Source organism: Variovorax sp. PBL-E5 (assembly GCF_901827185.1).
Lineage (GTDB): Bacteria > Pseudomonadota > Gammaproteobacteria > Burkholderiales > Burkholderiaceae_C > Variovorax.
This window is the reverse complement of the sequence record NZ_LR594671.1, coordinates 3,463,197-3,571,156: the sequence shown is the minus strand read 5'-3', so window position 1 is coordinate 3,571,156 and position 107,960 is coordinate 3,463,197. Positions and strand designations below refer to the sequence as shown.

Here is a 107,960-nt window from a genome sequence, read left to right as displayed (position 1 = left end):
GGGCGTCGACTCATTCATGGTGCGTCGGCGGATGGGCCGCGGCGGCGGGCAGCAGGCCCAGGCGCCGTGCGTTCGCGACGACGGCGCGGGCGCTGGCGGCAAAGGGCGCGTCGATCATCCGGCCATCGACCACATAGGCGCCGACGCCGTGCGCCGAGGCTGCATCGGCGGCCGCCAGCACCTGCAGCGCATGCGCGATCTCGGCATCGGTCGGGCGGAAGGCCGCATTGGCCAGCGCAACCTGGCTCGGATGGATGCAGCTCTTGCCGAGGAAGCCCAGGCGCCGCGACAGCGCGGCCTCCTCGCGAAAGCCCTCGACATCGCGGAAGTTGGCGAAGGCGCTGTCGTAGGCATAGACGCCCGCCACGCCCGCGGCCATGCGCACCGCGAACATCGCCTGCCGCACCGCGGCGGCCTCGCGCCGGTCGATGCCGAGCGGCTCGAACAGGTCGCCCAGGCCCAGCTGCAGGCCGACCACGCGCGGGTGTGCGGCGGCCAGCGCTGCGGCATCGCGCAGGGCTTTCGGCGTCTCGATGTTGAGCAGCAGGCCGATCCGCGCGGCCACGCCGTTCGCGTGCTCGGCGCGTTCGATGGCATCGGCGGCGGCGCGCACCTGGTCGGGCGTCTCGGGCTTGGGCAGGTTGATCACGTGCAGGCCGGGCTGCGCGACGCAGGCGATGTCGGCGGCGAAGTGCGGCGTGTCCAGTGCGTTGACGCGCACGATCAGGATCTTGCTGCCGACCGCCTCGACATTCTTCAGGAACCCGCGCACCGCCTCGCGCGCCTCGGCCTTGCGCGTTTCGGCGACCGCATCCTCGAGGTCGAAGGAGATGCCGTCGGCATCGCCCGCCAATGCCTTGGCGAACAGTTCGGGACGCGAGCCCGGAACGAAGAGCTTGCTTCTCATGGCCGTCTCACAGCCGCGCCCGCGGATCGTGCCGTGCGAGGCGGCCGAGCAGGTGGTCGACTTCGGCGCGTGCCGCTTGCGTGAGCACCGCGGCCGGCTTGCGCTGCGCGGCCGAGCTCAGCAGCCCGCGCCGCTGCAGCACGTACTTGCGCACGGCCAGGCCGACGCCCGGCTGCTGCTCGTAGCGCAAGAGCGGCAGGTGGGCATCGAAGAGGTCGTGCGCTTCCTCGCGCTGTCCCGCGGCCGACAGGCGCACCACGTCGCACAGCATGTCGGGGAAGGCGTAGCCGGTGTTGGCGCCGTCGGCGCCGCGTTCCATCTCGTAGTCGAGGAAGAGCCCGTTGTTGCCGCACAGGATCGGCAGGTGCCGCATGCCTTCACGCTCGAAGCCGCGCAGCGCCGAGATCTTTTCCAGCCCCGGCCAGTCCTCGTGCTTGAGCATGGCGCACGAGGGAATCTCGGCGACGATGCGTCGGATCACGCCGGGCGTCATCTGCACCGAGAAGGTCAGCGGATAGTCCTGCAGCACGAAGGGCACGTCGGAGCCGATCGCCTCTGCGGCCTGCCGGTAGTAGCCGACGATCTGCTCGTCGGTGCGCAAGGTGTTGGGCGGCGCGATCATCACGCCGGCCGCGCCGCGCTCCATGACCTCGCGCGTCAGCGCCCGCATGGCCGCGAAGCCGGGCGCCGAGACGCCGACGATCACCGGCAACTGCGGCGCGCGGCGGATCATCTGCGCCGCGACCGCGACGCTTTCCTCGTGCTCGAGCTTGGGCGCTTCGCCGAGCTGCCCGAGCACCGTGAGGCCGGTGGCGCCGCAGGCCAGGTAGAAGTCGGTCAGCCGGTCGATCGATGCGGTGTCGATGGTGCCGTCGTCGAGAAAGGGGGTCGGCGCGATGGGATAGACGCCGCGGGCATCGGTGGGCAGTCGCATGAGGCTCTCCTTGGACAACGAAGTGTGCCGCCGCGCGCGCGTGCCGAGCACAAGAAAAACTCTTCTTTCGAATGACAAAACATCGTCGAAAGGCGCGCAGGCTGTTCTTAGGATCGTGCATGACCGATCAGGAGACAACCATGGCGTTTCATCATGTCACCGACCGCCGGCGCGTGCTGGCCGCGATCGCGGCGCTCGCGCTGCCGGCGGTGGCTTTCGCGCAGGCCGACGCCTTTCCGAACAAGCCGATCACGCTGGTGGTCGGCAGCGCCCCCGGCGGATCCAACGACACCTTCGCGCGTGCCGTCGGCAAGCGCCTGCAGGATGCGCTGGGCCAGCCGGTGGTGGTCGACAACAAGCCGGCCGGCGGCGGCGTGATCGCCAATGCCACCGTGGCGCGCGCCGCGGCCGACGGCTATACGCTGGTGGTGCTGTCGTCCACCTTCACCACGGGCGCGGCCATTCGCACCAACCTCACCTACGACGCCATCAAGGACTTCAAGCCGGTGGCGATGCTGGCCAAGGGCCCGATGCTCGTGACCGTCAACAAGGACTCGCGCTTCAAGACCATCCAGGACCTGGTCGCTGCCGCCAAGGCCAGCCCGGGCAAGCTGAACTACGGCACCTCGGGCGCCGGCAGCATCAACCATTTCGCGACCGAGCTGTTCACCGCCGCGGCCGGCATCAAGATGACCCACGTGCCCTACAAGGGCATGGGGCCGGCGACCACCGACCTGCTGGGCGGGCAGATCGACGTGCTGGTGGCCAGCGCGCCGTCGATCCTGACCCAGGTGCGCGGCGGCAATGCGCGCGCGCTGGCGCTGACCACCGCCACGCGTTCGCAGGTCGCGCCCGACATTCCCTCGCTCGAGGAGTCCGGCTACAAGGGCAGCGCGGTGGACCTGTGGTGGGGCGTGCTGGCGCCGGCGAACACGCCGCAGGCGGTGGTGGACAAGCTCAATGCCGAGATCAACAAGCAGATCCAGTCGAGCGAGATGAAGGCCTTCTTCATCAAGGAAGGCGCCGAGCCCGCGCCGATGAAGCCGCAGCAGTTCGCCGACTTCATCGCCGCCGAGATCGCGCGCTGGAAGAAGGTGGCGAAGGCCGCGGACATCCGGCCGGAGTGAAGACCGCGCAGGCGGTCACGCGGTCGATCGCGATGGCGCCGGCGAACCGCCTTTGAACTCGACGTCGTCGAGCCAGCGGAACACCACGGACGACAGCAGCGTGATGATGCCGACCGCGACGAAGGTGTAGCGGAACGCGAGCGCCGTCGAGGCCAGGTGGTCCGACAGCAGCGAGACGAGGCCGCCGCCGATCGTCGCGCCCAGGCCCAGCGCCAGCATCTGCACCATCGTGAAGAGGCTGTTGCCGCTGCCGGCGTCCTCGTTGCTCAGGCCCTTCAGGGTGATGCTGTTCATGGCCGCGAATTGCATCGAGGCGGCGCCGCCGAAGACGGCGAGCTGCACGATCTGCAGCCACAGCGGCCAGCCGGGCTTGATGAGCGCCAGGGAGATCATGGCGGCGCCGACGATCAGCGTGTTGTACAGCAGGAAGCTGTCGTAGCCGAAACGCCGCAGCAACCCGCTGATGAGCGGCTTGATGGCAATGCCGCCCAGCGCCACCGGGATCATCATCATCCCCGACTGCAGCGGGCTGTAGCCGAGCTGAAGCTGCAGCAGCAATGGCAGCAGGAAGGGCAAGGCGCTGATGCCGATGCGCGAGACCATGTTGCCGATCAGTCCGACGCTGAAGTTCGGTTCGCGAAACAGGCCCAGGCGAAACAGCGGCGCCGGCCGCCGCCGCGCATGCAGCAGGTAGAGCCCCACCGCGATCGCGCTCAGCGCGAGCAAGCCGCCGGACCAGGCCGCGCGGTGCGTGCGTGCCGGCACGTCGAGCGCGAGCGAAAAGGCAACCATGCAGGTCGACAGCAGCGCGAAGCCGACGAAGTCGAGCCGCGGCAATTGCGCGAGGCGCTGCACCGGCACATAGCGCCGCACCGCCCAGAGGCCGATCAGGCCGATCGGCACGTTGATCAGGAAGATCGCATGCCAGCTCACGGCCTGCACCAGCCAGCCGCCCAGCGTCGGGCCGAGCAGCGGACCGAGCTGGCCGGCAATGGTCACGGTGGCGATGGTCGCGACGTACTGCTCGCCGGTCGCGCTGCGCAGCATCGCGAGCCGGCCGATCGGCAGCAGCATCGAGCCGCCGATGCCCTGCAGCACGCGCGCCGCGATCAGCTGCGGCAGCGACTGGGCACTGGCGCAGGCCACCGAGCCGAGCGCGAACATCAGGATCGAGCCGAAGTAGGTCGCACGCGTGCCGAAGCGGTCGGCCAGCCAGCCCGAGGCCGGCGTGAGCATCGCCATCGTCAGCGTGTAGGCGACGATCACCGGCTGCATCGCGAGCGGGTTGACGTCGAGGCTGTGCGCCATCGAGGGCAGCGCGGTGTTGACGATGGTGGTGTCCAGCGTCTGCATGAAGAAGGCCGCAGCGACGACCCACAGCAGGCCGGTGCTGGCCTTGTTCGAGGCCTCAATGCTCATTGGTGCCCCTACGCTCGGCACTTCGTGTCCTCGCTGCCCCCCGAGGGGGTGCGAGCTTGCTCGGGGCGGCCCGGCGCGGCGCTCACGGCGCCAGCCGTTCCCGCAGCCACGCGCCGTCTTCGAGGCGGTAGCGCAGGCGGTCATGCAGCCGGCTCTTGCGGCCCTGCCAGAACTCCCAGCGATCGGGGACCAGCCGGAAGCCGCCCCAGTGCGGCGGCCGCGGCGGCGAGAGCAGGTGCCTGGCCGCCTGCACGGCCGCGTTCTTCACCAGCACGTCGCGCCCGCTGATCACTTCGCTCTGCGGACTGGCCCAGGCGCCGATGCGCGAATCGAGCGGACGGCTGGCGAAGTAGGCATCGCTCTCGGTCTCGCTCACCTTGCCGACGCGGCCCTCGATGCGCACCACGCGCTCCAGTTCGACCCAGTGGAATTGCAGCGCGGCGTAGGGATTGCCGGCCAGCTCCCGGCCCTTGCGGCTCTCGTAGTTGGTGTACCAGACGATGCCGCGCGCGTCGAAGCCCTTGATGAGCACGATGCGCGTCGACGGGCGCAGGTCGCCGCCGACGGTGGCCAGGGTCATCGCGTTCGGCTCGGGCACCTGAGCCTCGATCGCCTCGCCGAGCCAGCGCTCGAACTGCTGCAGCGGATTCTCGGCGCTGCGGGTCTCGTCAAGTTCGGCGCGCTCGTAGCTCTTGCGCAGCGCGGCCAGCGTCGTGGTGGGAGAGCTCATGGCGCCATTGTTGCGCATGCGAAGCGGAGATACTGTCGGGCATGGAGCTTGACCCTGCATCGCGCTTTCCCACCGTGATCGTGCTCGCCTCGGGCCGCGGCGAACGCTTTCGCGCGGCCGGCGGCACCGGTTCGAAACTGCAGGCCGCGCTGGGCGCGAGCACCGTGCTCGGCCACACGCTGGCCGCCGTGCGCGCGAGCGGCCTGCCGTGGCATCTGGAAGACGCGGGGCATCCCGGCATGGGGGATTCGATCGCCGCCGCGGTGCGCGCGACGGCCGATGCCGCGGGCTGGCTGATCCTGCCCGGCGATCTGCCGCTGGTGCGGCCGGCCACGCTGCTGGCTGTGGCGCATGCGCTCGCCGCGCCGATGCGTGCCGCCCAGCCGCAGCACCGCGGCGAACGCGGGCACCCGGTCGGCTTCGCGGCCGATTGCCGCGAGGCGCTGGCCGCGCTCGGCGGCAACCAGGGCGCGGCGCCGGTGCTTCGCGCGCTGCGAGAGGCCGGTGCGGTGGCGCAGGTCGAGGTCGACGACATCGGCATCGTGACCGACATCGACACGCCCGAGGCGCTCGCGCGCGCCGAGCTGTTGCTCAAGGCGCGGCTCAGCGCCGCGTGATCACCGCGCAGGCGATGCGCGGGCCGGAGTTGCCGGCCGGCTGGGTCGTGTAGTCATCGCGGTCGCGGTGCACGACCAGCGCACGGCCGACCACGTTGTTGGCCGCGCCCTCGGTGAGCGAGAGGGTGTGCACGTCGACGCTGAAGCGCGCCACGCCGCCGGCATCCGCGACCAGGCTGGGCAGCTCGCCGGCATGGCTGCCGGGCGCGCCGAACTTGCCGTGCGTGCCGCCGGACGGATTGAAATGGCCGCCCGAGGCATTGCCGTTGTCGCCGCAGTCGCCTTTCTCGTGGATGTGAAAGCCATGCTCGGTGCCCGGCTGCAGGCCGCGCACTTCGCCGGCGACGCGCACGCCGTGTTCGAGCGCGGTGAAGCTGACGCTGCCGGTGGTCGGGTTTGGCGTGATGGCCGCCGTGGGCATCAGCTCGGCGCTGGCGTCTGCGCGCGAACCCATCATGGCGCCGCAGCCGGCCAGCAGGCCCGCGGCCAGCAGCGGGGCAAGGCAAGCGAAGAGGCGAGGGGACATGGCTACTCCTTCGTCGGGGATTCGGATCCGGAAGCCCGAGGGTATACCGAAGCCGGCGCGCCGCGGGCAGCAGCCAATGCCACGAGATGCGCCTCGGCCAGGCGCACCAGCCGCGCCAGCGCCGCATCGTGGATGCCGTGGCGCCTGAGCTCCAGCAGGGTTTGCTGCGCATAGTCCAGCGAGGTGCCGTAGCGGCCGGCCGCGTTCGCGAAGATGTGGCGGTAGCGCTCTTCGCTCAGCTCGCCGGTGAAGTTCGGGCTGCGCCGCGAGAGCGTGAAGGCCAGCGCGCGGACCGTGCCATGCGGCATGTCGCAATCGAGCCAGCGCGGATCGTAGACGCCGGTCGGCATCTCGCGCAGCCACAGGCGGCCGAGCGTCTCGAGCACGTCGGCCATCGGGATGCGGAACACCATGCCGCGGCAGCTGCCGCCCGACAGCAGGCCGAACACCAGGCCCGGGTTTTCGACCGTGCCGCGGTTGACGCGGCTCCACATCTTGAGCGCCCGGTGCCAGCCATGGACCCGCGCAGGATGCCGCTCGCTGAAGTCGAAGTCGGGCCGCCAGATCAGCGAGCCGTAGCCGAACAGCCAGAGATCGTGGTGGCCGCCCCATTCGTCGATCACGCGGTCGAGCATCGGCTTGGGGTCGCGCAGGGGCTTGGGCATGGGGTCCAGTCCGGGGGGGCCGGGGTCGCCGCCCGGACCCGAAGGGGCGACGCCTACAATTTGGCGGTCATGGTTCACCGCACCATTATTTACCGACCCCTTACCTACGGAGATCGACCGATGCCATCGACCGCCGACGACAGCCAGCAAAACTTCGTCCTCGCCTTCCTGCTCGGGCTGATCGCGTTCGTGATCTTCTTCGTGGTCGGTATCGTGCTCTACCACCGCGCCCACGCGCCGCACGGGCCGGTCCCGGCGGTGGCCGCCGCCGCGGCGCCCGCCACCAGCACCGTGGCCGAGGTGACCGAGACCGTGACCGTCGTGATCCCCGACGGCGCGAGCATCCGCGTCGACGGCGGCGTCGTGAATTTCTACTTCGCCAGCGCGAGCGCCGACCTGGCGCCCGGTGCGGCCGAGGCGCTGGCCGCGGTGATCAAGGGCGTCGAGGCCGGCCGCAAGGCAGAGGTGTCGGGCTTCCATGACACCACCGGCGACGCCGCGCTCAACGAGCAGCTCGCCAGGAAGCGCGCCGACACGGTGCGCGACGTGCTCACCGGCCTGGGCGTGCCGGCCGACAAGATCGAGCTCAAGAAGCCGGCCATCACCGCGGGCTCGGGCAACGATGTCCAGGCGCGCCGGGTCGAGGTGAGGCTGGTCGACTAGTTCCGAATGCAGGGTCGGCCCGCAGCCACCGCAAAGCGAAGCACCCCATGAACATGCATCCCGTCCTCCGCGCTGTCACCGAGCGCATTCGCGTGCGCAGCCGCGCGCTGCGCACGGCCTATCTGCAACGGCTGGCCGAGACCCGCGGCCGCGACCGCGGCTCCGACCGCATGGGCTGCGCCAACGTGGCGCATGCCGTGGCCGGCATCCCGGCCAATGACAAGTTCAGGGTGGTGAGCGAACGCGCGCCCAATATCGGCATCGTCACCGCCTACAACGACATGCTGTCGGCCCATGCGCCGTACCAGGGCTATCCCGACATCGTCAAGCACGAGGCGCGCCGCCTCGGCGCCACCGCGCAGGTGGCCGGCGGCGTGCCGGCGATGTGCGACGGCGTGACCCAGGGCACGCCCGGCATGGAGCTGAGCCTGTTCAGCCGCGACGTGATCGCCATGAGCACCGCGGTCGCGCTCACGCACGACATGTTCGATGCCGCGCTGCTCCTGGGCGTGTGCGACAAGATCGTGCCGGGCCTCCTGATCGGCGCGCTGCATTTCGGCCATCTGCCGACCGTGTTCGTGCCGGCCGGGCCGATGCCTTCGGGCATGTCGAACAGCGCCAAGTCCAAGGTGCGCGAGCAGGCCGCGCAAGGCCTGGTGGGCCGGCAGGGGCTGCTCGATGCCGAGATGCAGGCCTATCACACGCAGGGCACCTGCACCTTCTACGGCACCGCCAACAGCAACCAGATGCTGCTCGAGGCGATGGGGCTGCACGTGCCGGGCACGGCCTTCATCCAGCCCGGCGATGCGATGCGCGACGAACTCACGCGCGAGGCCGTGCGCACGGTGCTGGGTCGGGCCTCCGAAGCGGCATACACCGTGCCGCCGATCGGCGAGATGGTGGACGAGCGCGTCATCGTCAACGCGATGGCCGCGCTGCTCGCGACGGGCGGCTCGACCAACCACCTGATCCACTGGGTCGCTGTCGCGCGCGCCGCGGGCATCCTGATCGACTGGAACGATTTCTCCGAGCTGTCGGACGTGGTGCCTCTGCTCACGCGGGTCTATCCCAACGGCAGCGCCGACGTCAACGAATTCCAGGCCGCCGGCGGGCCGGGCTTCGTGATCGGCGAGCTGCTCGGCGCCGGGCTGATGCATGGCGACGTGCTGACGGTGCGCGCCGGCGGCATCGGCGAGTTCGCGAACGTTCCCGTGCTGGCCGGCGATCCATCGCAGGGCGCGCCGTTGACATGGCACGCGGCCGCGCCATCGAAGAACGATGCGGTCGCGCGCCCGGCGTCGCAGCCCTTCAGCGCCACCGGCGGCCTCAAGCTGCTGAGCGGCAACCTGGGTCGCAGCGTGATCAAGGTCTCCTCCGTGCCGGACGATCGCCACGTGATCGAGGCGCCGGCGCGCGTGTTCGATTCGCAGGCCGCGCTGCAGCATGCCTTCACCGCCGGCGAGCTCGAGCGCGATGTGGTCTGCGTGGTGCGCTGGCAGGGCCCGCGGGCCAACGGCATGCCCGAGCTGCACAAGCTCACGCCGCCGCTGTCGGTGCTGCAAGGCAAGGGCTTCCGCGTGGCCCTGGTCACGGACGGCCGCATGAGCGGCGCCTCGGGCCGCGTGCCGGCGGCGATCCACGTCTCGCCCGAGGCCGCGGCCGGCGGCCCGCTCGCCAAGGTGCGCGACGGCGATCTGATCCGCCTCGATGCGGTGGCCGGTACCTTGACCGTGCTGCTGCCGCAGGACGAATGGGCCGTGCGCGAACCCGCCGCGCTGCCCGACGCGCTGCGCACCGCCAACGGGTTCGGCCTCGGCCGCGACCTGTTCGCCGGCATGCGCCGCAATGCATTGACCGCCGAAGAAGGAGCCTGCACATGGCTGTGAACGATCGATTGACCGCCCTCGACGTGATGCATGACGCGCCGGTGATTCCGGTGATCGTGCTGCACGACGTCAAGGACGCGGTGCCGCTGGCGCGCGCGCTGGTGGCCGGCGGCATCCGCATGCTCGAGGTCACGCTGCGCACGCGCGAGGCGCTCGAATGCATCGAGATCATCGCCAAGGAAGTGCCCGAGGCCGTCGCCGGTGCGGGCACCATCCGCAGCGCCGCCGATGCCCAGGCCTCGGCACTGGCGGGTGCGAAGTTCGGCGTCAGCCCGGGCTACACGCGCGCCGTCGGCCGCGCCTGCCATGACCTCGGGCTGCCGCTGCTGCCCGGCGTCGCCACCGGCAGCGAGATCATGATGGCGCAGGAGGACGGCCTCACCGAGCTCAAGTTCTTTCCCGCCGTGCAGGCCGGCGGCCTGGCGATGCTCAAGGCCTGGCAGGGGCCGTTCGGCGACGTGAAGTTCTGCCCCACGGGCGGCGTTCACGCCGGCAATGCGCTCGAATTCCTGGCGCTGTCCAACGTCGCCTGCGTGGGCGGCTCGTGGATCGTGCCGACCGATGCGATCGCCGCCGGCGACTGGGCGCGCATCGAGGCGCTCGCACGCGAGGCGAGCAAGCTGGCGCGATGAAGAGGGCGGTGCGATGAGCGCGGATTTCGACGGCAGCGAACTGAAGGTCATCGCCTTCGACGTCTTCGGCACCGTGGTCGACTGGTATGGCGGCATCCGGGCCGAGGTCGAGCGTGCCTTGCCCGGCATCGACGGCGCCGCCTTCGCGCTGGCCTGGCGCGCGGGCTATCGGCCGGCGATGCAGGGCGTGATGGAGCGCCTCGCGGCCGGCGAGGGCGGCTTCACGCTGATCGACGAACTGCACATGGGCATCCTCGGGACCGTGCTCGAGGACTTCGGCGTGACCGACCTCGACGCGGCGAAGAAGCGCGATCTCAACAAGGCCTGGCACCGGCTGCCCGCGTGGCCGGACGCGGTCGAGGGGCTTGCGCGGCTCAAGCGCAAGTACATCATCTGCACGCTGTCCAACGGCAACATCGGCCTGTTGACCGACATGGCCAAGCGCGCCGGCCTGCCGTGGGACTGCGTGCTGTCGGCCGAGGTTTTCAAGGCCTACAAGCCCGATCCGCGCACCTACCTCGGCGTGGCCGCGGTGTTCGACGTGACGCCGAGCCAGGTCATGCTGGCGGCCGCGCACCATGACGACCTCGCGGCGGCCCGCGTGTGCGGGCTGCGCACCGGCTACATCGAGCGGCCGCACGAGTTCGGGTCGAAGCTGAAGGATGTGTCGCCGCGGGCGGAGAACACGCTGCATGCGCGGGATATCGGCGGCCTCGCGGATTTGCTCGGCTGCTGAAGGCCGGAGCGCGGCCGCTGCCTGCGCCGTCATGCCATTCATCGAGGCTTTCAGTCCGACACCGTGGGCACGCATCGCCGTGGCGGCTGTCGCACTCTGGCTGGTGCCAGCATGCGGCGCTTCGGCCGCATCGGTCTGCCTCGACACCGCCGCTTGGATCGCGCCGTCCCCGCGCGCCCTCGCACTCGCCGCGGCCGCGCAACGCGAACACATCGCCTTCGGCAACCAGACGATGGACGCCGAAGGCCGGCTCACCGCATCCGGCAATTCGGAAGCCGAGGATGTGCACAGCCGTCGGCGCGGCCCGGCCCCATGGCAGCGCGTGCTCGGCTACTGGCAGGCCGTCGATCCGCAGGACGGCCGCCTGCCTTCGCTGGTGCGCTTCGGTGCGCTGCGGCCAGCCGACCGCCGGCTGCTGGCACAGGCGTTGAACCAGGCCACGGCCGCGCATCTGCAAGGCCTCGGCGTCGGCACCGACCAGGGCCTCGAATCGAGCGAGCTGCGCGCGGTGGAGACCGCGCTGGATCGTGTCGCCGTGATCGACACACCCTGGTCCGCCGCCTTCATCAGCTGGCTCGCGCGGCAGGCCGGGCTCGGCGCGGACGAGTTCGTTTTTTCGGAGGCGCATGTCGACTACGCCGGCGCCGCATGGCAGGCCGGCGCCGACGAAGCGGCCGGCCGGCCCACGCGCTATGCGATGCGCGCCTGCGACATCACGCGCACGCCGCCGCGCGTCGGCGATCTGGTGTGCCAGGCACGCGGTGCCGAGGCCGGGCTCGACAGCTTCGACAAGATCGGCGAGGTGCTGGCCACGCGCCCTACCGGCGGCAGCGCGTTGCCGATGCATTGCGACGCCGTCGTGGCCGTCGATGCCACGGGCTTCGACACCATCGGCGGCAATGTGCTGCAGTCGGTCACCCGGCGCCGGCTCGACTTCGCGCCGGGCACGAGGCTGCTGGACCCGAGCTATCTGTCCTCGGGCTGCACCGCGAGCGCGCCCGGCTGCATCGATCGCCACATGAGCCGCCAGCCCTGGTCGCTGCTGCTGCAGTGGCGTTGACGAGGAGGGCTCAGCGCAGTCCGCCGCCGGCCGCGGTCTCTGCGCGCTGGATCAATTCGATCTTGTAGCCGTCCGGATCCGTCACGAAGGCAATGACGGTGGTGCCGCCCTTGACCGGCCCGGCCTCGCGCGTGACAAGGCCACCGGCGGCCTTGATCTTCTCGCAGGCCGCATGGGCATCCGGCACGCCGAGCGCGATGTGGCCGTAGGCCGTGCCGAGTTCGTAGCTGTCGGTGCCCCAGTTGTAGGTCAGCTCGATCTCGGCCTGGGCCGGATTGCCTTCGTAGCCGACGAAGGCGAGGCTGTATTTGTATTCTGGGTTTTCCGAGCGGCGCAGCAATTGCATGCCGAGCACGCCGGTGTAGAAGTCGATCGAGCGCTGGAGATCGCCAACGCGCAGCATGGTGTGGAGGAGTCGCATCGAAGGGGCCTGTGGTTCTGCTGCGCGCATTGTCGCGCGTCAGCCGCGCGACGCCATCTCGAACACCAGGCAGGTGGTGGTGGCATGCGCATACAGCGTGCCGTCGGCGCCGACCAGCCGCGCCTCGGCGGTCGCGAGTTGCCGGCCGCAGTGGATCACCTTGCCCTCGGCGCGCACGCGCGGCACCTTGGGCGTGAGCGCCTTGACCAGGTTCACGCCGAGCTCGGCCGTGGTGTAGCCGCGGCCCGGCGGCATCATGGTGTGGACCGCGCAGCCCAGCGCCGAGTCGAGCAGGGTGGCGAACCAGCCGCCGTGGATGGTGCCGAGCGGATTCAGGTGCTGCGCGAGCGGCGTGCCCTGGAACACGGCGCGCCCCGGCGCGACCGACATCAGCGTGAAGTCCAGCGTCTTGGCGATCGCGGCGTAGGGGATGTCGCCGCGCAGCATCGCTTCCATCATTTCCAGGCCGGTCTTGCCGGCGATCTGTTCGGGCCGCGCCACGCCGGGGCCCGGGCCGGCGTCGAGCCGCGCCATGACCTCGCGCTCCTCGGCGAGCCAGTTCTCCAATGCATTGTTCTGCGTCACGGAATCTCCTTAGAGTTGCATATGCAATAGTTGCAGGTACAATCATAATCCATGAACACCGAGGCCAAGGTCCAGGGCTGCACCAGCTTCAAGGTGCGCCAGCTCATGCGGCGCATCAGCCAGATGTATGACGTCGAGGTGGCGCAGTGCGGCCTGCGGACCACGCAGTATTCGCTGCTGTCCAACGTCATGAACCTCGGTCCGATGCGGCCGGTGGAGCTGGCCGCCGCGATGAACATGACGGCTTCGACATTGAGCCGCAACCTGCAGCCGCTGGTCGCGGCCGGCTGGGTGGCGCTCGGTGCCGGTGCCGACGGCCGCAGCCGGCTGGTGCAGATCACCGAGGCCGGCGCGGCGAAGCGCCGCGAGGCCCAGCGTCACTGGAAGGTGGCGCAGCACAAGCTCAATGCGCAGCTCGGCATCGAGCGCGTGGCCGCGCTGCATGCGTTGATCGACGATGTCCTGCCGCTGCTCGGCGCCGATGCGGCGGGCGAGCACGCCGGATAGCGCGCGCTGCCGGTCTTTCATCCCGTTCCCTGATCCGCTCACTCTCACGCCCCCACACGGAAGCCCCATGTTCGCGACATCCTTCTCGGCCTGGTTGCAACGCCGCGGCATCCACTATGGCTGGATCATTGCCGCCATCACCTTCCTGACCATGCTGACGATGTCGGCCGCGCTCGGCCTGCCCGGCGCGATGCTGCAGCCGCTCGGCAAGGAATTCGGCTGGAGCACCGAGCAGATCTCGTCGGCGCTGGCGCTGCGCTTCGCGCTGTTCGGCCTGATGGGGCCGTTCGCCGCTGTGCTGATGGAACGCTACGGCCTGCGCGCGGTGATCTGCACCGGGCTGGCGCTGGTCGGCTTCGGCATGGCGCTGGTCACGGTCGCGTCGCAGCTGTGGCAGCTCTTCATCCTCTGGAGCCTGATGCTCGGTCTCGGCACCGGCATGACCGCGCTGGTGCTCGGTGCGGTGGTGGCCAACCGCTGGTTCACCGCGCGCCGCGGCCTCGTGATCGGCATGCTCACCGCCAGCTCGGCCACCGGGCAGCTGGCCTTCCTGCCGTTCGCGGCCTGGATGATCGAGCACTGGGGCTGGCGCTCGGCGATCGTGCCGATCTTCGTCGGCTGCGTGCTGATCGCCACGCTGGCGCTGTGTTTCATGCGCAACCGGCCTTCGGATATCGGCCTGCTGCCCTTTGGCGAAAAGCCCGGCCTGCAACCCGCGGCACCGGTGGCCGCGCCGGCGGCGATGACCTTCCGCACACCCTTCGTGGTGCTGCGCGAAGTGTTCTCCAACCGCACCTTCTGGATCCTCGCCGGCACCTTCTTCATCTGCGGCCTCAGCACCAATGGGCTGGTGCAGACGCATTTCATCTCGCTGTGCGGCGACAACGGCCTGGGCGCCGTGCCGGCCGCATCGGTGCTGGCGATGATGGGCGCCTTCGACTTCGTCGGCACCATCCTGTCGGGCTGGCTCTCGGACCGCTACGACAACCGCAAGCTGCTCTTCTGGTACTACGGCCTGCGCGGTTTGTCGCTGTTCTGGCTGCCGCATTCGCAATTCACCATCTACGGCCTGGGCCTGTTCGCGATGTTCTACGGGCTCGACTGGATCGCCACCGTGCCGCCGACCGTCAAGCTCGCGGGCGCGGCCTTCGGCCCGCAGAAGGTGGGGCTGGTGTTCGGCTGGATCTTCGCGGCGCACCAGCTGGGCGCCGCGGTCGCGGCCTATGGCGCCGGCTTCGCGCGCACGCTGCTGCTGACCTACACGCCCGCGCTCTATGCTGCGGGCGGTGCCTGCCTGCTGGCGTCGCTGCTGGTGATGGCGATCCGCCGTCCCGCCAAGCCGGCGTCGCAAGTGATGCCGCCGGCCGCCGCGCGGGCCTGAGGGAATCGCGAGATGCGCACTGCCATGCCCGCCACCGCATCGCCCGCCGATGGCGTCGATCCGCGCACCCGGCGCCTGCTCGAGGCGCCGATCGTCTCGACGCTGCTGCGGCTCGCCGCGCCCAACATCGTCGTCATGGTGGCGCAGGCCTCGGTCGGCCTGATCGAGACCTTCTACGTCGGCAAGCTCGGCATCGATGCGCTGGCCGGCATGGCGCTGGTGTTCCCGATCGTGATGCTGATGCAGATGACCTCGGCCGGCGCGATGGGCGGCGGCATCGCCTCGTCGATCGCGCGCGCGCTCGGCGCGCGCCGCCGCGACGATGCGGATGCGCTGGTGCTGCATGCGATCGCGATCGCGCTCGGCTTCGGGCTCCTGTTCATGCTTGCGCTGCTGGTCGGCGGACGCTGGCTCTATGCATCGATGGGCGGCACTGGCGCATCGCTCGCCGCGGCGGTGACCTACTCGAACGTGGTGTTCGCCGGCGCGGTGCTGGTCTGGCTCTTCAATTCGCTGGCGGCGGTGATCCGAGGCACCGGCAACATGTCGGTGCCGGCCAACGTGACGGTGGCCGGCGTGGTGCTGCTGATTCCGCTGTCGCCGCTGCTGATCTTCGGCTGGGGGCCGGTGCCGGGCCTGGGCATCGCGGGCGGCGCGGTGGCACTGCTGATCTACTACCTGGGCGGCACGATCGCGCTGTGGCTCTACCTGCGCTCGCGTCGCAGCCTGCTCAGGCCGGCGTGGTCCGGCGCGCGATTCCGGTGGCCGCTGTTCCGCGACATCCTCCAGGTCGGGCTGGTGGGCGCGGTGTCGACCCTGGCCACCAATGTCTCGATCGGCATCGCGACCGCGCTCGCGGGCCACTTCGGTCCCAACGCGATCGCCGGCTACGGCACCGCGGCGCGGCTCGAATACCTGATGGTGCCGCTGGTGTTCGGCCTCGGCGCGCCGCTGGTCGCGATGGTCGGCACCTGCATGGGCGCGGGGCAGCACGAGCGCGCGCTGCGCGCCACCTGGGCCGGCACGGCGCTGGCCTTCGTGCTGACCGAAACCATCGGGCTCGCGGCCGCGCTGTTCCCGCAGCCCTGGCTGCATCTGTTCGGCAGCGACGCGGCGATGCTCGATGCCGGCACGCAGTACCTGCGTACCGTCGGGCCGTTCTACGGTTTCTTCGGCATCGGGCTGGTGCTGTATTTCGCCTCGCAGGGCGCGGGCCGGCTGTTGTGGCCGGTGCTCGGCAACCTGGCCCGGCTCGCTGCCGCCGCGCTGGGCGGCTGGCTCGCGCTGCGCTGGGGTGGCGAGCTCGTGCACGTGTTCGTCGCGCAAGGTCTGGCGCTGGGGGTGTATGGCGTCGTCATCGCCTCGGCGATCGCCGGCGGCGCATGGTTCGGCCGGGTCGGCTGGCCGCGCACCACGCGCGGCCTGCTGCAGCGGCTGCAGCCTGCGTCCTGATTCCTCCTCTCATCGAAAGACCCTCATGAAAATCCAGGACTCCGTCGTCTTCATCACCGGCGCCAACCGCGGTCTCGGTCTCTCGTTCGCGCGCGCGGCGCTGGCAGCCGGCGCGAAGAAGGTCTACGCGGCGGCGCGGGATCCGAAGTCGGTCACGCTCGAAGGCGTGACGCCGATCGCGCTCGACGTCACGCAGCCCGAACAGGTGGCTGCGGCGGCGCGTGCCTGCGGCGATGTCACGCTGCTCGTCAACAACGCGGGCATCTCGCGCGGCGCGACCTTCCTCGGATCGCCGGACGCCTTCGAGGCCGCGCGCGCCGAGTTCGAAACCAACTTCTTCGGCACCTGGGCCATGAGCCGTGCGTTCGCGCCGGTGCTGGCGGTTCATGGCGGCGGCGCCATCGTCAACGTGCTGTCGGCGCTGAGCTGGCTCAGCCTGCCGACGGCCGCGACCTACAGCGCATCGAAGTCGGCCACCTGGTCGCTGAGCAACGGCCTGCGCAACGAGCTGCGCGGGCAGGGCACGCTGGTCACCAGCCTGCACGTGGCCTTCATGGACACCGACATGACGCGCGGCATCGCCGGCGACAAGGCCTCGCCCGACGCGGTGGCGAAGCTGACGCTGGCCGCGGTCGAGGCCGGGCAGGTCGAGGTGCTGGCCGATGCGACCACGCGCCACGTCAAGCAGGGACTGGTGGCCGAACCGCCGGCCTACACGCAGGCGCGCTGACGCAGGGGAGGGCCCGCGCAGCGCGAACGCGTTCAGTCGTCCCGGCTGCTCAACAGTGAAAGAAACTCGCGCCGCAGCGCCGCATCGTTCAGGAAGGCGCCGCGCATCACGCTGTTGGTCATCGAGGCCTCGGGGTCCTTCACGCCGCGCCAGCGCATGCAGAAGTGGTCCGAGCGCATCACCAGTGCGAGGCCGTCGGGCTTCACGCGGCGCTCCAGTTCGTCGGCCAGCATCATCACCGCCTCTTCCTGGATCTGCGGGCGGCTCAGGATCCAGTCGCAGATGCGGGCATGCTTCGAGAGGCCGATCAGGTTCGAGTGCTCATTGGGCAGGATGCCGATCCAGACCTTGCCCATGATCGGGCACAGATGGTGCGAGCAGGCGCTGCGCACCGAGATCGGGCCGACCACCATCAGCTGGTTCAGGCGCGAGGTGTTCGGAAATTCGGTGACCGCCGGCATCGGCACATAGCGGCCGCGGAACACCTCGGTCACGAACATGCGCGCCACACGCTCGGCCGTGCCGTTCGTGTTGTGGTCGTTCGCCGCATCGATCACGAGCGCGTCGAGCACCGCCTGCATCCGGTCGCGCACCTCGGCCTGCAGTTCGTCGAGCTCGCCCTCGCGGATCCATTCCGAGATGTTGTCGTTGGCATGGTGGCGCTGGCCGGCCTGCAGCAGGCGCGCGCGAATGCGCTCCGACACGCTCGGTGCGGCCGTCGCGGGCGCTTCGTCGCGAAAGACAGGGCCGGGGAAATCAGCCGTTCGAAGCATGGGAGCGATCAGTGTTTGGCCGACGAGGATGCCGCGCATTCCGGCGTGTCGTTGGCATGCTTGAGGTAGGCGATCAGGTCGGCGCGTTCCTGCGGGTCCGGCACGCCGTCGTAGGTCATCGCCGTGCCGGGCACCATGGCCAGCGGCTTGGCGAGGAATCTGTCGAGCGTCTTGTCGTTCCACACGATGTGCGAGTTCTTCATGGCCGGCGAATAGGCAAAGCCGGGGACGCTGCCGGCCAGCCGTCCGAACAGGCCGCAGTGATGCGGCCCGACCCGGTCGACGGCCAGCGCATGGCAGGCCTGGCAGCGCGCATACACCTGCTCGCCGCGCACCGCGTCGGCCGGCCCGAGTGCAAACGCGGGCGCAGCGACGCACAGGGCCAGCACGCTGGCCGTCAACACCCCACGCAACTTCACGACATGAAGGCCGAAGGAACCGGCGCTTCGCCGAGGGCCTGGCGCAGCACCGCCCAATGCATGGCTTCGTCGCCGAGGATGCTGGCCGCGGCCTTGGCGAGGTCGCGGTTGCCGAACAACGGCACGGCGCCCAGGTAGGCGCTCACGGCACCCTGTTCGAGCTTGGCCGCGAAGCGCAGCACGTCGGCCTGCGACTTCAGCTGGTCGGCCGGGAAGTGATAGTCGGCCTTTGCGATGACCGCCTTGCCGCCGAGCTTGGCGACCGTCTTGGCGAGCAGGTCGGCATGTTCCTTGTGGTGGCCCTGGAAGGTCACCGCGAGGTCGAGCACCGGCTTTTCGAGCAGCTTGCTTTCGGCGCCGAGCTGGTAGGCCGCGATGGCTTCGAGCTCCGCACCGAGCGCGGTGTTGAGAATCTGCACGTCATGGGCGCTGCCGCCGCCGGCCTTGGCCGCCAGCGCCTCGTTGCCGGCCAGCAGCGCGACTGCGGCGCCCGACAGCACGAGCCCGGACTTGCCGAGGAACAGGCGTCGCGCGGCGACGGGCGTGGGCATCTGAAAGAAGGACATGGTTGTTTTCCTCGTGGGTGAAATAAGGGGTATCAGGGGCGGGGGGATCCCCGCTCGGCGGAAAGCGTCGCCAGCACGCGCGCCACGATGCGATCGCAGCGCGCGCCGTCGAAAGAGAATGCGTCCCCGACCGCGAGGTCGAAGTCGCGCGACAGGCCTTCGCGCAGCAGGCTGCGGGCGCGGAAGAAGCGGGTGCGCACGGTGGCTTCGGGCAATTCCAGCGCGATGGCGGTTTCGGCGACGCTCATCTCCTGGACCGCGCGCAGCATGAACACGGTGCGGTACATGTCGGGCAGCCGGTCGATGCGGCGCTCCATCAGCTGGCGAATTTCTTCGCGCATGGCGAGTCGCTCCGGTTGGCGGTCGGGGTCGTCCGCGACCGAGGACTCGGCGGACTCGCCGCTCGAATCGATGGCGGTATCGAGCGGGATCACCTGCGCGCCGCGGCGGCGCAGGCGCCCGAGCGATTCGTTGATGACGATGCGCGCCAGCCAGGTCGAAAGCCGCGCGTCCTCGCGGAAGCTGCCGATCGCGCGCCAGGCGCTCAGGTAGGCGTCCTGCAGCGCGTCCTCGGTCTCCTCGTCGGTCTTGAGAATGCTGCGCGCGGTGCGGAACAGCAACTGGTTGTGGCGCCGCATGATGCACTCGAAGGCCGGCGTGTCGCCGCCGGCAGCGCGGCGCGCGAGTTCGAGGTCCGAGGCATTGCCCGGATCGGCGGTGGTGGGTTGGGGGGCGGCGTTGTGCATGGCTTGTTTCGCCATTAGATGGCACGCCCGTTCGCCGCGTTTCAGTTATTTCCCGATTGGCCAGGAATCCGAACAGTTTGTTCGGCCGCAGGTGATTTATCGAACGCACCCGCTTGACTAAGCTGGGCCCGGCATTTCACAGACGGTCGGGACTTTCGCCCAAGAGCCGTCGCGTTCAGAGGAGACCTCGCTTTCATGCAAACAGACATCGTGGGCCAGGCCCAGGCGCTGTGCCCCGAGGGCATGCACCCCCAGGAATGGCAGGCGCGCGTCGAGCTCGCGGCGTGCTACCGCGTCTTCGACCAGCTGGGTTGGACCGAGCTGGTGTTCAATCACATCACGGTGCGGTTGCCCGGCGACCGGCCCGCCTTCCTGATCAATCCTTTCGGCCTCAACTACGAAGAGGTCAGCGCGCGCAACCTCGTCAAGGTCGGCCACGACGGCGTGCCGCTCGAGCCGACGCCGCACCATGTCAATCGCGCGGGCTTCGTGATCCACAGCGCCGTGCATGCGGCGCGGCCCGACGCGCATTGCGTGATGCACACCCACACCACGGCTGGCATGGCGATCGCGTGCAAGCGCGAGGGCCTGGGGCATGACGACTTCTACGGCGCCGAGCTGTTCGGCGACGTGGCCTATCACGATTTCGAGGGCATCACCGTGCACGACGACGAAGGCCCGCGCCTGGTCGCGAGCCTGGGCGCCAGGCGCGTGATGATCCTGCGCAACCACGGCATGCTGGTCACCGGCGGCAATGTCTTCAATGCCTTCCGCTGGATGTGGACGCTGCAGCGCGCCTGCGAGGTGCAGGTGATGGCCGACAGCCTGCGCGGCCCCAACGTGCCGCTCACCGACGAGGTGCGCGTCGCCTGCGCGCGCGACGCCCGCGCCTTCGAGCCGAAGGAGGCGCTGGAACGCATGCTGTTCACCAGCGTCCTGCGGCGCGGCCGCATCGACGCGGCCTCGCTGGTCTGACGCGGCCGGCCCATGGACCTGTCCATCGCCGGCATCCTGCTGCTCGACGGCAGCAGCAACGGCGCGATCTATGCACTTCTCGCGCTGGCCATCGTGCTGGTGTTCGCGGTCACGCGCGTGATCCTGGTGCCGCAGGGCGAGTTCGCCACCTACGGTGCACTGACGCTCGCCATGCTGCAGCTCGGCCGCGTGCCGGGCACGGTCTGGCTGCTGCTGGCGCTGGCGCTCGGGGTGTCGGCGCTCGACGGCGTCGACGCGCTGCGCCATCGCCGCAGCGCGGCCCGCGTGGCCAGCGCTTTCCTCCAGCCGCTCGCGGTGCCGCTGCCGGTGGTGCTGATCAGCCTCTGGGCCGCGGCGCAGCAGATGCCGCTGATGCTGCAGAGCCTGCTGACGCTGGCCATCGTCACGCCGCTCGGGCCGCTGCTGTACCGCGTGGCCTACGAGAAGGTCGCCGACGCGAGCGTGCTGGTGCTGCTGATCGTCTCGGTCGGCGTGCACTTCGCGATGACCGGGCTCGGCCTCGGCTTCTTCGGCGCCGAGGGCTTTCGCGCACCGAGCTTCTGGGACACGGACTTTCGCTTCGGCGCCGTGCTGCTGTCGGGGCAGGCGGTGATCATCTTCATGGTCTCGATCGCGCTGATGGTCGGTCTCTGGCTCTTCTTCGAGCGCACCTTGCGCGGCAAGGCGCTGCGCGCGACGGCCGTCAACCGGCTGGGCGCGCGGCTGATGGGCATCTCGACGGTCGGTGCCGGCCGGCTGAGCTTCACGCTCGCCGCCTTCATCGGCGCGCTGGCCGGCCTGCTGATCGCACCGACCACCACGATGGCCTACGACACCGGCTTCCTGATCGGCCTGAAGGGCTTCGTCGCCGCGATCTTCGGCGGCCTCGCGAGCTATCCGGGCGCCGCGCTCGGTGCGCTCTTCGTCGGCCTGCTGGAATCCTTCGGCTCCTTCTGGGCCAGCTCCTTCAAGGAAGTGATCGTGTTCACGCTGATCCTGCCGGTGCTGCTGTGGCGCAGCTTCAAGCATGGGCCGGACGAGGAGGAGGAATGACCTTGCGTCGCGTCGTCCTCCTGCTGTTCGTGCTCGCGCTGGCACTCTTGCCGCAATTGCCCGTGCCCGAGTTCTGGATCACGCAGGCCAACTACATCGGCCTCTACACGCTGGTCGCGATCGGGCTCGTGCTGCTCACGGGCGTGGCCGGGCTGATCTCGTTCGGCCAGTCGGCCTTTGTCGGTCTCGGTGCCTATACGGCGGCGTATCTCGCACTCAAGTACGGCCTGTCGCCGTGGCTCACGCTGGCAGCAGGCCTCGCGGTGACCGCAGTGGGTGCGCTGATTCTCGGCTGGGTGACGCTGCGCATGTCGGGCCATTACCTGCCGCTCGCCACCATCGCCTGGTGCCTGAGTCTTTACTACCTGCTCGGCAACCTGGATGCACTGGGCAAGTTCGACGGGCTGACCGGCGTGCCCCTGGTCAGCATCTTCGGCTTCCCGCTGGAGAACCGCAGGCACTTCTTCTACCTGCTGTGGGCGCTGGTGATCGTGGCCGCGGTGATGACCACGCACCTGCTCGACTCGCGCATGGGCCGCGCGTTGCGCGCGGTGCGCAACGGCACCACCATGGCCGAGGCGATGGGGGTCGACACCTTCCGCGTGAAGGTGATGGCCTTCGTGCTGGCGGCGCTGCTGGCGAGCGTGTCGGGCTGGCTGTTCGCGTACTTCCAGCGCACGGTCAACCCGTCGCCCTTCGGCCTGAACATGGGTATCGAGTACCTCTTCATGGCGGTGGTCGGCGGCGTCGGCCATGTGTGGGGCGCGCTGGCCGGTGCGGCCGTGGTGAAGATCCTCGAAGACCAGCTGCAGCAATGGATGCCGCGCCTGCTCGGCGTGACCAACAACTACGAAACGGTGCTGTTCGGCGCGTTGCTGGTCGTGGCGCTGCGCTATGGGCGCGATGGCCTCTGGGCCGCGGTCGAGGCGCGGCTGCCGCGCCTGCAACGCCGGCGCGACTGGGCCGATGCGCCGCCGCTGCCCGCGCGCGAGCGGCCGGCACGCGGCGAGGTGGTGCTCGATGCGCGCGCCGTGCGCAAGCAGTTCGGCGGGCTGGTGGCCGTCAACGACGTCAGCCTGCAGGTGCGCGCCGGCGAGATCCTCGGGCTGATCGGCCCCAACGGCGCCGGCAAGTCCACCACCTTCAACCTGCTGACCGGCGTGCTGCGGCTGAGCTCCGGCGAGATCAGCCTGTGCGGTGCGCCGATCCGCGGCCTGCCGTCGCGCGAGATCGCGCGGCGCGGCGTGGCGCGCACCTTCCAGCACGTGAAGATGCTGCCCGGCATGACGGTGCTCGAAAACGTGGCGCTCGGCGCTCACCTGCGCGGCCATGCGGGCCCGCTCGGCGCGATGCTGCGGCTGGACCGCGCGGAGGAACGTCGCCTCTTCCGCGAGGCCGAGCTGCAACTGCGCCGCATCGGCATCGCCGACTGCATGCACGAGCAGGCCGGCAATCTCGCGATGGGCCAGCAGCGGCTGATGGAGATCGCGCGCGCGTTGTGCGCCGACCCGATCCTGCTGCTGCTCGACGAACCCGCGGCCGGCCTGCGCCACAAGGAGAAGCGGGCACTGGCCGATGTGCTGCGGCAATTGCGCAGCGAGGGGCTGAGCATCCTGCTGGTCGAACACGACATGGACCTCGTGATGGACGTGACCGACCGCATCGTGGTGATGGAGTTCGGCACCAAGCTGACCGAAGGCACGCCGGCGGAGGTGCAGGCCGACCCCGCCGTTCGCACGGCCTACCTGGGCACTTGATGAGCATGACGACAGACACCTCTCGCGAGATGCTCCGGGTCAGCGACCTGCACGCCGGCTACGGCCGCGCCGAAGTGCTGCACGGCCTCGACCTGCGCGCCGATGCGGGACGCGTGGTCACCGTCATCGGCCCCAACGGCGCGGGCAAGTCGACGCTGCTGAAGGCGCTGATGGGCGTGGTGCCGATGCGCGGCGAGGTGCGCCACGACGGTGAGCCGATCGGCGAGCTGCCGCTCGAAGAACGCGTGATGCGCGGCATCGCGCTGGTGCCCGAGACGCGCGCGCTGTTCGGCAGCATGCCGGTGGAAGACAACCTGCGCCTGGGCGCATGGCGGCAGCGGCATCAGGGCCGCGCCGGAATGGACGAGGCGCTCGACAAGGTCTACGCGCTGTTCCCGCGCCTCAAGGAGCGCCGCGTGCAGCTCGCCGGCACGCTGTCGGGCGGCGAGCGGCAGATGCTCGCGCTCGGCCGCGCGCTGATGTCGGAGCCCGCGCTGCTGATGCTCGACGAACCCAGCCTCGGCCTCGCGCCGCTGGTGGTGCAGGAGATGTTCCGCACCATCGACAGCCTGCGCGCCACCGGCGTCACGCTGCTGCTGGTCGAGCAGAACGCACGCGCCGCGCTCGCGGTCGCCGACTACGGCTATGTGCTCGAGATGGGCGAGATCGTGCTCGAAGGGCCGGCCGCCGAGCTGGCCGGCGATCCGCGCGTGGTCGAGACCTACCTCGGCACCGTGGCGGCGCGTTGAACGCCATCGTCTCAGACCCCAGTTTTTCCCCGCGTTTCAATCCAAAAGGAGACATCACCATGACATCGATCCCCAAGCTGGCAGCCCTCGCGGCCGCGATGGCCTTCGCGCTCGCCGCGCACGCCGACATCAACGTCGGCGTGATGGTCTCGACCACCGGCCCCGGCGCGACGCTCGGCATTCCGGAGGCCAACACCACCAGGCTCTGGCCCACCGAGATCGCGGGGCAGAAGCTCAACGTCACGATCCTCAACGACGAATCCGACACCACGACCGCGGCCAAGAACGCGACCAAGCTGACATCGGAGAACAAGGTCGACGTGATCGTCGGCCCCTCGCTCACGCCGACCTCGCTGTCGGCACTCGACATTGCAGCGCAGGCCAGGACGCCGATGATCTCGCTGGCCGGCGGCGGCGCCATCATCGACCCGCCGGACGGTCCGCGCCGCTGGGCCTTCCGCATGGCACCGCCCGAATCGATCGCGGTCAGCCTCGCGCTCGATCACATGGTGGCGCAGGGCGTGAAGAAGGTCGGCGTGATCGCGCTGGCCACCAGCTTCGGCGAGGGCTACACCAAGACGCTGGAGAAGATGGCACCGGCCAAGGGCATTCAGGTGGTGGCCGTCGAGCGCTACAACCAGACCGACACCTCGGTCACCTCGCAGACGCTGCGCCTGCTGTCGGCGCAGCCCGATGCGGTGTACGTGATGAGCTCGGGCACGCCGGGCGCGCTGCCGCCGATCGAATTGTCCAAGCGCGGCTTCAAGGGGCCGATCTATCAGACGCAAGGCGTGGCCAACGCGGAGTTCCTGCGTGTCGGCGGCAAGGGCGTGGAGGGCGGCTACATGACGGTCGGGCCGGTGCTGGTGGCCGAGCAGCTGCCGGATTCGTCGGTGCTGAAGAAGCCCGCGCTCGACTACGTCAAGCGCTACGAGGCAGCGAACGGCGCCGGCTCGCGTTCGCTCTTCGGTGCTTCGGCATGGACGGCCGTGATGTGGCTCGAAGCCGCGGTGCCGCAGGCGCTGAAGAAGGCCAAGCCCGGGACGGTGGAGTTTCGGACGGCGCTGCGCGATGCGCTGGAATCGATGAAGGAGGTGGTCACGCCCGAGGCTGTGTTCAGCATGAGCGAGACCAATCACAACGGATCGGATCAGCGGTCGCAGGTGCTGGTGCGGATCGTGGACGGCGCCTGGAAGTTGCAGAAGTAGAAGGGCTTTCTTTTTTCTTTCCGGGAGAGGGCGCAAAGCCTCAGATCTCGATCCCGGCCTGCTCGCCCAGCGCATCCAGGAACATCCGCACCTTCGCCGGCATCAGCCGCTTTCCCGGCAGCAACGCATAGACCCGCAGCGGCGCACAGGTGTAGTTGGTCAGCAGCCGCCGCAGCTTGCCCGCCCGCACCGCCTGTTCGCAGAAGGTCGCGGTGATGCGCGCCACCCCGAGCCCCGCGATGGCCGCCTGCAGCCGCACGTCGGCGTTGCCGCTGTTGAGGCGCGAGGTCGGCGTCGGCACGGCCTCGCTGGTGCCGTCGGCGGCGGTGAAGGTCCACTTGGTGTCGGCCGAGCCGCACAGGAGCGGCAGCGAACTCAGATCCTGCGGCAGCACGGGCTCGCCCAGGCGCTGCAGCAATTCGGGCGAAGCGAACACGCCGCGTTCGAGCGTGAACATGCGCCGCTGCACCACGCTCGATGCCGGCAGCCCGGCGTCGAGCATCGCGAACGCAATGTCGTAGCGGTGCTCCAGCGGATTGACCGCGTGGTGCTCGACATCGATGCGGACCTTGAGCTGCGGATAGCGCGCCATCAGGCTGCAGGCGACCGGGCCGATGTGATGGGCGCCGAACTCGTAGGGCGTCGCGATGCGCAGCGTGCCGGCCACCACCTCGCCCTGGGCCAGCGCGTCGGTGCGGGCCTCGCGCAGGCCGGTGAAGAGCACGCCGATGCTCTGGTAGAGCGTCTCGCCGGGCTCGGTGAGGCGCACCTGGCGCGTGGTGCGCTCGAGCAGGCGCGTGCCCAGTTCGGTCTCCAGCCGGCCGATCGATGCGCTCACGGTCGACTTGGGGCGGTCCATCGCGCGTGCCGCGGCCGAGAAGCCGCCGTGTTCGATGACGTGGCAGAACACGTCGTAGTCATCCCAGTTCATGGCGTCATTGTCCAGCGATCCGAACAGTTTGTTCGGCCCCGGGTGATTTATCGCGCGCACCCGCATCGCTAAGCTGAAAGCCCATTGAGGAGACCTTCCATGACGACAGACACCGATGACATCTTCCTGAAGAACTGCTGGTACGTGGCCGCGTGGGACCACGAGCTGATCGACGGCACCAGGCTCGCACGCACCCTCCTCGAGAAGCCGGTCGTGATCTACAAGGGCGAGAGCGGCAAGGTCGTGGCGCTGGACGACCGTTGCTGCCATCGCGGCGCGCCGTTGTCGATGGGCCGCATCGAAGGCGACTGCATCCGCTGCATGTACCACGGCATGAAGTTCGAGCCCTCGGGCAAGTGCATCCAGATCCCGGGACAGGACATGATCCCGCCGAAGCTCGGCGTGAGGAGCTATCCGGTGGTCGAGCGCGACCATCTGGTGTGGATCTGGATGGGCGATGCGGACAAGGCCGACCCTGCGCTCATCATCGACTACCCGCCGCTGCACGAGCCGGGCTGGAAGGGCCTGCCCGCGTACATGCATTACGACGCCAACTGGCTCCTGATCGTCGACAACCTGAGCGACTTCGCGCACCTGGCTTTCGTCCACACCAAGACGCTCGGCGGCTCGGAGGAATACGCCTACCAGACCAAGCCGCTGAACATCGAGCGCCTGCCCAACGGCTTTCGCGTCGAGCGCTGGCACATGAACAGCGACTCGCCGCCCTTCCACCAGAAGGTGATCCCCGACAAGACGGCCAAGGTCGACCGCCGCAACATCGGCCACATGCACGTGCCCGGCATCTTCTTCCTCGAATCGATGTTCGCGCCCGCGGGCACCGGCGCCGAGAAGGGCCACATCGACGGCGCGCGGCAGTACCGCAACTGCCAGTTCATGACGCCCGAGACGCGCCGCAGCACGCACTTCTTCTGGAACTACCTGCACAACTTCGACCTCGACGATCCCAACATCGCGCTGTCGCTGTGCAACAGCCTGCGCGAGGGCTTCATGGAGGACAAGGCCATCATCGAGGCGCAGCAGAAGCTGTTCGACCGCGACCCGGATCTCAAGCTGCTGGCGATCGCCGCCGATGCGCCGCTGTCGCACTTCCGCTGGACGCTGAGCCAGCGGCTGCAGGAAGAGCGCAGCCCGTCGGCGCCCGTCGCGGCCTGATGGCATCGGCGATGCCCGCGCTGTCCAACGGCCGGCAGCTGCTGCAGGTCACCGATGTCCAGGCCGAGGCGCGCGACGTGGTGCTGGTCGAGCTCAAGGCGCCGGACGGCGCGGCGCTGCCGCCCTTCGAGCCCGGCGCGCACCTCGAGATCGATCTGCCGAACGGCCTGGTGCGCCACTACTCGCTGACCAACGACTGGCGCGAGCGCGACCGCTACGTGGTCGGCGTCGGCCGCGCGGCCAACGGGCGCGGCGGCTCGGCCTTCGTGCACCAGTCGGTGCGCCGCGGCATGCCGCTGGCGGTGAGCGCGCCGCGCAACAACTTCGCGCTCGATCCGAAGGCCGACAGCTACCTGTTCATCGCCGGCGGCATCGGCGTGACGCCGATGATGGCGATGATCCGCTGGTGCGAGGCGCAGGCCAGGCCGTGGCGGCTGGTCTATGCGGCGCGCAACGGTCAGCGCACCGCCTTCTACGAAACGCTGCGTGCATACGGTGAGCGCGTGCACTTCCACTTCGACGACCTCGCGGGCACGGTGCTCGACGTGCGCGAATGGCTGGCGGGCGAGGGCGCCGGCGAGCACGTCTACTGCTGCGGGCCGCAGCCGTTGATGCAGGCGGTGCAGGACCATGCCGCGCACCGGCCGGCATCGCGGGTGCATTTCGAATACTTCACCGCGCCCGCCACACCGGCCGCTGATGCGGTGCCGGCCGGTGCCTTCCGCGTCGAGCTGCGGCGCAGTGGCAAATCGCTGACCGTGCCCGCGGACCGCAGCATTCTCGAAGTGCTGGAAGCCGATGGCATGAACCTGCCTTTCTCATGCCGTGAAGGTCTGTGCGGCACCTGCGAGACGGCGGTCTGCGAAGGCCAGGTCGAGCACCGCGACTATGTGCTGTCGCAGGAACAGCGGGATGCGGGCAAGTCGATGATGATCTGCGTCTCGCGGGCGTTGTCGCCGGTGCTGGTGCTCGATCTGTAGCGGGTACGTCAGCGCGGGGTGAATGCCGCTACGTCCGCGCCTTGCCCGTCAACACCAATGCAATCCCGCCGAGAATCATCACGCACGCCACCGCCAGCCGAGGCGTGATCGCTTCCGACAGAAAGAGCACGCCGCCGAACGCCGCGATCAACGGCACCGACAACTGCAGCGTCGCGGCCCGCATCGCGGACAGCCGCGGCAGCGCCGCATACCAGATCACGTAGCCGATGCCGGAGCTGAGGGCGCCGGATGCGATGGCCAGCGCGATGCCGGCGCGATCGGCATGCGCGCCGGCGGCGAAGACGATGCTCAGCACGAGCGCGAAGGGCGCGGCGCGCACGAAGTTCCGTGCGGTCGCCGCCAGCGGATCGGCCACGCCGCGCCCGAGCAGCGAGTAGACGCCCCAGGCCACGCCGGCGATCGCCATCCACGCGGCGCCCAGCAGCGGCGGCGCGGCGATGCCGGGCGACACCAGGTAGGCCAGCCCCGCGATCGCCAGCACCAGGCCGAACCATCCGGCCGGCCCGAAGCGTTCGCCGGCGCGCAGGCCGGCGCCGAGCATCGTGACCTGAACCGCGCCGAACAGGATCAGCGCGCCGGTGCCCGCGGGCAGGCTGACATAGGCGAAGGAGAAGAACGCGACGTAGGCGAACAGCATGGCCGCGGCGAGCCAGCTCGCGCGGCCGGAGGGCGGTGCCGATCGAAGGCGCACGACGACGGCCAGCGTGATCGCGCCCGAGACCAGCCGGATGCTGCCGAAGCTCGCCGGATCGATGCCGCCATGCTGCAGCGCGAGCCGGCACAGCAGCGAGTTGGCGGCGAAGGCGAGCATCGCGGCCGTCGCGAGAACGAGGGTTCGCAGCAGGGGGAAGGGGTCGTGCGCGGCGGCCATGCGCGATTGTGGACGCGTCGGTTCAGGACGTGCCCGGCACCGGCCCCATCACGAGATCCGGCAGCACGGTCGAGATGCCCGGGAAGATGCAGATCAGCACCACCGCCAGCAGCATCAGCACCACGAAGGGCAGCACGCCCCAGACGATGTCCGAGAGCGGGATGTCGGGCGCGATGTTCTTGATGACGAAGAGGTTGAGGCCGACCGGCGGATGGATCAGGCCGGTCTCCATCACGATCGTCATCAGCACGCCGAACCAGATCAGATCGAAGCCGGCCGACTTCAGCGGCGGCAGGAAGATCGGTGCCGTCATCAGGATGATGCTGACCGGCGGCAGGAAGAAGCCCAGCACGATCACCAGCACCAGGATCGCGGCCAGCAGCACCCACTTCGACGAATGCAGCCCGACGATCCATTGCGCGGTCGACTGGCTGATGTGCAGGTAGCTCATCACGTACGAGAACAGGAGCGACATGCCGATGATGAACATCAGCATGGTCGATTCCTTGAGCGTCTGGCCGAGGATCGGCGCCAGGTCGCGCACGCGCCAGACGCCGTAGATCGCGGCGATCAGCACCAGCGCCAGCAGGCCGCCGAGGCCGGCCGTCTCCGAGGGCGTCGCGAAGCCGCCGTAGAGCGCGACCATCACGCCGATCAAGAGCAGCACGAAGGGCACCACGCGCGGCAGCATCTCGAATTTCTGGCGCAGCGTGAAGTGCTCGTCGTCGAGCAGCGCCGAGGCCGTGCCGTCGCGCTCGAAGGCGAGCACGGCGCGGCGATGTTCCTTGCGGTAGTTGACGACGGCGTAGGCCGCGAACAGCGACACCAGCAGCAGCCCCGGTCCGATGCCGGCCAGGAACAGGCGCCCGAGCGACTGCTCGGCCGCGACCGCGTACAGGATCATCGTGATCGAGGGCGGCAGCAGGATGCCGAGCGTGCCGCCGGCCGCGATGATGCCGGCCGCGAAGCCGGGCGAGTAGCCGCGCTTGCGCATCTCGGGGATGCCGGCGCTGCCGATGGCCGAGCAGGTGGCGGGGCTCGAGCCGGCCATGGCCGCGAACAGCGCGCAGGCGAAGACATTGGCGATGCCCAGGCCGCCCGGCACCTTGTGCATCCACACGTGCATCGCCGCATACAGGTCCTGGCCGGCGCGGGATCGCCCGATCGCCGCGCCCTTGAGGATGAACAGCGGAATCGACAGCAGCGTGATGCTGGACATCTCCTCGTAGACATTCTGCGTCACCGTGTCGAGCGAGGAGGCCGGCATGAAGAAAGCCATGAACAGCACCGCGACGCCGCCGAGCGCGAACGCGATCGGTGCGCCCGAGAACATCACGAACAGGGTGACGGCGCCGAACAGGAGCCCGAGCGAAAGCATCGACATCAGAGCGCCCGTGCCTTGCCCGAAAGGCGGTTGATGCTCGCGCAGGCCTGCACCAGCAGCTGCAATGTGAGCAGCGTCATGCCGATCGACATCAGCCCGTAGGGAATCCACAGCGGCGGCGCCCACGACGAGGACGTGGTCTGGCCGTCGACCCAGGCCTCGTGCAGCAGGGTCCACGACTTCCACGCGAAGAAGGCGCAGAAGGCGAGGCAGAACACATCGACCAGCGCCATGCGCAAACGGTTCGCGGCGACCGGCAGCACGCCGACCACGGCCTCGATGCCGATGTGGCCGCGGATCGACTGCACGAAGGCGCCGCAGGTGAAGGTCGCGCCGACCAGCAGGAACACGGCCGCCTCGTCCTGCCAGTCGGTCGAGGCCCTGAGGAAGTAGCGCGAGACCACGCTGGTGGTCAGCACCACCGACGCGGCCAGCAGCGCGACCATGCCGATGCCCATCAGCACGCGGTTGAGCGCATGCAGCGCGCGCGCCAGCGGCATCAGCATGCGCGGCGTCGCGGGGTCGATCGCATCAGCGCCGAGGCCGGCCGGCGCGGGCCGGCGTTCGACGCCCGCACTCACAGGAGCTTCTGCGCAGCCGCCATCAGCGCCTTGCAGGAATCGTTGTGCGCGGCGTAGTCCTTCCATGCGGTGTCGCGCGCGATCGCCTGCCATTTGCGCATCGTGGGCTCGTCGAGATCGAACACCTTGGCGCCGGCCTTGGTGTAGACATCGGCCGCGATCTTGTCGTCGGCGCGCGCGGCATCGGTGGCGAATTTTTCCTGCGCGGCGCCGGCGGCCACGATGATGTCCTGCTGCGCCTTGGGCAGCCTGGCGAAGATGTCCTTGGACATCAACAGCGGCTCGAACATGAACCAGTAGGCCTTGTTGCGCCCGGTCGTGAGGTTCTTGGCGATCTCCTCGAGCTTGAAGGAGATGAAGCTGGTGGAGGAGGTCATCGCCGCGTCCATCGCGCCGGTCTGCATCGCGGCGTAGATCTCGTTGGAGGGCAGCGAGATCACCGAGGCGCCGGCCGCCTTGAGCATCATGTCCATCTCGCGGCTGCCGCCGCGCACCTTCTGGCCCTTGGCATCTTCGGGCGCCACCAGCGGCGCGGCGCGGCTGGCCACGCCGCCGGCCTGCCAGATCCAGCTCAGCACGATGATGCCCTTGTCGTCGAGCATCTTGGTGAGCAGCTTGCCGACCTCGCCGGTCTTCCATGCCGCGCCGACCTCGTAGCTCGGCACCAGGGCCGGCATCAGGCCGATGTTGGTCTCGGGGACTTCGCCGCCCGCGTACGAAAGCGGCACCAGGCCGATGTCGAGCGCGCCCTTGCGCAGCGCCGAGAACTGCGAGTTGGTCTTCATCAGCGAGGAGCCGGGATAGACCACGCCCTTGAGCGCGCCGTTGCTCTGCTTCTCGATGTCGGCCGCGAAGCGCCGGCACAGGCGGTCGCGGAAATCGCCTTCGGTGAGCGTGCCGCCGGGGAACTGGTGCGAGATCTTCAGGCTGCCGGCCTGTGCCCACGCCATCGGCGCGAGCGGCGCCATGGTTGCGGCCGCACCGGCCCACAGGATCTTGCGTCGGTTGTTGTCCATGCTTGTTTCCTTGATGGCGCCGCAGAGGCGCGATGCACCGCACGCTCGGGCGGGCAGGGGTGCGTGACACCATAGCAAGCTACGGACACGCTGGCTCTCATGGGTATCCCTGAGGTGTCGCATCGCCCGGCCGTGCCCGGCACAATGGACGCCTCCTTCAACCCACAGCGCGAGCTGCCGCCGCGCGCAACGAACCATGACCGCAAAGAAGAGCGACTTCGGATTGATCGGCCTGGCCGTGATGGGCCAGAACCTGGTGCTGAACGTGGAGAGCCGCGGCTTCCAGGTCAGCGTGTTCAACCGCACCACGGCGACCACGGACGAATTCGTCGCGAAGCATCCGGGCAAGCAGCTGGTCGGCTGCGACACGCTGGAGGACTTCGTGCAGAGCCTCGCGCGGCCGCGCAAGATCCAGATCATGGTCAAGGCCGGCGCGCCGGTGGACCAGGTGATCGAGCAGCTGATCCCGCTCTTGGAGAAGGACGACATCGTCATCGATGGCGGCAACAGCCTCTACACCGACACCGAGCGCCGCGATGCCTACCTCGCGAGCAAGGGCCTGCGCTTCGTCGGCGCCGGCGTGTCGGGCGGCGAGGAGGGCGCGCGCAAGGGGCCGGCGATCATGCCGGGCGGCCCGCTCTCGACCTGGGAGGTGATGAAGCCGATCTTCGAGAGCATCGCGGCCAAGGTCGACGGCCAGCCCTGCGTGATCCACATCGGTCCCGGCGGTGCGGGCCACTACGTGAAGATGATCCACAACGGCATCGAGTACGGCGACATGCAGCTCATCTGCGAGGCCTACAGCCTGTTTCAGGCGGCCGGTTTCACGACCGACGAGATGGCGGCCATCTTCAACGAATGGAACGAGGGCGAGCTGCAGAGCTACCTGATCCAGATCACCGGCAAGGCGCTCGAACAGAAGGATCCGCAGACCGGCCGCCCGCTGGTCGACATGATCCTGGACAAGGCCGGCCAGAAGGGCACCGGCCAATGGACGCTGATCAACGCGGCCGAGAATGCGGTCGTCATCAGCACCATCAATGCCGCCGTCGAGGCGCGCGTGCTGTCGTCGCAGAAGAAGCAGCGCGTCGCGGCCAGCAAGGTGCTGCAGGGGCCGAAGCCCGCGCTCGACGGCGTGAAGAAAGAGCTGGTCGCCAAGGTGCACGATGCGCTCTACGCGTCGAAGGTCATCAGCTACACGCAGGGCTTCGATCTCATCAAGACCATGGGCGAGAAGAAGAACTGGGGCCTCGACTTCGGCGGCATCGCGTCGATCTGGCGCGGCGGCTGCATCATCCGCGCGCGCTTCCTCAACCGCATCACCGAGGCCTACCGCAAGCAGCCGGCGCTGGCCAACCTGATGCTCGACCCCTTCTTCAAGGAGCTGCTGAACCGCACCCAGCAGAGCTGGCGCGAGGTGGTGGCGCTGGCCGTCTCCAACGGCATTCCGGTGCCGGCCTTCAGCGCCTCGCTGGCCTACTACGACAGCTACCGTGCCGAGCGCCTGCCGGCCAACCTGCTGCAGGCGCAGCGCGACTTCTTCGGCGCCCACACCTACGAGCGCATCGACCAGCCCGAAGGAAAATTCTTCCACACCGAGTGGCCGGAGGTGATCGGCTGAAGCGGTGCCGCGCCGGCGGCGATGCCCCTCTTCCGGCCTAAGCCACAAGTGCAGCGGACAAAAGGCCGCATCGCCCACATACTTTTACAAGCGCATTGTGGGCAAAGGCCAGGGCCGTGGACACGAAGAAACTCCTTGCGGTGGTGGAAGTTGCACAGAGCAAGCGTTTCGCCTGCCAGGCCCCGGGCTGCGGCCGCACGGTCTTCCGGCGGCTCCATGTCGTCAGCCAGGACGGGGCGCTGTTCGTGGTCGGCGTCGGCTGCTACCAGAAGCTCTTCCATGGCAACGTTCGCGACTGGCCGCTGTACGGCAGCCCGAACGGACGCCCGCTCAGCGAGCGCGAATACCTGCTGCTGGCGAAGGACCCGGCCCGCCTGATCGCGCGCTTCGAGGCGGAACGGGCCGCCGGCGAGCGCGCTGCGGTCGCGCCTCGCAGTCGCCGCCCGGTGCAGCCGCGCGCGCAGATTCCGCGGCCGCCCTCCGAAGCGAGGCGGCGCTTCGGCGCCCAGGCCGAACGGGAGGTCGAAGCGAAGTACGGCCTGCGTTCGGCGCTGAAGGGCTGGCGTTCGCTGGTTGACTTGCGCATCCGGGAGCTCGCGGACCGCGCCGCGGCGGAAGGCCGCTGAGGCTCAGCGTGCGGTAAAGCCGAGGGTCGTGCCAGCGTCGGTCGGCGCGCCGAGTTCGCCGATCGCCGCGGCATCCCGGAACCCGGCCGCACGGAACGCGCCGAGCACGGACGCCAGTGCATCCGGGCTGCAACTCACCAGCAGGCCGCCGCTGGTCTGAGGATCGCTCAGCAGCGCGCGCTGCCATTCCTGCGCGCCCGCAGGCCACCGGACCTGGTCGCCATACGCATGCCAGTTGCGCGCCGAGGCGCCGGTCACGATGCCCTGCCTGGCGAAGTCGACGGCACGCGCGATCATCGGCAAGTCCGCGAGGCGCAGTTCGGCCGAGAGCTTCGAACCTCGGCAGACCTCGAGCAGGTGCCCGGCCAGCCCGAAGCCGGTCACATCGGTCATCGCATGCACGCCCCCGATGCCGGCGAGTTCGATGCCGACCCGGTTGAGCTGCGTGGTGTGGCGGATCATCTCGGCATAGCCGGCCGCATCGAGCACGCCCTTCTTGAGCGCCGCCGACAGGATGCCGACACCGAGCGGCTTGCCGAGCACGAGCAGGTCGCCGGCGCGTGCATCCGCATTGCGCCGCACGTGCTGAGGATGCACCAGGCCCAGCCCGACCAGGCCGTAGATCGGTTCGAGCACGTCGATGCTGTGACCGCCCGCGATCGGGATGCCCGCTTCGCGGCAGATGCTGGCACCGCCTTCGAGCACGCGGCCGATGACCTCCGGCGGCAGCTTGGCGATCGGCATGCCGACCAGCGCCAGCGCCATGATCGGCGTGCCGCCCATCGCATAGATGTCCGACAGCGCATTGGCCGCGGCGATGCGGCCGAAGTCGTGCGGGTCGTCGACGATGGGCGTGAAGAAGTCGGTGGTCGCGACCAGGGCCTGGCTGTCGTTGAGCCGGTAGACCGCGGCATCGTCGCTGGTCTCGGTGCCGACCAGCAGTTCGGGCGGCACCAGGCCTTGCGGCGCGCGTGCCAAAATCTCCGCCAGCAGGCCGGGTGCGATCTTGCAGCCGCAACCGCCGCCATGCGAGAACTGTGTGAGAGCGATGGATTCCATGAAGATGAGCTTTCGGGTGTCGTGCGGGGCTGACCGGAATTGTGCCTGCCAGGGCGGTTCGGCGCAGCCGCGCGCATCGGCATGTCGGTGACGCATCGCCCGCCGGTCCGCGTGGCCGATCGGCATGCCTTCGACACGTTGATCGACGCGCGCTCGCCGGCCGAGTTCGCGCTCGACCACATCCCGGGCGCGATCAACTGCCCGGTGCTCGACGACGACGAGCGCCGGATCGTCGGCACGATCTACAAGCAGCAGGGCGCCTTCGAGGCGCGGCGCGTGGGTGGGGCGATGGTGGCGGCGAACCTGGCCCGCCATCTGCGCGAGCGCTTCGCGGACCGGCCCGCCAATTGGAAGCCGCTGGTGTATTGCTGGCGCGGCGGCCTGCGCAGCGGCTCGATGGTCACATGGCTGCGGCTGGTCGGCTGGGATGCGCAGCAACTGGCCGGCGGCTACAAGAGCTTTCGCCACCATGTGCTGGCGCAGATCGAAGCGCTCTCTCCGCAACTGAAATTGCAGGTGCTTTGCGGTGCGACGGGCAGCGCGAAGACGCGCATCCTCGCGCAGCTGGCCGCGCGTGGCGAACAGGTGCTGGACCTGGAAGACTGCGCGAGCCACAAGGGCTCGCTGCTCGGCGCGTTGCCGGGCATTGCGCAGCCTTCGCAGAAGCGCTTCGAGACGCGCATCGCCAGCGTGCTCGAATCGCTCGATGTTTCGCGCACGCTCTATGTCGAAGGCGAGAGCGCGCGCATCGGGCGCCTCTCGGTGCCGCTGCCGCTGGTGGCGCGCATGCGCGCGGCACCCTGTGTCGAAGTGGTGGCTACGCCCGAGGCGCGGCTTGCCTACCTGCTGCGCGACTATGCCTACCTGGGCGACGATCGCGAAGCGCTCGCCAGCCAGCTGGGCATGCTCAAGGAATTGCAGGGCAAGGAGACGGTGCAGCGCTGGCAGGCATGGGCGCGCACGGGCGACCTGCCGCATCTGTTCGCCGAGTTGATGGCGCTGCACTACGACCCGCACTACGAGCGCTCGCAGGCGCGTCATTTCCAGGCATGGCCTGCGCGTCTGCGCGTGGACGCACCCGATCTGTCTGATCAAGGCATCGCTGCCGCGGCCGATGCGGTGCGGTCCGTGGTCGGCGGGGTCTGAAGGCGCAGCGCGGCGCCGCTCAGCGCGGCGCCGGCACCAGGCGCCGCAGCGCCTCGAAGAACAGGTCCGACTGCTCGCGCTCGCCCTGGATCTGCGCGCCCACGCGCGCTGCGAGTTCGGCATCGACCGGCGCCAGCGGCCGGCCGGTGGATTGCGCGATCACCTGGTGCAGGCAGGCGCGTTCGAGGTAGTAGAGATCGTCGTAGGCATGCGCGATGTTCGCGCCGGCCACGATCACGCCGTGATTGGCGAGGAAGGCGATGTCCTTGCCGATCATCGCGCCGGCGATGCGCTCGCCTTCGCGATCGTCGAGCGCGAGTCCGTTGTATGCGGCGTCGATCGCGATGCGGTTCATGAAGCGCATCGCGTTCTGGCTCAGCGTCGGGTCGAGCGCGCGATCGGCCGTGAGCGTGAGCGCGGTCGCATAGGGCATGTGGCAGTGCAGCACCACCGCATGGCCGGTGAGGCGATGCACCGCGCCATGGATGAACAGCGCCGTGGGTTCGACGCGGTGCCGGCCGGCGAGCACCTCGCCGTGCACGTCGATCAGCACGATGTCGTCCGCTCCGATCTCGCTCCAGTGCAGGCCGCGCGGGTTGATCAGGTAGCGGTCCTGCGCACCGGGCAGCGCGACGCTGAAATGGTTGCACACGCCTTCGGACAGGCCGTGGTGCGAGGCCGCGCGCAGCGCCAGCGCAAGGTCTTCGCGCAGGGCGCGCACGCGGGGGCTGGCGTATTGGGATTCGGCGGACATGGTGACGACCTCGCGCATCAGCTGCGCACGCTGCCGTGGAACGCGGCGACGAATTCCATCGCCGCTTCGCGCACCGCCGTTGCGCTCTTGCCCGGCTTGTAGAGCGCCGAGCCGATGCCGAAGCCGGCCGCGCCTGCCGCGCGCCAGTCGCCCATGTTGTGCGGCGTGATGCCGCCGACCGGCATCAGCGGCGTGCCCGGCGGCAGCACTGCGAGCAGCGCCTTCACCACCGCCGGCGTCGCCAGCTCGGCCGGGAACAGCTTGAGTCCGGTGGCACCGGCCGCGAGCGCGCCGAAAGCTTCTGTCGGCGTCATCACGCCAGGCAGCACGACGAGGCCGAGCCGCTTCGCTTCGGCGATGACCTCGACATCGAAGTTGGGCGACACGATCAGCTCGCCGCCGGCCGCATGCACCTCGCGCACCTGCCGTGCATCGAGCACCGTGCCGGCGCCGACCAGCGCAGCCGGAAAGCGCTCGTGCAGCCGCGCGATGCTCTCGAGCGGCTGCGGCGAATTGAGCGGCACCTCGAGCAGCCGGAAGCCGGCGCCGACGATCGCATCGCCGACGGCCAGCGCTTCGGGCGGCGTCAGGCCGCGCAGGATGGCGACCAGCGGCAGTTGCCGCATGGCCTCGGAGAACTTGTCGAAGGGGGTGGTCATGGTCGGATTCTGTTCGATGGGATGAACGCCGAGAGCGCATGCAGCCCGGCCCAGGTGGCCTCGGCGCCGAGCGTGCGTGCGCTGCCGCCGGAGGCACGCAGTGCCAGCAGGTAGCGCTCGGTCAGCGCGGGCGCGCCGACCAGCACCAGCTCGCCGCCTGCATGCGTGGATTGCGTGCGCAACTCCTCGCCGATCAGCAGGCCGGAGAGATAGCTCGACAGCTCGCCGGCCGACATGCGCTCGAACAAGGCGAGGGTGCGCGCGCCGAATGCGTTGTGCAGCAGGCCCTGGCCGTTGTCGGCCTGCGTCACGCCCTGCAGGAATGCGGCTTCGTCGAGCGGTGCCTGCACGTCGAGCGTGCGCGCGAGGATCGAATGCCGGCTCAGCAGCGCATAGAACTCGCCGGTCATGAAGGTGCGGAAACCCGTCACGCGGCCCTTCTTCACCGTGGCCCACTTGTTGTGCGTGCCGGGCAGCACGAACAGGCCGTCGGCAAGGCCTGTGATCGCCATGGCGCCGAGGATCTGCACCTCTTCGCCGCGCATCACGTCGGGCACGCCGTCGTGCATGTCGCTGAGGCCCGGCACGATCGCGATGCGGCCCGGCACGATGTCGACGATCCGGCTGCCGACCTCGACCCGGCCGGCCGGGCAGGGGCAGTAGGGCGCCTCGACCCAGCCCTGCTGGCTGCCGGCCATGCCGGAGATCAGGCACAAGCGGCCGGCGGGCTGCATCCAGTCGCCGAACAAGGACTCGAACACGGCGGGGAATTCGCCGGCCGGCACGCTGAGGATGCCGCGCGCATGGTGGCGTTCCTCGACCACGCGGCCCTTGCCATCGAGCAGCGCGCCGCGCAATGAACTCGTGCCCCAATCGATGGCGACCAGCGATGTCAATCCGATGTCTCCATGGTTGTGAAATCGCACCGCGACGAATCAGGGTTTGTCCTGCCGAGGCCGAATTTCAATCATCATATGATAAGCCGCGACCATGACCAAGAACACCCACGGCCGCACACTCGACCTGCTCGGTGAGGCGATCGTCTCGCGGCGCTACGCCATCGGCGCGCCGATGCCGGCCGAGCCGCTCCTGTGCGAGGAGTTCGGTGTCAGCCGCACCGTGGTGCGCGAAGCCGTGAAGTCGCTGGTGGCCAAGGGCCTGATCTTCACCGGGCCCAAGGTCGGCACCCGCGTGCTGCCCGAAGACCAATGGAACTGGTTCGATCCCGACGTCATCACCTGGCAGGCCCGCGCCGGCCTCACGCCCGAGTTCCTGCGCGACCTGCAGGATCTGCGCCGCGTGGTCGAGCCGGCGGCCGTGCGGCTGGCGGCAGAGCGCGCATCGCCGGCCGACATCGAGGAGATCGAGACCGCCTTCGCCGGCATGAAGCACGCGGTCGAGTTCGGCGGGGACTACGTGACCTTCGACCTGCGCTTCCACCACGGCCTGCTGCGCGCCGCCGGCAACCGCATGCTGGCGCAGATGAGCAAGGCGCTGCATGCGCTGTTGCGCACCAGCTTCGAGATCTCCACCATCAAGAAGGACGGCCCGGCGATGTCGCTGCCGATGCACCGTGCCGTGCTCGACGCCGTCATCGCGCACAACCCGGCGCGTGCCGAGCGCGCCATCATCAAGCTCATCGAGGGCGCGAACGCGGACATCGAGGAAGTGCTCGGTTCGCGCCGGCGCCTGCCGCGCCTCGGCCGTCCGCCGCCGCGCCTCAAGGCCGCCTGAACCTACGCCGGGCCGGCTGCACGCTTTGCTTTTCCCACCCCGCTCGCGCAACGAGCATTTCATCGAAAAAGAGGAGACAACAGCATGAAACTCAAGGCATTCGTGGTCCCGGTCCTGATGGCGCTCGGCCTCGCCGTCGCGGGCCACGCGGCGGCGCAGGAAACGCTCACCGTCTGGTGGGTCAAGGGCTTCTACAAGGCGGAGGACGACGCGCTGTTCGCCGCCATCAAGAAGTTCGAGGACAAGCACAAGGGCGTCAAGGTCGAACTGTCGCAGTATCCGGTGCAGGACATGATTCCCAAGACGGTGTCCGCGCTCGATTCGGGCAGCCCGCCCGACGTCGCGTACGCCGACGTCTACGACTTCCAGGTCACCGGCAAGTGGGCCTTCGACGGCAAGCTGGAAGACTTGAGCAGCGTGATCGCGCCGATGCAGTCGCGCTTCGCGCCCAACACGGTCGAGACCACCTTCCTCTACAACGACAAGACCAAGTCGAAGGCCTATTACGCCTTCCCGATCAAGCAGCAGACGATGCACATCGAATACTGGATCGACATGCTGGCCGATGCGGGCTTCAAGGAGTCGGACATCCCGACCAACTGGAAGGACTACTGGTCCTTCTGGTGCGAGAAGGTGCAGCCGGCCAGCCGCCAGAAGACCGGCAAGCGCACCTTCGGCATCGGCATGCCGATGGGCGTGGATTCGAGCGACTCGTTCTATTCGTTCCTGACCTTCATGGATGCGTACAACGTGAAGCTGGTGAACGACAGCGGCAAGCTGCTGGTCGACGATCCGTCGGTGCGCACCGGTCTGATCAATGCGATGACGGACTACACCAAGCCCTACCTGACGGGCTGCACGCCGCCGTCGTCCACCAGCTGGAAGGACCCGGACAACAATGTCGCCTTCCACAACAAGACGACCGTGATGACGCACAACGCGACCATCTCGCTGCCGGCCAAGTGGCTCGACGACATGAACAACACCACGCTCACCGCCGAGCAGCGTGAGGAAGCCAAGAAGAACTACACCGAGCGCATCCGCACCGCGGGCTTTCCGAACAAGCCCGACGGCAGCAAGATGGTCTACCGCACGGCGGTGAAGACGGGCGTGGTGTTCAAGGACGCGAAGAACAAGGCGCGCGCCAAGGAGTTCGTGAGCTTCCTGCTGCAGGAAGAGAACCTGACGCCGTATGTCGAAGGCTCGCTGGGCCGCTGGTTCCCGGTGACGAAGGCCGGGCAGGCGCGGCCGTTCTGGCAGGCCGATTCGCACCGCAGGTCGGTGTTCAACCAGTACGCGGCCGGCACGGTGACCTTCGAATTCACCAGGAACTACAAGTTCACCATCCTCAACAACGAGAACGTGTGGGCCAAGGCGATGAACCGCATCGTCAGCGACAAGGTGCCGGTGGACAAGGCGGTCGACGAGATGATCGCGCGCATCAAGACCGTAGCGGGGACCTAGCTCCCCCCAGGCTACGCGCACTTCGTGTCGCTTCGCCAACCCCCTACCGGGGGCAACACCTGCGGCCCGGCATAGCCGGTTCCGCGGTGTTTTTGAATTGAATTGCTGAGGGAAGGAGACTGCATGAGCAGCATTGCAAGCACCGTAGTCACCAGCACGCTGCCGCTTCCGCGCAGCGATCGCTGGCAGCGCTGGGGGCGGCTGATGGTCGTGCCTTATCTCGTCATCTTCCTGGTGTTCGTGCTTTATCCGGTGTGCTACGGGCTCTGGCTGGCGCGGCATCCGCAGAGCTATGTGCATCTGGTGCAGGATCCGATCTTCTTTCGATCGGTGATCAACACGATCCTGTTCCTGGTGGTCGCGATCAATCTCAAGATGCTGGTGGCGCTGGTGCTGTCGGGCTTCTTCGTGGAGTCGCGGTGGTGGATCAAGATTCTTTCGGGGATCTTCATCCTTCCGTGGGCACTGCCGTCGATCCCGACGATTCTTTCCGTGCGCTTCATGCTCAATCCCGAGTGGGGCGTGATCAACACCGCGATCTTCGATCTGACCGGGCTCGACGGACCGAACTGGCTCAACGATCCGACGCTCGCGCTCGGCTTCGCGATGCTGATGCACATCTGGAAGTCACTGCCCTTCTGGACGCTGATCCTGGTCGCGGGGCGGCTGGCGATCCCGACCGAGCAGTACGAGGCCGCATCGGTCGACGGCGCGAGTTCGTGGCAGAAGTTCCGCTTCATCAGCTGGCCGGCGCTGCGCACGCTCTACGTCACTTCGCTGATCCTCTCGATGATCTGGACGCTGGGCGATTTCAACAGCGTCTATCTGCTCACTGGCGGTGGTCCCGCCGACCTCACGCATGTGCTCGCCACGCTGGGCATCCGCTATCTGCGACTTGACCAGGTCGACTTGTCGATGGCATCGATCGTGGTCGCGATGCCGCTTGTCCTGCCGCTGGTGTACTTCATGATGAAGAGGCTGTCGAAATGAAGCGCTGGACCCTCAAATCCGCCGGCACCGAAGCCAAGCTGCTGTTGATCGGCATCCCGGTGCTGATCTGGACGATCATCCCGGTCTACCACATGCTGATGTTCGCGATCTCGCCGCGGGGCACGGCGACGACGGGTCATCTGTGGCCGAAGTCGCCGACGCTGGACAACTTCCGCACGGTCTTCTATCAGAAGCATTTCTATCTCGACCACTTCTGGGTGCAGCTCGGCAACTCGGTGGCGATCGCACTCGCGGTCGGTGCGATCACGCTGTTCGTGGCGACCACGGCGGCCTTCGCGATCAGCCGGCTGCGCGTGCGCGGCGGCCGCACGGTGATGAACCTGGCGCTGTTCACCTACTTCATCCCGGCCGCGTTCCTGGCCGTGCCGATGTACAAGACCATGGGCAACTACGGGCTGCTCAACAGCCAGTGGTCGCTGATCCTCGCGATGGTCACGATCGCATCGCCGTACTGCATCTGGGTGCTGAAGCAGGCCTCGGACAAGCTGCCCTACGAACTCGACGAGGCCGCGCGCATGGACGGCGCCTCGCCGCTGCAGCTGTTCCGGCTGGTCTACCTGCCGCTGATGGTGCCGTCGCTGGTCGCGGTCGGCACCTATGCGCTGCTGCTGGCATGGAACGAATACCTCTACGCCTTCCTGCTGCTGTCGAACGACACCAGCGTGACGTTGGCGGTGGCGCTCGGCAATTTCCTCGCGGCTGACGATTCGCCTTGGGAACTGCTGATGGCGACGGGGTTGATCTATGCGTTGCCTCCCGCGGCGATTTACTACGCATTCAAGCGCTACATGGTCGGCGGCATCACTGCCGGTGCGGTCAAGAGCTGAAGACTCGAAGGGAACAGGGAACATGGCATCCGTCACTTTTCAGAACGTGCAGAAGTCCTATGGCAAGACGCAGATCATCGAGCGGCTCGGCTTCGAGATCGCCGATGGCGAGTTCGTGGTGCTGGTCGGTCCGTCGGGCTGCGGCAAGTCGACGCTGCTGCGCATGCTGGCCGGGCTGGAGGACATCACCGGCGGCGAGATCCGGATCGACGGCCGCGTGGTGAACGAGCTCGAATCGAAGGACCGCGACATCGCGATGGTGTTCCAGAGCTACGCGCTCTATCCGCACATGACGGTCGGCGAGAACATGGGCTTCAGCCTGCGGTTGCGCAATGCCGAGAAATCAGTCACCGAGCAGCGCGTGGCGGATGCGGCGAAGATCCTCAACCTCGACCAGCTGCTCGGTCGCTACCCGCGCGAGCTCTCGGGCGGACAGCGCCAGCGCGTGGCGATGGGGCGCGCGATCGTGCGCGATCCCAAGGTCTTCCTGTTCGACGAGCCCTTGTCCAATCTCGATGCCAAGCTGCGCGTCGCGATGCGCGCCGAGATCAAGGCGCTGCACCAGCGGCTCAAGACCACCACCGTGTATGTGACGCACGATCAGATCGAGGCGATGACGATGGCCGACCGCATCGTGGTGATGCACGACGGCGCGGTCGAGCAGATCGGCACGCCGCTCGAGCTCTATGACCGGCCCGACAACCTGTTCGTCGCCCAGTTCATCGGTTCGCCGGCGATGAACGTGCTGGAAGGCGTCGCGCGGCGTGTCGAAGGGCGCTGGCGTGTCGAGGCACAGGGCGCGCTATGGCCGGCGCCGGCCGGCACCACGGCGACGGACGGCCAGCCGGTGCACTACGGCGTGCGTCCCGGCGACATCACGTTGGCGGATGCGGTCCATGGCGTGCCGGCCAGGGTCATCGTGGTCGAGCCGACCGGTGCGGAGACCGAACTGCTTGTCGAGGTCGGGCAGGCCAAGCTCACGCTGGCCGTGCATGGGCGGGTCGATGCCAAGCCCGACCAGACGGTGGGCCTGGTGATCGACAGCGAATGCGTGCATCTGTTCGACCGGCAGAGCGGCAAGCGCATGGCCTGAACGCAGCCTGCACGTTGCGGCCGGAAAGCAAAAGGGCGCCGAAGCGCCCTTGTGTTGCAGGAAGGTCGCGTGCTCAGCGACCGAAGGAGCGACCACCGCCGCCGCCACCGCCGCCGCCGTAACCACCACCGCCGCCACCGCCGTAGCCGCCACCCGAGCGTCCGCCGCCCGAACGGCCGCCACCGCCGGAGCGATTGCCGCCGTAGCCGCCACCACCGCCGCCGCCACGGCGACCCCGGCCAGCGCCCAGGCTGTCGACACTGGTGCGCAACGGATCCGGCTGGCCTTCGCCACCCGCGATCGCTTCGGCGCGCAGATGCGCAACGGCATCGGCTTGCGTCGGGCTGTGGGTGTTACCGTGATGGCGTGGCTGGCGTTCTTCGTGCGGCAGATGGTTCTGCGCATGGTGATGGGGCTGCGCGTGATGCGGCGTGCGCGCCGGTCCCTGCGGGCCGCGTGCCGGCGCCTGGCTGCGCGGCGCCTGGCCACGCGGGCCTTGACCGCCACCGCCGGCGTTGCGGCCGGCCGGTGCACCCTGGCCCTGGCCATTGCCGCCGCCGCGGCGTTGACCGCCGCCGCTGCCATTGCCACCGCCGCCGCCGCCGGAGCGTTCGCCCTGGCCAGCCTTGTTGTCGCGCATGCGCTGCAGCATCTCGGTGCGTGCAGCCTTGGCCGCGGCCTGCATGACTTCGCGGCTCGGCGGACGGCCGGCGCCGCCCCAGATGGTCTGGCGGCCCATCGCGATGGGCTCGGCGCGTTCGCCTTCCTCGGGGCCGAAGCCTTCGACGACCTTGACCGGGATGTCCTGCTTGGTGAAGCGCTCGATCTCCTGCATGAAGCCTTCCTCGTCGAGGCAGACCAGGCTCACGGCCTCGCCGCTCGCGCCCGCGCGGCCGGTGCGGCCGATGCGGTGAACGTAGTCTTCGCTGACGTTCGGGATCTCGTAGTTGACGACGTGCGGCAGTTCGTCGATGTCGATGCCGCGCGCCGCGATGTCGGTGGCGACCAGCGCGCGGATATCGCCGCTCTTGAAGCCGGCCAGCGCCTGGGTGCGCGCGCTCTGGCTCTTGTTGCCGTGCAGCGCCATCGCCTCGATGCCGTTCTTGGTGAGGAATTCGGCCACGCTGTTGGCACCGAACTTGGTGCGGGTGAACACCAACACCTGGCTCCAGTCGTGCTCGTTGATGATGTGCGCGAGCAGCGCCTTCTTCTTGCCGCGGCCGACCGGGTGGATCACCTGGCTGATGCGCTGCACGGTGGTGTTGCGCGGCGTGACCTGGATGCTCTGCGGGTTCTTCAGCAGCGTGGCGGCGAGGTCGCGGATCTCGTCGCTGAAGGTGGCGGAGAACAGCAGGCTCTGCTTTTCCTTCGGCACCAGCGCGAGGATCTTCTTCACGTCGTGGATGAAGCCCATGTCGAGCATGCGGTCGGCCTCGTCGAGCACCAGCATCTGCACCTGCGAGAGGTCGAGCATGCCTTGCTGCTGCAGGTCGAGCAGGCGGCCGGGCGTGGCGACCAGGATGTCGATGCCGCTCTTGAGCTTGCTGATCTGCGGGTTCATGCCGACGCCGCCGAAGATGACGGTGGAGCTCAGCTGCAGGTACTTGCCATAGGTGCGGATCGATTCCTCGACCTGCGCTGCGAGTTCGCGCGTGGGGGTGAGCACGAGGGCCCGGATGCCGGTGCCGCCGAACTTGTTGGTGGCGCTGCGGGCCATGCTGAGCTTGTGCAGCATCGGCAGCGTGAAGGCCGCCGTCTTGCCGGTGCCGGTCTGGGCGCCGCCGAGCAGGTCGTGCCCGTCGAGCACTGCGGGAATGGCCTGGGCCTGAATGGGGGTGGGAGTTTCGTAGCCTTGCTCGTGCACGGCTTTCAAGATGGCCGGAGCCAGCTTCAGTTCATCAAAGTTCATTGAGTTCAATAAGCGCCTTACACGGCGCGGTGGTATCGGCCCGCCCAGGCGTCATGTGGACGTCGGGCCAGTAAGGGCAGATGAAGGTCAGGAGTGGGAGCCCGAGAGCCTGTCTTCTTTTGGGAGGATCGGCCTTCTTTGTCCCCGGCGGAGAGCCGGCGTTGCGGGCAACTGGACCCGGCAACAGGCGCTATTGTCGCATGAGTCGATAATCGGTGGTTTGCCGCGCCTGTTCGGGGCGCTCGCGCAACCCCTCCACCTTCTTCTGAATGCAAGCAATCTGATGGCCCAGTACGTCTACACCATGAACAAGGTCAGCAAGACCGTGCCCCCCAAGCGGCAGATCTTGAAGGACATTTCGCTGTCGTTTTTCCCCGGTGCCAAGATCGGCGTGCTCGGCCTGAACGGCTCGGGCAAGTCGTCGCTGCTCAAGATCATGGCGGGCATCGACAAGGAAATCGAAGGCGAGGCGCTGCCGATGCCCGGTCTCACCATCGGCTACCTCGAACAGGAGCCCAAGCTCAACCCGGATCACACCGTGCGCCAGTCGGTGGAAGAGGCGATGGGCGCCGTCTATGCGGCCAAGGCGCGCCTCGAGGAGGTGTACGTGGCCTACGGCGCCGAGGATGCCGACTTCGACGCGCTCGCGGCCGAACAGGCCGAGCTCGAAGCCATCATCGCGACCGCCGGCACCGACTCCGAGCACCAGCTCGAGATCGCGGCCGACGCGCTGCGCCTGCCGCCCTGGGACGCCAACATCGGCGTGCTGTCGGGCGGTGAAAAGCGCCGCGTCGCGCTGTGCCGCCTCTTGCTGAGCAAGCCCGACATGCTGCTGCTCGACGAGCCGACCAACCACCTGGACGCCGAATCGGTGGAGTGGCTCGAAGTCTTCCTGCAGCGCTTTCCGGGCACCGTGGTGGCCATCACCCACGACCGCTACTTCCTCGACAACGCGGCCGAATGGATTCTCGAACTCGACCGCGGCCGCGGCATTCCCTGGAAGGGCAACTACAGCACCTGGCTCGAGCAGAAGGGCGAACGCCTGGCGCAGGAGCAGAAGAGCGAGGAAGCCCACGCCAAGGCCCTGAAGAAGGAACTCGAATGGTCGCGCCAGAACCCGAAGGCGCGCCAGGCCAAGAGCAAATCGCGCCTGGCCCGCTTCGAGGAACTGAGCGACTTCGAATACCAGCGGCGCAACGAGACGCAGGAGATCTTCATCCCCGTGGCGGAGCGGTTGGGCAACCAGGTGTTCGAGTTCAAGAACGTCAGCAAGTCATTTGGCGACCGACTCCTGATCGACAACCTCAGCTTCGAAGTGCCCGCGGGCGCGATCGTCGGCATCATCGGACCGAACGGCGCCGGCAAGTCGACGCTGTTCAAGCTGATCGCCGGCAAGGAAAAGCCGGACAGCGGCGAGGTGGTGGTCGGCCAGACGGTCAAGATGGCTTTCGTCGACCAGAACCGCGACGCGCTCGAGAACGACAAGACGGTGTGGCAGGACATCTCGAACGGCCTCGACATCATCAACGTCGGCAAGTTCCAGATGGCGAGCCGGGCCTATGCAGGTCGCTTCAACTTCAACGGCGCGGACCAGCAGAAGAAGGTGGGCACGCTGTCGGGCGGCGAACGCGGCCGCCTGCATCTGGCCAAGACGTTGATCGCGGGCGGCAATGTGTTGATGCTCGACGAGCCGTCGAACGACCTGGACGTCGAGACGCTGCGCGCGCTCGAAGACGCGCTGCTCGAATTCGCGGGCTCGGTGCTCGTGATCAGCCATGACCGCTGGTTCCTCGACCGCATCGCCACGCACATCCTGGCGGCCGAAGGCGACAGCCAATGGATCTTCTTCAACGGCAACTACCAGGAGTACGAGGCCGACAAGAAGAAGCGGCTGGGCGAAGAGGGCGCGAAGCCGCATCGCATGCGCTTCAAGGCCTTGAAGTAGCAAGGACGGCGGGAGCGTTTCCCGTTGTCCGTACACCGGCTTCGCCGCGGCACGTGTGGCCTGTTCTTTGCGCACCGCATGGCGAAAGTGCTTTGTCAATGACCCGATCGGGTCAATTGCTAGCTCATTTGCATGCACCTGCATTTCCTGATCAAGGCTCCGACCCCAAGTCGGGCGATCCAATGAGGAGTAGGGATGCAAATGAGCAGGCACACCGAGGAAATGCTCTCCGAACGCTACGGAATGTTCCGGCTGCTGTCCGACGAAGAGTTGCTGCTGGTATCTGGAGGCGATGACGGGGGCGGAGACGGCGATAGTTCATGCAGCGCCTCCGCGGCATGTGCCGCGACGGGTGCGGCAGCGGCCGCAGCCGCTGCCGCTGCCTGCAACGCGGCGACAGAAGGAACGACCCCGGCTTCATGCGCTACGCTCGGAAACATCGCTGGACAGATGGCGACCATCGCGTGCAATGCGGTCGTCAACGGAATCTGTGGCGTACTCGGCGACCCGCCTTCCTTGCCGGGAAGCAATCAGATGGGCGATCCAAATCCAGGCGGCGACGGCCCCTGACAATCCTTCGCGCGGCAACAGACCTCCGGGAAGGCTGCATCCCGGCCGGGCGTGCATCTTGGCTTGACGCGCAGAGACACTCGCGAGGATTTGCGCATGGAATCAAAATTGACTTGGCCGCGGCTGATGACTGTATGGCTCGTACTCCTGCTGTCCTCGTTGTTCGCAGGAGCGGTCTTCATCGCATTGGCCTCGGCACTTGGGGCTCTCCTGGGTTTTGGTGAATTCATAGGCGGCGTTTCGACCGATCGGATAAGGCTTTCCGGCGCTGTCATTGGATGGATCGCCGGGCTGGCCGGACACCTGCTCGCATTGCGGTACACGTTGTCGAGGCGCTATCGAAAATTCGATATCGTCTTCCGCGATAAAAAGACACAGACTTCGGTGCATGTCATCCCATAGACTGTGCCGCAGGTTCGTGATCGCGGTCCTTATCCTCGGGGCTGCGAGTGGCTGCGGTCAGCTCGACGTCCACTCTCGCACGGCAGGCGATGGTGTTGCGAGCTTCGATGGACTGATCACGGAGCAATCGGTTCAGCGTTTTTTCGAACAGGTCGGCTCGAGGGATATCACCAAGTTGGTCATCGACTCCGTGGGCGGTGAGCCTATTGCGGCGATCAGACTGGGAACGTGGCTGAACGCCAAGGGAATCACGATTCAGATCGAGAAGCGATGCTTGTCGAGCTGTGCGAACTATGTCTTCATTGGCGCCCGAAAAAAGATCGTCCTCTCGCCGGGTGTGGTTGCCTGGCACGGCGGCGCGGAGCAAAAGAACTTCAGGGAAAGAGATCTGCAGTACGCGATGATCGAGGAGAAGTTGAGGCTCGGGAGCCCTTTGTCGAATCAGGAGAGGGCGCTGAGCGAGGATGCTGCCAAGCTGGCCGACTACCGATATAGCAAGGCCCTGCGCCCGATGCAGAAGAGCTTCTACTTGTCGACCGGTGTCAGCGAATACCTCACGCGCGCTGGCCAGGAGCCGACTTATCTCGGGCATCTGTGGACATACGACCGCCAGGGGCTGGAACTCTTTGGCGTCTGCCATGTAGAGCTGCCGGCGGGATACGGCAGCGAGGCCTATCTGCGCCGGGCCAAGGACGACTTCGGTGTCACGGTCGTCGCTTTGCCGATCGACGATTCCGTCCGCTCCATGCTGGAGGCGCAGACGAGAGAGTCTGGGCAGAGGATCAATTCGTGTCCTTGAGCGCCGCGATGCGGGGGCCCGTTTTGGAAGAGAGCTCGTCAGGATCCGGATTCGTTTGCGAGAAGGCTGCCGCGACGCGCTTGCGGACCGTGTGGATGTTGTTGCGCAAAGCGTAAAGCTCCTCGGCATACGAGAGCGGCACGACGACCCTGTTGACCACGTGGTCCAGGTGGTCGAGTTCCTTGAGCAGCGATGTGCGGTCGCCCTCGTGCGCATCGAGCTTGTGCTCCACGTCGCGCAGCCGCGCATACCAGCGGAACACGCGCCGGCGCACGCGGAACTGGTAGAGCGGCGGCACCACGCGGCTCAGCGGCAGCATCAGGACCAGCAAGCCGCCGAGCACCAGCCACATGCGTTCGATCAGGTTGCTGGCCCAGAAGGGCAGGTAGCGCTGCCAGAAGGGCGGCGTGCCGTTGATGGCCCGATCGCCCTCGGGGCTGACCGGCAGCTCGCTGGTGCGGGTGTTGGGAAAGTCGCGTGCGCGATTGAACCAGCCGGCATCGCCGTGCAGCGTCTGCGCGGCCTGCGCGAACAGCTGGCGCAGCGCGGGATGGGTCTGTTCGCGCGCGAGCAGGGAGGTCGTCGCGGCCAGCAGCGACACGTCGTGCGGCGGCAGGTCGGCCGCCAGATCGACCACGCCGCGCGGCAGCGTCACCGGCTGCAGGAAGGCGAAGCGGCGTGAATAGGCATCGCTCTGGCCGAAATCCATCAGCTGGATGTCGGGCGCACGCAGCAGGCGTTGCACCAGCGGCGACTGCGGCGCCGAGGCGAGCACCACCACGTCGAGCAGGCCGGCCTGCAGCGCTTCGGTGGCCGGCGTCTGTTCGAGGTTGGACAGCTGCAGCGCCTGCGGGTCCATGTGGTTGGCACGGAACATCCGATCCATGATGTCCGGCACGCCGCTGCCGGGCTTGTCGACGTTGACGCGCAGATCCTTGAGCTGCGTGAGCGAGTTCAGCGTTGCGGTCTTGCGATCGATCTTGCGTGCCGCATCGGTGCGATAGAAGAACCAGAGCGGCTCGTAGAACAGGCTGCCGAGCGATGTCAGGCCGGCCTCCTCGTCCTTCACCGGATCGGCGCTGCCGCCGCGCACGAAGGCGACGTCGGCCTTGCCGTCGCGCAGCAGCTGCAGGTTGTCCTGCGAGCCGTCCGTGGGTTTCAGATCCACCTCGATCCCGTTCGCCTTGAGCGCGTTCGCATAGCGCTTGCCGAACTCCGCATAGGCGCTACCCGCTGGCCCGGTCGCGAGCGTCACGCGCTTGGGCGGCTGCGGGTCCAGCCACCAGTAGGCTGCGACCAGCAGCCCGATGGCGATGAACACGATCGGCCCGGCGGAGGCGACCAGGTCGCGGATCGTGAGGAGGAAGAGGCGGATGGATCGGGGCATGGCGTGAGGTGAAAAAACTCGGGTGCTGTCACCGCGGGCGCGGCAGCGGCATTTTCAGTTGCTTTCCGGGCCGGTTCGGTTACAAAGCGCGTGCGAAACGCAAGGGAGTCAAAAAATGAAAACCGAAACGACTGAGGACGTTCTGGCTGGCAGCGTCCGTCACGTTGTCGATGCCGAGTCGCTGAAGACATGGGTGGATGGGCCGCTCCAGGCCGTGCTGCCTCATCGGGCGATGCTGTGCGGTCAGTCGGTCGCCCATTCCGGAGGGTATGCTGCGATCCAGCTATGGAGCTTCGGCGTGCCTTCGACGTATCTGGCAGCGATCGAGTGTGCGGGCGGCAATCTGCGAAGTCCGATCCAGACGCGCCTGATGCGAAGTGGGGAACCTGAATATTTCGCCGTCGACCACGTCGTGCCCGAGATCGACGGTGCCTGGCTCGCCAGCTTCCGAAGCACGGGCTGGCGAAACTTGCTGGGGCTTGCGCACTTCGAAGGCGAAGGTCAGGAACTGCTTTTGACGACCGCGGCGTTTTACGACGTGAAGCCGGTCCCGGAATCGCATCGCCACTTCCTTCAGCGCAAGGTGATGCCGCATGTCCACGCTGCGTTGAGCGGCCTTCGTCGAGGCGCGGCGGAGGCGGCCGATTGGGCTGCTGTTCTGAAGGCACTGACACCTGCGGAGCACGCGATCACTGGCTGGGTGCTGCAAGGCAAGACCAACAAAGAGATCGGCCGGCTGCTCTGCAAGAGTGCCGAGACAGTCAAGCGCCAGTTGGCGCTTCTGATGCGAAGGGTGGGCGTGCGCAATCGAACGGAGCTCGCGCATCTTCTGTCATTGGTTGATGCCGGAGTTAACAAAATATCTACCGTGCGTCAATTTCCCCGATCGGGTCATTGAGTTCTCTTGGAGTGCCATGCCAAACCCGAGAGTGGCTGGGGGTGTGTCTATGCCTGCCCTTGACACAATGGGCAATCCAATCGGCGGACCGTGACGCGATGATTGCTGAATGACTGCGCCAAACGAGGAGGGGAAGTGAAAACAGTTTGCAGCAATTGCTCGAGCAACGACCACTATGTGACGGAAATCAGTGCTGGAGGGGGCGTCTTTCCGAGTTCTCTGCCTCTGGGGATTTCCGAGTGGCTAAAAAATCCACGTTATCGTCTCCGCATATGTGGGACCTGCGGTTTGACATCGTGGTTTGTGGTTCAGGAGTTCTTGAGCGCTGTGCGCGAGAAGTTTGACAAAGAAGAGCCTTGAAAGCGGCTTCTATGGCGGGCAATCGGATGCGCAGGGAAAGTAGCTCTCCCCAATCCGCACCGATCGCGCCGCCCGCACCGCGCGCACTGTCGCGATCGCCACCACCTCGGCCGCCATCGTGCTCAGCACCGTCATGCCCGGCGCATCGCCTTCGAGCCGCACTCGGCCGGTGGCGAGCGCGAACAGCGTGTCGCCGTCGCTCATGGTGTGGACCGGGTTGATGGCCCGTGCCAGCCCGTCGTGCGCGACGGTCGCGAGGCGATTGGCCTGCACCTTGGTGAGCGCCGCATCGGTCGCGATCACGCCGATCGTGGTGTTGGTGCCGGCCAGGAGAGGCTTGGGCAGGTCGCCGCGCAAGAGAGCACGGCGCGTGTCGAGCAGGGCATGGCCATCCTCGGTGCGCGCGCCGGCCACGACCTGGGCCGTGTCCGGATCGATGACGTCGCCGAGCGCATTGCAAGCGATCAGCGCCCCGACCGTGACACCGTTCACCGTGACCGATGCACTGCCGATGCCGCCCTTCATCGCGCGATGCAGGCCGAAGAGCTTGCCCACCAGCGCGCCGCTGCCGGCACCGACATTGCCCTCGGCCGGCGCCGTGCGGGATGCCGCCTTGCAGGCCGCGTAGCCGGCCGCCGCATCGGGCCGGATGCGCGCATCGCCGACCGGCAGATCGAAGAGCACGGCCGCAGGAACGATCGGCAGCGTGCCGAAGCGCACGTCGAGGCCGACGCCGCGCTCTTCCAGCCAGCGCATCGCGCCGTCGGCCGCGGCCAGTCCCCAGGCGCTGCCGCCGGACAGCATCACGGCATGCACCTGCTGCACGAGGTTGCCCGGTGCGAGCAGGTCGGTCTCACGCGTGCCGGGCGCCGCGCCGCGCACGTCGACGCCGCCCACGGCGCCGTCGCGCGCGATGATCACGGTGCAACCGGTCGGCCGGCGCGTGTCGCTGAAATGGCCGACCTCGATGCCGGCGACATCGGTGATAGCGCCGGCATCGCGGCGTGCGTCGTTGCCGGCGCTCGCGCGCGAGGTCGGGGAGCTGGATTGTTCGGACATCGCCGGCGATTATCGGACGCCGCGCGAAGGTCGGCGTTACACGCGGCTTCGGCTGTCGCCGCCCTGCGCAAGGCCGAGCTCGCCGCGCGCCTGCCGCAGCACCGACGCGCCGCCGCTGACCGCCAGCGCGCCCATCACCGCGGCCACCGCGAGATCGGGCCATGCGGTGCCGGTGCCGAAGACGCCCAGCGCGGCGATCATCACCGCGACATTGCCGATCGCGTCGTTGCGCGAGCACAGCCAGACGCTGCGCATGTTGGCGTCGCCTTCGCGAAAGGCGTAGAGCAGCACGGCGACGCCCAGATTCACCGCCAGCGCCACGGTGCCGATCACGCCCATGGTCAGCGGTTCGGGCGACACGCCATGCATCACCGACCAGATCGTCCGACCCGCCACGAAGAGGCCGAAGAGCAGCATGGTGCCGCCCTTGAGCACGGCCGCGCGGGCGCGCCACGCGAGGCCGGCCGATAACACCGCGAGCGTCACGCCGTAGTTCGCGGCATCGCCGAAGAAGTCGATCGCGTCGGCCAGCAGCGAGACCGAGCCGGAGCGGAAACCGCCGCCGATCTCGATCGCGAACATGGCGGCGTTGAGCGCCAGCGCGATCCACAGCACGCGGCGGTAGCGTGGCGTGTCGGCGGCCGACAGGTGTTCGTGGTCATGACAACCGTCGTGATGGCAGTTTGCAGACATGGTTTCTCCGGAGCTGCCACCATTGGAAACGTTGAAGCCACTCGAAGGTCAAGCCATGCCAGTCGCAAAGCCGCCCGGCGCGCAGGGTTACCGCATCGGCGAGGCCGCCGCCCGCAGCGGCGTGACCGCGGCCAACATCCGCTATTACGAGAGGGAAGCGCTGATCGCGCCGCAGGCCCGCGGCGACAACAGCTACCGGCTCTACACCGATGCCGACGTGCACCGGCTGCGCTTCATTCGCCTCTGCCGCGCGATGGACATGTCGCTCGACGAAGTGCGCACGCTGCTCGGGCTCGATCTGCGCCGCAAGGCCGACTGCGATACGGCCTGCGTGGCGCTCGACGCCCATCTGGGCCATGTGCGCGAGCGGCTGCGCGAGCTGCGCTCGCTCGAGAAGGACCTCATCGCGCTGCGCGACTGCTGCGACGGCACCGACGCGCATTGCCACATCATCGAGACGCTGCACGCGCGCGCCGACCGGCAGCCGCTCGCAGGCGCGCCGCGCACGCGAGCCGCGCGCCACGTGTGAGCCCGGCCCGCGTCGCTCAGCGGCCGAGTGCGGCCGGCAGCGCGATGCGGCGATCGTTCATCACCTCGCGCAGCAGCACGGGATCGTCGGTGATGATGCCGTCCACGTCCCAGTCCATCAGCCGTTCCATGTCGGCGCGGCGGTCGACCGTCCAGGGCAGCACCTGCAAGCCGAGCACATGGGCTTCCTGCACGAGCGGTGCGCTGAGGTCGTTGAACGACGGCGACCAGACCACCATGCCCTTGCCGTCGCCGGCGGCCTTTCGGACCAGCTTCGGCGTCGAGCCCGCGTCCTCGAGCCGCAGGCCCGCGGTCCAGCGGCTGTCCTGCACGGTTCGCGCGCTCGTGAGGTAGGCGCGCGGCAATTGCGGCGCCCATTGGCCGACGAGATCGAGTGTGCGCCAGTCGAAGCTCTGGATCGTCACACGCGATGCCACGCCCGCCTTGTCGATCTCGGCCAGCAGGGCGCGCACCATCGGCTCCGGCGCTGCGGTCAAATCGGGCTGTGTGGGATCGACCTTGGTCTCGATATTGAAGCGGACCTGGTTCGCGCCGAGTGCGCGCATGCGCTCGAACAGCGACGCCAGCGTCGGGATGCGTTCGCCATCGTGCGGCACCTGATTGGGGAAGGGCTTGCCGTAGCTGCTCGCGGGATCGATGCGGCCGACGTCGTAGGTCTGCAGCTGTGCCAGCGTGAGCGCATGGATCGGCGGCCCTTTGCCCTTGAGGAAGGCGCCGGTCGCATCGCGCGTGTGGTCGGGGTTGAGCGCCATGTCGTGCGAGATCACGACCACGCCGTCGGCCGTGAGGCCGATGTCGAGTTCGAGCGTGGTGACGCCGATGCCGACCGCGTTGGAGAACGCGGTCAGCGTGTTCTCGGGTGCGAGCGCGCGGCCGCCGCGGTGCGCTTCCAGGTCGAGCCGATAGGGCGCGTCGCGCCCCGAGGCCGCACAGCCTGCGAGCAGCGATGCAGCCATCAGCCAGGGCGCGCAGCATGCCGCGCTGCGGCGCAGTGCTGCGCGGGAAAGAAAATCCTTCATCGGGTCTCCGGGGTCATTTGAGCTGGACCGTGATGCCGTCGTCCTGCACCGTGATGTCGCCGATCTCGTAGGTCTTGCGGCCCACGGTGAGTTCCTGCGCGGTGAAGGTGCGCAGGGGCTGGTCGCGCAACAGCTCCTGGGCGACGACCGTGCCGATCTGCTGCAGCCGCTCGGCGTCGCGCCCTGTCACGCCCTGCAGTTCGAAGCGCTCGGCCTCCGGATGGTCGAGTCGCAGCGCGCGGGTGGCCGGGTCGTAGCGCAGTGCGCTGCTGACCGTGACGATGCCTTCCACCGGCGACGGCCGCAGCAAGGGGCTCTCGATGGACAGCGCCGCGGTGATCGCCGCGCGATTGCTGCGCGCGTCGAGCCCGAGTTGCGGATCGCGCAGGCCGACGGTGAAGATCTCGGCATAGCGCCGCTGCACCGGAAAGTGCCTGGCGATCTGGGCTTGCAGCTCCTGCCGGGTGGCGGTGTACTCGCTGGTGAAGAAATTGAAGCCGGCCAGCGCCGCGAACGGCGCCGGCAGCGCGGCAGCGCCCAGCAGCGCGCGCAGCACAAGGCGCCGGGACGGAAGGGGAAGGGGAGAGCGGTTGCGCATACCGGTCGGAGCTTGCCATGGCCAGCGGGTTCCCCTTGCCTGCCGATCCACGCGTCAGCTTTTCAGCGTGGCCTTCAGGGTGATCTCCGGCACGCTCGCGAGCGCCTTCGACAGCGGACATCCGGCCTTGGCGCCGGCCGCGAGCTGCTGGAATTTCGCCTCGTCGAGCCCCGGCACCGCGGCCTCGAGTTCGAGCTGGATGCGATCGATCTTGAAGCCCGCGCCGTCCTTGGCCAGGCGCACCGCGGCCTTGGTGTCGATCGACGTCGCCGTGAGCCCGGCGCCTTCGAGCGCGAAGGCAAAGGCCATGGTCAGGCATCCGGCATGGGCCGCGCCGAGGATTTCCTCGGGGTTGGTGCCGCGCTGGTCGTCCTCGAAACGGCTGGCGAAGCCATAGGGCGCGTCTTTCAATGCGCCGGTCTCGGTGCTGATGCGGCCCTTGCCGGTCTTGCCGGCGCCTTCCCAGTGAACGCTTGCGTGCTTGTCTGCTGCCATGGGATCTCCTTGGGGGTGGGTGAAGAATCTGCTCTTGTACGGCAGATCGGCCGCGGCGTCTGTCGGCCGGCGGCGCGAGCTCGACCGTGCGGCGGAGTCGCCGACGCGACGCGCTTGGGGCTTCCCCGATGCGAAGCCGCAGCGCGCCGTCGTAGGCTCCCACACCGTTTGGAGATTCCATGGACCGCCCGCATTACAAGTTCTGGCCCCAGCGCCTTCCGCGCTCGATCACCGTGCCCGCGACCTCGCTGTGGCACAACCTGGCCACTGCGGCCGCGCGCTATCCGGACAAGGCGGCGCTGGTCTTCTTCGGCCGCGAGATCAGCTACCGCGAGTTCGCAGCGCAGGCCGAGCGCCTGGCCGGCACGCTGCATGCGCTCGGCGTGAAGCGCGGCGACCGCGTGCTGCTCGACATGCAGAACTGCCCGCAGCTGGTGATCGCGCATTTCGCGATCCTGCGCGCCAATGCGGTGGTGGTGCCGGTCAATCCGATGAACCGGGCCGAAGAGCTCAAGCATTACATCACCGACCCGGACGCGAAGGTGGCCATCACCACCGGCGACCTCGCGCCGGAGCTGGCCCGGGCCAGCAACGCGCTGGCGCCGAAGGATCGGCTCGCGCACCTGATCGTGACGCAGTTCACCGACGCCTTCAATCCCGAAGTCACCGGTGACGAGGCGCCTGCGCCAGCCTGGCGCGACTGGTTGCTGACGCGCCATCCGCTGCCCGCGCTGGACGGCGGCGAGGCGATGGCATGGACCGACGCGCTCGATGCCGGGCATGCGCCGCCCGAGCATGTCGTCGGCGCCGACGACATGGCGCTCCTGCCCTACACCAGCGGCACCACCGGCCTGCCCAAGGGATGCGTCCACAACCATTCGAGCCTGATGCACAACGCCTGCGCCGGCCAGCTCTGGGGCCTGGGTTCGTCCGAAGCGGTGGTGCTGGCCGTGGTGCCGATGTTCCACATCACGGGCGTGGTGAGCATGATGCACACCGCGATCCTGGTCGCCGGCACGCTGATCATCATGCCGCGCTGGGACCGCGAGGTGGCGGGGCGCCTGATCTCGCGCCGCAAGGTCACGAGCTGGACCAACATCCCGACCATGGTCATCGACCTCATGGGCAGCCCCAACTTCGCCAGCTTCGACCTGAGCAGCCTGAGCTACATCGGCGGCGGCGGCGCCGCGATGCCGCAGGCCGTGGCGCAGCGCCTGCTGGAGCAGTACGGCCTGAAGTACCAGGAGGGCTACGGCCTCACCGAGACCGCGGCGCCCTCGCATTCCAATCCGTTCGAGCATCCCAAGCAGCAATGCCTGGGCATTCCCTACATGAGCACCGATGCGCGCGTGGTCGACCCCGAGACGCTCGCCGAGATGCCGATCGGCGAATCGGGCGAGATCATCATCCACGGGCCCGAGGTGTTCCAGGGTTACTGGAAGCGGCCCGATGCGACGGCCGCAGCTTTCATCGAGTTCGAGGGCAAGCGCTTCTTCCGATCCGGCGACATGGGCCGCATGGACGAGGACGGTTACTTCTTCATGACCGATCGCCTCAAACGCATGATCAACGCGAGCGGCTTCAAGGTCTGGCCGGCCGAGGTCGAACTGCTGATGTTCCGCCATCCGGCCATCCAGGAAGCCTGCGTGATCTCGATGAAGGACGCGTACCGCGGCGAATCGGTCAAGGCCGTGGTGGTGCTGCGCGCGACGCACAAGGACACCACCGCGCAAGAGATCATCGACTGGTGCCGCGAGAACATGGCGGTCTACAAGATCCCGCGTGTGGTGCAGTTCGTCGATGCGCTGCCAAAGAGCGGCAGCGGCAAGGTGATGTGGCGCTTGTTGCAGGAGGCGGAGAACGCGGCCGGCTGAGCTTGCCGTGCTCATCGAGCGTGAGCGTCCTCCGACAATGCGGTGCGACGGCGTGGCGCAGCATGATGCGGTCTGGTGCGATCGCGGCCTGCTACATCCCCATGTCGTAGAAGAATTCCTCGCGCACGATCTTTCCGTTGCTGACCGTATAGAGCGCGACCTCGTCCATCTTCATCCGCTGCCCCGACGGCTTGTTCGTGACATCGAACTGGAAGCCGACCACGAAGCGGTCGTCGTGCGGCCATGGTCCCGTGACAGAGGCGGAATGCACCTCGTGATTGGCAAACCACCAGTCGCCCTTGGCCTTCACGGCCGCGATGCCCTTTGCCTCGCGTTGCTGCCCCGGCGGGGCGCCGGCCTCGACGCTGACCACGTCGGGCGAGAACAGCGTGTCGCGCGCTTCGGCGTTCTTTCCCTGCCTGCACAACTCGACCAGTTTCCGTGCAATCTCCATCGTTGTCATCGGGTCCCCTTTCGGTTTGAAAAGCGGCGTGGCGCCGCGGGTCGAAGTCTATGCCTCGGGACCCGCCTTCGCACGCACGTCCGCCACGACCCGCGCGTAGCGCTGAAAGCTCCAGTAGGCGCTGGCCCAGTCCATCAGCACGACGATGCGATTGCGGAATCCGATCAGGAAATAGGCGTGCGCGAACAGCCAGAACAACCACGCGATCCGTCCTGAAAAACGCAGCGGCCCGAGCGGCGTGCCGAGGTCCACCACGGCCGAGTTGCGGCCGATGGTCGCGAGATTGCCGTAGTCGCGGTAGCGAAAAGGCTCGGTCGCCTTTCCCGCAAGCCGGCGCAGGATGTTGGCCGCCGCGGCACGGCCCATCTGCTTGGCGCCGGGCGACACGCCCGGCACGGGCGTCGGTTCCTTGCCGCGGCGGTGGCTGAATGCCGCCGCCAGATCGCCGACCACGCTGATGTCGGGATGGCCGGGCAGGCTCAGATCGGGCAGCACCTTGACGCGCCCGGCCCGGTCGACCTCGGCGCCCGTCGCCTCGCCCAGCAGGCGGCCGAGCGGCGAGGCGGCGACGCCGGCCGCCCAGATCACGCAGTGGCAATCGATCCGGTGGCTGCCCTTGCCGGCGCCGCCATCGCTGAAGGGCGATTCGACCTGCAGGCCCGTGGCATCGATGTCCGTCACCTTCGCATTGAGGCGCACCTGCACGCCGAGACGCTGCAGCTGTTCCATCGCGCGCTGGCTCAACGATGGCGGCATGGCCTGCAGCACGCGCGGACCGCCTTCGATCAACAGCACTTCGGCGCTGCCCGGATCGATGCGGCGGAATTCGCCCTTCAGTGTGTGGCGCGCGATCTCGGCCAAGGTGCCGGCCATCTCGACGCCGGTGGGGCCGGCGCCGATCACGGCGAAGGTCAGCAGCGCGCGCTGGCGCGCCGGGTCGGTCTCGATCTCGGCCGCCTCGAAGCTCATCAGCACGCGGCGGCGGATCTCGAAGGCGTCGGCCAGCGTCTTGAGCCCCGGTGCCAGGCGGGCCCAGCCATCGTTGCCGAAGTAACTGTGTGTGGCGCCCGCGGCCACGATCAGGTGGTCCCAGCCCAGCCGCGTGCCGTCGGCCAGATGCACCTCGTGCGCGAGCGGATCGATGCGCGTCACCTCGCCGAGCAGCGTGGTGACGTTGGGCTGGCGGCGGAACAGCAGGCGCACCGGCGCGGCGATCGACGGCGCGGCCAGGCCGGCGGTCGCCACCTGGTAGAGCAGGGGCTGGAACAGGTGGTGGTTGGTCTTGTCGACGATGGTGATGTCGACGGCCGCGCCCTGCAGCTTGCGCGCCGCTTCCAGCCCGCCGAAGCCGCAGCCGACGATGACGACGCGGGGGCGGCCGGAGGTGGTGGTCATGCTCATGCGCGGGATGATACGCAGGCCTCTGGCAGGCGGCGAAAGCTTGTGTCACAGTGGTCGGTTTCGGCTGCCCGGCTGCTTCGAATCCAGGTTTGCGGCGCGCGTTTGTCCTACGGCGTTCGCCGGTGTGAATCGGCTAAAAAACCATCCAACACAAGAAAAGCGGGAATCCCATGAATATCACCCGGCCGGCTTCGTCCGCCGCGGACGACCTGCGCGAGCGATTTCGCGCGGTGCGCGCCGAAAGCCTGGCGCTGACCGCGTCACTGTCGGCGGAGGACCAGTGCATCCAGTCCATGCCGGACGCCAGTCCGAGCAAGTGGCATCTGGCGCACACGACCTGGTTTTTCGAGACGGTGCTGCTGCAGCCGCATGCGGCGGGCTATCGCGTGTTCGATCCGCGTTTTCACTTTCTCTTCAACTCCTACTACGAGGCGCTGGGCCCGCGCCATCCGCGGCCACAGCGGGGCCTGCTGACGCGCCCCTCGCTGGACGAGGTGCATGCCTATCGCCACCATGTCGATGAAGCCGTGCTGGCGCTGCTCGAGACGGATGCCGAATGCGATCGGCCGGCGATCGAGGCGATCGTCACGCTCGGGCTGCATCACGAGCAGCAGCACCAGGAACTGATCGTCACCGACATCCTGCATGCGCTGTCGTGCAATCCCTTGCTGCCTGCGTACCGTGCCGCGCCTGGCCCGGCGCTGCGGCTGGCGACGGCACCGGCCGCGATGCAGTGGCTGGCGCGGCCCGGCGGCATGGTCGAGATCGGCCATCGGGGTCCGGGCTTCGCGTTCGACAACGAGACGCCGCGCCATGCGGCGCTGGTGCAGCCGCATGCGATCGCCGACCGGCTCGTCAATGGCGGCGAGTTCGCGCAGTTCATCGCCGATGGCGGCTACCAGCGGCCCGAGCTCTGGCTCTCCGACGGCTGGGCGGCCGTGCAGGCACAGGGCTGGCGCTCGCCGGCCTACTGGCTGGCGCCGGACGACCCCCGTCTCTCGCACCAGGGCCCGGGGGCGGGCTGGCAGGTCTTCGGCCTGCACGGCGTGCGGCCGATGGCGCCCGAGGCGCCGGTGGCGCAGCTGAGCTTCTACGAGGCCGCAGCCTTTGCCGAGTGGGCCGGTGCGCGGCTGCCGACCGAATTCGAATGGGAGGCCGCGCACGATGCACCCGGCATCACGCAGATGAGCGGCCATGTGTGGCAATGGACGCGTTCGTCGTACGACCCTTACCCGGGCTTTCGTCCGCTCGCCGGCGTCGCGGCGGAATACAACGGCAAGTTCATGGTCGGCCAGCTCGTGCTGCGCGGCGGCAGCGTTGCCACGCCCGCGGGCCACACGCGGCCGAGCTATCGCAATTTCTTCCCGCCGGCAGCGCGCTGGCAGTTCTCGGGGCTGCGGCTCGCCAAGGATCTCTGATGGGCAACACTGCATTCAACCTCCATGCCTTTCGCACCGCGCAGCGCGCCGCACCGCTGTCGGACTTCGGCCGCGAGCTGTACGCGGGCCTGAGCCTCGGCGCACGCAGCATCTCGCCCAAGTTCTTCTACGATGTCGCGGGCTCGGCGCTGTTCGATCGCATCTGCGACCTGCCCGAGTACTACCCGACGCGCACCGAGCTGCGCATCCTCACCGAGTGCGCGCCCGAGATCGCGGCGCAGATCGGGCCCGATGCCGAGATCATCGAATTCGGCGCCGGCTCGCTCACCAAGGTCCGGTTGCTGCTCGACGCGCTCGAAACGCCGAGGCGCTACGTGCCGATCGACATCTCCGGCGAACATCTCGAAGCGGCCGCCGAGCGCCTGCGCGCCGACTACCCGCGGCTCGCGGTGCAGCCCGTGGTGGCCGACTACACGATGCCGCTGGTGCTGCCGGCGCGCGGCGAGGTCCTGGGGCAGCGGGTCGGCTTCTTTCCAGGCTCGACGCTCGGCAATTTCAGCCCCGACGAAGCGCTGGCCTTCCTGCAACTCGCGCACCGCCTGTTGCGCGGCGGCGGGCTGCTGCTGGGCGTCGATCTGGTCAAGGACCCGGCGCTGCTGCATGCCGCCTACAACGATGCAGAAGGCGTGACGGCGGCCTTCAATCTCAACCTGCTGCGCCGTGCCAATGCCGAGCTCGACACCGACTTCGATCTGGCCGGCTTCACGCATGCGGCGTTCTACAACTCGCCGCTGCGGCGCGTCGAGATGCACCTCGTGAGCCGCCGCGCGCAGACCGTCACGCTCGACGGCCAGCGCTTCGCCTTCGACGAGGGCGAGACGATCCACACCGAGAACTCGCACAAGTTCACCGTCGAAGGCCTGCGCGCGCTCGCCGTCAGGGCGGGCTTTCGGCCGGCCGCGGTGTGGACCGATCCCGAGCGCTTGTTCAGCGTGCACTGGCTGCAGGCGCCCGCGGCACAATGAGGGGACTGCCCGCGATCGGCGGGCATGGAGAAACCGGATGAAAGCAACCTGGAACGGCGCCACCATCGCCGAGAGCGACGACACCGTGCTCGTCGAAGGCAATCACTACTTTCCCGAGAGCGCGCTCAATCGCGACTACGTGACCTTCAGCAACCACAAGACCACCTGCCCGTGGAAGGGCACGGCCAGCTACTACTCGCTGCTGGTCGACGGCGAGCTCAACACCGACGCCGCCTGGTACTACGCCGATCCCAAGCCCGAAGCCGAGATGGTCAAGGACCGCGTGGCCTTCTGGAAGGGCGTGAAGGTGACGCAATGAGCGGCGCCCGGCCGCTCCGAAGACGCTCGCACCGCAGCCCGCAGGGCGGAGGTTGTCTGATGAGCGCTTCATGAGCGGGGCCTTCAGCCCTCCGTTCACGCCGCCCGATCGACTGGTTCCGACCCTGCAGCAGGACGGCTATGCCGTCCTGAGCCCGCAAGGCGTGGCCGAGTGGCTGGGCTCGCCGCTGGCCGAGCTCGATGCGCTGCATGCCGACTGGGACCATCTGCCGCTCGACGAATACCTCAAGGACGGCGGCCGCTACCGCACCCGGCGCCATGCCTGCTTCACGGTCGACGATGCCGCGGTGCAGCAGGTGCCGCATCGTGCGCACTGGCAGCCGGTCGAATACAACGCCTTGCATGGCGGCATGCAGCGCTGGTTCGCGCCGATGGAGGCGAACACCGTCGCGCAGCCCGTCTGGCGCCACCTGATGCTGGCGCTGTGCGATGCCGCGACCGGCCTGCGCGGCGCGCAGCGCTGGCACATCGAGGCGCACCAGTTCCGCATCGACACCGCCGACGGCATCGGCCGGCCCACGCCGGAAGGCGCGCACCGCGATGGCGTCGACCTGGTGGCGGTCGCGCTGGTCGGCCGGCACAACGTCAAGGGCGGCGAGACGCGCGTGTTCGAAGCGGCGGGCCGGCGCGGCGAGCGCTTCACCATGACCGAGCCGTGGACGCTGCTGCTGCTCGACGATGCACGCGTGATCCACGAATCGACGCCGATCCAACCGCTCGCCGATGCCGAGCCGGGCTGGCGCGACACGCTGGTCCTGACCTGCCGCGCAGGTGGTTTTCAGGGCGGCTGACGGCCCCGGGGCGGGCCGTAGCCGTCCTACAGCCGTGCGGCCGCCTTGGATGTAAATTCGAGCCCCGGTTCGGCTGCGAGCCTTGCGAACAAATGAGGTCTGCCATGTTCAATCACATCCTGGTTCCGATCGACGGGTCCGAAACGTCCATGCTCGCGGTCAGCAAGGCCAGCGGACTGGCACTCGCCTTCGGCAGCCGCATCACGCTGATCCACGTGGTGGACAACTATCCCTTCATCGGCGTCGGCGCGGACTACGCGCTGGGACAGAACGAATATCTCGCGGCCGCGACCAGCAGCGCCAATGCCGCACTGGCACGGGGTGTCGCGGCGCTGGCCGCCGAAGGGCTGCACAGCGACCAGCGCGTGATCGACGGCCACGTGGTGCACGAGGGCATCGTCGACACCGCCAACGCGATCGCAGCCGATCTGATCGTGATGGGTTCGCACGGGCGCACCGGCATCGAGAAGCTGCTGCTCGGCAGCGTGACCCAGCGCGTGCTGCAGGATTCGCGCGTGCCGGTGCTGGTGGTCAAGGGCTAGCAGTTCGTTTCAGGCAAAGGGCGCCGGGCTCTCGAAACGCAGCATCCGCCCGTCGGCCGGATGCGCGAACTCGAGCCATGTCGCGTGCAGCATCAGGCGCGGCGCGCGGCGCTGCACCTCTTCGTCGCCATAGAGCGTGTCGCCGAGGATCGGATGGCCGATCGACAGCAGATGCACCCGCAGCTGATGACTGCGCCCGGTCAGCGGCTCGAGCCACAGGTGGCTGGCATGGCGCTCGGCCAGCCGGTGCTTCACGCGCCATCGCGTCTGGCTCGGCTTGCCGCCCGCATCGACCTTTTGCAGCGGCCGGCGCGGCCAGTCGGCGGCCAGCGGTGCGTCGATCAGCGCCCACTCGTCGGCCGCCGGCAACAGCCCATCGACGATGGCTTCGTAGCCCTTGCGCACATGCCGCTGGGCAAAGGCCTCGCCCAGCGCGCGCTGCATCGCCGCGCCGCGCGCCATCAGCACCAGGCCGCTGGTCGCCATGTCGAGCCGGTGCACGATCCGTGCGTCGGTCCATTGCGCCAGGGCGCGCGCGCTGAGGCAATCCTGCTTGTCCTCGCCGCGGCCGGGCACGCACAGCAGGCCGGCGGGCTTGTCGAGCACCAGCAGATGGGGGTCTTCGTGGATCGCGTGCAGGGTTGTCATCCGGCGCTAAGTCTAGAAGGCCCGGCTCGGCTATCCTCGATTCGATGCCCGTTGCCGCCGTTTCGCCCGGTTCCCCGAATTTTTCCGACCTGACGCGCGAGCGGCCCTTCATGCGGCTGTGGGTCGCACGGCTGTTCGGCACCGCGGCCAGCCAGATGCTGCTGGTCGTGATCGGCTGGCACATGTACGGGCTCACCGGCAGCGCATGGGATCTCGGCCTGGTCGGGCTCTACCAGTTCGTGCCGGCCTTGCTGCTGGCGCTGCTGGCGGGCCATGTGGTCGACCGCCATCACCGGGGCCGCATCCTCGCGGGCTGCTTCGCCGTGCAGGGCGCGGTGGCGCTGGCGCTGCTGATTTCCGTGCAGGCCGCGCACGATTCGCGCAACCTGCTGCTCGGGCTGTCGCTGGTGCTGGGCGCGGTGCGTGCGTTCCAGATGCCGGCGCAGCAGGCGCTGACGCCGCTGCTCGTGCCGCCGCTCATGCTGCCGCGCGCGATGGCCTTCAGTTCGGCGGGCATGCAGGGCGCCATCATCGGCGGGCCGGCGCTCGGCGGCCTCCTGTTCGTGGCGGGCATGGGCGTGGTCTACGGCGCGAGCGTGCTGCTGTTCGTCATCGCGGCGGTGCTCGCGGCGCGGCTGCACTACGTCTACACGCCCTTGCCGCGCGAATCGGTGACGATGTCGACCGTGCTCGCCGGCGTCGACTTCATCCGCAAGCACAAGCCGGTGCTCGGCGCCGTGTCGCTCGATCTCTTCGCGGTGCTGCTCGGCGGCGCGGTGGCATTGCTGCCGATCTACGCCCGGGACATCCTGCACACCGGGCCCTGGGGCCTGGGCCTGCTGCGCGGCGCGCCGGCGGTCGGTGCGCTCGCGATGTCGATCACGCTGACGCGCCGGCCGATCGAGCGCCGCGTCGGCCGCGCGCTGCTGATGGCGGTGGCGCTGTTCGGCCTGTGCATGGTGGTGTTCGGCGTTTCGCGCAACTTCGCGGTGTCGCTGGTCGCGCTGGCGGTCTCGGGCGGCGCGGACATGGTCAACGTGGTGATCCGCCAGACGCTGGTGCAGCTCGAAACGCCGGATGCCATGCGCGGTCGCGTGAGCGCGGTCAACTCGATCTTCATCGGTGCCAGCAACCAGCTTGGCGAGTTCGAATCGGGTTCGACGGCCGCGCTGCTCGGGCCCGTCGGCTCCGTGGTGCTGGGCGGCGTGGGCACGATGCTGGTGGCGCTCGCCTGGTTCCGGCTGTTTCCGGCGCTGGCACGGCGCGACTGGATCGACAGATCCTAGAACACCGCGTACGCGTACGGCACGTCGAGCCTGACGTCGCCGAGCGGCTCGGCCACGCAGGGCAGGATCCAGCCGTCGGCCTTCTCGTCGACGCTGATGCCGGGCCACTCGATCCGGTAGCGGACCTCGCCCTCCAGCAGCTTGCACAGGCAAGTGCGGCAGGTTCCGTTGCGGCACGAGCTGGGCAGCTCGATGCCCGCGGCATCGGCCGATTGCAGCAGCGTGCGATCGGTCTCGGTGTCGAAGCTGAAACCGCCGGGCTCGATGCGCGCCTTCATCGGGACGCCCGGGCCGACGATTGCCTGCGCTGCTCGCGCAGCATGAAGAGGTAGAGGCTCTCGACCTTCTCGCGCGCCCAGGGCGTCTTGCGCAGAAACTTGAGGCTGGACGCGACGCTCGGATCGCTGGTGAAGCAGCGCAGCGGAATGCGTTCGCCCAGGTCCTGCCAGCCGTAGTGCGCGGCCAGTGCCGTCACGATCGCCTCCAGCGTGAGCCCGTGCAAGGGATTGCGGGGCTGTGGCGAAGGCGTTGCCGTGGGCTGCGCAGACGCGCTCATCACTTGTTCTTGAGTTTGCCGCGTGGAATGACTGCCGTCGTGATCGTGCGCACCGGTTCGATGCCGGCGCCCGGCGGCTTCGGCGGCGAGGTGTCCTTCTTCGGCTTCTTGGCTTCCTTGTTGCTGCGCTGCTGACTCTTGGCCATGATGATTCTCCGGATAGATGCGAATACAGCGGCCAGTTTACCGGCGCGGCGACAATACGGCCCTTTACCGCTCGTTCCCCTGCAGTCATGTCCGATTACGAAGTCCGCCCCGCCACGATGCACGATGCCAAAGCCATCGCCGAAGTCCACGCCGCAGCCGCCAGGGCCGCGTATGCCGGGATCCTGCCCGACGACCAGCTGCGCGCGCTGGCGCCGGCCACGCGCGAGGCCAAATGGCGCGAGGCGATCGAATTCAGCGAACCGCAGGTGCACGTGGCCGTGCTCGGCGACGAGGTCGTCGGCTTCGTCGGCTACGACCGCTCGCGCGATGCGAAGACGCCCTCGACCACCGGCGAGATCTGGGCCATCTACGTCAAGCCCGAACATTGGGGCAAGGGCGTGGGCGTGGCGCTGTGGGATGCCGCGCGCGACGGCCTCGAGGAGGAGGGCTGCACGCTGGTCACGGTCTGGGTGCCGCTGCGCAACGACCGCGCGATGCGCTTTCACGAACTCGCCGGCTTCAAGCGCGAGATGAAGACCGCCAAGACGACGGCGATCGGCGGCGTGAAGATCGAGGAGATCCGCCTCAAACGCGAAGTCTAGGCACACCCCCAGGCTTCGCGCACTTCGTGTCGCTTCGCCTTCCCCCTTGCAGGGGGCAACACCGGCGGCCCGGCCAAGCCGGATCCGCGGTGTTTCTGGTCCTGCTTGCAACGATTTTGGGACGATGAATCATGGCCGCCAGCCTGCTGCTCCTGCTCGACGACATCGCGTCGGTGCTCGACGATGTCTCGCTGCTCACCAAGGTCGCGGCGAAGAAGACGGCCGGCGTGCTGGGCGACGATCTGGCGCTGAATGCGCAGCAGGTGGCGGGCGTCAAGGCAGACCGCGAGCTGCCGGTCGTATGGGCCGTGTGCAAGGGCTCCTTCGTCAACAAGGCGATCCTGGTGCCCGCGGCGCTCTTGATCGGCACCTGGCTGCCCTGGCTGGTGACGCCGCTGCTGATGATCGGCGGGGCCTTCCTGTGCTTCGAGGGTTGCGAGAAGCTCGCGCACAAGTTTCTGCACGGCGACGAGCACGCGGCGGACCATTCGCGCCACGAGCGAGCCCTGGCCGACGAAGCCATCGACGTCGTCGCGGCCGAGAAGGAAAAGGTCAAGGGCGCCGTGCGCACCGACTTCATCCTTTCCGCGGAGATCATCGCGATCACGCTGGGCACGGTGCAGGGGCAGCCCTTCCTGACCCAGCTCATCGTGCTGGTCGGCATCGCGGTCGTCATGACCGTGGGCGTCTATGGACTGGTCGCCGGGATCGTGAAGCTCGACGACGCCGGGCTCTACCTGAGCCGGCGCGACGGCGCGGCCGCGCGCGTGCTCGGCCGCGGCCTGCTGGGGATGGCGCCCTGGCTCATGAAGGCGCTCTCCATCGCCGGCACGGTCGCCATGTTCCTGGTCGGCGGCGGCATCCTGGTGCATGGCGTGCCGGCGCTCGGCCATGCGATCGACGCGTGGACCGCGAAGGCAGGCGGCCTGTGGGGCGGCCTGGGCTCGATGGGGGCCCATGCGGGCGTGGGCATCGTGGCCGGCGCCGTGGTGCTGGCGGCGGTCGAGTGGGTGAAGAAGCGGCGCGCGAAGCAGCGCGGCGCGGCCCCCTAGGCGTTCGCCCGCGTCAGGATCTCCCGGACCCGGTGCGCTGCAGCAGGTCGACCACGACCAGCGCAATGCCCAGCACCAGCGCAAACCAGCCGACCAGGTAGGCGCCACCGACCATCTCCCGCCAGGAGGGCGATGACAGGAAGCGCGGCGCGAGCAATACCGCCGCGCCGATGAGGATGCACAGGATGCCGCGCTCGCGCATGCGCGGCGTTCTGGAGGGTCTGGAAGCCATGGCCCGAGTTTACGGGCCGGCCCGTGGCTTTCGGTTCAAATAGAGTTCCAGCGGCCGTCCATCCCTGCATCGGGCGGCCATCGAAACCCTCGCCAGACCGCACGCCATGGAATCTGCTGCACGCCATCCCATCCTCGCCCGTTCGCTGCGCGCCGTCGCGCCCCTGCTGCTCGCGGTCGCCGCATCCGGCGCGGGCGCGCAGCAGGACACAGACCGTTTTCCGGCCGCTGCGATGAGCTTTCTGGAGCAGGAACTTCCCGCGATGGAAACGGCCATCACGGAGCGCGATCGGGACTACTTCGAGAATGCGATGGGCCGCATGCTGGACTTCTCGAACAGCTGGGGCTTCAAGTCGCAGGACAACCCGGCGCTGGCGCGCTATCCGATGTGCACCGAAGCCGTGTCCGATTTTCTGGTGGTGGGGATGTGCCGCATCATGACGACCAGCGACACCTGCGAGCCCGGGCTGGCGGCGCGCTTCAACGCCAACCTGCAGAAATGCCGCGAACTGGCCGCGCGCCAGCAGTGAGGCTGCGCACGCTTCACCCAGCCCGAATGGAGATCGATGATGGAACAGCAGACCCTTCGAATGGCCATTGATCGGCATTGGGCTGCATCCGCTGCAGGCGATCAGGTCGTCGAGCATGAGATCTATCACGACGATGCCGTGTGCGCGTACCCGCAATCGGGCGAGCTCATCCGCGGCCGCCACAACCTGCAGGCGCTTCGCAGCCATCATCCCGGCAAACCATCGGGGTTCGTGGTCCGGCGCATCACGGGAGAAGGCCATCTCTGGGTCACCGAGTATGTGATCGACTACGAGGGCCAGAGCGTTTGCACCGTGAGCATCATGGAGTTCCGGGATGGAAAGGTGTCGCGCGAGACGCAATACTTTGCCGATCCCTTCGACGCCCCGGCCTGGCGCGCTCAGTGGGTCGAGCGGGGAGGGTGATCGATGGCGTATGCCGATGGCATGCGGCTGATGTCATCATCGGGTGGTTCTTTTTCTCGAACTTTCTGCTGGAGCATCTGCCTCGTTGCCGAGCGACAGCTTTGGGGCAAATCGAATGTCTCATGGCGGGCAAGCCTCACTCGGCTGCGGCAGGCTCCAGTCGGCCACAAGCATCGGTGATCGGGCGCGTTGATTGACCTGCGGAGTTCTCGTCCTGGACTCGTAAGCCCACTACGAAGGAGAGCTTGAATGACCTACTTCACCGGGATCTGAAGTTGGACTTGACCCCGTTGCTGCCCTTCAAAGCCCAGCGAGTCTCAAGCAACCTTGAGTACCGCGGCAGGCAGGAATGGGAGGATGTTGCTCATCGCCCGTGAAACGAACTGCTCCTTCTCGCCCACAGGTGCAACGTAGTGGAGTGCACTCTCGGCGGCCGCGACACCTTCGAATCGCGCAATGATCCATGCCGCCAGGTAAGGCGATGCCAGGCAACCGCCTGCCGTGGCGACGTTGTCGCGTGCAAAGAATGGCTGATTGAGCACGTCCACACCGGCCTCCTGCACCCAGGGTTTGGTGGTCAGGTCGGTGCAGGCGGAAACGCCTTGGAGTAGTCCGAGCCTGGCAAGGACAAGGGTGCCAGAACACTGCGCGGCAAGCAACTGCCGCGCCGGGTCCAGTTTCAGTTGCAACATCAGCGCTGGGTCGGCTACGACATCCCGTGTGAGGAGCCCGCTTCCGATGATGACCGCATCTGCACTGGCCGCGTCCTGCAGCGTGGCGTGAGCTTCCACCACTACACCGTTCATGGAGCGCACCTTGGCAGAAGGGCTGGCGATGGAAACGCGCCAGCCGGGCTTCTTGATGCGATTCAGGATGCCGAGGGCCACGAAAGAGTCGAGCTCGTTGTAGCCCTCGAAGGTCAGGATGGCGATGTAATCGAGGGCACATCCACTGACGCCAGACTGATGACATCAGAGACCTTCCTGTACTTCGCGTACGGCTCCAACATGAGCGCACCACGCCTGCTCGCGGCGGACCGGACGCCCTCCGCCCAATGGATGGGGGCCGCCCGCGTCGCCGGGTACCGTCTGGTCTTTGACAAGGTGGGCAGGGATGGGTCCGGCAAGGCCGACTGTGAACGCACCGGTGCGCCGACGGATGTTGTCCATGGCGCTTTGTTCCGCATTGCCCTCGGCGACCGCCCGGCACTGGATCGCGCCGAGGGCCTTGGCAACGGCTACGATGCCTTCGAAATCGGCGTGGATACCGACTCAGGCGTCGCCTCGGCGCTGACCTACCTGGCAACCAGGAAGGACGCCGCGTTGAGACCTTTCACTTGGTATATGCATCACGTGTTGCACGGCGCCAGGCAATGCGGACTTCCGTCCGCGTATATCGCGGCCATCGAGCGCGTCACGGCCGTTCGTGACCTCGATGCCGTGCGCGAGACCCATGAGCTTTCCATCTACTCGAAGCGGTGACGCCATCCTGCCGCCCATGGCATTGCGACTTCAAGTCTCGGTCGCCGATGCCGCTTCCACCAAGAAACTGACGAAGGCCTGCGTCCGAGCGCTGCGGCCCTTGCGCGTCGGCACGAGCACCACCACCGGAGCGGCACCGAAGGTCCAGTCAGCCATCACGCGCTCCAGGCGCCCGGCCGCGACCGCCCCAGCCGCATCCCACTGCGAACGCAGCACGAGGCCCATGCCGTCCTCTGCCCACTGCCGCGCCACGCTGCCATCGTTGGTGATGAACGCGGGGGTGATGCGAAGGGTCTCGCCTTTGCGGGTGCCGCCGACGGAGCGCACGTGCCACAGCGCCATGTCCTCGTCGTTCTCGCGGATGCAGATGCACGAGTGGTAGGCCAGGTCCGAAGGGCTGTGCGGCGTGCCGTGCTCGCGGAGATAGGCAGGACTCGCGCACAGCCATCGCTCGTTGGCTGCCAGGGGATGCGCCACCCAGGATGAGTCCCTGACCGTCCCGACGTGCACCACGGCATCGGAATCGTGCCGGTCCGGCCAGGGGGTCTCGCGCAGGTCGAGTTGCAGGCGCAAGCCGGGGTGCAAGCGCGAGAAGCGGGAGAGCACCGGCGCGACATGCGTGCGTCCATACCCGAAAGGCGCGGCGATTCTCAGCGTGCCCGTCAGCCGCTTGTCCTCGGACTGCAGGGATTCGCGCAGGCTGTCGAACTTCTGCAGAAGCTCGTACGCCTCGCGGCCGAACCGTTCGCCTTCGGAGGTCAACTGCAACTTGCGCGCGGTGCGATGGGCCAAGGCCAGGCCGAGTGTCGCTTCCAGCTTGCGCAGCCGCATCGACAAGGCCGGGGGCGTCACGCCCAGCGAACGCGCTGCGGCACTGAGCGAGCGTTCGCGCAGCAGCGCGGCGGCCAGTCGGAGGTCTTCGATCTGCATTGTTCACTTCATCTTAACTATTGATGACGCAAGAGTGAAGAACGCAAAGCGGTTGCCGGACCTACAGTGGCCGCATGCAAGATGCCTCCACCGCCGTCGCCACGGGCGACCATTACCCCCGCGCCGTGCTGTTCGATCTGCTCACCGCGCTGCTCGACTCCTGGAGCGTCTGGAACGCTGCTGCGGGCTCCGAACCCCTGGGCCGTCGTTGGCGCGCGGAATACCTGCGGCTGACGTATGGCTGCGGCGCTTACGTGCCCTACGAAGACCTCGTGCGCCAAGCCGCCGCCACCGTGGGGCTGCCCGCACGTGCACCCGAGTTGCTGGAAGACCATTGGGATGAACTGCCTGTCTGGAGCGGGGCGACCGAACTCCTGCGGGCGCTCGAGCCGTACTGCAAGCTGGGCGTGGTGACCAACTGCTCGCGCGCGTTGGGCGCGCGTGCCGCAGCCCGGTTGGGCATCGACTGGGACGTGGTTGTCAGCTCCGAGGAAGCGGGCTTCTACAAGCCGGACCCTCGGCCCTACCGGCTGGCGCTGGATCGGCTGGGCCTGGCGCCACGAGACGCCGCATTCGTTGCCGGGTCGGGCTACGACATGTTCGGCACCGCCAGCGTCGGATTGCGGACTTACTGGCACAACCGCGTGGGGTTGCCGCGTCCCCAGGGCGCACCGCTCGCAGAGACTGAATCGCCCACGCTGGAGGGCGCGCTGGCATGGCTGCGGACCTTCCACCTTGCCGCTTCCTGATCGCCTCTTTTCCATTCACGACATTGCCATGAAACTCTCGATACGCCTGATCGCCGGCCTTGCGGCCTTGTGTGCCACTTTGTTGACCGCACCGGCCGCCATGGCCGCTACAGCGTTCCCCACCCATGCGGTGACTCTGATCGTTCCGTTCCCGGCCGGCGGCCCCAGCGATGCGCTGGCACGTGCCGTGGCACAGAAGATGGGGGAGAACCTGGGCCAGCCGATCGTCATCGAGAACCTGGGAGGCGCCAACGGTGTCATCGGGCTGACCAAGGCCATCAAGGCCAACGCAGATGGCTACACCATCGCCTTCGGAGGCATCGGCACGCATGTGGCCAACGTCGCCCTCTACAAGAAGCTCGCCTATGACCCTGTTGCGGATTTCGCGCCGATCGGTCCTGCGGGCGCGGCGCCCATGCTGCTCCTGGCCCGTGCCGACCTTCCGGCTGGCAACCTGCGCGAGTTCGTTGCCTGGGTGGCGAAGAACAAGGACAAGGCCTCGTACGGGAGCGCGGGTGTCGGCTCCATCTCGCACTACGGCTGCGTGCTGCTGCTGTCGTCCATCGGTCAGAACGTCACCCACATCCCCTACAAGGGCGTGGCTCCCGCAGCCAACGACCTCATGGGCGGCCAGACCGATTTCATGTGCGACCAGACCACGACCGCGCTGCCGCAGATTGCCGGCGGGCGCATCAAGGCCATCGCCGTTCTGTCGAAGACCCGCCTGGCGCAGTTGCCCCGGACCGGCACGGCAACCGAAGCCGGCTATCCGCTGGATGTGCGCTCCTGGAACGCATTCTTCGCCCCGCGCGGCACGCCGCAGTCCGTGCTGGCCCGGTTGACCATCGCCTTGCAATATGCGGTTGCCGACACCGCGCTGCGCCAACAGATGGAAGGATTGGGCGTCGAGCTGCCGAAGCCCGCCGATACCACGCCCGCCGCCGTCAGCGGCCTCATCGCGCGTGGCATCCGAGAGGACGTACCGGCGCTCAAGGCCAAGGGCGACTACCTCGACTGAAGCGAACACCATGCAAGACACTCTCGCCACTCTGGACACGCCCGCGGCCCTCATTTCGCTGCGGCGGATGCAGCACAACATCGCACGCATGCAGGCACGCGCCGATGCGCTGGGCGTGCGCCTTCGCCCGCACGTCAAGACCACCAAATGCGCCCACGTGGTCGCAGCGCAGCGCGATGCCGGTGCGAGCGGCATCACCGTCTCGACCTTGAAGGAGGCCGAACAGTTTTTCTCGCAAGGCGTCGCCGACATCCTCTATGCCGTCGGCATGGCGCCGCACCGGCTGGCCCATGCGCTGGCCTTGCGCCAGCGAGGCTGCGCGCTTCAGATCCTGACCGACAGCGTCGAAGGCGCGCAGGCCATCGTCGACTTCGGCCGCGAACACGAGCATGCCTTCGAAGTGCTCGTCGAAATCGACACGGATGGCCATCGCTCCGGCATCGAGCCGGAAGACAAGCGTCTGCTGGAAGTGGGCCGCGTGCTGCACGAGGGCGGCATGCGTCTGGCTGGCGTGCTGACGCATGCGGGGTCCAGCTATGAGCTGAACACGCCGCAGGCGATCGCGAACCTGGCCGAGCAGGAGCGCGCCGGCTGCGTGCGGGCCGCAGAGCGGCTGCGCGACGCGGGGCTGCCGTGCCCCGTCGTCTCGGTGGGGTCCACGCCGACGGCGCTGGAGGCCAGATCGCTGGAAGGCGTGACCGAACTGCGCGCCGGCGTCTACGTGTTCTTCGATCTGGTGATGCGCAATGTCGGCGTGTGCAGCGAAGAGGACATCGCGCTGAGCGTGCTCACCACCGTCATCGGTCACCAGGCCGACAAGGGCTGGGCCATCGTCGATGCGGGCTGGATGGCGATGAGCCGCGACACGGGCACGGCCAGGCAGCAACGCGACTACGGCTACGGCCAGGTCTGCACCCTGGATGGACAACCCCTCGAGGGCTATTTGCTGTCGGCCGCCAACCAGGAGCACGGCATCGTCTCGCACGAGGGGCCGGTGGACACGGACATCGTCAGCCGTTTCCCCATGGGGACACGGCTGAGGATATGGCCCAACCACGCATGTGCCACCGGTGCGCAGTTTCCCGAATACCACGCACTGGCCGAGGACGGCTCCGTGCAGACCTGGAAGCGCTTTCATGGCTGGTGACGACGCCGTGGCGCCTGGCAGTTCGCCCGGCCCGGTCCCTGTCGAGGTTCCTTCGCTTGCCAAGCCGGGCGGCCACTACAGCCATGCCTGCACGGGTGGCGGATGGGTTTTCGTCTCTGGCCAGCTTCCCATCGCGCCCGATGGCACGCGCAGGGTCGATGCCTCTTTCGAGGACCAGGCCGCGCAGGTCCTGGCGAATGTGCGGGAGGCCCTGCTGGCGGCCGGTTCAGGCGTCGACCGCCTGGTGCAGGTGCGCGTCTATGTGGACGACATCGCCAACTGGCCGGCCTTCGACGGGCTGTACCGGCAGTGGGTGGGAAGCTCGCGTCCCGCACGGGCGGTCATCCCGACAGGACCGCTTCATTTCGGCCTCAAGGTGGAAATGGAGGCCACCGCGCTCTTGTGAGAGTCAGCCACCCGCCAGCGGCTTGGCGCTCTTGAGGCCCTGCACCGTCTGCAGCAGCACCACGCGCGTCTGCCCCAGCACCATGCCCTTCCATTCGTCGTTGTCGCAATAGAAGGCATCGCGCACGCCCTGGCGGATGGCGCGCTGCTGTTCGGGCGGGGCTTCGGGATGGCGGCGCAGCCAGGTGTCGGCGCGCAGGCGGGTCAGCACTTCCTGGTCGGGGAGGGTGCCGAACTCCAGGCCCATCATCGTCGCGCTGGCTTGCGGGCATTCGTCGTAGACCGCCGAGACCACCGGCCCCGACACATCGGCCGAAGCCGACTGGCCGTCGAAGGGCGCGAAGACGTCGGTGCCCCACCAGGCGTGCGCGAGCGCGATGTCGGCCGGCGCATTGCGGCCCGGATAGATCTTCTCGCCGTGGCCGTAGGGACCGAGGCCGGTGTGGATGTCGATCCAGCCGATGTGGCGGGCCCGGGCGCCGTACTTGCGCAGGATGCCGCGCACCGTGCGGTTGCTCCATGCCGGCGCCTGGCCGCCATAGAACAGACCGTCGGGCGAGTGGTACTGACCGGCCGTCACCGCAGCGCGGAAGGCGCGCATGCCGTGCTGCGCGACGTAGGCGGCCAGCGCCGCGTCGTCCTCGGCCGTGGGCGGCCAGCTGGCCGGCAGCACGAGGGCTTCGACGCCGTCATAGGCGGTGTTGGCCGGCGGCGGCGCATCGAAGGCGATGTGGTTGCGGTTCAGGTCGATGTTGTCCTCGTTGGTGCGGTGCAGGTGCGAGAAGCCATGCGGATTGACCGCATGGATCAGCAGCAGCGCGATGTTCGCCTGCGCGATGCGCGACAGCAGGTCGGCATCGTTCAGCGTCGCGATCTGGCAGCCCGAGCCGCAGAAGCCCTCGGGGCCGTGCGTGCCGGAAGTGACGATCAGCAGCTTGTCCGCGTCCGGTGTGCCGAGGCAGGCGACATCGGTGGCCAGCGTTTCGCCGGCGGCGCCTTGATGGCCTTCGAGAACGAAGGATTCGACACGCGCGCCGCGCCCGGCGGCAGCATCGAGGAACTTGCGCCGTGCTTCGGCATAGGTGCCCGAGAAATGGCGGGTGGCAGACGTGCTGTACATGGTCGATCCTCGAAACGGTTCAGTGAGCGGGTTGGTGGGCGCCGGCAGCATCGATGTCCTTGCCGGTGAAGTCCTCGAGCCACAGCAGGCCCAGCAGCGACACCAGCGTCATCGCGAGCAGGTACCAGGCCGGTGCCAGCTTGTTGCCGGTGGCGTTGAGCAGCCAGGCGCTGATGAAGGGCGAGAAGCCGCCGAACAGCGCGACGCCCACGCTGTAGACCAGCGACATGCCGCTGGCGCGCACATGCTTCGGGAACATCTCGGGCAGCATCGTGATGCCCGGCACCGTCTGCATGACCAGCAGCGAGCTCAACACGCCGACCACGATGAACAGCACGGCCGGCGTGGGCGATGCATTGAGCCAGAAGAAGCCCGGATAGATCAGCACCAGCAGCGCCACGCGGGCCCAGACGATCAGCGACTTGCGCCCGGCGCGATCGGACCAGCGGCCGATGAAGGGCGCCAGCCCGAAGGACAGCAGCCCGACCAGCGCGGCACCGAACAGCGCCACCGGCGGCGGCAGGCCGAGTTCGCGGATTGCGTAGGTGGGCATGTAGAAGGTCACGACATAGGCCGCGACGGTGCCGCCGATGGTGGTGAGGATGCCGGCGAGCACGGTCTTGCCGTGGTCGCTGCAGACCTCGGCGAGGCTGCTGCGGCGCGGTGCCGCGCCGGCCGGCTCGTCCTCGATCTCGAGCGATTCCTCGAGGTGGCGGCGGATGTACATGCCGACGGGTGCGATCAGCATGCCGAGGAAGAAGGGCACGCGCCAGCCCCAGCTTTCCATGCCCTGCGGTCCGAGCACGGTCGACAGGATGCCCACCACCACGGCGCCGATCAGGATGCCCAGGCCCTGGCTGGCGAATTGCCAGCTTGCCATGTAGCCGCGGTTGGCCGGTGTCGCGTGCTCGACCAGCAGCGTGGTGGAGGCGCCGACTTCGCCGCCCGCCGAGAAGCCCTGGATGAGCCGCGCCGCCACGATCAGCAGCGGCGCCGCGACGCCGATCTGCGCATAGGTCGGCGCGAAGGCGATCATGGCGCAGCCCAGCGCCATCATGAAGATCGTCAGCGTCATCGCCTTCTTGCGGCCCACGCGGTCGGCGTAGGCGCCGATCATGATGCCGCCCAGCGGCCGCATGATGAAGCCGACCCCGAAGCTCGCCACCGTCAGCAGCAGCTGGCCGTAGGCATTGAAGGTCGGGAAGAAGAGCTTGCCGATCACCAGCGCGAGAAAGCCGTAGACCGTGAAGTCGAAGAATTCCAGCGCATTGCCGATGGTGGTCGCAGCGATGGTCTGGCGCCGGCTGAGGCGCGTGCGGGTGAGGGTCATCGAGGTCCTGTGTCGTGGGGTTGTCGCGCCGGGATGCTAGAGAGTCGGCTTGCACATGAAAAGACAATAATTGAGTGGTTACGATAACTTTTGGTTTTCATGAAGCCCAATCAACTGCTGGCCTTCGTCGCGGTGGTCGAACAGATGAGCATCCGCGGCGCGGCGCGCGCTCTCGGCATCTCGCAGCCCGCGGTGACCAAGATCGTGCGCGAGCTGGAGCGCGAGGTCGGCGCGCCGCTGGTCGAACGCAGCGTGAAGGGCGTGCGGCTCACCGAATACGGCGAGGCCTTCGCGCCGCGCGCGCGCCTGCTGCTGGCGGACATGCGCCGTGCGCGCGACGAGATCGCGCAGATCCGCGACGGCGCCACCGGCAAGGTGGCCGTTGCGGTCAGCACCTCCTTCGCGCTCACGGTGCTGCCGGCGGCGTTCAAGGAATTCCATGCGCGCCTGCCGGCCGTCGCTGTGCATTTCAGCGAGGCGGTGCTGCCCTGGATGCTCTCGCGCCTGCGCGACGGCAATCTCGACTTCGCCGTCGCCCACGTGGTGCCCGGCACGCTGAGCGAGGACTTCGAGAGCACCGAGCTCTATCCCGTGCAACTCGTGGTCGGTGCGCGCGCCCGCCATCCGCTGCGCCACTGCGGTTCGCTGCGCCTGCTGCATGCGGCCGAATGGGTGCTGCCCGGCGATGGCGATCTCGACCGCGAATCGGTGGCGCCGCTGTTCTCGCCGCTCGGGATGGCGCCGCCTGCGCGCGTGATCCAGGGCCAGTCAGTGACGGTGGCGCTCGGCCTGGTCGGCCACATGGACCTGGTCGGCTTGTTCGTCGAGCCGCTCGTCGGCCTCGCGTTCAGGAACCACGGCATCAAGCGCTTGGAGATCAAGGAAAAGCTGCCGGCGCTGCGCGTCTGCGTGATCCAGCGCAAGGGCGATCGCCTGACGCCGGCAGCGCGGCAGTTCGTCGAATGCATCCAGCGTGCGTCGATGGCGCCGGACGCACGGCACGCGCTTCCATAGCGCTTGAGCATGAACTCGGTGTTGGCCTTGCGCTCGGCGTTGACCGTTTTCACGTGCGGCCGCTCGCCCATGCACTTGAGGTCGTCGCGCCGATCAACGTCAGCATCCTTGTCTCCTCGGGCCGCTGGAGACGGCATTGTGCTCAGGCGCTAACGGAAGTCCTGCGCCCAGCGCACGGCCACGGCGTCCGCCTCGGCCTCCGAGCAGACTTCCGCAGCACGCACGCCGCCGCTGTTCGCCGCCGCGGCGATGGCAAGCGCCTTCTTCGGACAGAGCCCCAGGCAAGTGCACTGGACGACGCGAAGCCGCACAGGCAGGTTCCCCATGCCGCGCTTGAGCTGCTTGCGGACCTCCTTGGCCCTGAGCTTCGAGGGGCCGTTGTCCCGCCGCTCGCAATCGCCGCAGACCATGACGACGCCTGCGAACTTGGGCTTGACGAAAAGAGCGTCGGCAGCGTGCCTGTCTGAATGATGGCTCAACGTGGATTCCCTTCGAGCGAGCATCGATCCTAGGCATCCGGACATGGCGCCCGAGTCAGCCAACCCGCCGTCCCGATGCAGTGACGGGCCGTTCTGCGGTAACTTCGGAACCATGTCACTTCCTCCCATCGAAATCGAAACCGGCCCGAACCCGACGGCCACCGTCCTCGTCATGCACGGCCTGGGCGCCGACGGCAATGACTTCGTGCCGATCGCCAATGAACTCGACTTGGGCCGTGTCGGTCCGGTGCGCTTCGTGTTTCCCAATGCGCCGGTGATTCCCGTCACCATCAACGGCGGCCATGCGATGCCGGCCTGGTACGACATTGTGGGAACCGATCTCGTCAAGCGGGAGGACGAAGCCGGGCTGCGCCGCTCCCAGGCGGCCATCGAAGCCCTGATCGCGAACGAGAAGGCGCGCGGCATTCCCGCCCGCCGGATCGTCATCGCCGGCTTCTCCCAAGGCTGCGCGATGGCGCTGATGACCGGCCTGCGCCATGCCGAGCGCCTGGCCGGCATCGTCGGCCTCTCGGGCTATCTGCCGCTGGCCGCGACCACCGCCGCCGAGCGCCATGCGTCCAACCGGGACACGCCCATTTTCCTGGCCCACGGCCAGCGCGACGGCGTGGTGGTGATCCCGCGCGCCACCGCCACGCGCGATGCGCTGACGGCGCTCGGCTACGCCGTCGAGTGGCACGAATATCCGATGGAGCATTCGGTCTGCATGGAGGAAATCGCCGATCTGAACCGCTTCCTGCTGCGCGTGCTGGGCTGAGATTTGCGGCCATTCCAGCCCGCCTGCGAGTCTTTTGCGCCCGTGCTACCTTCCAGCCCCACAAAGAACGATGGGTCATACGAACATGAGCAAACTGAAGGAGCGCCTCGACGCGCTCTCGCCCGCGAGGCTGAAGGGAGTCCGGCGAGGGATCGAGAAGGAAAGCCTGCGCGCCCAGCCTGGCGGCAAGCTGGTGATGACGCCGCATCCGGCGGCGCTCGGCTCGGCGCTCACGCATCCGCACATCACGACCGACTTCAGCGAATCGCAGCTCGAACTCATCACCGGCGCCCACACGACGGTCGAGGCCGCCCTGGAAGAACTCACGCGCGTGCACCAGTTCACCTACCGCGTGCTGGCGCAGGCCGGCGACGAAAGGCTGTGGGTCTCGAGCATGCCCTGCGGCCTGCCACCCGACGAGACCATTCCGATCGGCCGCTACGGCTCGTCCAATGTCGGGCGCGCCAAGAGCGTCTACCGCATGGGCCTGAGCCATCGCTACGGCCGGCGCATGCAGACCATCTCGGGCATCCACTACAACTGGTCGATGCCCGATGTGTCGAGCGAACAGTACTTCGCGCTGATCCGCAATTTCCGCCGCCACGCCTTCCTGCTGCTCTACCTGTTCGGCGCCTCGCCGGCGCTGTGTTCGACCTTCGTCGACGGCCGGCCGCACGAACTGCTGCCGCTGGGCGAGGGCAGCATGCACATGCCGCACGGCACCTCGCTGCGCATGGGCCGGCTGGGCTACCAGAGCGAGGCGCAGGCCTCGCTGGCCGTGAGCTACAACAACCTGGACGGCTACGGCGCCTCGCTGCAGGATGCGCTCACGCGGCCCTGGCCGGCCTACGAGGCGATCGGCATCCGCAACCTCGGCGGCGACTACAACCAGCTCGCCACCAGCCTGCTGCAGATCGAGAACGAGTTCTACGGCACCATCCGGCCCAAGCGCGTGATCTATCCCGGCGAGCGGCCGCTGCATGCGCTGCGCGAGCGCGGCGTGGAATACGTCGAGGTGCGCCTGATGGACCTCGATCCCTTCGAGCCCGTCGGCATCACGGCCGAGACCATGCGCTTCATCGACGTGTTCCTCCTGCATTGCCTGCTGGCCGACAGTCCGCCCGACACGCGCGAGGAGATCGCCGAACTCGCGCACAACCAGCATCTCACCGCCGCGCGCGGGCGCGAGCCGGGCCTGCATCTGCAGCGCGGCGGGCGCGACCTCAAGCTGGTGGCGTGGGGTGCCGAATTGCTGGAGCAGTTCGGGCCCATCGCGGCCGCGCTCGATGCCGTGCATGGCGGCAGTGCGCATGCCGAGGCGGTGCGCGCCGCCGAAGCGGCCCTGAACGCGCCGGCGATCCTGCCTTCGGCACGGGTGCTGGAGACGATGGCGAAGACGCACGGCAATTCCTTCATCGACTTCGTGCGCGCGCAGTCCGCGCAGACTCGCGAGACGCTGCTGGCGCTGCCCTTGTCGGCCGAGGCGGAGGTCGAGTTCGAGCGCGCCACGCTGGTGTCGATCGCGGCCCAGAAGCGCATCGAGGAGACCGACACGATGCCCTTCGAGGTCTATCGCGAGCAGTACGTCTCGCCCGCGCGGCTCGGCTTCAAGAACCACTGGTCCGAGGTGCCTGCGGCGGTGGCCCAGGGCACTGTCTGAGCGCGCGGCGGCGATTCGGGTAGGCCCGCGCCTACCTTCATTGGCCGACATGGCCCACCGCGGCGAAGCGAGCGGGTTGCATGATGGCGTCATCCATCCCGACAGCTCGCAGTCCCTTGATCGACCGCTCCATGACTTTCAAGACCTATCTGGTCGAAGACAACGCAGTGATCCGTGAAAACCTGGTCGGCTTCCTCGAGGACATCGCCGACGCCACGGTGATCGCGCATGCCAGCGGGGAAAGCGAAGCGGTGGCATGGCTGGGATCGCACCGCGACAGCTGGGACATGGCCATCGTCGACCTGTTCCTGCAGGAGGGCAACGGGCTCGGGGTGGTCGATGCTTGCCGCAGGCGGGCGGCCCATCAGAAGGTCGTCGTGCTGAGCAACTACGCCACGCCCGACATGCGTGCCCGCTCCAAGGCGCTGGGCGCCGACGCCTTCTTCGACAAGTCGGCGGAGATCGATCTGCTGCTCGACTACTGCGAGAAGATGAGTCGCCGGCACGACTGAAGCCGCACGCCTTGCGGGCCGGGCGCCTGCTTTCTGAGGTAAAACGCCACGCGTCATCGACTTCGGAAAGCAATCATTCCATGAGCAGCATCGACTTCAGCGGCCGCGTGGCCATCGTGACCGGCGCCGGGGGCGGCCTGGGTCGCCAGCATGCGCTGGCATTGGCCGCGCGCGGCGCCCGGGTTCTGGTCAACGACCTCGGCGGCGCGCGCGACGGCTCCGGCGGCTCGGCGAGCGCGGCACAGGCCGTGGTCGACGAGATCCGGGCGGCCGGCGGCGAGGCCATCGCCAACGGCGCCTCGGTCACCGACTTCGAGGCCGTGCAGGCGATGGTGCAGCAGGCGGTCGATGCATGGGGCCGGGTCGACATCCTCGTCAACAATGCCGGCATCCTGCGCGACAAGAGCTTCGCCAAGATGGAGCTCGCCGATTTCCGGCTGGTGCTCGACGTGCACCTGATGGGCGCCGTCCATTGCACCAAGGCCGTGTGGCCGGTCATGAATGCGCAGAAGTACGGCCGCATCGTGATGACCACCTCGTCGTCGGGCCTCTACGGCAACTTCGGCCAGAGCAACTACGGCGCGGCCAAGATGGCGCTCGTCGGACTCATGCAGACGCTCAGCATCGAAGGCGCGAAGAACGACATCCGCGTCAACTGCCTCGCGCCCACCGCCGCGACGCGCATGACCGAGGACCTGATGCCCGAGGACGTGCTCGCCGCGCTCCAGCCCGAAGCCGTGGTGCCCGCGATGCTGGTGCTGGCCGCGCAGGACGCGCCCAGCCGCACCATCCTCTGCGCCGGCGCCGGCACCTTCGAGGCCGCGCACATCACGCTGACGAACGGCGCCTGGATCGGCCTCGGCGCCGATGCGCCCGAGCAGCTCGCAGAGCGCCTGGCCGAGGTGACCGGCCGCAGCGGCGAGATCGTGCCGCAGAGCGGCGCGGCCCAGGGCAGCAACGAGGTCGGCAAGGCGATGGCGCGGCGCCGCGGCTGAGCGCCATCCCGCGGGTCATTCGGCGACCGCGCCGCCATCCTTGCGGATCGAATCGCGGTCGCGGTGGTTGTTGAGACGGCCGAGTGCACTGTCGAGCGCCCGCTTGAGCTTGTCGGATGCGCCGCGAAAGGCCTCGTCGAGATTCGGCGCATGCTGCGTCACCGCCACCGGCTGGTGATGGACGAGGCGGGCCTCCATCACGCAACGCCTGGCGCCGCCGCCGCTGGCGTCGTGGTTCTCGTCGCTCAGGTGAATCTCGACGCGCGTCACGTCGGCTGCGAAACGGCCCAGTGTCTGGCGGATTTCGCCGTCAGCCCAGCGCTCCAGGGCGTCCTTGTTCTCGATGCCGTTGCCGGTGTTGACTTGAATCTGCATGCGTTGTCCTTTTCGCGTCGTTGAGCACAACGCGACTTTGCGCCCATAACGGCCGGCTGTGCGTAAGCATTTGGGCCAGCGTGCCGGTGCACGAAGGCCGACGGCCCGCCCGGTCCGGTGACGCGGCGATAGCCCCTTGGCCTACACGCTGAAGTGCCAGGGCAGCGGTAGTTTCGGCGTGTGCCCATTCCGGCACGCCAGAATCAACGAGGAAAGCCAAATGAAGAAGATCCTGTTCGCACTCGCCGCATGCGCCCTGGTGTCGGGCACCGCGCTGGCCCAGCCGGCGCCGTCTTCGCAGCGCAGCACCGTCGTCGTCGATCGCGCGGACGTGGTGCCGGTTCGCTGGGAGCACCGGCGTCATCGGCGCTGGGTTCCGCCGCATTGGCAGCACGGCCATCGTGTGCCGGGCCACTACGTCTGGCGCTGAGCGCCGGGTAGCGGGCGGGGGCGCCCGTCCTGGCTGCGGCGACAATCCGTAGCCAATCCGAAAGAAAGAACGCCCCGATGGCCATCCAGTGGTTCCCCGGTCACATGCACCTGACCCAGAAGGCCATCGCCGAGCGGGTCAAGGACATCGACGTCGTCATCGAGCTTCTCGATGCACGGCTGCCGGGCTCCAGCGCAAACCCGATGCTGGCCGATCTCACCGGCCACAAGCCGGGCCTCAAGGTGCTCAACAAGCAGGACCTGGCCGACCCGGAACGCACCGCGCTCTGGCTCGCGCACTACAACGACCGGCCGGCCACGCGGGCCATCGGGCTGGACGCCAGCCAGACCACGCCCGCGCGCCGGCTGATCGACGCCTGCCATGAACTCGCGCCCTCGCGCGGCGGCATGGCCAAGCCGATGCGGGTGCTGATCTGCGGCATTCCCAACGTCGGCAAATCCACGCTCATCAACACACTCATCGGCGGGCGCAAGGCCAAGACCGGCGACGAGGCCGGCATCACCAAGCTCGAGCAGCGCATCACGCTGGCTGACGACTTCTACCTGTGGGATACGCCAGGCATGCTGTGGCCGCGCATCATCGTCGCCAAGAGCGGCTACAACCTGGCCGCCAGTGGCGCCATTGGCCGCAATGCCTTCGACGAGGAAGAGGTGGCGCTGGAGCTGCTCGACGCCCTGAGGCAGCACTATGCCGCTCTGGTGCAGGCGCGCTTCGGGCTCGATGCGGTCGATGGCTTGACCGACGAACAGCTGCTGGAAGCCATCGGCCGCAAGCGCGGCGCGCTGCTCGGGCAAGGGCGCGTCAACCTCCAGAAGGCGGCCGAGATCGTGATGAACGAATTCCGCAGCGGCAAGCTCGGACGCATCACGCTCGAGACGCCGCAGGAGTTCGCCGCCTGGGTGGCCGCCGGGGAATTGCTGGAAGCCGAGCGCCGCGCGAAGAAGGAAGCGCGGGCGCAGAAGAAGCATCCGCGGCCCGACCGCGATGCGCCGCCGGCGGCGCCGGCCGGCGCGGACTGAGCGGCGTTCGATCGGCCTACAACGTCGTCCAGCCGTGCGTGACGGCGATCTTCAGCAGCTCCGCTGCGGAGTCCACGCCGAGCTTGCGGCGCAGGCTGAAGCGGTGCGTCTCGACCGTGCGCACGCTGATGTCGAGCTCCTTCGCGACCACCTTGTTGCTGCGCCCATGGGCCAGCAGCACCAGCACCTCGTGCTCGCGCGCGGTGAGTTGCGGCACGTCCGAGCCCGACTGCGCCGCCAGCCCCGAGACCTGGGCGCTGAAATAGCGGCCGCCCACGCAGACCGCGCCGATGGCGGCCAGGATCTCCTCGGTCGGCGATTCCTTCAGCACATAGCCGAGCGCGCCTGCGCGGATCGCGCTCTGCACGTACTCGCGGTTGTCGTACATGCTGAGCATCAGCACGCGGATCGACGGGTGCCGTGCGCGCAGCGCGGTGGCCAGCTCGATCCCGTTCATGCCGCGCATGCCGACGTCGATCAGCATCAGGTCCGGCGCCAGCGACTCGGCCAGCTGCAGCGCCTCGGCGCCGCTGGCAGCCTCGCCGACCACCTGCAGATGCGGCACCACCGCCAGGCGCGCGCACAGCCCGTCGCGCACCAGCGCGTGGTCGTCGACAAGCACCAGCCGGATCCGGGGCAGGGCGGTCTCTGCGTTCATGCCGCACCCGTCAATGGAAAGCTCGCGGTCAGCGAGGTATGGCCGGGACGGGACTCCATGTGGAAGGTGCCGCCGTTGCGCTCCACGCGTTCGCGCATGTTGGTCAGGCCGATGCCGCGGTCCTTGCTGAGCTCGACGTGCTGCACGTCGAAGCCGCGGCCGTCGTCGGTGATGCGCAGCGCGAGCCGGTCGCCGGCATCGTCGAGGCGGATGTCGATGCGGCTGGCCTGTGCGTGCCGTTCCGCATTCCGCAGCGCCTCCTGCGCGACGCGGAACAGGCTCACCGCCTGGAGTTCGGACAGCCGTTCCTCGTTCAGGTGCGGCGACACCTGCACCTTCAGGCCGCTGCGTTGTGCGAGTTCATTGCCGATGTGTTCCAGCGCGGCCGGCAGGCCGAGGTCGTCGAGCAGCGCCGGCCGCAGGTCGTGGGAGATGCGGCGCACTTCGCCGATCGCCTGCGACAAGGCGCCGAGTTCGGTGTCGATCGCCGTCACCGGCTCGTCGCCCGGATGGGCCAGCCGGTGGCCGATCAGCTCGAAGCGGTACTTGATCGACACCAGCAACTGGCAGATGTGGTCGTGCAGTTCGCGCGAGACGCGGGCCCGTTCCTCCTCCTGCGAGCTGACGACGCGGTGCGCCAGTGCCTTGAGCTTGCGGTCGGCCTGGCGCTGCTCGCTGATGTTCAGCACCAGGCCGCCGGCGAACACCGCGAGCGCCGCGAGCACGGCCACGGCCGCCAGGCCGAGCAGCGTCTGGCGCACGCTCGCGAGAAGGTTGCCGCGCAGGCGTGCCGCCGCTGCATCGACGTCGTCGATGTAGATGCCGGTGCCCAGCATCCAGCCCCAGCGCGGCAGCTCGACCGAGTAGCCGAGCTTGCGTTCGACGCGGCCGTTCGAAGGCTTCGGCCAGAGGTAGCGCGTGAAGCCGCCGCCCTCGTGCGCACGGGCGATCAGCTCGCGGATCATGTAGGTGCCGTCGGCATCGCGCCGGTCCCAGAGGTTCTGGCCGATCAGGTCCGGCTGGCGCGGATGCACGAGGCACAGGCCCTCGCGGTCGTAGACGTAGAAGTAGCCGTCGTTGCCGAAGTTCATGCTCGACAGGATGGCCTTGGCCTGTTCCTTGGCCGCCTCGTCGTCGCGGCCGGCGCCGTACAGGTTGTCGATCGAGGTCAGTGCCAGGGCGACGTAGTTGCGCAGCTCCTCGCGCTTGGCAGTGAGCAGGGCGTCTTCCAGCACCTGCGACTGCTGCCGCTCGAGGTGCTGCGTCTCCACGCCCAGCAGTCCGCCGATCAGCACGATCGCCAGCAGCAGCGGCGCCACCGCCAGCAGGAGAAGCTTGGCCTTCGGTTTCATGGCGGCGATTGTGATCGCCGCGGCGCCGGATGAGCGTCACTTCGGCGCATTCGCGTTTTCCCGTAGGCAGTATTACGCAGTCGATCCCCGCAATGATGCGAATAGGCGGCAACGTCCGGATACAGACAATCGCGGCACGCATCCCATTCACCGCAGGAGACAACACCTTGACCCGCTTTCCGAAGAAATTCGCCACGGCCGTCGCGCTGGCCGCACTCGCCACCTTCGCCATGGCCGCCGACCCGATCAAGATCGGTGTCGACGGTCCGTTCACCGGCGGTTCGTCCTCGATGGGCGTGAGCATGCGCGACGGCGTGCGCCTCGCGACCGAGGAAATCAACAAGGCCGGCGGCGTGATGGGCCGGCAGATCGAACTCGTCGAGCGCGACGACGAAGCCAAGAACGAGCGCGGCGTGCAGATCGCGCAGGAATTCATCAACAAGGAAAAGGTGGTGGCCGCGGTCGGCTACATCAACACCGGCGTGGCGCTGGCTTCGCAGCGCTTCTTCCAGGACGCCAAGATCCCGGTGCTGAACAACGTGGCGACCGGCTCCATCGTCACGCACCAGTTCGACAAGGATCCCGACAACTACGTGTTCCGCAACGCCGCGCACGACAGCATCCAGGCGCCGATGATCGTGGAAGAGGCGATCACCCGCCGCGGCTACAAGAAGGTCGCGATCCTGGCCGACTCCACCAACTACGGCCAGCTCGGCCGCGAGGACCTGGAGAAAGCACTCAAGGCCAAGGGCATCACGCCGGTCGCGGTCGAGAAGTTCAACATCAAGGACGTCGACATGACGGCCCAGCTGCTGAAGGCCAAGGAAGCCGGCGCCGAAGTCGTGCTGACCTACGGCATCGGCCCCGAGCTGGCGCAGATCGCCAACGGCATGACCAAGCTCGGCTGGAAGGTGCCGATGGTCGGCAGCTGGACGCTCGCGATGGCCAACTACATCGACAACGCCGGCCCCGGCGGCGAGGGCGCGCGCATGCCGCAGACCTTCATCCAGGAGCCGACGACACCCAAGCGCAAGGCCTTCATCGACAGCTTCATCGCCAAGTTCAAGCCCAAGAACAACCGCATGGATTCACCGGTGTCGGCCGCGCAGGGCTACGACTCGATCTACCTGCTGGCCGCCGCGATCAAGCAGGCCAACAGCACCGACGGCCCGAAGATCAGGGCTGCGCTGGAAGACCTGTCGACGCCGGTCGAGGGCGTGGTGACGACCTACAACAAGCCCTTCACCAAGACCGACCATGACGCCATCACCGCGAACATCCCGGTGTTCGGCGAAGTCAAGAGCGGGCGCGTGGTGTTCGCCAGCGCGGACGACCAGAAGAACGCCTCCAAGGTGCGCCTGAAGGACCCGGCCGCCAATGCGGCGCTGATGCCCAAGCAATAAGCCCGCTCAAGGCCTGGCGCCGCCGCGGCATCGTCCGCAGCGGCGCCTTTTGTTGTCACGCTTCGCGAGGCCCGCCATGCAAATCCTGACCCAACTCATCTTCAGCGGCATCGCGCTGGGCATGATCTATGCCGTCATCGCGTTCGGCTACCAGCTCACTTTCGCCACCTCCGACACTCTCAACTTCGGCCAGGGCGACGCGCTGATGCTCGGCGCGCTGGTGGGTCTCACGCTGGTCGGTCTGGGCGTGAACTACTGGCTGATGATTCCGCTGGTGTGCCTGTTCGGCGCGCTGCAGGGCGCGGTGGTCGAGCGCATCGCGGTGCGGCCGGCCATCAAGATCAAGTCGGAGTTCGGCTGGATCATGTCGACCATCGCGCTCGGCATCATCTTCAAGAACGTGGCCGAGAACGTCTGGGGCCGCGACGACCTGAAGTTCCCGTCGCCGCTGCCGGAGTCGCCGATCAAGTTCCTCAACGCCAACGTGCTGCCGATGGAGATCCTGGTGGTGGTCGGCGCCATCCTGATGATGCTGGCGGTGGAGCTCTTCAACCGCCGCTCGATCTACGGCAAGGCGGTGGTCGCGACCTTCAACGACCGCGACGCGGCCAAGCTGATGGGCATCAACACCGGGCTGGTGATCACCTTCTCGTACGCGCTGTCGTCGCTGACCGCGGCCTTCGCCGGCGTGCTGATCGCACCGCTCACATTGACCGGCGCCACGATGGGCGCGGTGCTCGGCCTGAAGGCCTTCGCGGTCGCCATCATCGGCGGGCTGACCAGCGGCATGGGCATCGTGGTGGGCGGCATCATCCTCGGCGTCGCCGAGACCACCACCGGCTTCTACCTGAGCACGGGCTACAAGGACGTGCCGGGCCTGGTGCTGCTGCTGATCGTGCTCGCGGTGCGGCCGCAGGGGCTGTTCGGCAAGACGGCGATCAAGAAAGTGTGAGGCCTGCGCCCGCACGCACAAGAACATGAAAAAGAGTCACCTCCTTCTCGCGATCGTCGCCGTCGCGGCCCTGCTGCTGTTTCCGATCGCCATCGCCAACCCGTACTACATCCACCTGCTCGAGACCATCATGATCTACGCGATCCTGCTGTTCGGGCTGGACATCGTGGTCGGCTACACGGGGCAGGTCTCGCTGGGGCACGCGGGGCTGTTCGGCATCGGCGCCTATACCGCGGGCGTGCTGGTGTTCAAGCTCGGCGCGCCGCTGATGGTGGCGCTGATCGCGGCCATCGGCGTCACCGCGGTCTTCGGCGCCTTGCTTGCGCTGCCCGCGCTGCGCGTGACGGGGCCTTATCTCGCGATGGTCACGCTCGCCTTCGGCACCATCATCCAGATCCTCATCAACGAGATGAGTTTTCTCACCGAAGGCCCGATGGGGATCAAGCTCGAGAAGCCGCCACTGTTCGGCCACAAGCTGGACGAACGCGAGTTCTTCTGGCTCGTCGCCGTGCTGCTGGTGCTGTCGCTGATCGTCGTGCACCGCGTGCTGCGCTCGCACCTCGGGCGCGCATTCGAGGCGCTGCGCGGCAGCCCGGTCGCGTCCGATTGCATGGGCGTCTCGGTCTATCGCTACAAGGTCTATGCCTTCGTCATCAGCGCCGGCTTCGCGGGGCTGGCAGGCAGCTTGTACGCGTATTCGGAGCAGTACATCTCGCCCAACACCTACAACTTCGAGCTCACGGTGCTGTTCCTGCTCGCGGTGATCATGGGCGGGCGCAAGAGCCGCGTCGGCTCGCTGCTCGGCGCGGCCATCATCGTGCTGCTGCCCAAGCTGCTCGACGACGTGGTGCTGTTCCGCTACGTGTCGGTGGCCTTGGCGGCGATGGTCATCGCGACGGCCGTGGTGGCGATCCGGCGCGGTCGCGCGACGCCGGTGCAGATGGCCATCCCGGTCGCCGGCAGCATCGCACTCGCAGGGCTCGCGTTCTGGCTCGAGACCATGACCGACTGGCGCCTGTCGATCTTCGGCGTGATCATGCTGTTCGTCGTCTACTACCTGCAGGACGGCATCGTCGGCTTCGTGCGCAGCGCGCTCAACCTGCGCCGGCCGAAGCCACAGGTCGACGTCATGATGGAGGGCGCTCCGGCGGCCGATGCGGTGGCGAAGGCGGCCGGCGCCGGCGACCGCGTGCTCGAAGCGGCGGGCGTGCTGATGCAGTTCGGCGGCCTGAAGGCGCTGAACAACGTCGACCTCGTGGTGCGGCGCGGCACCATCCATGGCCTGATCGGCCCCAACGGTTCCGGCAAGAGCACGATGATGAACGTGCTGACGGGCATCTACGTGCCGACCGCCGGTGCCATCTCCTTCGCCGGCCGTTCGGTGGTGGGCCGCACCTCGTCCGACATCGCACTGTCGGGCATCGCGCGCACCTTCCAGAATGTGCAGCTCTTCGGCGAGATGACGGCGCTGCAGAACGTGCAGGTCGGGCTGCACCACACGTTCGCGAGCAACTTCGTCGACGTCGCGGTCCACACACCGCGCTACCGGCGCGAGAGTGCCGGCGCGGCGAAGCGGGCGCAGGGTCTGCTGGACTTCGTCGGCCTCGGCGACTTCGCCGAAGAGGAGGCGCGCAACCTGCCCTACGGCAAGCAGCGTCTGCTGGAGATCGCGCGCGCGCTGGCGCTCGACCCGCAACTGCTGCTGCTGGACGAACCCGCGGCCGGGCTGACCGCGCCCGACATCAAGGAGCTGATCGCCATCATCCGCAAGATCCGCGAGCACGGCGTGACCGTGATCCTGATCGAGCACCACATGGACGTGGTGATGAGCATGTGCGACACCGTCTCGGTGCTCGACTTCGGCCAGAAGATCGCCGAAGGAGAGCCCGCCGCGGTGCAGGCCGACGAGAAAGTCATCGAGGCCTATTTGGGCGGACAAGAAGCAAGCGCGCAGCCCGCGTGAGGACCGACAAGATGCTCACCATCCACAATCTTTCCGCCGGCTACGGCAAGGTGCAGGTGCTGCACGGCATTTCGATCGAGGTGCCCAAGGGCAAGGTCGTGACGCTGATCGGCTCCAACGGCGCGGGCAAGACGACGACCATGCGCGCCGTGTCCGGCATGATCCGCGCGACCGCGGGCGAGATCACGCTCAACGGCAAGCGCATCGAGACGCTGGAGTCGTACCACATCGCCAAGCTGGGCCTTGCGCATTCGCCGGAGGGCCGGCGCGTGTTCGCCACCATGACGGTGACCGACAACCTGACGCTGGGCGCTTTTCCGCGGCTCACGGGCAGCCGTCCGCGCGGCGACGTGGCCGCGGATCTGGAGCGTGCGCTGGAACTCTTCCCGCGCCTGAAGGAACGGCGCACCCAGCTGGCCGGCACCTTGTCGGGCGGCGAGCAGCAGATGCTGGCCATGGCGCGCGCGGTGATGCTCAACCCCGAGGTGGTGCTGCTCGATGAGCCGTCCATGGGCCTGGCGCCGATCCTGGTGGCCGAGGTGTTCCGCATCATCGAACGGCTCAAGCAGGAGGGCGTGACGATGCTGCTGGTCGAGCAGTTCGCGGTCGCGGCGCTCGGGGTGGCCGACTACGGGTATGTGCTGGAGAACGGGCGCATCTCGCTGCACGGACCGGCGCAGAAGCTGCGCAGCGATCCGGGTGTGAAGGCGGCCTATCTGGGGGGCGGGCACTAGCCGCCGCGGCTCAAGCCGATGCGGCCGTCCCGGCAGCCGCCTTCATCGGCTGGAAGACCCGCGCCAGCAAGGCCTCGAAGGTCGCGTCCGCGGCGATCAGCGCCTCCGCCTGTTTGGCGATCACGGCGGTGGTGGCATCCGCACAGCGAGCGAAGGCGCCTTGCCTGGCCAGGGGCGGCAGCAGCACGGGCATCGACTTCACGTCCTGCTGGTTGATGCTCGCCTGGTTGATGGCACGCCGGGCATTGGCGCGGATGTGCTGCTTGGCGCGCTGCGTCTGCAGCATCGAGATCATGTAGCGCGGGTCGATCTGCGCGGTGTCCAGCCTGAGCCGCATCATGTTCGACTCGAACACCGTGGTCTCGGCCAGCGCCGGGATGAGCGTGCTCTTGCCCAGGTACTCCGGGCTGTTGACGCGGTTGATCACGATGTCGCCCGGCGCGAGCGCGAAGCGCAGGGCCTCGTCGTCGTCCAGCCGCAGCCGCTTGAGCGCCGTCAGGTCGCAGATCTCGCCGTCGTAGAAGGCATCGATGCGCAGGATCGGCGTGCCCGAGCCGTAGGCCGACTTGTGCTTGTAGAGCCCGTTCTGCGGACTCTCCCGGAGCAGGCTTCCCAGCGGCACCACGGGCCAGCCCTTCGGGTTGGTCATCGAGTTGCCGAACATGTCGTTGAAGAGGGCCGGAATCATCCGCGCCGTGTTCTTCTGGATGTCGCGCCGCAAGCGCAGGACGCTCTGGGCGCACGAGAGCAGATCGACGATGCGGCGCTGCTGCTGCAGGTCGGGCAAGGGCAGCGTCTGCGCGAGCACCTGGGCATCCGTCACGGCCGGATACAGCGCGCCCGCCACCAGCTTGCACAGGCGACTGACGAACAGCCGCGAGCGCACGAAGAAGTACAGGTATTGCGGCAGCACGGCCGGCGTTGCGCGCAGCACGCAGAACGCGGTGCTCGCCACCTCGCCGTCGAGCGATTCCGGCACCAGCGCCACGGCATTGAGATTCGGGCGGACCGTCGACACCAGCACGTCGCCGTGGCGGATCTGCCTGCGTGCGCGGCTCGGTGCCTCGGCGCCCTTCAGCGTGCGCGCACCGGTGATGGCCTTCTGCTTGTTGCAGACGCCGGCCACGTCGACATAGATGAACGGATCGTCTGGCCATGCGGCCGGGTTCAGGGTTCCGGGCCTGGGCTCGACGACATCGCGCAGCGCGACCCATGGCGTGCTCACTGGCGTACCTTCGCGCTGCGCGCTCCGGTATTCGCTCTTGGGGCGGCCCGGCGTGCTCATGGCCCGAACTCCTGCATCGCGATCCTCAGGGTCTCCAGTTCCTTGGCGATCTCGTCCTCGAGCGCCGAGAGTTCGTCCAGCAGTTCGCGCGGGCTCTGGTGCTCGGCCTGCGCCTCGCTCATCGGACGGTAGCGGCCGGCAGAGAGGTTGTAGTCGTTGTCGCCGAGCGCGGCCGCGTCCGCGAACCACCACTTCTCGTCCCATTCCGCGGCGGGTTCGCGCGCCTCCCAGCGGGTCCATGCCTCTTCGCGCCGGGCGTAGACGTTCGAGAGATGCGGCAGGTCGTCGGCCGCGATCGGCGTGTCGTGGTTGGCGTCGAGTTCGTAGCCGTCATCGTCGGTGTGCAGAAACAGCACGTGCCGCGTGCGGCTTCCCTTGCGGAAGAACAGCACCGAGGTCTTCACGCCCGAGTAGGGCTGGAACACGCCGCCCGGAAGACTCAGCACCGCGTCGACCCGGTTGTCCTCGACCAGCTGGCGGCGCAGCGTCTTGTGGGCCGCGGTCGAGCCGAAGAGCACGCCCTCGGGCACGATCACCGCGGCCCGGCCATCGGGGCGCAGGCTGTCGAGCATGTACTTGAGGAACAGCAGTTCGGTGCTGCTGGTGGTGCCGATCCTGACCTCCTCGACGATGCGGTCCTTGTCGACACGGCCCGAGAAGGGCGGATTGGCCAGCACGACGTGGAAGCCCTCGGCCGGCAAGCCCAGTTCGGCCCGGCGCTCCTCGTCGATCGCGGTCGTCAGCACATTGCGCTGCAGGATGCGCACGTTCGGCAGGCCGCGCAGCGCGAGGTTCATGGTCGCCAGGCGCACCATCTTCGGATCGACGTCGTTGCCGAAGAAGGTGGTGCCCTGCAAGGCGCGCAGCGCATCGGGCTGCAGCCGGTCGCCCAGCCCGCGCCGCTGGAGCTTGCCTTCGACTTCGGTTTCCACGATCGCCTCGGGCGAGGAGTGGGCGAGCCGGATGTGGTTGTAGGCCGCGACCAGGAAGCCTGCGGTGCCGGCGGCCGGATCGTAGAGGGTCTCGCCGACCTGCGGATCGATCATCTCGACGATGCTGCGGATGATGTGGCGCGGTGTGCGGAACTGGCCGAGCTCGCCGGCCTGCTTGATCTGGCGCAGCACATGCTCGAACAGGTCGCCCTTGGTGTCGGAGTCGGCCTGGTCCAGCCCCAGGCCATCCACCAGGCTGATCACCTGGGCCAGCACCGTCGGCTCGCTGATGCCCAGGCGCGCGCCGCGCATGAAGTTGTGCGCGCCCGCCTCGCCGATCTCGGTGAAGAAGGGGAACACCTCGTCGCGCACGAAATGCACCAGGGCGTCGCCCGACAGATCGGCCGCCCAGACCGACCAGCGAAAGAGGCTGCGCGGGACGGTCGGCGTGCCGGTCTGCAGCACGGTCGCGGTCAGGCTGCCTTCGCGCACCGACGAGGCCATCACGCTCGTCGCCGGATTGCGCAAGGTCCAGTCGCCGCTGAAGAGGCTGGTGCAAGGCTGGTTCAGCATCGCGGCCCGCTGCTGGTTCTCGTCGTCGATGCTCTCGAAAAGGTAGAAGAAGAACAGGAACGACAGCTGTTCCGCGTTGCTCATCGGGTCGGGGTACCCGCCACCGAAGAGGTAGTCGCGAATCTGGTCGATCGACCGTCGCATGTCAGCGGTCAGGGGCATGAGGACGTGGCGTTGGAATGGTTGTGCGGGCGACGCGGGAGTCTACGAGGCAAATGGGGGCTTGCCGAACGGGCGAGTGTAGGAAACTCGGGGAACCCGTCTTTCGAAACAGCTCCCGAGAAGAAGCACCCCATGACCCAGAGTTCTCCCGCCTTCGAGGTTCTCCCGCGCGATATCTCCGCCTATCGCCAGGGCAACACCGGCATCGACTACGTCCATCGCTTCGCGTCCGGCCGGCCCGGGCCGCACGTGCTGATCAACGCGCTGACGCACGGCAACGAGATCTGCGGCATGGTGGCCGCGACCCACCTGCTCGACGCCGGCGTGCGGCCGAAGATCGGCACGCTGACGGTGAGCTTCGCCCACGTGGAGGCCTACGAGGCCTTCGACTCCGAGAAGCCCTTCGACAATCGCCAGATCGTCCACAACCTGAACCGCATCTGGTCCGACGAACTGCTGGGCGGCACCGAAGACAGCCCCGAACTGCGTCGCGCCCGCGAACTGCGCCCGGTGGTGGCGGCGGCCGACCACATCCTGGACATCCATTCGACCAGCCAGCCGGTCGAGCCCTTCTGGGTCTATCCCGCATTCGAGCGCAACGCCGTGGCGGCATTGGCGATCGGCCGGCCTTCCGTGCACCTGGTGATGCCGAAGGGCCTCGGCTCGGGCACGCCGCTGATCCAGCATGGCCGGCACGGCGAGGCCGAGGGCACGGCCGGCGTGGCGCTGGTCGTCGAATGCGGGCAGCACTTCGCGAAGTCCGCGGCCGATCTGGCGATCGCGGTGACGATGGACTTCCTGGCCTGCTTCGGGCTGATCGAGCGCGATCCTGCGGCACCCGCGCCCGGGCCGCAACGGCGTTTCGAGCTGCTGGAGACACGCATGGTGAAGACCGCGGATTTCGTCTTCGCGCGGCCGGTGATCGGCTTCGAGACCTTCGCCAAGGGCGAGCTCATCGCAACCGATGGGCCGGACGAGATCCGCGCGCCCTGCGACGACTGCACGGTCTTCATGCCGACACGGGCGCCGATCGTCGGGCGCGAAGCGGTCTATCTGACGAAGCCGTTGCCGCATTGATCGATGAAACCCTGCGCACGCGCAGCGCCGCGCGCGATCAGGAAGCGGACGGCCATGAGGCCGGCCGCACCTCCGGCGCGCCGCTGGCTACTTGCCCCAGCTGTCCTTCATGCCCGCCGCGCGGTTGAACACGCGCCGGCCCGCTGCTTGCGCGCCGGTGTCGACCACGAAGTAGCCGTGCCGCTCGAACTGGAAGGCCTCGCCGGCCTCGGCGGTTCCGAGTGAGGGCTCGACGTACGCGCTGGCCTTGACGAGGCTCGCGCGGTTGAGTTCGTCCATCAGGTCGCCGCTGCCGGGCTGCGGCGCCGCGAACAGGCGCTCGTAGAGCCGCACCTCGGCCTCCAGCGCATCCGCCGCAGCGACCCAGGTGATGTTGCCCTTGACCTTGATCGCATCCGCGCCCGGCGTGCCGCTCTTGGTGTCCGGCACCAGCTTCGCCTGCACCTCGACGAGGCGGCCTTCGGCGTCCTTCGTGCCGCCGGTGCATTCGATGACGTGGCCGTATTTCAGGCGCACCTTGTTGCCGGGGAAGAGGCGGAAGAAGCCCTTGGGCTGTACGTCCTCGTAATCGGTGCGCTCGATCCACAGATCGCGGCCGCACTTGAAGTGGCGCCGTCCCATGTCGGGCTGGTGCGGATGCACGGGCGCCGAGCAGTCGTCCAGGAAGCCCGCGCCCATCAGTTCGTCCCAGTTGGTGATGACGAGCCGCACCGGATCGAGCACCGCCATCGCGCGCGGCACGACCGGGTCCAGCGTGTCGCGCAGCGCGGCTTCGAGGCTCGCGTAGTCGATCCAGCCGCCCGACTTGGTGACGCCCGAGCGTTCGCAGAACAGCTTCAGCGCCGCGGGCGTGTAGCCGCGGCGGCGCAGGCCGGCCAGGGTCGGCATGCGCGGATCGTCCCAGCCCTCGACGTGGCCTTCCTCGACCAGCTGTCGCAGCCGGCGCTTGCTGGTGATCACGTGCGTGACGTTGAGGCGCGCGAACTCGTACTGGCGCGGGTGCGGCGTGGCGATCAGACCGCCTTCGGCCAGCCGGTCGAGCAGCCAGTCGTAGAAGGGGCGCTGGTCCTCGAACTCGAGCGTGCAGATGCTGTGCGTGATCTGTTCCAGCGCATCCTCGATCGGGTGCGCGAAGGTGTACATCGGATAGATGCACCACTTGTCGCCGGTGTTGTGGTGCGTCGCCCGGCGGATGCGGTAGAGCGCGGGATCGCGCATGTTGATGTTGGGGCTCGCCATGTCGATCTTCGCGCGCAGGACGGCGGCGCCGTCCTCGAGTTCGCCGTTGCGCATGGCGCGCAGGCGCTCCAGGTTCTCGGCCGGCGTGCGGGTGCGGAAGGGACTGTCGGTGCCGGGGGTGTTGAAGTCGCCGCGGGTGGCGCGGATCGCGTCGGCGCTCTGCTCGTCGACGTAGGCGAGGCCGGCTTCGACCAGGTACTCGGCGGCGCGGTACATGAAGTCGAAATAGTCGCTCGCGAAGTACACGTGCGGGTTCGGCACGCCCGGGCGCGCGGGATTGTCGGCCAGCACGGGGTGATAGCCCATCCACTTGACCGCGTCGCGGATGGCGTCGACGTATTCCTGCTCTTCCTTTTCGGGGTTGGTGTCGTCGAAACGCAGATGGCAGACGCCGCCATAGTCCTTGGCCAGCTCGAAGTTGAGCCAGATGCTCTTGGCATGGCCGATGTGGAGGTAGCCATTGGGTTCGGGCGGAAAGCGCATGCGCACCTTGGCCGGGTCGTGCATGCCCTGGGCATGGTGCGCGGCATCGCCGGGCGTGCCGCCCCACTGACGGCCCGCGTAGACGCCCTCCTGGATGTCGCTCTCGATCACATGGCGCAGGAAATTGCTGGGCTTGGCGGTGTCAGGGTCTGCAGGGGATGTCATCGGTTCATTTTAGGTGTAGCCCCTGATGGGTTACTTCTTGCAACGTTCTTCACAGAGCGAGGTGCACCTTGTTGACACTTGCAGCGTTCAATACGGGCATGGGCGGTTTCCGCCCTCCAATACAGGAGTCCCACCATGAACCCCACTCGTGCAACTTTCTTCAAATGGGCCGCCGCCGGTGCAGTCGCCGCAGGCGCGCTCTTCGCGGCGACGTCGGCCAGCGCCGGCGTGGCCTGGTCGGTCGGCATCAATGCCCCTGGCATTGCGGTCGGCGTGGCTGCACCACCCGTCTATTACGCGCCGGCACCGACGTATTACGCCCCCGCGCCTGCCTATTACGCGCCGCCGGTGTATTACCGCCCGGCACCCGTCTACTACGCGCCGCCGGTGTACTACCGCCCGGCGCCCGGCTATTACCGCCACTACGGCCCGCACCGTCATTGGCGCTGAGCGGCCGTCAAGTCGCTACCAGCTTGCCTGCTGTCACATGAGAAGCCGGCCCCTGTCGAAGGGGCCGGTTTTTTCATGGGTGCTCACATGGCGCGGAACAGATGGGCATACAGGCGGCTGACCGGGATTTTCTCGCCGCGGCCGCGCAAGGTCAGGTGCTGCCTGCCAGCATCGTCGCGGTGCACGGCCTCGATCGCGCTGCTGCGCACCACCACCGCGCGGTGCACCTGCCAGAAGAGATCGGCGTCGAGCTGCGGCAGCAATTGCTTGAGCGGCGTGCGGATCAGGTATTCGTGTGCCGCGGTCAGCACCCGCACGTACTTGTCGGCAGCTTCGAAATACAGCACCTCGTCGATGGGCACCATGCGCACCGTGCTGCCCGACGAGCCGGCCTCGCTGGCCGCGATCAGCTTGAGCGGCGTGGCAGCGCCCGAGGCGACGGCGCCTTCACCGGCCGCCGCCAGCAGCTTGCGCCACTGCGCCAGCGTGCCGGCCAGTGCTTCGTCGGATGGCACGGCGGCGGTGTCGCGCACATCCAGCGCCTGCTGCAGGCGCGCGACGGTACGGCGCAGGCGCTCGGGCTGCACGGGCTTGAGCACATAGTCGATCGCCTGGGCCTCGAAGGCGCGTGCCGCGTATTCGTCGTAGGCGGTCACGAACACCAACTGCGGCATCGGCGCCTCGTCGGTCGGCCACGCGTCGGCCAGGTCGGCGGCGGCGCCCAGGCCATCGAGGCCGGGCATTCGGATGTCGAAGAACAGCACCTGCGGCAGCAGCCGCAGCGTCTCGCGCACCGCGCTGCGGCCGTCGCCGACGGTGGCCAGAACGTCCAGCTCGGGCCAGGCGGCAGCGAGTTCGGCGCGCAGCGCCTGGGCCAGCAAAGGCTCGTCTTCGGCAATGAGGGCGGTCGGCTTCATGGGGAGGACAAGGGAAAGGCGATGGCGGCGCAAGTCCCGCCTTCCGCGGTCGCATTCAGCTCCATCGTGCTGCGCGTGCCGTAGACGGTCGCGAGCCGTTCGCGCACCTGCGCCAGGCCGAAGCCGCCGCCTGCCGACGATGTCGTGCCGGCCTCGACGCCGACACCGGTGTCGCGCACCTCGATCACCAGGCGCGCGCCGTCGCGCCGGGCGCGCACGGCGATCTCGCCGCCCTCGACCTGCGGTTCGAGCCCGTGGCGGATGCTGTTTTCCACCAGCGGCTGCAGCATCAGCGGCGGCACCGGCACATCGCGCAGTTCGTCGGGAAGATCGAGCCTGTAGCGCAGGCGCGGGCCCATGCGCACCGACATCAGTTCGAGGTAGTCGCCGAGCCGCTCGAATTCGGCCGACAGCGGATGCGAGAGCGAACGCGAGCCGGCGAGCGTCATGCGCAGGTAGTTGTTGAGATGGTCGAGCATCGCCACCGCGCGCGGCGGATCGGTGGCGATGAGCGCCCGCAGGTTGGCCAGCGTGTTGAACAGCATGTGCGGCTCGAGTTGCGTTTCGAGCAGCTTGAGCTTGGCTTCGCTGGCATCGCGTTCCGCGGCGTTGGCCTTGGCGGCGAGTGCGGCCGCGCGACCCCGTGAATGGAAATAGGCACTGGCGACGACACCCGACAGCACGGTGATGACCAGGCCGATGACGCCGTCGCGCGAGGAGTATCCGACGCTGCTGCCGAAGGCCAAGTCGCTGAGCCTGCTGCCGAAAAAGAATCCGCAGAGGATCCCGATCCCGGTCAGGGTCACACCGCGCCAGCCCATGGGCCAGCCGTGACCGCCCGAGCCGTCGCGGTGGCAGTGGCGCTCGTCCACCAGATAGCGGCCGAATTCGATCACGCCCCAGGTGGTGAAGCCGATGCACATGGCAGAGCCGACCTGTTCCCAATAAGTCCTGTTCGGCCATATCGACGTGGTCAGCACCGCGACCGCGCAGCAGAAGGCCGCGACCTGAAGAGCGTGGCGGGCGGCATCGCCCCAGCGGATGTTCATTGCGCGGTCGGCAGCTCGGCGGCGACCGAGTCCACGAACGCAACGCCCCTCTCGCCGGTCGCGGCACTCGGCGCCGCGATGGCCGCGCGCCGGCGCAGCGCTTCGGTGGTCTCGCCCGGACCGTCGGGCGACCAGCCCGGCGGCATGAAGAAATAGCCGGCCGCCTCGCGCAGGTGGCGCGCCGAGCGCAGATCGCGCCAGAGCGATCGCCAATGCGCGAACTCGATCTCGAGGACGTTGTAGGTGGTCTGCGGCGTCACGAGCCCGTAGCGGCAGGGCAGGTCGGCGCGCTCGGCGATGTAGGTGCCGAACAGGCGGTCGAACACGATCAGCACGCCGCCGTAGTTGCCGTCGAGGTATTCGAGGTTCGAGGCATGGTGCACGCGGTGGGCCGAGGGCGTGTTGAGGATCCATTCCAGCGGCCCCAGCCGCGGGATCCAGGTGGCATGGATCCAGAACTGGTAGAGCAGGTTGAGCGCCAGCATGAGCAGGATGATCCCGGGCGGCATGCCGAGCAGCGGTGCCAGCATGAAGAAGAGCAGGCTGCCGGTCAGCCGGCCGGTCCAGCCGAAGCGGTAGGCGGCCGAGAGGTTGAGCTGGTTCGGCGAGTGGTGGATCGCATGGGTGCACCAGAACCAGCGCACCCGATGGGCCGCGCGGTGGTACCAGTAGTAGCAGAACTCCTGCCCGATGAAGCAGGCCACCCAGCCCGACCAGTGGTTCATCGGCAAGGTCCAGAGCCGGTGTGCGTAGAGCCAGCCCATGGCATCGGTGTAGAAGGCCGCCGGCAGCAGGATGCGGATCGGATATTCGCGCACCAGGAAGTCGAACACCGAGATGCCTGCCGCCTTCCAGTCGTAGTTCGCGCGGCCGCGCAGCCACGACAGCACCAGCGCCTCGGCCAGCGAGGCCACCAGCACGGTCACCACCGCCGCCTTGAGGATCAGGATCAGGGCGTTCATGGCTGCAGATTCTGGACGAAGAAACGCACGATGGCTGCATACACGCCGTCGAGCGTGCGGCGATCGAAGCCCGGCGGGTCGTCGAGCAGGCGCGCGGCGCGCGGCGGCAGATCGGGCACCGGCGGCGAGAGGATCGAGCCGTGGCCGGCGTCCTTCATGTCGGCCAGCAGCACGCAGCCGTTGCAGGCCGCGCGCACCGCGTCGATGTGCCACTGCGGCGCGAGCCAGGCATCGCGGCCGGCGCGCACCAGGCCGAGCGGCACGCGCGGATGCGCCAGCGAATGCATGTCGAACGCCGCCGCCATCGGCACCGCGGCCACCACGGCGGCGATGCGGGCGTCGTGCCCCTCCTGCAAGGTGGTGTCCTCGTCGAACTTGTAATGGATGATCCGGCGCGCCACCGCGATGCGCACCGGATCGAGCGCGATGCCGTCGAGTTCGCTGCTGAGGCCGACGCAGGTCGGAAAGTCCTCCGCCAGGTGGGCTTCGCAATGCCGGGCGAGCAGCGCGGGCGACCAGCTTCCGCCGGCGAGCACCAGCGCGGTCAGGCCGCCGGCCGACATGCCGTACATCCCGACGTGCTGCCCGTCGAGCAGCGGCGCGAAGCGCGCATCCGCCGCCATGGCGTCGATGGCCTGCGACACCTCGCGCGGCCGATGCTTCCACGACGGCGGGCCGACCGCGCTGTGGTCATGCCAGTTGTCGCCGGCATGCTCCGGCATGGCGACGGTGAAGCCGGCCGCGACCAGGGCTTGCGCAAGATCGGAATTCTCCCAGCCGGATCCGCCCGAGCCGTGTGACATCACGATCAGCCGATGGTTGCCGGCGACCGGTGCGGCATCGACCGCCACCGTGAGCGTGAAGGGCCCGCGCTGCACGCGCGTGGCGGTCGCGTCCGTGGGATAGAACACCGTGATCGGGCCGCTGTCGGCCGGTGCCCGCAGCATGGTCAGGCCGGTTGCTGCCTGTGCGGCCGCAGCCAGCAGGCAGGCCGCGGCCAGCGTCAGCTTCCGCAGCCCGAAGGCTTTCATGTCCGGTCTCCCCGGGCGCGGGCGAGCGCGGCACGTTCCCGCTCGACCATGCGTTCCAGCATGCCGCCGCCCGGCGCGAAGGCCCAGACCGAGATGCCGTGCAGCAGCAGGCCGAGTCCCCAGCCCAGCGCCGGGTAGATCGCCCAGCTGCGCCCGCTGGCCACGGAGAATGCGACCAGCATGAGGTTGACCACGAGGTACACCGCCGCGTGGCTGAACCAGCCCAGCTTGGCCTTGGCGCGGCGGCGCGCCAGCCGGCCGATGTCGTCGTTCGTGGTGGTGTCCATGGCGATGCTCCTTGCCGGGTGCTTGCTGTCTCAGGCCGCGATCGCGGCGCGGTCGTGCTGGATGGCGAGGCGCCACAGCCGGATGGCGCGGCCTGCAAAGATGCCGCTGAAGGCGCCATAGAGCGTGCTGATGCCCAGCGCGAACGAGGCCTGATGCATCAGCTGCGGGTGCATCGCGAGCAGGATGCCGACGACGTACTTGGTGAAGAAGATGCCCATCATCAGCACCAGCGGCACGGCGCTGCCGGCCACGTGGAAGGTGCGTGACGCGGCGTCGTAGCGCGTGGTGGCCGGCACGCCGCGCTGCAGCACGAAGGCCAGCAGCACCAGGGCCGCGGCGGCCCAGCCCGACAGTGCCGCGGGCGCATCGCCGAAGGCCGAAGCAACGCCGTAGAGCGACAGGCCGGCCATCGCGACCGGCATCACCATCACCCGGGTGAGGCTCACGCTGCCGGCGAGCAATTGCCTGGCGCCGAGCCAGACGAGCAGGGCGAAGGTGACGAACACCCACTTGGGCGTGTGGGTCAGGATCTGGATCAGCATGGTGATGCTCCTTGGAAGGGTTGAAGCGCAACGGACTCGGTGTCGATGGCGTGACTGTGCCGGCCGTCGCCTCGCGCCGCCACGTCGATGCGACGAATTGCACTGCGCCGGCGTGAACTGCAGCCGGCGGGTGCGAATGGCAGCCGCGCGGCGCCGGCTTTACAGGGGCTTTACGCTCCGTAAGCGAGGAACGCTACGATTCCACGCTCCACTCAAGGCTGCCTGCCTGTCCCCATCCATTCCATGCAATCCCATCCTCCCGAGCCTTCACCCGTCGACCCGCCCGCGCTGCAGCCACCGCCGCGGCGCCGCCGCTGGCTCGGAAGCCTGATCGCGTTGCTGATCGTCCTGCTGTTGGCCGGCGGCGCCTGGTACCTCATCAAGCGATCGGGACAGCCCGCGGGCGGCCCCGGCTTCGGCGGCGCGAGCTCCACCGTCGGGCACGCGGCTGCGCGCCAAGCCGATCTTCCCGTCACGATCGAGGCGCTGGGCACCGTCACGCCGCTGGCCACCATCACGCTCAAGCCGCAGGTCGGCGGCATCCTGACCGAGGTGCTGTTCACCGAAGGGCAGACCGTCGCCAAGGGCCAGCTGCTGGCACGCATCGACTCGCGTCCCTACGAGCAGGCGCTGATGCAGGCTCAGGGCACCCGCGTGCGCGACGAGGCGCAGCTCGAAGCGGCCCGCGTCACGCTGACGCGCTACCGCACGCTGCTGGGCCAGGATTCGATTGCACGCCAGGACGTCGACACGCAGGCCGCGCTGGTCAAGCAGCTCGAAGGCACCGTGATCACCGACCGCGCGGCCGAAGCCGCCGCCAGGCTCAACGTCGAGTACACCCGCATCACCGCGCCGGTGGCGGGCCGCATCGGCCTGCGCACGGTCGACCCGGGCAACACCGTCGCGGCCAATCCCACGACCGGGATCGCGGTGATCACGCAGATGAATCCGATCGATGTCCAGTTCGCCGTGCCGCAGGACCGCGTGCCCGACATCCAGACCCAGATCGCCAAGGGCGCGCCGCTGGTCGTCAAGGCAATGGACCGCGTGCGCAGCACGACGCTGGACACCGGCACCTTCTCCACGCTCGACAACGTGGTCGACACCAGCACCGGCACCGTGAAGGCCAAGGCGCGCTTCGGCAACGCCGGCACCACGCTGTTCCCGAGCCAGTTCGTCAACATCCAACTGACCTTGCGCACGGTGAGCGCGGTGGTGGTGCCGGTGACCGCGGTGCGCACCGGCCCGAACGGCACCTACGTGTACGTCATCAATGAAGACCGCACGGTCTCGATGCGCGCCGTCAAGCGCGGCGAGTCCACGGTCGAGGTGGTCGCGATCACCGATGGGCTGAAGGTCGGCGAGGATGTCGTGACAGAAGGCGGCGACCGCATCAAGGACGGCGCGCGCGTGCAACTGCAGGGCGACAAGCCCGCCACGGGCCCGCGCGCAGGCGCTTCGAGTCCGCGTGCCGGCGGCAGCGAGCGCAGGCGCCAGCGGCAGCCGCAATGAAGGGACTCGCATGAGTCCCTCGCGCCCCTTCATCGAGCGGCCGGTCGCGACCGCGCTGCTGATGCTCGCGATCGTCCTCGCGGGCATCGTGGGCTTCCGCTTCCTGCCGCTGGCGGCTCTGCCGGAGGTCGACTACCCGACCATCCAGGTGCAGACGCTCTATCCCGGCGCCAGCCCCGAGGTGATGAGCCGCACCGTGACCGCGCCGCTGGAGCGCCAGTTCGGCCAGATGGCCGGCCTCGACCGCATGAGCTCGGTGAGCGCCAACGGCGTCTCGATCGTCACGCTGCAGTTCGCGCTCGACCAGACGCTCGACGTGGCCGAGCAGCAGGTGCAGGCCGCGATCAATGCCGGCGGCTCGCTGCTGCCGGCCGACCTGCCGGCGCCGCCCGTGTACGCCAAGGTCAATCCGGCCGATGCGCCCATCCTCACGCTGGCCGTGAGCTCCGACACCATGCCGCTGACCGAGGTGCAGAACCTCGTCAACACGCGGCTGGCGCAGAAGATGAGCCAGGTCAGCGGCGTCGGGCTGGTGTCGCTGTCGGGTGGGCAGCGGCCCGCGGTGCGCATCCAGGCCAACACCGACGCGCTGGCCTCGGTCGGCATCGGCCTGGACACGCTGCGCACGGCAATCGCCGCCGCCAACTCCAACAGCGCCAAGGGCAGCTTCGACGGGCCGAAGCGCGCCTACACCATCAATGCCAACGACCAACTGCTGGCGGCGGCCGACTACAAGAACCTGATCGTCGCCTGGAAGAACGGCGCGCCGGTGCGCATGAGCGACGTGGCGCGCGTGGTCGACGGCGCCGAGAACACGCAGCTGGGCGCCTGGGCCGCATTGCGTGCGGGCGGTCAGGACGCGGCGCTGTATCCGGCCATCATCCTCAACGTCCAGCGCCAGCCCGGCGCCAACGTGATCGGCACGGTCGATGCCATCAAGAAGCAGCTGCCCGATCTGCAGGCCTCGCTGCCCGGCTCGCTCAAGGTCGAGGTGCTGAGCGACCGCACCACCGGCATCCGCGCCTCGGTGCGCCACGTGCAGATGGAGCTCGGCCTGGCCGTGCTGCTGGTGGTGCTGGTGATCTTCTTCTTCCTGCACAGCCTGCGCGCGACCATCATCGCCAGCATCGCGGTGCCGATCTCGCTCATCGGCACCTTCGGCCTGATGTACCTGCTGGGCTACAGCCTCAACAACCTGAGCCTGATGGCGCTGACCATCGCGACCGGCTTCGTGGTCGACGACGCGATCGTCATGATCGAGAACATCGCGCGCTACCTCGAGGAGGGCGAGCCGCCGTTCCAGGCCGCACTCAAGGGCGCGACGCAGATCGGCTTCACCATCATCTCGCTGACGGTCTCGCTGATCGCGGTGCTGATCCCGCTGCTCTTCATGGGCGACGTGGTGGGGCGGCTGTTCCGCGAGTTCGCCGTCACGCTGGCGATCACCATCCTGATCTCGGCCGTGGTCTCGCTGACGCTGGTGCCGATGATGTCGGCGCGCTGGCTCAAGCCGCAGGCCGAGGAGGGCGGCCGCTTCGGCGCGGCCGTGCAGCGCTTCTTCGAGCGCGTGATCGGCCGCTACGACATCTGGCTGCAATGGGTGTTCCGCCATCAGTCCCTCACGCTGCTGGTCGCGCTGCTCACGCTCGGGCTGACGGTGCTGCTCTACGTGGTCATTCCCAAGGGTCTGTTCCCGACCCAGGACACGGGACAGCTGCAAGTGAGCGTCGAAGCCGCGCAAGAGGTGTCGTACGTGCGCATGGCCGAGCTGCAGCAGTCGGCGGCCAATGCCATCCTGGCCGATCCCGACGTGCAGAGCCTGAGTTCGGTGGTGGGCGTCGACGCGGCGAACAACACCTCGCTCAACACCGGCAGCATGCTGGTCAACCTGCGCAGCGGCCACGACGCGCAGGCGACCGTGATGCAGCGGCTGCGCGACCGCGTGCGCAACAGCGTCGCCGGCGTGACGCTCTACCTGCAGCCGACGCAGGACCTGACGATCGACGCCGAGACCGGGCCGACCGAGTTCCGCGTCTCGCTGGAAGGCGTCGACACGACCACGGTGAACAACTGGGCGAAGAAGCTGGTCGAGCGCCTGGCGCAAACGCCGGAGGTGCGCAATGCCACCACCGATGCGGGCGCGCAGGGGCTGGCAGCCTATGTGGACATCGACCGCAACACCGCATCGCGCCTGTCGGTCACGGCCAGCTCGGTCGACGATGCGCTCTACAGCGCCTTCGGCCAGCGCATCGTCTCGACCATCTTCACCGAGACCAACCAGTACCGCGTGATCCTCGAGGCGCAGCGCGAGGCGCTGTCGTCGACGCAAGGGCTGGGCAACCTGCAGCTGCGCACCGGCGCGGGCACGGCGACGCCGCTGTCGGCGCTGGCGACGGTGCGCGAGCAGCTCGCGCCGCTGCAGGTCACGCGCGTGGCGCAGTACCCGGCGGCGACGGTGGGCTTCGACACCGCGCCCGATGTCGCGCTCGGCAAGTCGGTCGCGGCCATTCGCGCCGCGGCCAAGGAGATCGGCATCCCGGCCAGCATCACCATGACCTTCCTCGGCGCGGCCGGCGCCTACGAGCGCTCGCTGACCAACCAGCTGTGGCTGATTCTCGCGGCGG

At 68.2% G+C, this 107,960-nt stretch carries 116 protein-coding genes (2 of these 116 cut by a window edge); 63 read left to right on the top strand and 53 right to left on the bottom strand.

Annotated features, from left to right (window positions below; genetic code table 11):
* The 3 genes in view from WDLP6_RS17380 to WDLP6_RS17370 are tightly spaced (at most 7 nt apart) and all read right to left on the bottom strand, a layout consistent with a single transcriptional unit that may run on beyond the window.
* On the bottom strand, positions 1-18 hold the beginning of the coding sequence (locus tag WDLP6_RS17380; protein ID WP_162593355.1) for a CoA transferase. Its footprint begins 1,149 nt before the window's first position; 18 of the gene's 1,167 nt are visible here — the first part of the coding sequence; its start codon is at positions 16-18; the stop codon falls past the left edge of the window.
* A complete protein-coding gene (locus WDLP6_RS17375) occupies positions 11-907 on the bottom strand; it encodes an HpcH/HpaI aldolase/citrate lyase family protein (protein WP_162593354.1) in 897 nt (298 codons plus the stop codon). The genes WDLP6_RS17380 and WDLP6_RS17375 overlap by 8 nt, the downstream gene beginning before the upstream one ends.
* Positions 908-914: 7 nt before the next feature.
* Positions 915-1,841, bottom strand: coding sequence for a dihydrodipicolinate synthase family protein (locus WDLP6_RS17370; RefSeq protein WP_162568358.1), 927 nt, complete (start codon positions 1,839-1,841; stop codon positions 915-917).
* Between the two features lie 140 nt (positions 1,842-1,981).
* Between WDLP6_RS17370 and WDLP6_RS17365 the strand changes: the two genes are divergently transcribed.
* A complete protein-coding gene (locus WDLP6_RS17365) occupies positions 1,982-2,968 on the top strand; it encodes a Bug family tripartite tricarboxylate transporter substrate binding protein (RefSeq protein ID WP_162568357.1) in 987 nt (328 codons plus the stop codon).
* Between the two features lie 15 nt (positions 2,969-2,983).
* On the opposite strand, the gene WDLP6_RS17360 is transcribed toward WDLP6_RS17365, so the two are convergent.
* Both WDLP6_RS17360 and pdxH read right to left on the bottom strand, forming a co-directional pair.
* A complete protein-coding gene (locus tag WDLP6_RS17360) occupies positions 2,984-4,387 on the bottom strand; it encodes a DHA2 family efflux MFS transporter permease subunit (RefSeq protein WP_162593353.1) in 1,404 nt (467 codons plus the stop codon).
* 82 nt (positions 4,388-4,469) lie between these two features.
* On the bottom strand, positions 4,470-5,135 hold the full coding sequence (pdxH, locus tag WDLP6_RS17355; protein ID WP_443083415.1) for a pyridoxamine 5'-phosphate oxidase: 666 nt from the start codon (positions 5,133-5,135) through the stop codon (positions 4,470-4,472).
* 23 nt (positions 5,136-5,158) lie between these two features.
* On the opposite strand from pdxH, the gene WDLP6_RS17350 reads away from it, so the two are divergent.
* Positions 5,159-5,734: a nucleotidyltransferase family protein gene (locus tag WDLP6_RS17350; protein ID WP_162593351.1), complete on the top strand. Its 576-nt coding sequence runs from the start codon at positions 5,159-5,161 to the stop codon at positions 5,732-5,734.
* Here WDLP6_RS17350 and WDLP6_RS17345 read toward each other — a convergent pair.
* Together WDLP6_RS17345 and WDLP6_RS17340 are read right to left on the bottom strand one after the other, a co-directional pair.
* The gene (locus WDLP6_RS17345; RefSeq protein ID WP_162593350.1) at positions 5,721-6,260 is read right to left on the bottom strand and encodes a superoxide dismutase family protein; all 540 of its coding nucleotides are present in this window, start codon (positions 6,258-6,260) and stop codon (positions 5,721-5,723) included. The genes WDLP6_RS17350 and WDLP6_RS17345 overlap by 14 nt on opposite strands.
* A gap of 2 nt (positions 6,261-6,262) precedes the next feature.
* Positions 6,263-6,925, bottom strand: coding sequence for a gamma-glutamylcyclotransferase (locus WDLP6_RS17340; protein WP_162593349.1), 663 nt, complete (start codon positions 6,923-6,925; stop codon positions 6,263-6,265).
* Positions 6,926-7,045: 120 nt separating this feature from the next.
* On the opposite strand from WDLP6_RS17340, the gene WDLP6_RS17335 reads away from it, so the two are divergent.
* The 5 genes from WDLP6_RS17335 to WDLP6_RS17315 are packed head-to-tail and all read left to right on the top strand — an operon-like array spanning position 7,046 to position 11,902.
* Entirely contained in the window at positions 7,046-7,588 is a 543-nt protein-coding gene (locus tag WDLP6_RS17335; RefSeq protein WP_162593348.1) for an OmpA family protein, read from the top strand.
* 47 nt (positions 7,589-7,635) lie between these two features.
* Positions 7,636-9,474, top strand: coding sequence for a phosphogluconate dehydratase (gene edd, locus WDLP6_RS17330; protein ID WP_162593347.1), 1,839 nt, complete (start codon positions 7,636-7,638; stop codon positions 9,472-9,474).
* Entirely contained in the window at positions 9,465-10,106 is a 642-nt protein-coding gene (gene eda, locus WDLP6_RS17325) for a bifunctional 4-hydroxy-2-oxoglutarate aldolase/2-dehydro-3-deoxy-phosphogluconate aldolase (protein WP_162568349.1), read from the top strand. The genes edd and eda overlap by 10 nt, the downstream gene beginning before the upstream one ends.
* A gap of 13 nt (positions 10,107-10,119) precedes the next feature.
* Entirely contained in the window at positions 10,120-10,842 is a 723-nt protein-coding gene (locus WDLP6_RS17320) for a haloacid dehalogenase type II (protein ID WP_162593346.1), read from the top strand.
* Positions 10,843-10,873: 31 nt separating this feature from the next.
* Positions 10,874-11,902: a DUF2272 domain-containing protein gene (locus tag WDLP6_RS17315; protein WP_162593345.1), complete on the top strand. Its 1,029-nt coding sequence runs from the start codon at positions 10,874-10,876 to the stop codon at positions 11,900-11,902.
* Between the two features lie 10 nt (positions 11,903-11,912).
* On the opposite strand, the gene gloA is transcribed toward WDLP6_RS17315, so the two are convergent.
* Together gloA and WDLP6_RS17305 are read right to left on the bottom strand one after the other, a co-directional pair.
* Entirely contained in the window at positions 11,913-12,323 is a 411-nt protein-coding gene (gene gloA / locus WDLP6_RS17310; RefSeq protein WP_232077099.1) for a lactoylglutathione lyase, read from the bottom strand.
* Between the two features lie 39 nt (positions 12,324-12,362).
* Complete coding sequence (locus WDLP6_RS17305; protein ID WP_162593344.1) at positions 12,363-12,908, bottom strand: PaaI family thioesterase; 546 nt, start codon at positions 12,906-12,908, stop codon at positions 12,363-12,365.
* Between the two features lie 51 nt (positions 12,909-12,959).
* Between WDLP6_RS17305 and WDLP6_RS17300 the strand changes: the two genes are divergently transcribed.
* The 4 genes from WDLP6_RS17300 (at position 12,960) to WDLP6_RS17285 (ending at position 16,978) form a co-directional block, all read left to right on the top strand.
* Positions 12,960-13,415 (top strand): MarR family winged helix-turn-helix transcriptional regulator, encoded by a 456-nt coding sequence (locus WDLP6_RS17300; protein ID WP_162593343.1) that lies wholly within the window; start codon positions 12,960-12,962, stop codon positions 13,413-13,415.
* 67 nt (positions 13,416-13,482) lie between these two features.
* The gene (locus tag WDLP6_RS17295) at positions 13,483-14,796 is read left to right on the top strand and encodes an MFS transporter (protein WP_162593342.1); all 1,314 of its coding nucleotides are present in this window, start codon (positions 13,483-13,485) and stop codon (positions 14,794-14,796) included.
* A 12-nt stretch (positions 14,797-14,808) separates the two neighbouring features.
* On the top strand, positions 14,809-16,248 hold the full coding sequence (locus WDLP6_RS17290; protein ID WP_232077098.1) for an MATE family efflux transporter: 1,440 nt from the start codon (positions 14,809-14,811) through the stop codon (positions 16,246-16,248).
* A gap of 25 nt (positions 16,249-16,273) precedes the next feature.
* Positions 16,274-16,978 (top strand): SDR family oxidoreductase, encoded by a 705-nt coding sequence (locus tag WDLP6_RS17285; protein ID WP_162593341.1) that lies wholly within the window; start codon positions 16,274-16,276, stop codon positions 16,976-16,978.
* A 32-nt stretch (positions 16,979-17,010) separates the two neighbouring features.
* Here WDLP6_RS17285 and folE read toward each other — a convergent pair whose 3' ends face one another.
* The 4 genes from folE to WDLP6_RS17265 are packed head-to-tail and all read right to left on the bottom strand — an operon-like array spanning position 17,011 to position 19,482.
* Positions 17,011-17,751, bottom strand: a complete 741-nt coding sequence (folE, locus tag WDLP6_RS17280) for a GTP cyclohydrolase I (RefSeq protein WP_162593340.1) — start codon at positions 17,749-17,751, stop codon at positions 17,011-17,013.
* An 8-nt stretch (positions 17,752-17,759) separates the two neighbouring features.
* Positions 17,760-18,152, bottom strand: a complete 393-nt coding sequence (locus WDLP6_RS17275) for a c-type cytochrome (protein ID WP_443083457.1) — start codon at positions 18,150-18,152, stop codon at positions 17,760-17,762.
* A 14-nt stretch (positions 18,153-18,166) separates the two neighbouring features.
* Positions 18,167-18,736 carry a ferritin-like domain-containing protein gene (locus WDLP6_RS17270; protein ID WP_162568341.1) on the bottom strand — a complete coding sequence of 190 codons (570 nt, stop codon included), beginning with the start codon at positions 18,734-18,736 and terminating at the stop codon, positions 18,167-18,169.
* 32 nt (positions 18,737-18,768) lie between these two features.
* Positions 18,769-19,482 carry an RNA polymerase sigma factor gene (locus tag WDLP6_RS17265; RefSeq protein ID WP_162593338.1) on the bottom strand — a complete coding sequence of 238 codons (714 nt, stop codon included), beginning with the start codon at positions 19,480-19,482 and terminating at the stop codon, positions 18,769-18,771.
* Positions 19,483-19,677: 195 nt separating this feature from the next.
* Between WDLP6_RS17265 and WDLP6_RS17260 the strand changes: the two genes are divergently transcribed.
* Genes WDLP6_RS17260 through WDLP6_RS17240 form a run of 5 tightly spaced genes read left to right on the top strand, consistent with a single transcriptional unit; the run spans position 19,678 to position 25,224 of the window.
* Positions 19,678-20,457 carry a class II aldolase/adducin family protein gene (locus WDLP6_RS17260; RefSeq protein WP_162593337.1) on the top strand — a complete coding sequence of 260 codons (780 nt, stop codon included), beginning with the start codon at positions 19,678-19,680 and terminating at the stop codon, positions 20,455-20,457.
* A 12-nt stretch (positions 20,458-20,469) separates the two neighbouring features.
* Entirely contained in the window at positions 20,470-21,510 is a 1,041-nt protein-coding gene (locus WDLP6_RS17255; protein WP_162593336.1) for a branched-chain amino acid ABC transporter permease, read from the top strand.
* Positions 21,507-23,267 carry a branched-chain amino acid ABC transporter ATP-binding protein/permease gene (locus tag WDLP6_RS17250; protein ID WP_162593335.1) on the top strand — a complete coding sequence of 587 codons (1,761 nt, stop codon included), beginning with the start codon at positions 21,507-21,509 and terminating at the stop codon, positions 23,265-23,267. The genes WDLP6_RS17255 and WDLP6_RS17250 overlap by 4 nt, the downstream gene beginning before the upstream one ends.
* 5 nt (positions 23,268-23,272) lie before the next feature.
* Positions 23,273-24,016, top strand: coding sequence for an ABC transporter ATP-binding protein (locus tag WDLP6_RS17245; protein WP_162593334.1), 744 nt, complete (start codon positions 23,273-23,275; stop codon positions 24,014-24,016).
* A gap of 59 nt (positions 24,017-24,075) precedes the next feature.
* Entirely contained in the window at positions 24,076-25,224 is a 1,149-nt protein-coding gene (locus WDLP6_RS17240; RefSeq protein ID WP_162593333.1) for an ABC transporter substrate-binding protein, read from the top strand.
* Between the two features lie 40 nt (positions 25,225-25,264).
* Here WDLP6_RS17240 and WDLP6_RS17235 read toward each other — a convergent pair whose 3' ends face one another.
* Positions 25,265-26,155 carry a LysR family transcriptional regulator gene (locus tag WDLP6_RS17235; protein ID WP_162593332.1) on the bottom strand — a complete coding sequence of 297 codons (891 nt, stop codon included), beginning with the start codon at positions 26,153-26,155 and terminating at the stop codon, positions 25,265-25,267.
* 99 nt (positions 26,156-26,254) lie between these two features.
* On the opposite strand from WDLP6_RS17235, the gene WDLP6_RS17230 reads away from it, so the two are divergent.
* Positions 26,255-27,328, top strand: coding sequence for an aromatic ring-hydroxylating dioxygenase subunit alpha (locus WDLP6_RS17230; RefSeq protein WP_162593331.1), 1,074 nt, complete (start codon positions 26,255-26,257; stop codon positions 27,326-27,328).
* A gap of 11 nt (positions 27,329-27,339) precedes the next feature.
* Positions 27,340-28,308 (top strand): PDR/VanB family oxidoreductase, encoded by a 969-nt coding sequence (locus tag WDLP6_RS17225; protein ID WP_162593330.1) that lies wholly within the window; start codon positions 27,340-27,342, stop codon positions 28,306-28,308.
* 28 nt (positions 28,309-28,336) lie between these two features.
* On the opposite strand, the gene WDLP6_RS17220 is transcribed toward WDLP6_RS17225, so the two are convergent.
* From WDLP6_RS17220 to dctP, 4 genes are read right to left on the bottom strand one after another with little or no spacing between them, the layout of a single operon-like run.
* The gene (locus tag WDLP6_RS17220) at positions 28,337-29,200 is read right to left on the bottom strand and encodes a DMT family transporter (protein ID WP_162593329.1); all 864 of its coding nucleotides are present in this window, start codon (positions 29,198-29,200) and stop codon (positions 28,337-28,339) included.
* Between the two features lie 22 nt (positions 29,201-29,222).
* Positions 29,223-30,584: a TRAP transporter large permease gene (locus tag WDLP6_RS17215; protein WP_162593328.1), complete on the bottom strand. Its 1,362-nt coding sequence runs from the start codon at positions 30,582-30,584 to the stop codon at positions 29,223-29,225.
* Positions 30,584-31,165 carry a TRAP transporter small permease gene (locus tag WDLP6_RS17210; protein ID WP_443083414.1) on the bottom strand — a complete coding sequence of 194 codons (582 nt, stop codon included), beginning with the start codon at positions 31,163-31,165 and terminating at the stop codon, positions 30,584-30,586. Before WDLP6_RS17210 ends, WDLP6_RS17215 begins: the two co-directional genes overlap by 1 nt.
* Positions 31,162-32,181 carry a TRAP transporter substrate-binding protein DctP gene (gene dctP / locus WDLP6_RS17205; protein WP_162593327.1) on the bottom strand — a complete coding sequence of 340 codons (1,020 nt, stop codon included), beginning with the start codon at positions 32,179-32,181 and terminating at the stop codon, positions 31,162-31,164. The genes WDLP6_RS17210 and dctP overlap by 4 nt, the downstream gene beginning before the upstream one ends.
* 196 nt (positions 32,182-32,377) lie before the next feature.
* Here dctP and gnd point away from each other — a divergent pair, with 196 nt between their 5' ends.
* Positions 32,378-33,802: a decarboxylating NADP(+)-dependent phosphogluconate dehydrogenase gene (gnd, locus tag WDLP6_RS17200; RefSeq protein ID WP_162593326.1), complete on the top strand. Its 1,425-nt coding sequence runs from the start codon at positions 32,378-32,380 to the stop codon at positions 33,800-33,802.
* Between the two features lie 116 nt (positions 33,803-33,918).
* The gene (locus tag WDLP6_RS17195) at positions 33,919-34,428 is read left to right on the top strand and encodes a hypothetical protein (RefSeq protein ID WP_162593325.1); all 510 of its coding nucleotides are present in this window, start codon (positions 33,919-33,921) and stop codon (positions 34,426-34,428) included.
* Positions 34,429-34,431: 3 nt separating this feature from the next.
* Here WDLP6_RS17195 and selD read toward each other — a convergent pair whose 3' ends face one another.
* Positions 34,432-35,487: a selenide, water dikinase SelD gene (gene selD, locus WDLP6_RS17190; RefSeq protein ID WP_162593324.1), complete on the bottom strand. Its 1,056-nt coding sequence runs from the start codon at positions 35,485-35,487 to the stop codon at positions 34,432-34,434.
* An 81-nt stretch (positions 35,488-35,568) separates the two neighbouring features.
* On the opposite strand from selD, the gene mnmH reads away from it, so the two are divergent.
* Positions 35,569-36,633 carry a tRNA 2-selenouridine(34) synthase MnmH gene (gene mnmH, locus WDLP6_RS17185; protein ID WP_443083413.1) on the top strand — a complete coding sequence of 355 codons (1,065 nt, stop codon included), beginning with the start codon at positions 35,569-35,571 and terminating at the stop codon, positions 36,631-36,633.
* A gap of 19 nt (positions 36,634-36,652) precedes the next feature.
* Here the strand turns inward: mnmH and WDLP6_RS17180 are convergent, their stop codons facing one another.
* From WDLP6_RS17180 to WDLP6_RS17170, 3 genes are read right to left on the bottom strand one after another with little or no spacing between them, the layout of a single operon-like run.
* A complete protein-coding gene (locus WDLP6_RS17180; protein WP_162593323.1) occupies positions 36,653-37,387 on the bottom strand; it encodes an aldolase in 735 nt (244 codons plus the stop codon).
* A 17-nt stretch (positions 37,388-37,404) separates the two neighbouring features.
* Positions 37,405-38,046, bottom strand: coding sequence for a 2-dehydro-3-deoxy-6-phosphogalactonate aldolase (locus WDLP6_RS17175; protein ID WP_162593322.1), 642 nt, complete (start codon positions 38,044-38,046; stop codon positions 37,405-37,407).
* Positions 38,043-38,942, bottom strand: coding sequence for a 2-dehydro-3-deoxygalactonokinase (locus WDLP6_RS17170; RefSeq protein WP_162568313.1), 900 nt, complete (start codon positions 38,940-38,942; stop codon positions 38,043-38,045). Before WDLP6_RS17170 ends, WDLP6_RS17175 begins: the two co-directional genes overlap by 4 nt.
* Before the next feature lie 94 nt (positions 38,943-39,036).
* Between WDLP6_RS17170 and WDLP6_RS17165 the strand changes: the two genes are divergently transcribed.
* The 5 genes from WDLP6_RS17165 (at position 39,037) to WDLP6_RS17145 (ending at position 44,175) form a co-directional block, all read left to right on the top strand.
* Positions 39,037-39,780 carry a FadR/GntR family transcriptional regulator gene (locus WDLP6_RS17165; RefSeq protein WP_162593321.1) on the top strand — a complete coding sequence of 248 codons (744 nt, stop codon included), beginning with the start codon at positions 39,037-39,039 and terminating at the stop codon, positions 39,778-39,780.
* An 84-nt stretch (positions 39,781-39,864) separates the two neighbouring features.
* Positions 39,865-41,244: an ABC transporter substrate-binding protein gene (locus WDLP6_RS17160; RefSeq protein WP_162593320.1), complete on the top strand. Its 1,380-nt coding sequence runs from the start codon at positions 39,865-39,867 to the stop codon at positions 41,242-41,244.
* A 123-nt stretch (positions 41,245-41,367) separates the two neighbouring features.
* Positions 41,368-42,234, top strand: a complete 867-nt coding sequence (locus WDLP6_RS17155; RefSeq protein ID WP_162593319.1) for a carbohydrate ABC transporter permease — start codon at positions 41,368-41,370, stop codon at positions 42,232-42,234.
* Complete coding sequence (locus tag WDLP6_RS17150; protein WP_162568309.1) at positions 42,231-43,082, top strand: carbohydrate ABC transporter permease; 852 nt, start codon at positions 42,231-42,233, stop codon at positions 43,080-43,082. The genes WDLP6_RS17155 and WDLP6_RS17150 overlap by 4 nt, the downstream gene beginning before the upstream one ends.
* 22 nt (positions 43,083-43,104) lie before the next feature.
* A complete protein-coding gene (locus tag WDLP6_RS17145; RefSeq protein ID WP_162593318.1) occupies positions 43,105-44,175 on the top strand; it encodes an ABC transporter ATP-binding protein in 1,071 nt (356 codons plus the stop codon).
* A gap of 73 nt (positions 44,176-44,248) precedes the next feature.
* Here WDLP6_RS17145 and WDLP6_RS17140 read toward each other — a convergent pair whose 3' ends face one another.
* A complete protein-coding gene (locus WDLP6_RS17140; protein ID WP_162593317.1) occupies positions 44,249-46,084 on the bottom strand; it encodes a DEAD/DEAH box helicase in 1,836 nt (611 codons plus the stop codon).
* Between the two features lie 283 nt (positions 46,085-46,367).
* On the opposite strand from WDLP6_RS17140, the gene ettA reads away from it, so the two are divergent.
* From ettA to WDLP6_RS17120, 4 genes are all read left to right on the top strand, one after another.
* Positions 46,368-48,029, top strand: coding sequence for an energy-dependent translational throttle protein EttA (ettA, locus tag WDLP6_RS17135; RefSeq protein ID WP_162593316.1), 1,662 nt, complete (start codon positions 46,368-46,370; stop codon positions 48,027-48,029).
* Positions 48,030-48,230: 201 nt separating this feature from the next.
* Entirely contained in the window at positions 48,231-48,599 is a 369-nt protein-coding gene (locus tag WDLP6_RS17130) for a hypothetical protein (RefSeq protein WP_162593315.1), read from the top strand.
* 96 nt (positions 48,600-48,695) lie between these two features.
* Complete coding sequence (locus tag WDLP6_RS17125) at positions 48,696-49,001, top strand: hypothetical protein (RefSeq protein ID WP_162593314.1); 306 nt, start codon at positions 48,696-48,698, stop codon at positions 48,999-49,001.
* Positions 49,002-49,017: 16 nt separating this feature from the next.
* Positions 49,018-49,800, top strand: coding sequence for a hypothetical protein (locus WDLP6_RS17120; RefSeq protein WP_162593313.1), 783 nt, complete (start codon positions 49,018-49,020; stop codon positions 49,798-49,800).
* Here the strand turns inward: WDLP6_RS17120 and WDLP6_RS17115 are convergent.
* A complete protein-coding gene (locus WDLP6_RS17115; protein WP_162593312.1) occupies positions 49,784-51,187 on the bottom strand; it encodes a TAXI family TRAP transporter solute-binding subunit in 1,404 nt (467 codons plus the stop codon). The two genes, WDLP6_RS17120 and WDLP6_RS17115, sit on opposite strands and share 17 nt — an antisense overlap.
* 115 nt (positions 51,188-51,302) lie before the next feature.
* On the opposite strand from WDLP6_RS17115, the gene WDLP6_RS17110 reads away from it, so the two are divergent.
* Positions 51,303-52,085 (top strand): helix-turn-helix transcriptional regulator, encoded by a 783-nt coding sequence (locus WDLP6_RS17110; protein ID WP_162593311.1) that lies wholly within the window; start codon positions 51,303-51,305, stop codon positions 52,083-52,085.
* 369 nt (positions 52,086-52,454) lie between these two features.
* Here the strand turns inward: WDLP6_RS17110 and WDLP6_RS17105 are convergent, their stop codons facing one another.
* Both WDLP6_RS17105 and WDLP6_RS17100 read right to left on the bottom strand, forming a co-directional pair.
* A complete protein-coding gene (locus tag WDLP6_RS17105) occupies positions 52,455-53,504 on the bottom strand; it encodes a P1 family peptidase (protein ID WP_162593310.1) in 1,050 nt (349 codons plus the stop codon).
* A gap of 36 nt (positions 53,505-53,540) precedes the next feature.
* Complete coding sequence (locus tag WDLP6_RS17100) at positions 53,541-54,197, bottom strand: cation transporter (protein ID WP_162593309.1); 657 nt, start codon at positions 54,195-54,197, stop codon at positions 53,541-53,543.
* A gap of 55 nt (positions 54,198-54,252) precedes the next feature.
* Between WDLP6_RS17100 and WDLP6_RS17095 the strand changes: the two genes are divergently transcribed.
* Positions 54,253-54,726 carry a Cd(II)/Pb(II)-responsive transcriptional regulator gene (locus tag WDLP6_RS17095; protein ID WP_162593308.1) on the top strand — a complete coding sequence of 158 codons (474 nt, stop codon included), beginning with the start codon at positions 54,253-54,255 and terminating at the stop codon, positions 54,724-54,726.
* A 16-nt stretch (positions 54,727-54,742) separates the two neighbouring features.
* Here the strand turns inward: WDLP6_RS17095 and WDLP6_RS17090 are convergent, their stop codons facing one another.
* From WDLP6_RS17090 to WDLP6_RS17080, 3 genes are all read right to left on the bottom strand, one after another.
* Positions 54,743-55,765: a glycerophosphodiester phosphodiesterase gene (locus tag WDLP6_RS17090; protein WP_162593307.1), complete on the bottom strand. Its 1,023-nt coding sequence runs from the start codon at positions 55,763-55,765 to the stop codon at positions 54,743-54,745.
* Positions 55,766-55,778: 13 nt separating this feature from the next.
* A complete protein-coding gene (locus WDLP6_RS17085; RefSeq protein ID WP_232077097.1) occupies positions 55,779-56,321 on the bottom strand; it encodes a DUF1439 domain-containing protein in 543 nt (180 codons plus the stop codon).
* 96 nt (positions 56,322-56,417) lie between these two features.
* A complete protein-coding gene (locus tag WDLP6_RS17080; RefSeq protein ID WP_162568299.1) occupies positions 56,418-56,858 on the bottom strand; it encodes an OsmC family protein in 441 nt (146 codons plus the stop codon).
* Positions 56,859-57,037: 179 nt separating this feature from the next.
* Between WDLP6_RS17080 and WDLP6_RS17075 the strand changes: the two genes are divergently transcribed.
* On the top strand, positions 57,038-58,732 hold the full coding sequence (locus tag WDLP6_RS17075) for a long-chain fatty acid--CoA ligase (RefSeq protein ID WP_162593305.1): 1,695 nt from the start codon (positions 57,038-57,040) through the stop codon (positions 58,730-58,732).
* Positions 58,733-58,823: 91 nt separating this feature from the next.
* Here WDLP6_RS17075 and WDLP6_RS17070 read toward each other — a convergent pair whose 3' ends face one another.
* Positions 58,824-59,195, bottom strand: a complete 372-nt coding sequence (locus tag WDLP6_RS17070; protein WP_162593304.1) for a nuclear transport factor 2 family protein — start codon at positions 59,193-59,195, stop codon at positions 58,824-58,826.
* 48 nt (positions 59,196-59,243) lie between these two features.
* Positions 59,244-60,590, bottom strand: coding sequence for an NAD(P)/FAD-dependent oxidoreductase (locus WDLP6_RS17065; protein WP_232077096.1), 1,347 nt, complete (start codon positions 60,588-60,590; stop codon positions 59,244-59,246).
* A 176-nt stretch (positions 60,591-60,766) separates the two neighbouring features.
* Here WDLP6_RS17065 and egtB point away from each other — a divergent pair, with 176 nt between their 5' ends.
* The 5 genes from egtB to WDLP6_RS17040 all read left to right on the top strand — a co-directional run bounded on the left by egtB (position 60,767) and on the right by WDLP6_RS17040 (position 64,672).
* Positions 60,767-62,014 (top strand): ergothioneine biosynthesis protein EgtB, encoded by a 1,248-nt coding sequence (gene egtB / locus WDLP6_RS17060; protein ID WP_162593302.1) that lies wholly within the window; start codon positions 60,767-60,769, stop codon positions 62,012-62,014.
* Entirely contained in the window at positions 62,014-63,000 is a 987-nt protein-coding gene (egtD, locus tag WDLP6_RS17055; protein WP_162568294.1) for an L-histidine N(alpha)-methyltransferase, read from the top strand. The genes egtB and egtD overlap by 1 nt, the downstream gene beginning before the upstream one ends.
* A 37-nt stretch (positions 63,001-63,037) precedes the next feature.
* Complete coding sequence (locus tag WDLP6_RS17050) at positions 63,038-63,319, top strand: DUF427 domain-containing protein (protein WP_162568293.1); 282 nt, start codon at positions 63,038-63,040, stop codon at positions 63,317-63,319.
* Between the two features lie 70 nt (positions 63,320-63,389).
* Positions 63,390-64,130: a 2OG-Fe dioxygenase family protein gene (locus WDLP6_RS17045; RefSeq protein WP_162593301.1), complete on the top strand. Its 741-nt coding sequence runs from the start codon at positions 63,390-63,392 to the stop codon at positions 64,128-64,130.
* A gap of 104 nt (positions 64,131-64,234) precedes the next feature.
* Entirely contained in the window at positions 64,235-64,672 is a 438-nt protein-coding gene (locus WDLP6_RS17040) for a universal stress protein (protein WP_162568291.1), read from the top strand.
* A 9-nt stretch (positions 64,673-64,681) separates the two neighbouring features.
* On the opposite strand, the gene WDLP6_RS17035 is transcribed toward WDLP6_RS17040, so the two are convergent.
* Positions 64,682-65,320, bottom strand: a complete 639-nt coding sequence (locus tag WDLP6_RS17035; RefSeq protein WP_162593300.1) for an RluA family pseudouridine synthase — start codon at positions 65,318-65,320, stop codon at positions 64,682-64,684.
* Positions 65,321-65,430: 110 nt separating this feature from the next.
* On the opposite strand from WDLP6_RS17035, the gene WDLP6_RS17030 reads away from it, so the two are divergent.
* Positions 65,431-66,606 carry an MFS transporter gene (locus WDLP6_RS17030; RefSeq protein ID WP_162595127.1) on the top strand — a complete coding sequence of 392 codons (1,176 nt, stop codon included), beginning with the start codon at positions 65,431-65,433 and terminating at the stop codon, positions 66,604-66,606.
* Here the strand turns inward: WDLP6_RS17030 and WDLP6_RS17025 are convergent.
* From WDLP6_RS17025 to WDLP6_RS17015, 3 genes are read right to left on the bottom strand one after another with little or no spacing between them, the layout of a single operon-like run.
* A complete protein-coding gene (locus WDLP6_RS17025) occupies positions 66,603-66,884 on the bottom strand; it encodes a 2Fe-2S iron-sulfur cluster-binding protein (protein WP_162593299.1) in 282 nt (93 codons plus the stop codon). The genes WDLP6_RS17030 and WDLP6_RS17025 overlap by 4 nt on opposite strands.
* Positions 66,881-67,162: a VF530 family DNA-binding protein gene (locus WDLP6_RS17020; RefSeq protein ID WP_162593298.1), complete on the bottom strand. Its 282-nt coding sequence runs from the start codon at positions 67,160-67,162 to the stop codon at positions 66,881-66,883. The genes WDLP6_RS17025 and WDLP6_RS17020 overlap by 4 nt, the downstream gene beginning before the upstream one ends.
* Complete coding sequence (locus WDLP6_RS17015; RefSeq protein ID WP_174259880.1) at positions 67,162-67,308, bottom strand: hypothetical protein; 147 nt, start codon at positions 67,306-67,308, stop codon at positions 67,162-67,164. The genes WDLP6_RS17020 and WDLP6_RS17015 overlap by 1 nt, the downstream gene beginning before the upstream one ends.
* 87 nt (positions 67,309-67,395) lie before the next feature.
* On the opposite strand from WDLP6_RS17015, the gene WDLP6_RS17010 reads away from it, so the two are divergent.
* Positions 67,396-67,911: a GNAT family N-acetyltransferase gene (locus tag WDLP6_RS17010; protein ID WP_162568287.1), complete on the top strand. Its 516-nt coding sequence runs from the start codon at positions 67,396-67,398 to the stop codon at positions 67,909-67,911.
* A gap of 131 nt (positions 67,912-68,042) precedes the next feature.
* Entirely contained in the window at positions 68,043-68,963 is a 921-nt protein-coding gene (locus tag WDLP6_RS17005) for a DUF808 domain-containing protein (RefSeq protein ID WP_162593297.1), read from the top strand.
* Positions 68,964-68,976: 13 nt separating this feature from the next.
* On the opposite strand, the gene WDLP6_RS17000 is transcribed toward WDLP6_RS17005, so the two are convergent.
* A complete protein-coding gene (locus tag WDLP6_RS17000) occupies positions 68,977-69,195 on the bottom strand; it encodes a hypothetical protein (protein ID WP_162593296.1) in 219 nt (72 codons plus the stop codon).
* 106 nt (positions 69,196-69,301) lie between these two features.
* Between WDLP6_RS17000 and WDLP6_RS16995 the strand changes: the two genes are divergently transcribed.
* Both WDLP6_RS16995 and WDLP6_RS16990 read left to right on the top strand, forming a co-directional pair.
* Positions 69,302-69,724, top strand: coding sequence for a hypothetical protein (locus tag WDLP6_RS16995; RefSeq protein WP_162593295.1), 423 nt, complete (start codon positions 69,302-69,304; stop codon positions 69,722-69,724).
* 39 nt (positions 69,725-69,763) lie between these two features.
* Positions 69,764-70,147 carry a nuclear transport factor 2 family protein gene (locus WDLP6_RS16990; RefSeq protein WP_162568283.1) on the top strand — a complete coding sequence of 128 codons (384 nt, stop codon included), beginning with the start codon at positions 69,764-69,766 and terminating at the stop codon, positions 70,145-70,147.
* Between the two features lie 317 nt (positions 70,148-70,464).
* Here WDLP6_RS16990 and WDLP6_RS16985 read toward each other — a convergent pair whose 3' ends face one another.
* Positions 70,465-71,079: a DJ-1/PfpI family protein gene (locus WDLP6_RS16985; RefSeq protein WP_162595126.1), complete on the bottom strand. Its 615-nt coding sequence runs from the start codon at positions 71,077-71,079 to the stop codon at positions 70,465-70,467.
* A gap of 33 nt (positions 71,080-71,112) precedes the next feature.
* Here WDLP6_RS16985 and WDLP6_RS16980 point away from each other — a divergent pair, with 33 nt between their 5' ends.
* Positions 71,113-71,628 (top strand): gamma-glutamylcyclotransferase family protein, encoded by a 516-nt coding sequence (locus WDLP6_RS16980; protein WP_162593294.1) that lies wholly within the window; start codon positions 71,113-71,115, stop codon positions 71,626-71,628.
* A 30-nt stretch (positions 71,629-71,658) separates the two neighbouring features.
* On the opposite strand, the gene WDLP6_RS16975 is transcribed toward WDLP6_RS16980, so the two are convergent.
* Positions 71,659-72,558 (bottom strand): LysR family transcriptional regulator, encoded by a 900-nt coding sequence (locus WDLP6_RS16975; RefSeq protein ID WP_162593293.1) that lies wholly within the window; start codon positions 72,556-72,558, stop codon positions 71,659-71,661.
* Between the two features lie 74 nt (positions 72,559-72,632).
* Between WDLP6_RS16975 and WDLP6_RS16970 the strand changes: the two genes are divergently transcribed.
* Genes WDLP6_RS16970 through WDLP6_RS16955 form a run of 4 tightly spaced genes read left to right on the top strand, consistent with a single transcriptional unit; the run spans position 72,633 to position 75,878 of the window.
* Positions 72,633-73,307 carry an HAD family hydrolase gene (locus WDLP6_RS16970; protein ID WP_162593292.1) on the top strand — a complete coding sequence of 225 codons (675 nt, stop codon included), beginning with the start codon at positions 72,633-72,635 and terminating at the stop codon, positions 73,305-73,307.
* 28 nt (positions 73,308-73,335) lie between these two features.
* Positions 73,336-74,325 (top strand): tripartite tricarboxylate transporter substrate-binding protein, encoded by a 990-nt coding sequence (locus WDLP6_RS16965; RefSeq protein WP_162593291.1) that lies wholly within the window; start codon positions 73,336-73,338, stop codon positions 74,323-74,325.
* 10 nt (positions 74,326-74,335) lie between these two features.
* The gene (locus tag WDLP6_RS16960) at positions 74,336-75,472 is read left to right on the top strand and encodes a DSD1 family PLP-dependent enzyme (protein WP_162593290.1); all 1,137 of its coding nucleotides are present in this window, start codon (positions 74,336-74,338) and stop codon (positions 75,470-75,472) included.
* A complete protein-coding gene (locus WDLP6_RS16955; protein WP_162593289.1) occupies positions 75,462-75,878 on the top strand; it encodes a RidA family protein in 417 nt (138 codons plus the stop codon). The genes WDLP6_RS16960 and WDLP6_RS16955 overlap by 11 nt, the downstream gene beginning before the upstream one ends.
* 3 nt (positions 75,879-75,881) lie before the next feature.
* Here WDLP6_RS16955 and WDLP6_RS16950 read toward each other — a convergent pair whose 3' ends face one another.
* On the bottom strand, positions 75,882-76,997 hold the full coding sequence (locus WDLP6_RS16950) for a M14 family metallopeptidase (protein WP_162593288.1): 1,116 nt from the start codon (positions 76,995-76,997) through the stop codon (positions 75,882-75,884).
* Positions 76,998-77,016: 19 nt separating this feature from the next.
* Positions 77,017-78,327, bottom strand: coding sequence for an MFS transporter (locus tag WDLP6_RS16945; RefSeq protein WP_162593287.1), 1,311 nt, complete (start codon positions 78,325-78,327; stop codon positions 77,017-77,019).
* Between the two features lie 99 nt (positions 78,328-78,426).
* On the opposite strand from WDLP6_RS16945, the gene WDLP6_RS16940 reads away from it, so the two are divergent.
* Positions 78,427-79,341: a LysR substrate-binding domain-containing protein gene (locus WDLP6_RS16940; protein ID WP_162593286.1), complete on the top strand. Its 915-nt coding sequence runs from the start codon at positions 78,427-78,429 to the stop codon at positions 79,339-79,341.
* A 149-nt stretch (positions 79,342-79,490) separates the two neighbouring features.
* Here the strand turns inward: WDLP6_RS16940 and WDLP6_RS16935 are convergent, their stop codons facing one another.
* A complete protein-coding gene (locus tag WDLP6_RS16935; protein WP_162593285.1) occupies positions 79,491-79,820 on the bottom strand; it encodes a hypothetical protein in 330 nt (109 codons plus the stop codon).
* Between the two features lie 112 nt (positions 79,821-79,932).
* On the opposite strand from WDLP6_RS16935, the gene WDLP6_RS16930 reads away from it, so the two are divergent.
* The 4 genes from WDLP6_RS16930 (at position 79,933) to WDLP6_RS16915 (ending at position 83,762) form a co-directional block, all read left to right on the top strand.
* Entirely contained in the window at positions 79,933-80,595 is a 663-nt protein-coding gene (locus WDLP6_RS16930) for an alpha/beta hydrolase (RefSeq protein WP_162593284.1), read from the top strand.
* 85 nt (positions 80,596-80,680) lie between these two features.
* A complete protein-coding gene (gene gshA / locus WDLP6_RS16925; RefSeq protein WP_232077094.1) occupies positions 80,681-82,255 on the top strand; it encodes a glutamate--cysteine ligase in 1,575 nt (524 codons plus the stop codon).
* A gap of 131 nt (positions 82,256-82,386) precedes the next feature.
* Positions 82,387-82,767 (top strand): response regulator, encoded by a 381-nt coding sequence (locus tag WDLP6_RS16920; RefSeq protein WP_162593282.1) that lies wholly within the window; start codon positions 82,387-82,389, stop codon positions 82,765-82,767.
* 80 nt (positions 82,768-82,847) lie between these two features.
* A complete protein-coding gene (locus WDLP6_RS16915; RefSeq protein WP_162593281.1) occupies positions 82,848-83,762 on the top strand; it encodes an SDR family NAD(P)-dependent oxidoreductase in 915 nt (304 codons plus the stop codon).
* 15 nt (positions 83,763-83,777) lie between these two features.
* Here WDLP6_RS16915 and WDLP6_RS16910 read toward each other — a convergent pair whose 3' ends face one another.
* On the bottom strand, positions 83,778-84,137 hold the full coding sequence (locus WDLP6_RS16910) for an HPF/RaiA family ribosome-associated protein (protein WP_162593280.1): 360 nt from the start codon (positions 84,135-84,137) through the stop codon (positions 83,778-83,780).
* Between the two features lie 220 nt (positions 84,138-84,357).
* On the opposite strand from WDLP6_RS16910, the gene WDLP6_RS16905 reads away from it, so the two are divergent.
* Positions 84,358-84,567 (top strand): hypothetical protein, encoded by a 210-nt coding sequence (locus WDLP6_RS16905; RefSeq protein ID WP_162568266.1) that lies wholly within the window; start codon positions 84,358-84,360, stop codon positions 84,565-84,567.
* A 77-nt stretch (positions 84,568-84,644) separates the two neighbouring features.
* Positions 84,645-85,607 (top strand): ribosome biogenesis GTPase YlqF, encoded by a 963-nt coding sequence (gene ylqF, locus WDLP6_RS16900; RefSeq protein ID WP_162593279.1) that lies wholly within the window; start codon positions 84,645-84,647, stop codon positions 85,605-85,607.
* Positions 85,608-85,623: 16 nt separating this feature from the next.
* Here the strand turns inward: ylqF and WDLP6_RS16895 are convergent, their stop codons facing one another.
* A complete protein-coding gene (locus tag WDLP6_RS16895; RefSeq protein ID WP_162593278.1) occupies positions 85,624-86,265 on the bottom strand; it encodes a response regulator in 642 nt (213 codons plus the stop codon).
* On the bottom strand, positions 86,262-87,617 hold the full coding sequence (locus tag WDLP6_RS16890; protein ID WP_162593277.1) for a cache domain-containing protein: 1,356 nt from the start codon (positions 87,615-87,617) through the stop codon (positions 86,262-86,264). Before WDLP6_RS16890 ends, WDLP6_RS16895 begins: the two co-directional genes overlap by 4 nt.
* A gap of 230 nt (positions 87,618-87,847) precedes the next feature.
* Between WDLP6_RS16890 and WDLP6_RS16885 the strand changes: the two genes are divergently transcribed.
* From WDLP6_RS16885 to WDLP6_RS16870, 4 genes are all read left to right on the top strand, one after another.
* Positions 87,848-89,020: an ABC transporter substrate-binding protein gene (locus WDLP6_RS16885; RefSeq protein ID WP_174259942.1), complete on the top strand. Its 1,173-nt coding sequence runs from the start codon at positions 87,848-87,850 to the stop codon at positions 89,018-89,020.
* A 76-nt stretch (positions 89,021-89,096) separates the two neighbouring features.
* Positions 89,097-89,972: a branched-chain amino acid ABC transporter permease gene (locus WDLP6_RS16880; RefSeq protein WP_162593276.1), complete on the top strand. Its 876-nt coding sequence runs from the start codon at positions 89,097-89,099 to the stop codon at positions 89,970-89,972.
* A gap of 25 nt (positions 89,973-89,997) precedes the next feature.
* Complete coding sequence (locus WDLP6_RS16875; RefSeq protein WP_162593275.1) at positions 89,998-91,935, top strand: branched-chain amino acid ABC transporter ATP-binding protein/permease; 1,938 nt, start codon at positions 89,998-90,000, stop codon at positions 91,933-91,935.
* Positions 91,936-91,946: 11 nt separating this feature from the next.
* Positions 91,947-92,669 carry an ABC transporter ATP-binding protein gene (locus WDLP6_RS16870; protein WP_162593274.1) on the top strand — a complete coding sequence of 241 codons (723 nt, stop codon included), beginning with the start codon at positions 91,947-91,949 and terminating at the stop codon, positions 92,667-92,669.
* A 10-nt stretch (positions 92,670-92,679) separates the two neighbouring features.
* On the opposite strand, the gene WDLP6_RS16865 is transcribed toward WDLP6_RS16870, so the two are convergent.
* Positions 92,680-93,954: a restriction endonuclease subunit S gene (locus WDLP6_RS16865; RefSeq protein ID WP_162593273.1), complete on the bottom strand. Its 1,275-nt coding sequence runs from the start codon at positions 93,952-93,954 to the stop codon at positions 92,680-92,682.
* Positions 93,951-95,621, bottom strand: a complete 1,671-nt coding sequence (locus WDLP6_RS16860) for an HsdM family class I SAM-dependent methyltransferase (RefSeq protein ID WP_162593272.1) — start codon at positions 95,619-95,621, stop codon at positions 93,951-93,953. The genes WDLP6_RS16865 and WDLP6_RS16860 overlap by 4 nt, the downstream gene beginning before the upstream one ends.
* A gap of 132 nt (positions 95,622-95,753) precedes the next feature.
* Here WDLP6_RS16860 and WDLP6_RS16855 point away from each other — a divergent pair, with 132 nt between their 5' ends.
* The gene (locus WDLP6_RS16855) at positions 95,754-96,698 is read left to right on the top strand and encodes a succinylglutamate desuccinylase/aspartoacylase domain-containing protein (protein WP_162593271.1); all 945 of its coding nucleotides are present in this window, start codon (positions 95,754-95,756) and stop codon (positions 96,696-96,698) included.
* A gap of 87 nt (positions 96,699-96,785) precedes the next feature.
* Here the strand turns inward: WDLP6_RS16855 and WDLP6_RS16850 are convergent, their stop codons facing one another.
* On the bottom strand, positions 96,786-98,585 hold the full coding sequence (locus tag WDLP6_RS16850) for a glutamine--tRNA ligase/YqeY domain fusion protein (protein WP_162593270.1): 1,800 nt from the start codon (positions 98,583-98,585) through the stop codon (positions 96,786-96,788).
* 135 nt (positions 98,586-98,720) lie between these two features.
* On the opposite strand from WDLP6_RS16850, the gene WDLP6_RS16845 reads away from it, so the two are divergent.
* Complete coding sequence (locus tag WDLP6_RS16845; RefSeq protein ID WP_162568255.1) at positions 98,721-99,035, top strand: hypothetical protein; 315 nt, start codon at positions 98,721-98,723, stop codon at positions 99,033-99,035.
* Between the two features lie 83 nt (positions 99,036-99,118).
* On the opposite strand, the gene WDLP6_RS16840 is transcribed toward WDLP6_RS16845, so the two are convergent.
* From WDLP6_RS16840 to WDLP6_RS16815, 6 genes are read right to left on the bottom strand one after another with little or no spacing between them, the layout of a single operon-like run.
* A complete protein-coding gene (locus WDLP6_RS16840) occupies positions 99,119-99,952 on the bottom strand; it encodes a LytR/AlgR family response regulator transcription factor (protein ID WP_162593269.1) in 834 nt (277 codons plus the stop codon).
* A complete protein-coding gene (locus tag WDLP6_RS16835; RefSeq protein WP_162593268.1) occupies positions 99,949-101,001 on the bottom strand; it encodes a sensor histidine kinase in 1,053 nt (350 codons plus the stop codon). The genes WDLP6_RS16840 and WDLP6_RS16835 overlap by 4 nt, the downstream gene beginning before the upstream one ends.
* Entirely contained in the window at positions 100,998-101,963 is a 966-nt protein-coding gene (locus tag WDLP6_RS16830; RefSeq protein ID WP_162593267.1) for a sterol desaturase family protein, read from the bottom strand. Before WDLP6_RS16830 ends, WDLP6_RS16835 begins: the two co-directional genes overlap by 4 nt.
* Positions 101,960-102,994 carry an alpha/beta hydrolase family protein gene (locus WDLP6_RS16825; RefSeq protein WP_162593266.1) on the bottom strand — a complete coding sequence of 345 codons (1,035 nt, stop codon included), beginning with the start codon at positions 102,992-102,994 and terminating at the stop codon, positions 101,960-101,962. Before WDLP6_RS16825 ends, WDLP6_RS16830 begins: the two co-directional genes overlap by 4 nt.
* Positions 102,991-103,281 (bottom strand): 2TM domain-containing protein, encoded by a 291-nt coding sequence (locus tag WDLP6_RS16820; protein ID WP_162593265.1) that lies wholly within the window; start codon positions 103,279-103,281, stop codon positions 102,991-102,993. The genes WDLP6_RS16825 and WDLP6_RS16820 overlap by 4 nt, the downstream gene beginning before the upstream one ends.
* 30 nt (positions 103,282-103,311) lie before the next feature.
* Positions 103,312-103,824 carry a DUF6622 family protein gene (locus tag WDLP6_RS16815; protein ID WP_162593264.1) on the bottom strand — a complete coding sequence of 171 codons (513 nt, stop codon included), beginning with the start codon at positions 103,822-103,824 and terminating at the stop codon, positions 103,312-103,314.
* A gap of 243 nt (positions 103,825-104,067) precedes the next feature.
* Between WDLP6_RS16815 and WDLP6_RS16810 the strand changes: the two genes are divergently transcribed.
* Together WDLP6_RS16810 and WDLP6_RS16805 are read left to right on the top strand one after the other, a co-directional pair.
* On the top strand, positions 104,068-105,336 hold the full coding sequence (locus WDLP6_RS16810; RefSeq protein WP_162593263.1) for an efflux RND transporter periplasmic adaptor subunit: 1,269 nt from the start codon (positions 104,068-104,070) through the stop codon (positions 105,334-105,336).
* A 10-nt stretch (positions 105,337-105,346) separates the two neighbouring features.
* On the top strand, positions 105,347-107,960 hold the 5' portion of the coding sequence (locus WDLP6_RS16805; RefSeq protein ID WP_162593262.1) for an efflux RND transporter permease subunit. It continues 503 nt past the right edge of the window; the window shows 2,614 of its 3,117 coding nt (coding positions 1-2,614); the start codon lies at positions 105,347-105,349; the stop codon falls past the right edge of the window.

Excerpts from the sequence above, each read along its gene's own strand:
- WDLP6_RS17375 (WP_162593354.1), bottom strand. The coding sequence starts at position 907 with ATGAGAAGCAAGCTCTTCGTTCCGGGCTCGCGTCCCGAACTGTTCGCC.
- WDLP6_RS17370 (WP_162568358.1), bottom strand. The coding sequence starts at position 1,841 with ATGCGACTGCCCACCGATGCCCGCGGCGTCTATCCCATCGCGCCGACC.
- WDLP6_RS17365 (WP_162568357.1), top strand. The coding sequence starts at position 1,982 with ATGGCGTTTCATCATGTCACCGACCGCCGGCGCGTGCTGGCCGCGATC.
- WDLP6_RS17360 (WP_162593353.1), bottom strand. The coding sequence starts at position 4,387 with ATGAGCATTGAGGCCTCGAACAAGGCCAGCACCGGCCTGCTGTGGGTC.
- pdxH (WP_443083415.1), bottom strand. The coding sequence starts at position 5,135 with ATGCGCAACAATGGCGCCATGAGCTCTCCCACCACGACGCTGGCCGCG.
- WDLP6_RS17350 (WP_162593351.1), top strand. The coding sequence starts at position 5,159 with ATGGAGCTTGACCCTGCATCGCGCTTTCCCACCGTGATCGTGCTCGCC.
- WDLP6_RS17345 (WP_162593350.1), bottom strand. The coding sequence starts at position 6,260 with ATGTCCCCTCGCCTCTTCGCTTGCCTTGCCCCGCTGCTGGCCGCGGGC.
- WDLP6_RS17340 (WP_162593349.1), bottom strand. The coding sequence starts at position 6,925 with ATGCCCAAGCCCCTGCGCGACCCCAAGCCGATGCTCGACCGCGTGATC.
- WDLP6_RS17335 (WP_162593348.1), top strand. The coding sequence starts at position 7,046 with ATGCCATCGACCGCCGACGACAGCCAGCAAAACTTCGTCCTCGCCTTC.
- edd (WP_162593347.1), top strand. The coding sequence starts at position 7,636 with ATGAACATGCATCCCGTCCTCCGCGCTGTCACCGAGCGCATTCGCGTG.
- eda (WP_162568349.1), top strand. The coding sequence starts at position 9,465 with ATGGCTGTGAACGATCGATTGACCGCCCTCGACGTGATGCATGACGCG.
- WDLP6_RS17320 (WP_162593346.1), top strand. The coding sequence starts at position 10,120 with ATGAGCGCGGATTTCGACGGCAGCGAACTGAAGGTCATCGCCTTCGAC.
- WDLP6_RS17315 (WP_162593345.1), top strand. The coding sequence starts at position 10,874 with ATGCCATTCATCGAGGCTTTCAGTCCGACACCGTGGGCACGCATCGCC.
- gloA (WP_232077099.1), bottom strand. The coding sequence starts at position 12,323 with ATGCGACTCCTCCACACCATGCTGCGCGTTGGCGATCTCCAGCGCTCG.
- WDLP6_RS17300 (WP_162593343.1), top strand. The coding sequence starts at position 12,960 with ATGAACACCGAGGCCAAGGTCCAGGGCTGCACCAGCTTCAAGGTGCGC.
- WDLP6_RS17295 (WP_162593342.1), top strand. The coding sequence starts at position 13,483 with ATGTTCGCGACATCCTTCTCGGCCTGGTTGCAACGCCGCGGCATCCAC.
- WDLP6_RS17290 (WP_232077098.1), top strand. The coding sequence starts at position 14,809 with ATGCGCACTGCCATGCCCGCCACCGCATCGCCCGCCGATGGCGTCGAT.
- WDLP6_RS17285 (WP_162593341.1), top strand. The coding sequence starts at position 16,274 with ATGAAAATCCAGGACTCCGTCGTCTTCATCACCGGCGCCAACCGCGGT.
- folE (WP_162593340.1), bottom strand. The coding sequence starts at position 17,751 with ATGCTTCGAACGGCTGATTTCCCCGGCCCTGTCTTTCGCGACGAAGCG.
- WDLP6_RS17270 (WP_162568341.1), bottom strand. The coding sequence starts at position 18,736 with ATGTCCTTCTTTCAGATGCCCACGCCCGTCGCCGCGCGACGCCTGTTC.
- WDLP6_RS17265 (WP_162593338.1), bottom strand. The coding sequence starts at position 19,482 with ATGCACAACGCCGCCCCCCAACCCACCACCGCCGATCCGGGCAATGCC.
- WDLP6_RS17260 (WP_162593337.1), top strand. The coding sequence starts at position 19,678 with ATGCAAACAGACATCGTGGGCCAGGCCCAGGCGCTGTGCCCCGAGGGC.
- WDLP6_RS17255 (WP_162593336.1), top strand. The coding sequence starts at position 20,470 with ATGGACCTGTCCATCGCCGGCATCCTGCTGCTCGACGGCAGCAGCAAC.
- WDLP6_RS17250 (WP_162593335.1), top strand. The coding sequence starts at position 21,507 with ATGACCTTGCGTCGCGTCGTCCTCCTGCTGTTCGTGCTCGCGCTGGCA.
- WDLP6_RS17245 (WP_162593334.1), top strand. The coding sequence starts at position 23,273 with ATGACGACAGACACCTCTCGCGAGATGCTCCGGGTCAGCGACCTGCAC.
- WDLP6_RS17240 (WP_162593333.1), top strand. The coding sequence starts at position 24,076 with ATGACATCGATCCCCAAGCTGGCAGCCCTCGCGGCCGCGATGGCCTTC.
- WDLP6_RS17235 (WP_162593332.1), bottom strand. The coding sequence starts at position 26,155 with ATGAACTGGGATGACTACGACGTGTTCTGCCACGTCATCGAACACGGC.
- WDLP6_RS17230 (WP_162593331.1), top strand. The coding sequence starts at position 26,255 with ATGACGACAGACACCGATGACATCTTCCTGAAGAACTGCTGGTACGTG.
- WDLP6_RS17225 (WP_162593330.1), top strand. The coding sequence starts at position 27,340 with ATGCCCGCGCTGTCCAACGGCCGGCAGCTGCTGCAGGTCACCGATGTC.
- WDLP6_RS17220 (WP_162593329.1), bottom strand. The coding sequence starts at position 29,200 with ATGGCCGCCGCGCACGACCCCTTCCCCCTGCTGCGAACCCTCGTTCTC.
- WDLP6_RS17215 (WP_162593328.1), bottom strand. The coding sequence starts at position 30,584 with ATGTCGATGCTTTCGCTCGGGCTCCTGTTCGGCGCCGTCACCCTGTTC.
- dctP (WP_162593327.1), bottom strand. The coding sequence starts at position 32,181 with ATGGACAACAACCGACGCAAGATCCTGTGGGCCGGTGCGGCCGCAACC.
- gnd (WP_162593326.1), top strand. The coding sequence starts at position 32,378 with ATGACCGCAAAGAAGAGCGACTTCGGATTGATCGGCCTGGCCGTGATG.
- selD (WP_162593324.1), bottom strand. The coding sequence starts at position 35,487 with ATGGAATCCATCGCTCTCACACAGTTCTCGCATGGCGGCGGTTGCGGC.
- mnmH (WP_443083413.1), top strand. The coding sequence starts at position 35,569 with ATGTCGGTGACGCATCGCCCGCCGGTCCGCGTGGCCGATCGGCATGCC.
- WDLP6_RS17180 (WP_162593323.1), bottom strand. The coding sequence starts at position 37,387 with ATGTCCGCCGAATCCCAATACGCCAGCCCCCGCGTGCGCGCCCTGCGC.
- WDLP6_RS17175 (WP_162593322.1), bottom strand. The coding sequence starts at position 38,046 with ATGACCACCCCCTTCGACAAGTTCTCCGAGGCCATGCGGCAACTGCCG.
- WDLP6_RS17165 (WP_162593321.1), top strand. The coding sequence starts at position 39,037 with ATGACCAAGAACACCCACGGCCGCACACTCGACCTGCTCGGTGAGGCG.
- WDLP6_RS17160 (WP_162593320.1), top strand. The coding sequence starts at position 39,865 with ATGAAACTCAAGGCATTCGTGGTCCCGGTCCTGATGGCGCTCGGCCTC.
- WDLP6_RS17155 (WP_162593319.1), top strand. The coding sequence starts at position 41,368 with ATGAGCAGCATTGCAAGCACCGTAGTCACCAGCACGCTGCCGCTTCCG.
- WDLP6_RS17150 (WP_162568309.1), top strand. The coding sequence starts at position 42,231 with ATGAAGCGCTGGACCCTCAAATCCGCCGGCACCGAAGCCAAGCTGCTG.
- WDLP6_RS17145 (WP_162593318.1), top strand. The coding sequence starts at position 43,105 with ATGGCATCCGTCACTTTTCAGAACGTGCAGAAGTCCTATGGCAAGACG.
- WDLP6_RS17140 (WP_162593317.1), bottom strand. The coding sequence starts at position 46,084 with ATGAACTTTGATGAACTGAAGCTGGCTCCGGCCATCTTGAAAGCCGTG.
- ettA (WP_162593316.1), top strand. The coding sequence starts at position 46,368 with ATGGCCCAGTACGTCTACACCATGAACAAGGTCAGCAAGACCGTGCCC.
- WDLP6_RS17130 (WP_162593315.1), top strand. The coding sequence starts at position 48,231 with ATGAGCAGGCACACCGAGGAAATGCTCTCCGAACGCTACGGAATGTTC.
- WDLP6_RS17125 (WP_162593314.1), top strand. The coding sequence starts at position 48,696 with ATGGAATCAAAATTGACTTGGCCGCGGCTGATGACTGTATGGCTCGTA.
- WDLP6_RS17115 (WP_162593312.1), bottom strand. The coding sequence starts at position 51,187 with ATGCCCCGATCCATCCGCCTCTTCCTCCTCACGATCCGCGACCTGGTC.
- WDLP6_RS17110 (WP_162593311.1), top strand. The coding sequence starts at position 51,303 with ATGAAAACCGAAACGACTGAGGACGTTCTGGCTGGCAGCGTCCGTCAC.
- WDLP6_RS17105 (WP_162593310.1), bottom strand. The coding sequence starts at position 53,504 with ATGTCCGAACAATCCAGCTCCCCGACCTCGCGCGCGAGCGCCGGCAAC.
- WDLP6_RS17100 (WP_162593309.1), bottom strand. The coding sequence starts at position 54,197 with ATGTCTGCAAACTGCCATCACGACGGTTGTCATGACCACGAACACCTG.
- WDLP6_RS17095 (WP_162593308.1), top strand. The coding sequence starts at position 54,253 with ATGCCAGTCGCAAAGCCGCCCGGCGCGCAGGGTTACCGCATCGGCGAG.
- WDLP6_RS17090 (WP_162593307.1), bottom strand. The coding sequence starts at position 55,765 with ATGAAGGATTTTCTTTCCCGCGCAGCACTGCGCCGCAGCGCGGCATGC.
- WDLP6_RS17080 (WP_162568299.1), bottom strand. The coding sequence starts at position 56,858 with ATGGCAGCAGACAAGCACGCAAGCGTTCACTGGGAAGGCGCCGGCAAG.
- WDLP6_RS17075 (WP_162593305.1), top strand. The coding sequence starts at position 57,038 with ATGGACCGCCCGCATTACAAGTTCTGGCCCCAGCGCCTTCCGCGCTCG.
- WDLP6_RS17070 (WP_162593304.1), bottom strand. The coding sequence starts at position 59,195 with ATGACAACGATGGAGATTGCACGGAAACTGGTCGAGTTGTGCAGGCAG.
- WDLP6_RS17065 (WP_232077096.1), bottom strand. The coding sequence starts at position 60,590 with ATGACCACCACCTCCGGCCGCCCCCGCGTCGTCATCGTCGGCTGCGGC.
- egtB (WP_162593302.1), top strand. The coding sequence starts at position 60,767 with ATGAATATCACCCGGCCGGCTTCGTCCGCCGCGGACGACCTGCGCGAG.
- egtD (WP_162568294.1), top strand. The coding sequence starts at position 62,014 with ATGGGCAACACTGCATTCAACCTCCATGCCTTTCGCACCGCGCAGCGC.
- WDLP6_RS17050 (WP_162568293.1), top strand. The coding sequence starts at position 63,038 with ATGAAAGCAACCTGGAACGGCGCCACCATCGCCGAGAGCGACGACACC.
- WDLP6_RS17045 (WP_162593301.1), top strand. The coding sequence starts at position 63,390 with ATGAGCGGGGCCTTCAGCCCTCCGTTCACGCCGCCCGATCGACTGGTT.
- WDLP6_RS17040 (WP_162568291.1), top strand. The coding sequence starts at position 64,235 with ATGTTCAATCACATCCTGGTTCCGATCGACGGGTCCGAAACGTCCATG.
- WDLP6_RS17035 (WP_162593300.1), bottom strand. The coding sequence starts at position 65,320 with ATGACAACCCTGCACGCGATCCACGAAGACCCCCATCTGCTGGTGCTC.
- WDLP6_RS17030 (WP_162595127.1), top strand. The coding sequence starts at position 65,431 with ATGCGGCTGTGGGTCGCACGGCTGTTCGGCACCGCGGCCAGCCAGATG.
- WDLP6_RS17025 (WP_162593299.1), bottom strand. The coding sequence starts at position 66,884 with ATGAAGGCGCGCATCGAGCCCGGCGGTTTCAGCTTCGACACCGAGACC.
- WDLP6_RS17020 (WP_162593298.1), bottom strand. The coding sequence starts at position 67,162 with ATGAGCGCGTCTGCGCAGCCCACGGCAACGCCTTCGCCACAGCCCCGC.
- WDLP6_RS17015 (WP_174259880.1), bottom strand. The coding sequence starts at position 67,308 with ATGGCCAAGAGTCAGCAGCGCAGCAACAAGGAAGCCAAGAAGCCGAAG.
- WDLP6_RS17010 (WP_162568287.1), top strand. The coding sequence starts at position 67,396 with ATGTCCGATTACGAAGTCCGCCCCGCCACGATGCACGATGCCAAAGCC.
- WDLP6_RS17005 (WP_162593297.1), top strand. The coding sequence starts at position 68,043 with ATGGCCGCCAGCCTGCTGCTCCTGCTCGACGACATCGCGTCGGTGCTC.
- WDLP6_RS17000 (WP_162593296.1), bottom strand. The coding sequence starts at position 69,195 with ATGGCTTCCAGACCCTCCAGAACGCCGCGCATGCGCGAGCGCGGCATC.
- WDLP6_RS16995 (WP_162593295.1), top strand. The coding sequence starts at position 69,302 with ATGGAATCTGCTGCACGCCATCCCATCCTCGCCCGTTCGCTGCGCGCC.
- WDLP6_RS16990 (WP_162568283.1), top strand. The coding sequence starts at position 69,764 with ATGGAACAGCAGACCCTTCGAATGGCCATTGATCGGCATTGGGCTGCA.
- WDLP6_RS16980 (WP_162593294.1), top strand. The coding sequence starts at position 71,113 with ATGACATCAGAGACCTTCCTGTACTTCGCGTACGGCTCCAACATGAGC.
- WDLP6_RS16975 (WP_162593293.1), bottom strand. The coding sequence starts at position 72,558 with ATGCAGATCGAAGACCTCCGACTGGCCGCCGCGCTGCTGCGCGAACGC.
- WDLP6_RS16970 (WP_162593292.1), top strand. The coding sequence starts at position 72,633 with ATGCAAGATGCCTCCACCGCCGTCGCCACGGGCGACCATTACCCCCGC.
- WDLP6_RS16965 (WP_162593291.1), top strand. The coding sequence starts at position 73,336 with ATGAAACTCTCGATACGCCTGATCGCCGGCCTTGCGGCCTTGTGTGCC.
- WDLP6_RS16960 (WP_162593290.1), top strand. The coding sequence starts at position 74,336 with ATGCAAGACACTCTCGCCACTCTGGACACGCCCGCGGCCCTCATTTCG.
- WDLP6_RS16955 (WP_162593289.1), top strand. The coding sequence starts at position 75,462 with ATGGCTGGTGACGACGCCGTGGCGCCTGGCAGTTCGCCCGGCCCGGTC.
- WDLP6_RS16950 (WP_162593288.1), bottom strand. The coding sequence starts at position 76,997 with ATGTACAGCACGTCTGCCACCCGCCATTTCTCGGGCACCTATGCCGAA.
- WDLP6_RS16945 (WP_162593287.1), bottom strand. The coding sequence starts at position 78,327 with ATGACCCTCACCCGCACGCGCCTCAGCCGGCGCCAGACCATCGCTGCG.
- WDLP6_RS16940 (WP_162593286.1), top strand. The coding sequence starts at position 78,427 with ATGAAGCCCAATCAACTGCTGGCCTTCGTCGCGGTGGTCGAACAGATG.
- WDLP6_RS16930 (WP_162593284.1), top strand. The coding sequence starts at position 79,933 with ATGTCACTTCCTCCCATCGAAATCGAAACCGGCCCGAACCCGACGGCC.
- gshA (WP_232077094.1), top strand. The coding sequence starts at position 80,681 with ATGAGCAAACTGAAGGAGCGCCTCGACGCGCTCTCGCCCGCGAGGCTG.
- WDLP6_RS16920 (WP_162593282.1), top strand. The coding sequence starts at position 82,387 with ATGACTTTCAAGACCTATCTGGTCGAAGACAACGCAGTGATCCGTGAA.
- WDLP6_RS16915 (WP_162593281.1), top strand. The coding sequence starts at position 82,848 with ATGAGCAGCATCGACTTCAGCGGCCGCGTGGCCATCGTGACCGGCGCC.
- WDLP6_RS16910 (WP_162593280.1), bottom strand. The coding sequence starts at position 84,137 with ATGCAGATTCAAGTCAACACCGGCAACGGCATCGAGAACAAGGACGCC.
- WDLP6_RS16905 (WP_162568266.1), top strand. The coding sequence starts at position 84,358 with ATGAAGAAGATCCTGTTCGCACTCGCCGCATGCGCCCTGGTGTCGGGC.
- ylqF (WP_162593279.1), top strand. The coding sequence starts at position 84,645 with ATGGCCATCCAGTGGTTCCCCGGTCACATGCACCTGACCCAGAAGGCC.
- WDLP6_RS16895 (WP_162593278.1), bottom strand. The coding sequence starts at position 86,265 with ATGAACGCAGAGACCGCCCTGCCCCGGATCCGGCTGGTGCTTGTCGAC.
- WDLP6_RS16890 (WP_162593277.1), bottom strand. The coding sequence starts at position 87,617 with ATGAAACCGAAGGCCAAGCTTCTCCTGCTGGCGGTGGCGCCGCTGCTG.
- WDLP6_RS16885 (WP_174259942.1), top strand. The coding sequence starts at position 87,848 with ATGGCCGCCGACCCGATCAAGATCGGTGTCGACGGTCCGTTCACCGGC.
- WDLP6_RS16880 (WP_162593276.1), top strand. The coding sequence starts at position 89,097 with ATGCAAATCCTGACCCAACTCATCTTCAGCGGCATCGCGCTGGGCATG.
- WDLP6_RS16875 (WP_162593275.1), top strand. The coding sequence starts at position 89,998 with ATGAAAAAGAGTCACCTCCTTCTCGCGATCGTCGCCGTCGCGGCCCTG.
- WDLP6_RS16870 (WP_162593274.1), top strand. The coding sequence starts at position 91,947 with ATGCTCACCATCCACAATCTTTCCGCCGGCTACGGCAAGGTGCAGGTG.
- WDLP6_RS16865 (WP_162593273.1), bottom strand. The coding sequence starts at position 93,954 with ATGAGCACGCCGGGCCGCCCCAAGAGCGAATACCGGAGCGCGCAGCGC.
- WDLP6_RS16860 (WP_162593272.1), bottom strand. The coding sequence starts at position 95,621 with ATGCCCCTGACCGCTGACATGCGACGGTCGATCGACCAGATTCGCGAC.
- WDLP6_RS16855 (WP_162593271.1), top strand. The coding sequence starts at position 95,754 with ATGACCCAGAGTTCTCCCGCCTTCGAGGTTCTCCCGCGCGATATCTCC.
- WDLP6_RS16850 (WP_162593270.1), bottom strand. The coding sequence starts at position 98,585 with ATGACATCCCCTGCAGACCCTGACACCGCCAAGCCCAGCAATTTCCTG.
- WDLP6_RS16845 (WP_162568255.1), top strand. The coding sequence starts at position 98,721 with ATGAACCCCACTCGTGCAACTTTCTTCAAATGGGCCGCCGCCGGTGCA.
- WDLP6_RS16840 (WP_162593269.1), bottom strand. The coding sequence starts at position 99,952 with ATGAAGCCGACCGCCCTCATTGCCGAAGACGAGCCTTTGCTGGCCCAG.
- WDLP6_RS16835 (WP_162593268.1), bottom strand. The coding sequence starts at position 101,001 with ATGAACATCCGCTGGGGCGATGCCGCCCGCCACGCTCTTCAGGTCGCG.
- WDLP6_RS16830 (WP_162593267.1), bottom strand. The coding sequence starts at position 101,963 with ATGAACGCCCTGATCCTGATCCTCAAGGCGGCGGTGGTGACCGTGCTG.
- WDLP6_RS16825 (WP_162593266.1), bottom strand. The coding sequence starts at position 102,994 with ATGAAAGCCTTCGGGCTGCGGAAGCTGACGCTGGCCGCGGCCTGCCTG.
- WDLP6_RS16820 (WP_162593265.1), bottom strand. The coding sequence starts at position 103,281 with ATGGACACCACCACGAACGACGACATCGGCCGGCTGGCGCGCCGCCGC.
- WDLP6_RS16815 (WP_162593264.1), bottom strand. The coding sequence starts at position 103,824 with ATGCTGATCCAGATCCTGACCCACACGCCCAAGTGGGTGTTCGTCACC.
- WDLP6_RS16810 (WP_162593263.1), top strand. The coding sequence starts at position 104,068 with ATGCAATCCCATCCTCCCGAGCCTTCACCCGTCGACCCGCCCGCGCTG.